Below are 115,343 nucleotides of genomic sequence, written 5' to 3'. Positions count from 1 at the left end.
AAAAGGTGAAAAATTAAGTTATAGGTACAGCTACGATTATTTAAGCGTTGTGGAAGATCAACTACAAAAAGGAGGGTTGCGTTTGGCGAAAGTGTTAAACGATTTATTTAAATAATAGTTCTGAAAGTTAAGTTTATTCTTTCATTAATAGGTTTAGCTGTTTTTGGTATTTGATGTAGCCAATGGGTTTGTGTTTCGCCTGACATTATTAATAGGCTACCGCTTTCTAATTCCATTTTGTGTTTTAATCTCTTATCAGTTCTGTGTTTTAAATGAAAAACACGTTTTTGCCCTAATGAAATAGATGCTATACTAGGGTTTTCGCCTAGTTCTTTTTCGTTATCAGAATGCCAGCCATTACTGTCTTTACCGTTTCGGTATAGGTTTAGTAAACAAGTGGTGTATGAGGTATTACTTTTTTCTTCTACCAACTTTTTTAATTCTAAAAGCTCTTTAGTAAATAAATGAGGTTGCATGGTAATGCCAGAGTAGGAGTATGGCTTATCGTTATCGGCGTATAAAGCTGTTAATCTTGGTTGTGCATATACTTTACCAAATACTTTTATATCATCTTGTTGCCAAGAAATCGTTTTTCTAAAAACCTCAAAATACTCTAAAGCAAAATCAGAAGCTAAAAAATTAGGATAATAACTAATATCGCTATCAGGTAAGTTTAAATGAACAGGTTCAGAAAATAAGCTATTCATTCGCTATTGTAAAAGAGATTTTAATTGATTTCTATATTCTGATGGATTTTGGCCTGTAAACTGTTTGAATGATTTATTAAAATGAGAAAAGTTATTAAAACCACATTCAAAACAAACCTCAGTAATACTCATTGGTTTTTCAGCTAATAATTTAGACGCATGAACCAAACGATATTCATTTACAAACTGTACAAAGGTCTTTTTTGTAATCTTTTTGAAATACCTGCAAAATGAAGGAACAGTCATACTAACCATATTAGCAATTTCAACTAAAGTAATTTCTTCTCTAAAATTTGTTTTAACAAAATTGAAAACAATATTTATTCTGTCATTATCTTTAATAGAGGTTTCCATTGAAAAACCTTCAGCATTTAATAGTTTAAACTCATTAGAATTTGCCAGTTCATTTAATATATTTAGGATTGATAGCAAACGTTGAAAATCTGTCTGGTATTCCAAAATTTCTATTTTTTCACCAATTTTCTTTTTTGTGCTACCATAAAAAGCTATGCCCCCTTTACAACTTTCAAAAATGTTTTGTATTTTTTTCATTTCAGGAATGTCAAAAAAATCATTGCCCAAAAAATCTAATTTCATTTGAACAACAGTTTCACTTTTATTTCCTGTCAACCTATCGGTTAGGCCACAGTGAGGTAAATTAGAACCTATTAATATAAGGTCGCCATCAGAATAGTAAGACACATGACTTCCAATTTGTCTTTTACCTGAACCACCATTTATATATACCAGTTCAATCTCTGGGTGATAATGCCAGTCATTATTTACTTTTTCTTTACTCTCATCAAATTTTTGATAGGTAAAAGAGTGACCAAAATCTGGTGCTATAACTTTAAAAGTAGGTTTTTGTAAAATCATACTACAAATGTTTAATAAATGATATAATAATTTAAGCCTAAAATCATAGATATGTGCAAAGTTACCTAAAACTTGTGTTATATTAACGTTAACGAAACATTGAAATTGTTAGTAGGGTAAAATAGCATAGAAATTGGAAAATTGTGACGAGATTTAAACAGATTTAACCATCTACCTTTGCCATGTAAATAAATTAGTAGTCATTTAAACCAAACAATTATGAGAAATTTTCTAAAATTTACAGCGGTGGTAGCCTTAATGTTATGTACAACAGCAGTTATGGCAGATGAGATGAAAGAGAACTTAAAAGCAACTAAAAATGCTAAGAGTTTAATTTTCGAATTGAGTGAAATTTCTAACAACACGAATATTCAGTTTATGGATAGTGACAATCATGTTATTTATTCTAGCTATGCGTCAAGCAAAAAAGGATTTCGTAAGAAGTTTGATTTAAGTAAATTAAGTGAAGGTGTTTACACTTTTAAATTAGACGGAGCAATTAAAACAGTTACATATACAGTTGCTCTTGATGCTGAAGGTGTTACAGTTATTGATAAAGTAGAATACACAAAGCCTGTTTTTACGCAAAGAGGAAATATTGTATTAGTAAACCTTTTAAATGATACAAAAGAAGGTGTGTCAATCAACGTTTACGATTCAAGCGATAGATTATTATTTACTGAAGAAGTAGCTGATTCATTAACTTTTGAGAAAGCAATTGACTTTGGAACTGCTTTTGAAGGTGAATATACAGTAACTGTTAAAGATGCACATGGTGTGTACAGTACTATAGTAACAAAATAAACAATATTGGTTTTAAGTTAAGTTGAGTTAATTTTTTAAACCAAAGGGGAGCACTTGCTCCCCTTTTTCTATTTATATATTTTTCTGTTTTATTTATTACTAGCAATCCAAGTGGTAATCTTTTTTTCAAGTAATGCTAATGGTACACAGCCTGTTTCTAGTACTTGATTATGATATTCTTTAATATCAAATTTGTCTCCCAACTCTTTTTGAGCTTTAGCTCTCAATTCCAATATCTTTAATTGCCCAATTTTATAAGATAAAGCCTGACCAGGATTTGCCATATAGCGCTCAATCTCAGAAGTAATTCCTGCTTCAGATTCTGCTTCATTTTCTAATGAATATTGAATAGCTTGTTCTCTAGTCCATCCTTTTGAATGTAAACCAGTATCAACAACAAGTCTAATTGCTCTGTGCATTTCTGCACCTAACATTCCAAAATATTGATATGGATCTGTATATAAGCCTAATTCTTTTCCTAAAGATTCGGTATATAAAGCCCAACCTTCACCATAAGCACTATACCATAACGTTTTTCTAAACTTAGGTAATTCCTCATTTTCTTGTGTTAATGATATTTGAAAGTGATGTCCTGGAATAGCTTCGTGTAAAAATAAATCTTCATCAGAATACATGTTGTATTTTGTTACATCTGGAATTGGAACATAAAAAATACCAGGTCTAGTACCGTCAATAGATCCAGAGTTGTATTCTGCACTTGCTGATGCTTCTCTAAAAGCTTCTGTTCTACGAACCTCAAAAGGCGTTTTAGGTTGTTTGCCAAAAAGTTTGTCAACCTGGGGTTTCATTTTTGCATGAATCTCATTAAAATTTGCAATTACTTGTTCTGGTGAAGTAAAAGGCATTAATTCTTTCTTATTACGTACAAAGTCAAAAAAAGCTTTTAAGTCTCCTTCAAAACCAACTTCTTTTTTTACTTTTTCCATTTCTGAAGAAATTCGAGCTACTTCGCTTAAACCCAATTCATGAATTTCAGTAGCGGTCATATCAGTTGTGGTATATAACTTTATAGAATAGTCATAATACTCTTTTCCTTTCGGGATACCTTCAATACCACTTGTGGTTCTTGCAGCATTAATATATTCCGAATTCATAAAATCATATAAATTTTGATATGCAGGAATTATTTTGTCTGTTATGATGGTAGTGTAAGCTTCTGTCAAACGGTCAGCATCTATATCAGAAAAATCATCGGGCATATTTTTAATAGGACTAAAAAAAAGATGATTTTCTAAATTTTTATTAGTCATGTCTTTAAGTTGTGGTGCAACTTTAACAACTAGTGATTTTGGTAAAACGTATCCGGTTTTAACTCCTTCTTCCATTTTAGTTTTAGCACTTGCCAACCATTCGGTATAAGAATTTAAACGCTTTAGCCAATTGTCATAATCTTCTACAGTTTTAAATGGTTGTGCTCCTTCACCACTTGCTAGTTGCCCCATCATTAACTGCATGGTCCACATTTGATCAACCGGGAAAAGGTCTTCCCTAAAACTTAATCGCTCTAAATTTCTATCGCATTCCCAAAGTAATATTTCTTTACTCATTTGCTGACTAGAGGTAAGAGAAGCTTCATCAATTGAGGCTATTTTTTCTTTATAGTTAGTGTAGAATGCATTTTCAGATGCCTTAAAAGCATCAGTCAAATTATTCGGTAATATATCATTATATCTGGCATCACCTTGAAAAGTAGCGTTTAAAGGGTAAAGTTTTAATCCTTCTTCAAAATAATTGTCTAATAAACTATCAAATTCAGTATTTTGAACAGTAATAGTTTCTTCTTTCTTCACTTCTTCTTTACAAGAATAAAAGCCTATAATACACAAGGCAGTAATTAGAATTTTTTTCATAATTTTCATTTATTTAAGCAAATTTTTCACGCGTTCTTTTTTGTAATTAGGTAAAGCATCATTTTCTAAAATAAGTCGTATGGTACGTTGGTCTTTTTCTTTAGCAAACAAAAACTCATAATATTGGTGAATAGTTAACGCGTTAGTTGATTGTGTTTTTAAAAGCATAGTGTCACCAATAGTTACAGTACCGGTTTCTAATATTTTAATATATGTGCCTGGGTAATTGTGTTGTACAAACTGTTTTATTATTTTTTGATCTTGAAACCTTACGCCTAATTTATAACAAGGTTCTCTGGGTTGTGTAATTTGAACCAAAGCAGAACCTAATTCATATACATCACCAATTCTTAGTGTTGATTCATCGAGACCTTTAATAGTAAGGTTTTCGCCAAACATACCCCAGTTCCAATCTAAATTTGGGTATAAGTTTTTCCAGTAATCATATTGCTCTGCAGCATATAAATAGCAAGCTTTATTTACACCGCCATGATACCTTCTGTCAATTACAGTATCATTATCAACATCTTCTGTATTTAAAAATAAAGGTTTGTTAGTTGGGTATTTGTATATACCAGTTTGTTCTTCTTTGCCATTCCATTTAATGGTTGTAGATGTTCCAATATTTGTTGAGATTACCTTCATCTGATAAAGGTAAAAACTTAGAGGAAATTAAAAAGAGAATTGAAATTTAATATTGTAAGTACCAATAGGCCCAATACATAAGTACAAATTGTAAAGGAACACGTAGAATTAAAATCCATTTAGGAATACCAGCACTTTCTTTTTTACCTGAAAGCATATAAAAATGAACTAATAAAAATACAGCCAACATAGCAATAATACCGTAAATAGCTAAGTTTTTTGTGCTTGAAAAACACAATCCAATACCCAAAATAATTTCTGCTAAACCACTTAATGCAACAAGTAACTTGTGCTTAGGTAAAAATCTAGGCATAATTCGTAAATACGTTTTTGGTTTTATAAAGTGCATAATACCAGCAAATACGTATATAGTTGCCATAATATATAAGTGAAAAGGGTATTGCATAACTGTTAATCTTTAAAATGCCAAAAAGGAATAGTCACTAAAGTATCATTCTTTACTCTGGTAGAATCATTTGGTGGTGCTAAAATACGTAGTATATGTTTGCCTTCTGGTAAATTTCTAATATTTAGATACGTTTCAAAACCGAGTCTTTTGTGTTTATCTGTTGTAACAGTGTACTCAGTAGAGAATTGAAGTGTGTCGATTTTAATTGAATATATTTTGCTAAATGTATCTAAGTATTCACTTTCTTTTTTGTGATTTTCTGAGTTGTCTATACCAAAATCAATTCCTCTTAAATCTATTTCAGGCTTAACAGATTTATTAGTTTTAAAAATTTGGTCTTCTATTTCTTCTTTATATAAAATGAAAACCTTTAAATATGAAGTATTTATAACTTTAGACGGGATGGAGGCAATTTGTATGAAATCTTCATTTTTTGAAAGTAGATCATCGTAGTTTCTTGGGTTCGAATAGCTTTCCCATGATACTTGATTATCATTTAAATAATTGGATTGTTTAAAGTTTATGTTATCTAACAAGGAAACTATTAAATATAGTGGGATTAAAACAAACATTAATTTTTTTCCAAATTTGTTATCTAAGAAATTGTAAACCAATGGTCTATATAAAAAAGATAAAGTTAAATAACTGAATAACCAGTAAATTGGAAAGTACATTTTAGCAATCAACTTATTCTTTTTTAAAATTCCTTGACCAATAAAGTCTATAAATACTACAAAAGATAAAAATATGTAGATGCACAGAGTTATGCTAAAAAGTACTAGAGCCCATATATTTTCTGATATATGTGAGTTATCAATTAAAAAATATGAAACGGAAAGTATTACGAAAAGAAATATAAAGAACGCTAGAACATAAAATATTAGTAAGAAAGATATAGCGAAAAGAATACTACAATACTTTTCTAACTCTCCAATATACTTGTCAAAAGAACCTATTTTCTTTTTTAAATAAAATGTGAATTTATCGGTGTAATTTAAAGTCTTGTAATCAATATCGCCTGAAACATATCTTAAGCCTACTGCACCAATCCATAAACCTCTGAAAATTACATGTAATATTAGGTTAAAAGTTAAAATACTCCATATTGAGCCAATAATTTTCCATAGCAAGTCTAAAAAATCAAGATCCATTTCTTTTGCTTTTAATGAAGCAACATTAATGGGGTCATATGCTAATATTAAAGCATAAATAGCAAACCCTGATATAATTAATTCAAGCTGCCAACTTTCTTGTTGTAATTTATCTAACCATTTTTTAAAAGCAGGACTACGGTAATCGTTATTCATTGGTAGGTTATAGGTTGTTTGCAGAAAGATACTAACTTTCTGTAAATAAAAAAGCCACACTAAATGAATAGTGTGGCTTGCTTTAAATTGATGAATTCAATTTATTTTACCATCTCGTAACTGCGTTTGATAAAGTTCGTAAGTTCTTCACCTTTTAATAGTCCTTTTGATAAACGAGCTAAATCTAAAGATTGATTTATTAATCGTTCTTTTTTCTTAGCTGTTTTAGTATTTAATATTTCAGACACTAAATCACTGTTTGTGTTTACAATTAGGTTATACATTTCTGGCATGTTATCCATTCCAAACATTCCGCCGCCACCGCCGGTTTGTTGCATCTCTTTCATACGACGCATAAACTCAGGTTCTGTAATGGTAAATGGAGAAGATTCGCTGTCCATAGCTTCTAATTGAACTGTAAAGGTTTTGTCTGTAATTGTCTCTTCCAATTCTTTTTTCAAAGTCTCTTTTTCTTCATCAGATAACTTAGAAATTTGCTCTTCATCTTTTTTGATTAGATTATCTATATGATCCGCATCTACACGAGCAAAAGAAATGTTCTCTTTTGATGTCTCTAATTTTTGCATTAAGTGCGAAATAATTGGAGAATCTAAAAGTAATACTTCATATCCTTTAGCTTTAGCAGCTTCAATATAACTGTGTTGAGCTTCTTTGTCAGAAGCATAAAGAATAACTAATTTATCATCTTTATCAGTTTGGTTTGTTTTAAGCTTTTCTTGTAATTCTTCAAAAGTGAAAAACTTACCATCTACCGTTGGGTATAAAGCAAACTTATCAGCTTTGTCAAAGAACTTATCTTCAGAAAGCATACCGTACTCAATAACTATTTTAATATCATTCCATTTTGCTTCAAAATCTTCTCTATTGTTTTTAAATAAAGAGGCAAGTTTATCAGCAACTTTTCTAGTAATGTATGATGATATTTTTTTAACAGCACCATCAGCTTGTAAGTACGAACGAGAAACGTTTAATGGAATATCTGGTGAATCAACTACACCACGTAACATCATTAAAAATTCAGGAACAATACCTTCAACATTATCAGTTACGTAAACTTGATTTTGATACAGTTGAATTCTATCTTTTTGAGAATTTAAATCATTAGTTAACCTTGGGAAATATAAGATACCTGTTAAGTTAAAAGGGTAATCTACATTCAAGTGAATATGGAATAAAGGCTCCTCAAACTGTGTTGGATATAATTCTCTGTAGAAATTTTGATAATCTTCAGTTTCTAATTCAGAGGGTTGTTTTGTCCAAGCCGGATTAGGGTTGTTAATGATATTATCAACCTCTTGTGTAGGAGCTTCATCTTCTTCTTTAGCGCCTTCAGGTTTTGGTAATGTTTCTGTTTTAGTTCCGAATTTTATAGGAACTGGCATGAACTTATTGTACTTCGTTAAAAGCTCGCTAATTCTATTATCTTCTAAAAATTCAGTAGAATCTTCAGCAACGTGTAATACAATTTCAGTACCTCTTTCAGTTTTATCAGAAGCTTCTAATTCAAAATTAGGAGAACCATCACAAGACCAATGTACGGCAGGCTCATCTTTAAAGCTCTTAGTAATTATTTCTACTTTTTCTGCAACCATAAATGCAGAATAGAAACCTAAACCAAAGTGACCGATAATACCAGAATCTTTAGCAGTGTCTTTATATTTATCTAAAAACTCTTCTGCACCAGAAAATGCTACTTCGTTTATGTATTTTTTTACTTCGTCTTCGGTCATACCTAGACCTTGATCAATAATATGGATTTTCTTCCCTTCTTTATCAACCTTTATTTCTATAACCGGATTCCCGTACTCAACAGAAGCTTCACCAATTGATGTCAAATGCTTTAATTTTAAAGTAGCATCTGTGGCATTAGAAATCAACTCTCTTAAAAATATTTCGTGATCGCTGTATAAGAATTTCTTTATTAATGGAAATATATTATCTACCGACACATTAATTTTACCTGTAGCCATATGTAATTTAAAATTTTAATTTATTAATATGGTTTGCTAGTAGTCAAAAAAAATACCATTGTATGGTAAAGTGACAAACTGACATAAAGCACTGATTGAGACCCTAATTTTTCTGTTTGAGTTAAAATTGTCTGACAATTTATACAATTTACTCTAGTTTAATATTTTTGTTTAATTTTTTTAGGAAATAGTTAAACAAAAGTGTAGTTTTATATCATAATATGGTTAGATAGAGGTTGCTATGAAAAAGAAAATCTTTCTATACTCAATATTATATAAGTTGTTGTTAAAACGTATTTCGTATAACGGAATACGTTTTTTTAACCTTAACTTTAGTGTAGCATACTACTTTTATTATGTTTTAACCTATTAAAAATAAAGATCATGGCTAAAAAATCACAAAAAGAAAAACTTACCGATGATGTTATAATTGGTATGTATATGGATTATGTTTTAGAACATGAAACTGTTCCTAAATCAATTTATAAATTCTGCAAAAGCAATGAGATTAAGGAAGAAGAATTTTATAAATTCTTCGGATCAATCGAAACAATACAAACGGCAATTTGGGAAAAGTTTTATACCAATACCCATAGTTTAATTGTCACTAGTGATGATTATGATAGTTATTCAAATAAAGATAAGATGCTTACATTTTATTTCTCAATGTTTGAGTTGCTTACTATGAATAGGAGTTATGTGCTTTTTACTCTAAAAGAGCATAAAAACTTATTAAAAAACTTAAGTCAGTTAAAAGGCTTAAGAGGTCATATAAAAACATTTGCCACAGAATTAATTAATGATGGTAACTCAGATAAGAATTTCAAACTGACAAAAAAGAATCCTAAAGTGTTTTCTGAAGGTGCTTGGTTTCAATTTTTATTTCTTTTAAAATTTTGGATGGATGATTCAAGTCCTGCATTTGAGAAAACTGATGTGGCCATTGAAAAATCTGTAAATACAGTATTTGATGTTTTTGAAAATACACCTTTAGATAGCTTAATTGATTTTGGTAAGTTTTTGTATAAAGAAAACTTCGCATAATTCTGTTTAATTAGATACCGTTACAATGAAGACATTAGATAAAATCCCTACGGGAAAGATAGAAAGAGCCGGTAAACTTGTGAAAACAGGAGTTAAAATAGGTGGTAATTACGTAAAGTATTATAGTAAAAAAATTGTAAATCCTGAGCTAAATAAAGATGAGCTTAACGAGGATAATGCTGGTGATATTTATGATGGCTTAAAAAGTTTAAAGGGTAGTGCGCTTAAAGTAGCGCAAATGCTGAGTATGGAAAAAAACTTGTTACCAGCTGCTTATGTTGAAAAATTCTCATTAGCGCAATTTTCTGTACCACCACTTTCAGCGCCATTAGTTCGTAAAACATTTAAAAAATACCAAGGGCAATACCCTGATGAGGTTTTTGATACTTTTGAAAAAGATTCTATAAATGCAGCGAGTATAGGCCAGGTGCATAAGGCAACCAAAAACGGGAAAGCACTAGCGGTGAAAATTCAATACCCTGGAGTTGCGGAAAGTATTTCAAGTGATTTAGCTATTGTAAAGCCAATCGCTATAAAAATGTTTAACCTACAAGGTAAAGATTCTGATAAGTATTTTAAAGAAGTAGAAAACAAGCTTGTTGAAGAAACCAATTACCTGCTTGAAATGAAACAAAGCCAAGAAATAACCAAAGCTTGTGCTGTAATATCAAATTTAGAGTTTCCTAATTACTATCCTGAGTATTCTAGTGAGCGAATCATTACGATGGATTGGATGAATGGTGTTCATTTAAGCGAGTTTACTAAAACAGATTTTAATGAAGCTACTGGAAGTAAATTAGGACAAGCTTTATGGGATTTTTACATGTATCAGATTCATGGTCTTCGTAAAGTTCATGCAGACCCACATCCTGGAAACTTTTTAGTGAGTGAAAAAGAAAGTTTAATAGCCATAGATTTTGGTTGTATAAAAGAAATTCCGGACGAGTTTTATATTCCATATTTTGAATTAGCAAAAAAAGAAGTTATTGAAGATGATGCTAAATTTATGGATAAACTATATGAGCTTGAAATATTAATGGAAACAGACTCACCTTCTGAATTAAAATTCTTCAAAGCACTTTTTAAAGAAATGCTGACACTCTTTACATCACCATTTAATGAAGAAAATTTTGATTTTGGTTCTGATAATTTTTGGGAGAAAATTGCAGATTTAAGTCAGCGCTACTCTCAAGATAATCAAATTAGAAAAATGAATGGTAACCGTGGATCAACTCATTTTTTATATATGAATAGAACGTTTTTTGGGTTATTTAATCTGTTGCACGATTTAAAGGCTAAAGTTGAGGTAAATAGCTTTAAGCAGTATTTACGTTAAAAATAGATGCTTCTGTGTTATTTCAATTTAGGCAAGTAGACTTTAATATCTATAATATTACTTAAATTGCGCCATTAAAAATTTATTTAATTTGTAGTTTTAGTAGAAATCATCTCAATAGAACTCAGAAAAAAAATATATGTATAATTCAAAAATAATAGGATTAGGGCATTATGTGCCAGAAAACGTAGTTACCAATGATGATTTATCAAAGGTAATGGATACCAATGATGAATGGATTCAGGAGCGAACTGGTATAAAAGAAAGACGCCATGTTGTAAAAGGTGATGGTGATACTACAACTTCAATGGGTGTAAAAGCTGCTAAAGTTGCCATTGAGCGTGCTGGGATAGATAAAGATGATATAGACTTTATAGTTTTTGCAACATTGAGTCCTGATTATTATTTTCCTGGGCCAGGAGTTTTAGTGCAAAGAGATTTAGGAATAAAAACTGTAGGTGCTCTTGATGTGAGAAACCAATGTTCAGGTTTTATTTATGGTATATCTGTAGCGGATCAATATATTAAAAGTGGTATGTATAAAAACATATTGGTTATTGGTTCTGAAGTTCACTCTCACGGGTTAGATATGACTACAAGAGGTCGTGCAGTATCCGTAATATTTGGTGATGGTGCAGGTGCGGCTATTTTAAGTAGAGAAGAAGATACTTCAAAAGGTATCTTATCTACGCATTTACATTCTGAAGGGCAACATGCTGAAGAATTATCATTGCTTGCTCCAGGGATGGGTAATAGATGGGTTAGTGATATTATTGCAGATAATGATCCAAATGATGAATCATATTTACCGCATATGAATGGGCAATTTGTATTTAAAAATGCAGTAGTTCGTTTTAGTGAGGTAATTGTTGAAGGTTTAAAAGCTAATAAATTAGAGGCTACTGATATTGATTTGTTGGTGCCACACCAAGCAAACCTTAGAATATCTCAATTCATTCAAAAGAAATTTGGTTTAAAAGACGATCAAGTGTTTAATAATATTATGAATTATGGAAACACAACTGCAGCTTCAATTCCGATAGCTTTAACAGAAGCATGGGAGCAAGGCAGGGTAAAAGAAGGTGATACTGTAGTGTTAGCTGCTTTCGGTAGTGGCTTTACATGGGGTAGCGCTATTATTAAATGGTAAATAACAGCCTGTTTATAAAAAAGTAAAACCCTGATGTTTCCATCAGGGTTTTTAATTATCGATAATGTGCACTAAACACTAACCATTAACTATAAAAATACAGCATTAACGACAAAATTATAAATATCTTTGATACGGCTAATAGACGTAAATTATTTTAAAAACTTTCAATTATTAACAAACTTTAACATCAAATTCGATATAATGCCAAAGACACTCGTTATAGGGGCTTCATTAAAACCAGAAAGGTACAGTAATATTGCTGTGAAAAGGCTCGTAGAAAATTCTATCAAGACCGAAGCTTACGGTTTAAAAGAAGGTAAAATAGGTTCAGTACAAATTAAAACCAATTTTACCGATTTACAAAATATACATACAGTTACTTTATATTTAAATCCCAAAAGGCAGGTTTATATTTATGATGATATTTTAAACTTAAAACCTAAAAGAGTGATCTTTAACCCTAGAACAGAGAATGTTGAGTTTTATAATTTATTAGAAAAGCAGGGAATAGAAGTTGAAGTTGCATGTACTTTAGTTTTGTTGGCAACTAATCAATATAATTAGATTTTTAAAAATTATCTTACAAAATACGTTAGTAATTCTTTAGTGTTTAGCTGTTGTTTCTTAATTCATAATTAATAGTTGCATAAAATATTAAGATTAAAAATTAAGAACAGTTCGTATAATATTGTAATTTCGCTACCATGGAATTTTCTTCAAAATTTTTAGAAAATGCAGTGTATGAAATCTCTCAATTGCCGGGAATAGGTAAGCGTACAGCATTGCGTTTAGCTTTACATTTATTAAAACAGCCAGAAGAACAAACAAGCAGACTCTCTGGGGCGCTTGAAAATTTACGTTCTCAAATTAAATTTTGTAAAAACTGTCATAATATATCTGATGTTGAATTGTGTGAAATTTGTTCAAACCCTAAAAGAGATACAACATTAGTTTGTGTTGTTGAAGATATTAGAGATGTAATGGCTATTGAGAATACTGGACAGTATAGAGGTTTGTATCATGTACTAGGAGGTAAAATATCACCAATGGAATGTGTAGGCCCACAAGATCTAACAATTTCATCATTGGTAGATAAAGTAAAAAACGGAATGGTTAATGAGTTGATTTTTGCCTTAAGTTCTACAATGGAAGGAGATACTACTAACTTTTATATTTTCAAACAGTTAGAAGGTTTGAGTGTGAAAACTTCAACAATAGCAAGAGGTATTGCTGTAGGTGATGAATTGGAATATGCTGATGAGGTAACTCTTGGGCGGAGTATTTTAAATAGAATTCCGTTTGAAAACTCAATGAAAGCTTCTTGAAAATAGATGAAGTTAATATAATGAAAACGCGATTTTTTTAGTATTTTCGCAATAAAGTATTATAATCAAGTACATTTGTTAAATATATGTCAAAATTTGAATTGAAATTACCGCAAATGGGAGAAAGCGTTGCAGAGGCAACGCTAACAACATGGTTAAAAGAAGTTGGTGATACAATAGAAATGGATGAAGCAGTTTTTGAAATTGCTACAGATAAAGTAGATTCTGAAGTGCCAAGTGAAGTAGAAGGTGTTTTGGTTGAAAAACTTTTTAATGTTGATGATGTTGTGTCGGTAGGGCAAACAGTAGCAATTATAGAAATTGATGGTGAAGCGTCAAATGAAATACCTGTAAAAACAGAAGAAGTAGTTACAGAAGATTCTAATGATGTGGAAGCGGAAGTGTTAGAGAAAGAAATTTCTTTCGTACGTGAATCTGTAGGGGCTCCAGTAGCTGTTCAAAGTACTACAGATCGTTTTTATTCTCCTTTAGTTAAAAACATTGCTAAAGAAGAAGGTGTTTCTGGTTCTGAGCTGGATAATATTGTGGGTACAGGAAAAGATGGTCGTGTTACAAAAACAGATATCATTGATTATGTAACGGCTAAAAAATCAGGTAAGCAACCCATTGAAAATAAGGTAGAAGTAGAGAAGCCAGTTGAGGCTCCTGTAAAAGAAGAATCTGTAGTTGTTAATTCGCAACCTAAAACTATTGTTCAAAAAGCGGCAAGTCCTGAAGTGGTAGAAGCTGCTATTTCAAACGGACATGAAGTTGTGCCTATGACAAGAATGGGGAAATTGATTTCTCAATATATGATTAAGAGTGTTTCAACTTCGGCACATGTTCAGAGTTTTATTGAGGTTGATGTTACTAATATTGTTAACTGGAGAAATAAAGTAAAAACTTCTTTTCAAAATAGAGAAGGAGAAAAATTGACCTTTACGCCTATATTTATGGAAGCTGTTGCGATGGCTTTAAAAAAGTATCCTTTGATAAATATATCGGTTGAAGGTGATACAATTATCAAAAAGAAAAATATTAATATAGGTATGGCGGCGGCTTTACCAGATGGTAATTTAATAGTTCCGGTAATAAAAAATGCAGACCAACTTAACTTGGTTGGTATGGCAAAAGCCGTGAATGATTTAGCAAGTAGAAGTAGAGCTAATAAATTAAAGCCAGATGAAATTAAAGAAGGCACATATACGGTAACAAACGTAGGTACCTTTGGTAGTGTTTTTGGTACACCTATTATTAATCAGCCACAAGTTGCAATTTTAGCTTTAGGTGCTATTCGAAAAGTACCATCAGTAATTGAAACTGCTGAAGGTGATTTTATTGGTATACGTAGTAAAATGTATTTATCGCATAGTTATGATCACCGTGTTGTTAACGGAGCGCTTGGTGGAATGTTTATAAAAGCAGTAGCCGATTACCTTGAAGCTTGGGATGTAAATAGAGAAGTTTAAGTTTTTCTAAATTTAAAAATTATATAAAATGCTCCTTAATTATGGAGCATTTTTTTGTTAATAATGCTTTTTGAAATATGGTTAAATTGTGCATTTCATTTTTTGAACATGTATATTTGTTAAAATTTTAGTAAACATGCAATTAAAGTTAACCCGTCCTATTTGTTTTTTTGATTTAGAAACAACAGGTGTAAACGTGGCGAAAGATAGAATAGTTGAAATAGCTATACTTAAAATTTTTCCTAACGGAAATAAGGAAAGTAAAACTTGGTTGGTAAACCCCGAAATGGTTATACCTGATGAGGTTATTGCTGTTCATGGTATATCAAATGAAAAAGTGGCAAATGAACCTACTTTTAAAGAGCTTTCAAAAGATATTTATAATATGATAAAGGATAGCGATTTAGGAGGCTTTAATTCTGATCGTTTTGATATTCCTTTATTAGCAGAAGAAATGTTACGTGCTGATGTTGATTTTGATATGAAAAATACCGTATCTGTTGATGTTCAAACTATTTTTCATAAAATGGAAAAAAGAACTTTAGGTGCGGCTTATAAGTTTTATTGTGATAAAGACTTGGTTGATGCGCATAGTGCGGCAGCAGATACTAATGCGACATATGAGGTGCTACTTTCTCAGTTAGATAGGTATCCTGATTTGGAAAATAATGTAAAAAAATTAGCGGCCTTTTCATCGCATAAAAGAACGGTAGATTTTGCTGGTTTTATTATTTATGATGAAGATGATGAAGAGATTTTTTCTTTTGGGAAGCACAAAGGAAAAAAAGTGCATGATGTTTTGGAAAAAGAACCTGGGTATTTTAGTTGGATTTTGAATGCAGACTTTCCTTTATACACCAAAAAAATATTAACGCAAATAAAATTAAGTAAGTTAAATAATAAGTTAGGATAATGCGTTTTTTTTTATTGTTCTTGTTTGTTGTAACTCAGTTAACTGCGCAAGAAGTATATTTTGAGGGTGTTGTTTACGATAGTAAAACAAATGAAACAGTACCGTTTGTAAACCTTAGTTTTTTAGAAACTTTAAAAGGGACATCTTCTGATGAAGAAGGTCATTTTTTTATGGATTTACCTGCAAGTTATTTAGATAAACAATTGCATTTATCGTCGTTAGGATATAACGATACGGTGGTAAGTGCACGCTCTGTCTTTAAAGCTAAAAAGTTTAAAATGGTTCCAGAATCATTTGAGCTAAATGAGGTTGTGGTTACAGAAACTTTGGGTGACATGTCAGTTTTAAATCCTATTAGTAGCAGTAGCTTAGTGAGCGGTTTTTCATCATCAACCACGCCTTGGGTATTAGCTTTGTATTTCCCAAATATAGGGCAACAGAAAAAATATGTAAATAAAGTCACTATCTTTTTTCAAAAAAATGAAGGCTTTAAAGGTGATGCATCAAAGTTCAGAATTAGATTGTATGATGTTGATCCAAAAACAAAGCATCCTACTAAAGATTTATTACATAAGAGTGTAGTTTTAGAAACAGAAACTGGTAAAGATTATGTTTCAATTGATTTGTCAGCTTTCAATATAAAAATGCCACAGCAAGGTGTTTATATAGGTTTGGAATGGTTGTTTGTGCCGTTTAATTGGTATAAAAACACCGAAAAAAATAATATAACAAATAAATTGTTTGTTGAAGATAGATTTGCCCCTACCTTTAGTGGAATGTATTCTAAAAATCAAAACTATAAAGTTATGGTTTACGGAATGGGTGAGTGGGTTGATTTTGTGGTTAAGTCAAAAGATAAAAATCAGAATTTTATACCTGCTGTAAGTTTAAAATTGGCAAAAAAATAGTTCTAAAAATTTAGCACATGAAAATAATCTGTATTGGTCGTAATTATACTGCTCATATAGCAGAGTTGCAAAATGAAAAACCAACTGATCCTGTTGTTTTTATAAAACCAGATTCTTCGGTATTACCTAAAGAGCAAGATTTTTATATTCCAGAATTTTCGAATGACATTCATTACGAAGTTGAAGTGTTGGTAAAAATCAAAAAAGTAGGAAAACATATTGAAGAAAAATTTGCGCCTAATTATTATGATGAAATAGGTTTAGGAATCGATTTTACAGCTCGTGATGTGCAACAAAAATTAAAAGAAAAAGGGTTGCCTTGGGAGAAAGCAAAAGGTTTTGACGGTGCTTCTGTAATAGGAAAATGGGTATCAAAAGAAGAATTTTTAGATGTAAATAATTTAAATTTCTCATTAGCTAAAAACGATGAAATAGTGCAGGATGGCAACACTAACCTGATGCTGTGGAAGATAGATGAGATCATATCATATGTAAGTAAGTATTTCACCCTTAAAAAGGGTGATGTGTTGTTTACAGGTACGCCAGCGGGTGTTGGTAGTGTTGAAACTAATGATTATCTTTCAGGAAAGTTAGAAAATATTGAAATGTTCAATGTAAACATTAAATAAAAAGATGATATATAGTCTCGATAAAATAAATGAATTGGCGGATGGTGATGAAGAGTTTATATTGTCTGTAGTTTCTGTTTTTTTAGAAGAAGTGCCTGAAGATTTATCACTTCTAGAAACTGCTGTAGATGCTAAAGATTTTCCTTCTATATATCAACTAGCGCATAAAATTAAACCTAATGTTGATTTATTAGGCATGGAGCAAACACGAGCAAATGCTTTGGCTATTGAAAATTTAGGTAAAGAAGGTGTTAATGGTGCTGCTGTAGATGAAATATTTCCAATTCTTAAAAAAGATATTCATCAGGTAATAGGAGAATTAAAAAACGACTTCGACGTATAATGCAAGCAGAGATTATTACAATTGGCGATGAAATACTCATTGGTCAAATTGTAGATACAAATTCAGCTTTTATAGCTGAAGAATTTAATAAAATAGGACTTTCTGTTTATCAAATAACATCAGTGCAAGATGATCGGTTGCATATTTTGCAAGCTTTAGAAAATGCTGAAAAAAATGTTGATGTTGTTATCATAACTGGCGGTTTAGGTCCTACAAAAGATGATATTACCAAACATACACTTTGTGAGTACTTTAATGATTATTTAAAGCAAGACGATGCTGTTCTTAAGCATGTAGAAGAAATTTTTGCTAAATATTCTGATAGACCTTTGTTGCAAGTAAATAAAGATCAAGCATTACTGCCCTCAAAAGCAACTACTTTGTTTAATGAACAAGGTACTGCCCCTGGTATGTGGATGAAATCTAAATCAAATACTGTTTTTGTTTCATTGCCTGGTGTCCCTTTTGAAATGAAAGCATTGATTAAGAATCAAGTAATTCCTAAAATTCAGTCAGAATTTAAATTACCATTTATTCTCCACAAAACAATTGTTACATACGGGGTAGGAGAAAGTGCTTTGGCAGCACAGATTGAAGATTGGGAGAATCAATTGCCAGCACATATAAGTTTAGCTTATTTACCAAGTTTAGGCTCAGTACGGTTACGATTAAGTGCAAAAGGTGATAGTAAAGAAGCTGTAAATAAAGATGTTAACTTAGAGGTAAAAAAACTTTATGAGCTTATAAGTGATGTTACTTATGGTGAAGAAGGTGAAGATATTCACGAGGTTGTGGTAAAGCTATTGAAAAGTAAAAATATGACCTTGGCTACCGCAGAAAGTTTTACGGGCGGAAGTATTGCTTCTAAAATTACAGCAAAACCAGGATCATCAGCTTATTATAAAGGTACAGTAGTGAGTTATGCTACAGAGGCAAAAATAAACGTATTGCAAATACCAGAAGAAATTATAAACACTTATTCTGTAGTAAGTAAACAAGTGGTTGAAGCAATGGCTTTGAATGTAAAAAAGCTATTAAATGCAGATTTTGCAATTGCAACCACAGGTAATGCCGGACCTGAAAAAGGAGACTCAAATGAGGAGGTTGGAGACGTTTTTATTGCGGTGGCAACGCCAAGTGGTGTTTATTCAGAGCAATTTAAGATGGGAACGCAAAGGGAAAGAGTTGTGCAACGTTCTGTAAATAAGGCGTTTGAGCTTTTGGAAAAAGAAATTTTAAATTTCTAAAAAAGAAGTTTGTGCAAATGATAAAAAAGTTCTAAATTTGCATCCTGTTTAAAAATAACAAATCCTAGCGATATGTCAAAAGTTTGCGAAATTACTGGAAAGAGAGCTATGTTTGGAAACAATGTTTCGTTTTCCATCAATAAAACAAGAAGAAGATTCGATGTAAATCTTTCTAAAAAGCGTTTTTATATTCCTGAAGAAGACCGTTGGGTTACTTTAAAGGTATCTGCAAGGGCTTTAAAGTCAATTAATAAAAAAGGTATTTCTGCAGTTTTGAAAGAAGCTAAAGCAAACGGGATATTAAAATAATCCTTAAAAAAATCTAGTAAAATGGCTAAGAAAGGTAATAGAATCCAAGTGATATTGGAATGTACAGAGCATAAAGAATCAGGTCAACCTGGTACTTCAAGATACATTACAACAAAAAACAAAAAGAACACTCCAGATAGAATAGAGATTAAAAAATTTAATCCTATCCTTAAGAGAATGACTGTTCATAAAGAAATTAAATAAGGTTTTCGTTTATAACGAGAATGATAAAAATATAAATCATGGCAAAGAAGACGGTAGCAAGTTTACAAACCAGTTCAAAAAGATTAACCAAAGCTATAAAAATGGTTAAATCTCCTAAGTCTGGTGCTTATACATTTACTGAGGCTGTAATGGATCCAAGTAAAGTTAACGATTGGTTAAGTAAGCAGTAAAAAAGATATTCCAATTTTAATATTGGTAAAAAGCTACTTTCGAAAGAAAGTAGCTTTTTTTTGTTTATAAAAGTTTGACTGTAGCTGTTTTATAACAAATGGTGTAAGCTGTCGAACATAAATAATCTATGCAGTTTTATAAGGCCTTATTTCATATATTTGATATATAGAATTTTAATAGGAATATGAGTTTATTTAAAAAGTTGTTTTCTTCTCAAAAAAAGGAAACATTAGATAAAGGTTTAGAGAAATCAAAAACTTCCTTTTTAGGGAAGTTAAGTAAGGCTGTTGCAGGAAAATCAAAGGTTGACGATGATGTTCTTGATGATTTAGAGGAAGTTTTAGTAGCGTCAGATGTAGGTGTTGAAACTACCTTGAAAATTATCAAAGCTATTGAAGCGCGGGTTGCTAAAGATAAATATGTAGGTACTGATGAGTTGAATGAAATTTTGCGTGAAGAAATTGCACGTTTACTTTCTGAAACCAATTCAGGTGATGCTACAGAGTTTGAAATACCAAAAGGTAAAAAACCATATGTAATTATGGTTGTGGGTGTTAATGGTGTTGGAAAAACAACGACTATTGGTAAGTTAGCGTACCAGTTTAAACAAAAAGGTTTAAAAGTTGTTTTAGGTGCTGGTGATACATTTAGGGCTGCGGCTATAGACCAATTGCAAATTTGGGCAGATAGAGTTGATATACCTATTGTAAAGCAACAAATGGGTAGTGACCCTGCTTCAGTTGCTTTTGACACCTTAAGTTCAGCTGTTACTCAAGATGCCGATGTAGTAATAATAGATACTGCTGGTCGTTTGCATAATAAGATTAATTTAATGAACGAGCTTTCAAAAGTGAGCCGTGTAATGCAAAAAGTTGTGCCAGAAACGCCACATGATGTATTATTGGTTTTAGATGGTTCTACAGGGCAAAATGCGTTTGAGCAAGCAAAACAATTTACAAAAGCTACTAATGTAACTTCATTGGCGGTAACTAAATTAGATGGTACTGCTAAAGGTGGAGTTGTAATTGGTATATCTGATCAGTTTAAAATACCTGTAAAGTATATTGGGGTTGGTGAAGGTATTGAAGATTTGCAAGTGTTCAATAAATACGAATTTGTAGATTCTTTTTTTAGTAAGAATTAGGTGTGAGTATTCTTAATGCATATATCTGTTTATTATTTGTCATAAAGACTATGAAATAAAACTTCTTTAAGAAACTTACTGAAGTAGGAATTGCAATTGAAAAGCTTATTTAAATTACTCCTTTTTGAACCCTTAAATGTAATAACTCAAATTGGATGATTAGTTTATTTAGTAAGTTTAGTAATTTCAAATAAATGGAATTTTAAACTTAAGTTTAAAATAGTAATAATTTTTTATTTGCTTATATCTATTCTCTATATTTTTTTATTGTTCCTGTAATTGCGCCAATATTTGGTCGGGAAAAAGTAAAACATTCTGAGAAAATAAGTTCAGCAAATTATATGACGGTATTGCTAAATAGGAATTATGTAAAACCTAAGTTGAATGAATTGTTAAGTACTACTGCAAATAATTTAAAAGGGACAGAGATTGAAATTCAGTACTTAGATGCAAATTTCCCTTTTATAGATAACTTTCCATTGATTCCTCGCTTAAGTCATAATTACAGAAAGAAAATCGATATAAGCTTGAGATACGAAACAGAAAGCGGAATTGTAAAAAACGTACAAAAATCTGTCAGCGGTTATGGGATTTTTGAAAACCCTAAACCAAATGAATTTGATCATATTAATAATTGTTTAAAAAAAGGTCGTTTTTAGTATGACTTCCGAAAATATTTGACTTTTGGAGCAATTAATAAAGATTATATTTTTTATGAAATAGGGGCAAGAAAGTTGATAAATAGTATTTTAAATAATAATATTTAGCAAAGCTGTTTGTTGAACCACATTTGAAAAACAGATTAAAATTAGAAGATAGTAGAATAAGATATCACGGATGCAGAGCAGTAAGACATGATGATCATATTCACGTACAATTAAAATAAAAGACGTACGTATAGCTGAACCTGCAATAATTGGATTTAGATTTTAATCGTAATTTTTTTGTGTTCTCACGGTTAAATTAAAATCATGGAAGTTTGGTGTTTTAATATGATAAATAGAAAAATCACTTGTTTGATATGAAAACAAAGGATTGTTTATATTTTTTCTAATTTGCGCTTGGTAAAAACACTTATAATTAAATAGTCATAAGCTAAACTGATGGAATTAGTTGGAAATAGCTATGTTTTTTAGGGTTAATTTATCTTATCATTTACTAAAAAGTTAAATAGATAATAAACATTCTACATAAACTAAAAATATTTAATTTTAATGTATGAATGTGCAACTAGAAAAAATAGCTAGGTCTGATTTTGAAAATTATTTTCAGTTAGTAAGTAATGCTGAAGTAATGAAAATGATAACGACAAAACCTTTAGACCTAGAGGAAGCTAAATCAGATTTTAATACTCTGATTAAAAAAAATGAACTTAATCCTAACTACGGAAAGTTTAAAATTGTAAACACTGAAACTAATAAAGTTTTAGGAATAGCAAAACTAGAAGCATCTGAATCTAATGTTACTGCCGTTGAAATAGGGTATATGCTTTTACCTGATTATTGGGGCAAAGGCATAGCAAGTACTATGGCGAAGTTGCTGGTCGAGAATGGTAAAAAACAAAATTCTATAAAAAATATTATAGCAATAATTGATCCTGAAAATATAGCTTCAAGAAAAATCTTAACTAAAAATGGTTTTGCTCTAAAAGAGCATAAAATAATTGATGGTTTGCAAAGAGAAGTACTTCAATTAAAAATTGGTAACAGTAACTAATTTAATAATCTTAAACTTTAACTCAAATACGTAAAAAAGATAGTGAGTAATGTATAATTTTAAAAACGATTATAGCGAAGGTTGTCACCCTAATATATTAAAAAAACTTGTAGAGACAAACTCAATACAACAATTAGGATACGGTGAAGATATTTATTCATTAGAAGCAAAAGAATTACTAAAACAAAAATTAGGTAATTCAGATGCTGCTATTTATTTTACATCAGGTGGTACACAAAGTAATTTATTAGTAATTTCTAGTTTATTGAAAGCTCATGAGGCTGTTATAAGTGCAAATACAGGGCATATTTTTGTTCATGAAACAGGAGCGATAGAAGCTGTCGGGCATAGAATAATAACTGTTGATACAGATAATGGGAAATTGGCTCCAGAGGGAATTCAAAAGGCATTACAAGCATACTCATTTAGGCCTCATGTTGTAAAACCTAAAATGGTTTATATTTCTAACTCTACTGAAATTGGAACTATATACAGTAAAACCGAACTCCAAGAATTATTTGAATTTTGTAAAGGAGAGAACCTGCTACTTTTTTTAGACGGAGCAAGGTTAGGACATGCGTTAACAGCTGAAAAAAATGATTTATCACTTTCTGATATTGGAAAATTTACAGATGTTTTTTATATCGGTGGTACAAAAAATGGTGCTTTGTTAGGCGAAGCAATCGTATTTAATAATGCTAATTTGGCACCCGACTTTGATTACGTATTAAAACAGAAAGGTGCTTTACTTGCAAAAGGTAGGTTGCTAGGTATTCAATTTCTTGAGTTATTTAAAGATGATTTGTATTTTAAATTGGCTAAACACGCTAATTGTATGGCTATGAAAATTTCTGATGCAGTGAGAGACAATGGCTATTCATTTTTAACACACTCAACTACGAATCAGATTTTTCCAATTTTACCTAAATTGTTAATTGAAAAATTGAGTGAGAACTATGCCTTCTATGAATGGAAAGTAATTGATGAGAATAATGCTGTAATTAGGATTATCACTTCATGGGCAACAGATGAGACTGTAGTGAATGAATTTATAACTATTTTAAATCAACTCAAAAAAGAATCATGAATTATCACTTTAGAAAAGCAACAGTTTCAGAAATACCACAGATATGGGAAATATTGAAGCAAGCAATACAAAGAAGAAAAGAAGATGGTAGTAACCAATGGCAAGATGGTTATCCTAATTTAGCAATTGTAACCAATGATGTAGAGAAAGAAGTTGGGTATGTTTTGTGTGATGATAATGGTACAATTATCGGCTATAGTGTGTTGTTAGTTAATGACGAACCTGAGTATGAGAAAATTGAAGGTGAATGGCTTACTAATGAAGATTTTGTAGTGTTTCACCGTGTTGCTATATCTGAAGATTATCTTGGACGAGGGTTTGCCAAAAAAATATTTAAATACATTGAAGATTTTGCTTTAACTCGTAAAATTTATAGTTTGAAGGTAGATACTAATTTTGATAATGCTCCGATGCTGAATATTTTTGATAAGTTGGGGTATACGTATTGCGGAGAAGTATATTTTAGAGGGAGTCCAAGGAAAGCTTATGAAAAAAAATTATCTTAAAATAAGCTTTTAATAAATTGACCTAAAGTTTTTTGTGTCATTTTTTATTAAAAACTGATTTTTTAATCAATTGATTTTACGCATTTTTAATTTTAGTAAAAGAGCTTTTTGTAACTTTATGTAGGTTCTTAAGTGTTGTTTTTTGAACTGTAACATAAATTATTTAAAGATGAAAATAGCTGTATTTAGTACTAAATCCTACGATCAGGAATATTTTGAAAAAAATAATAAACATTACAATTTTCAATTTTCTTTTTTTGAGACAGCGTTAAATATACATACTGTTAACCTTACTAAGGGTTTTGATGTAGTTTGTGTTTTTGTAAATGATACAATTGATAAAAAAACTATTCTTGCGCTTTCTGCTAATGGTATTAAATTAGTGGCCCTGCGTTGTGCAGGTTTTAATAATGTTGATCTTGAGGCTATAAAGAATAATAACTTAAAAGTAGTTCGAGTTCCTGCGTATTCACCTGAAGCGGTAGCAGAATATGCTATTGCTTTGATTTTAACTTTAAACAGAAAAACTCATAAAGCTTATAATAGAGTTAGAGAAGGAAATTTTTCATTAAAAAACTTAATTGGTTTTAATTTGCATAATAAAACGGTTGGAGTTATTGGTACTGGAAAAATTGGAGCTTCTTTTTGCAAGATTTTAAAAGGTTTTGGTTGTAGAATAATTGCTTTTGATATTTATAAAAATGAAGACTTATTAAGTTTAGGTGTAGAGTACATGCAGTTGAATCAAGTCTTTAAACAAGCGGATATTCTTTCATTGCATTGTCCATTAAATGAAGGAACAAAGCATGTTGTGAATAAAAGGTCAATAGCTTCAATGAAAGATGGTGTTATGATTATTAATACAAGCCGTGGTGCATTAGTTAATACTGTAGATGTTATTGAGGGTTTAATTAATAAAAAAATAGGCTATTTAGGTATTGATGTATATGAGCAAGAAGAAAATTTATTTTTTGAAGATTTGTCAGAACATATAATTCAAGATGAGCATATATTAAGGCTAATGAGTTTTCCTAATGTATTAATAACTTCGCATCAAGCTTTTTTTACAAAAGAAGCTATGGATGAAATTACAATGACTACTCTTGAAAATATTAACTTATTTAAAAATAACGATATGTTAAATAATGAAGTTAAGTAAAGGTAGGTGTTTGTTTAATTATATTTTACGACTATTTTTTATACAAAAGAACTTTATTATTTATGAAAAACTTTTTAATATGTATTGCGCTATTAGTAATTGTATCGTGTAAAGAAAACAAACAAGTTTCAGAAACCCAGAATATTTGGGAGCCTTATAATGATTCATTGGAAGTGATAGCAAATGCAGATCATGAAATCTCGCGAATGCAATATAAGCTAGTCCAGTCTAAAGTGTTAGATAAAAATGACGTTTTTTTACCATTATATAATAAAGTTTCTTCAATTTCTGAATCTGATTATAATACCTGGAAGCCATTAATTTTAGAGCAAAATATACCAAATATTCAATCACATATTTTGGCGGGAAATTTAACGTATGAGAAGTTGGTGTTATTCTATTTATACCGAATATATAAGTATGAATTGAATAAAGACGTTACATTAAATACTATTATTTCATTGAATAAGGATGTTATTGAACAAGCAAAATCTTGTGATGAAGCATTGGCTAAGTTCCCGGATAAAAAACGACATCAAATTTATGGAATGCCAATTCTGTTAAAAGATAATATTGATACTAAAGGTATGAAAACCACTGCAGGAGCAATAGCATTTATGAATAATGAAACTGATGATGCATTTGTTGTAACGCAATTAAAGAAAAATGGAGCTTTAATTTTAGGTAAGGTTAACCTAAGTGAATGGGCGTATTTTTTGTGTACGGGTTGTCCTGTTGGTTATAGTGCCGTTGGCGGACAAACATTAAACCCTTATGGACGTAAAGTTTTTGAAACCGGAGGTTCTAGTTCAGGTAGTGGAACTGCTGTAGCTGCAAATTATGCTGTAGTCGCTGTAGGTACAGAAACTTCAGGATCAATATTGTCACCTTCGAGTCAGAATTCTGTTGTAGGCTTAAAACCAACTATTGGTTTGCTAAGTAGAAGTGGAATAGTGCCAATATCAAGCACTTTAGATACTCCTGGTCCAATGGCTAAAAATGTAATTGATACGGCAATTTTATTATCTGCAATGACAGGTAAAGATAATGCTGATAAAAGTTCAGTAACAACAAATAAAAATTATGTTGATGCTGTAACAAATACAGCTTCTTTATCAGGAAAAAGATTTGGTGCGTTTAAAAATTTAATAGATTCAGATAGTATTTATGCAACTACAATAAATACATTGAAAAGTCTTGGTGCAACAATTGTTGAATTCACACCAAATAAAGTTGATTTACCAGGGTTTAGAAGTATATTAAGTATTGATATGAAAAATGATTTACCATCTTATATTCAGGCTAATGTTTTAAATAAAGATGAGTTGCAAGTTTCTAATATACCTGACCTTATTGAATTCAATAAACAAGATAGTTTAATTAGGATACCTTATGGGCAAGCTTTGTTTGAGGGTATTGTAGCAGATTCTGTAACTGCAGAGGGATTAAATGATATCATTGCTAATTTAGAAAATAAAAGCAGAGCTCATTTTAATGCTATTCTTGATGAAAACAATTTAGATGCAATTTTGAGTGTTAATAATTATTATGCAGGTTTTGCAGCTGTAGCAAAATATCCAGCTTTGACTGTGCCTATGGGATACAAACCAACGGGTGAACCTGAAAGTTTGACTTTTATAGGAAAACAGTTTGAGGAATATAAATTATTACAACTAGGTGTAATTTTTGAGCAAGCAACAAAAATTAGAAAAACACCTTTTGGTTATATTAATTAAATTTGGGTAATTAAAATAGTCATTGTAATTTTAATACCAATGAATGGTATGCTGATACCGTTTTTGTAATTGCAAAAATAGTGTCAAGTTGTATTTTAAATTAGAAATTTTTTATATGTGTTTTAAACTATTTCAAATAGTTGAAGTCTAATTGTAAAACCCCAAAACCCCAAAACCCCGTAATGATGAAAATCAAAAAATTAACTTACTTATCAGTACTTTTTTTGTTAGTTGTTTTTAGTTCGTGTAGTAGTGATAATAGTGACGGTGATTCTGTTTCTGAAACAGAAGAAACAACCGTAGCTGATGATGACTGTACATTGGTTTACGAGTTAGATGACTCAAGAGGCGCTTGTGATCAAACTTTAACAGAAACATCAATATATGAAGAATCAACTTCAGGTGGTTTTAGGTTAATAAGTGCTAATAGTATTCCTGGTCATAAAGTAGGTTTATTTGGCCAGGTTCAAAATGCTTTAAATCCTAATGAAATTTCAGAACAAGATGAAAGTTATAGCATAACAAATACGCCAACTTTAGCAAGTTCATTTACAGCTTTGCTTGGTGAAGATGGAATAGATTATAGATTTGGAATTCTTTTTAATGGAGTTGAGCTTGATCCGATTGCAGCAGAACCTTTTCCGCATGAAGGTATTTTAAGTGAAAATGTTAATTGGGAATGGAACTTAGAAGCCACAAATGTTGATTTAGGTTTAGATTGTAGTAATGCACATGTACAACCTAGTGGTCAATATCATTACCATGGTTCACCTGATTTGTATTTAGATGATTTAGCTGTTGAAACGAATCAAATGACTTTAATAGGTTATGCGGCCGATGGATTTCCTATTTATTATAAATACGCTTATATTGATGCTACAGACGCAACTTCTGAAATAATAGAAATGACATCTAGTTATCAATTAAAAACAGGGGATAGGCCGGGTGATGGAGTTACTGCACCCTGTGGTGAGTATGACGGAGTTTACTCTGCTGATTATGAATATGTGAGTGATTTAGGTACTTTAGATGAAGCAAATGGCAGAACAGGTGTAACGCCAGAATATCCTGAAGGAACTTATTATTATTTAATTACAGAAAGTTTCCCAATTATTCCTCGTTATTTTAGAGGAACACCTTCTGATAGTTTCAGTATATAAATGAGAGCTTTTTTATTTTTGTTGCTATGTAGTAGTGTGTTTTTTAGTACATATGCGCATGATGTAAAAGAAGCTTATTTTAAGATAGAGGAAAGTGATGCTGAAATTTTGGTAAAGGCAGAATTTCCTTGGACTATTAGAAAAGCTGTGTTTAAATTCAAACCTGAATTAAAAAATAATAAAAGTAAAGAAGCAATAGATAATGCTTTTTTTGAATATGTTCAATCAAATTTGATTCTGAAAGACTTAGATGGCAATACTATTCAGCTGTTGAATATCGAGGCTTCTAATAATAATGCAGGTCATTCTCACCAAAGTAACTTTACGTTTTATTTTAAAAAAGCAACTTTGCTAGAGGTTCAGAATACTATTATGTTTAATTTGAGCGATTCTCATACAAATTTGCATAGTTTTATCAATAGTGGTAATTCTAAAATCTATACGACATCTTTAAACGAGCCTTCGTTTAAGTGTAAAACAAAAAGCATTTATGATGATAAATTGTGGCTGTTACTTTTGTTAGTGCCAGTAGGTTTATTTGTAATATTTAATAAAAGATTGAGAACTAATCAATCACAGCATTAATTTTCTCCCATAAATCATTATCAAAATCTGATAAAGCAAAGTTTGAACTATCAGCAGCTTGTCCCATTCTAATAATTACCAAATCTTTGCTGGGTATAACATATATTTTTTGATCGTTTTTACCTAATGCGGCATACATGTCATTTGGAGCGTTTGGTATGAGTGAACCTGAAAATTCATATTGTGTTGAAGGTAAATGGTAGGTAGATTTTCCATTTAGCCACCAAAAATATCCATAAGCTTCATTGATTTCTTGTGACGTATTTGTAGCTACGGTTAAAAAACTTTCTGAAACTATTTGTGTTCCATCCCAATTACCGTTAGCAGCTATTAAAAGCCCAAAACGTGCCATACTTCTTGTATCACTCCAATAAACACTTAAATCATCTAAAGGAATCCATGTTCCTGACATTCCAATTTTTTCTTTTAAAGCTGTGTTGAAATATTCAGACCAAGTTTCATTACTTGCTGTGGCAACAACATCTTGTATTTTTACATAAACATTGTGGTATGCCCATCTTGTACCAGCATCAGCAATATATACTAAGTTTTCAGGTGAAACATCATCACCTAAACTATCATCTAAACCAGAATCCATCTGTAATAAATTTTTACATGTAATTAAGTTTTCTTCTTCTAGTGTTGCACTTGTCCAGCCAGTGCCAATATAGTCAGAAACTTTATTGTCTATAGCAATTAAACCTTCGTCTTGAGCAATACCAGTAACAGTTCCAGTTAAAGTTTTTCCTGCGCTAGCCCAATACCAACTTGTGGTAGCAGAATGATCATTCATATAACTTTCAACCACAATTTTGCCATTGTGTAGCATTATAAAACTTTTGGTATTTTTTTCTTCTAGATAGGTAAGTAGCGCATCTAGTTCGGCTTCATTCCAGCTTAATGACTCAGGAGTTTCTGTTTCCCACGTATCAGAATCTAAAGGTGGAAAATATAACGATTCATCAGTTGTCTCTTCAGTAGTTTCATCTTGCGTATCATCAGATGAGTTATCAGAAGAACAAGAAATAGAAAATAAAACTAAAAATGTAGTAAATAGGGTTTGTATGAGTTTCATTTGTTTAATTATTAGGTATTTCGCTGATTAAAAAGGGCTTAAATGTAGTGGTTTGTCGGTATACTAACGTAAAAACAATAAAAACTAATATAAGTAAGCATATGTTTTTTAGCTTGTTGTATTTTTGCACTTTATAATAAATTATGCGTACAAAAACACTTAAGAAAAATAAGATTAACGTTGTTACCCTAGGGTGCTCAAAGAATGTATACGATTCTGAAGTATTAATGGGACAGTTGAAAGCCAATAAGAAAGACGTTGTTCATGAAGGAGAAGGGAATATAGTTGTTATTAACACGTGCGGTTTTATTGATAATGCTAAAGAAGAAAGTGTAAATACTATTTTAGATTTTGTACAGAAAAAAGAAGCTGGTGTTGTTGATAAGGTTTTTGTTACGGGTTGTTTAAGTGAGCGTTACAAGCCAGATTTGCAGAAGGAAATGCCTAATGTAGATCAGTATTTTGGTACAACAGAATTACCAGGTTTATTAAAAGCTTTGGGTGCAGACTATAAGCATGAATTAATAGGTGAGCGTTTAACAACTACGCCTAAAAATTATGCTTATTTAAAAATTGCAGAAGGTTGTGATAGACCTTGCTCTTTTTGTGCAATACCATTAATGCGTGGTAAGCATAAGAGTAAACCAATTGAAGAGTTGGTGATAGAGTCTGAAAAACTAGCAGCTAAAGGTGTTCGTGAATTAATACTTATTGCTCAAGATTTAACGTATTACGGTTTAGATTTATATAAAAAGAGAAATTTAGCTGAGCTTTTAGAGGCTTTAGTAAAGATAGAAGGTATTGAATGGATTCGTTTACATTATGCATTCCCAACAGGTTTCCCGATGGATGTGCTTGATTTAATGAAGAAAGAGCCTAAAGTTTGCAATTATCTAGATATTCCATTACAACATATTTCAGATTCTATTTTAAAAAGTATGCGCCGTGGGACTACGCAAGAAAAAACCACGAAGTTATTGCATGATTTTAGAGCGAGAGTTCCTGAAATGACAATTAGAACCACATTAATAGTAGGTTACCCTGGCGAAACAGAAGAAGATTTTCAAACCTTAAAAACTTGGGTAGAAGAAATGCGTTTTGAGCGTTTAGGTTGTTTTACGTATAGCCATGAAGAAAACACGCATGCCTATAATTTAGAAGATAATGTGCCTGAAGAGGTGAAGCAACAACGAGCTTCTGAAATTATGGAAATACAATCTCAAATTTCATGGGAATTAAACCAAGAAAAGGTGGGGCAAACGTTGCGTTGTATTATTGATCGTAAAGAAGGGCAACATTTTATTGGTAGAACAGAATTTGATTCTCCTGATGTTGATAATGAAGTTTTAATAGATGCTTCAAAACATTATTTAAAAGTAGGTGAATTTGTAAATGTACATATTACCGAAGCGGCAGATTTTGACTTGTATGGAGATCCAATTGTTGCAAATTCAAACTAAATTACAGATAACTGATTATAATTATAAAAAGTTAATAAAAATAAAGAAGCCTGTTTTTAAATTTAAAAACAGGCTTCTTTATTTTATGACTTCTAATTCTTGATGGTACAATTCTCTGCCTAATGCTGCTAAAAATGGAATTCCTATACTATCATATTCGTAAGTATTGTCATTAAAAATCCCATTCTTGTTGACTAAAATGGTAGCAGTAAGTAAAAATTCAATATTGTTTTTAGTGTCTTTTATATAAGCGCAATCCGTTAAGGTTCCGTAGGCGTAACCTACTTTATTGTAGATTTTAATATGTTTAGGAATGTCTTCTTTTGAATCACCAAATAGGAAGAATTTCACATAGCTATCATAATACTCGTCGGAAGTATAGCCTGCCTTTTTAGGTAATGAGCTCATTGCATTTAAAACAAATTCTCTTTGCGTCTCATTTAAATTAAATTGTTCTTCTTTTTTAAATTTTTCAGGAAAAATTATTCTTTTTAAAACTTCATGTTGTGCATCAACAGCATAATAGTTTTTTAAATTAAAATCAAAAGCTTCATTAATCAATACATCATCTTCATCATAAAAACCCTTGCCTTTTTTAGTGTTTTCAATTTCTAAAGGGGTAATAGATTTATTAATTATTTTCTCACTTAATCTTAAGGTGCTATCATTTAAATAAATGACTAAAGGGTTTGTGGTTACATTGTCAGCATCTAAAATTGATAGTCTGTGTGCAATTCTAACGTTCTCAATTCCTTTTTTGTGCAACTTAATATTAATTTCATTTTGCCCTAAAAACTCAAATAGACGATTGTAGGCCTCATTATCACTTACGGCAAATATCTTAGTAATTTCCTTAGCTACTGTGGTTTCAATAGAATCATTTTCAATATAAAACACAGTATTCATGTCGAAATCATCAATCCTATTTAATTTTTCAAGAGCTAAAAGTGAAATGGGTAATTTTACGGTACTTGCAGGGTAAAAATAGTTTTCGGGTTTATCTTGAAAAGTATAATCTTTAAAAAAGATACTATCATTTTTACGATTAATACGGGTGAATTTAATTTGAACTTCATACTTGCTTAAGCTGTCAAATACATTTTTAACAGCAGTATTTGGAGAGGCTAATGCTTGCTGAATAGGAGCTGTAGAGCGTACTTTTTCTTCACAAGAAGTAAAGAGTAATGCCATTAGTAAAAAGAGTATAACTTTCTTCATGTTTGTTAGGCCTCGTATAGTTCACCTCTATGCGGCTTTAAAGCATCTCTTACTTTTAGCATTTCTGTTTCTTCAACCACTAAATAAGCAATACTAAACATATCATTTATATGGTTTATACCAGTAATGTTTGTGCTAAGTCTTTCAATTTCAATATATTCTTTTAAATGAATAACATGGTGTTCTGCTGTTTTTGAAGCGGCAGGACCACGAAAATCCCAAATCATTTTAATTTTTTTAGGTTGCATAAAGTAAAATTAAAGCTATAAATTTTAAATTTTATCACTGCAAATAGTGATACTTATAATAGAACGTTAAAAATAGTTGATTTTTGTTAGAATTAATGAACTTGCACAACATCAGTTATTTGTTAATTTTGTAAGATGAATTTAAGTCAATTTTTTTTCAATAAATTGTTTCGATTTTTAGTGGTTTTAGTAGGGTTTTTGTTTTTTACTTCTTGTGGAGATTTGATTAAAAAAGATCAAGAGAGAGAACCTTTGGCGCGTGTTGGTGAAGCTTATTTGTATAGAGATGATATAAATAGATTACTTGAGGATAATGAGTCTATTGAAGATAGCGCTTGGTTTGTTACAAATTATGTAAACAATTGGGCAACTAAGCAATTACTATTATCAAAATCTAAAATAAATTTACCAGCAGATAAAATTGCAGAATTTAATTTATTGATTGAAAATTATAAAACTGATTTATATACAAGGGCTTATAAAGAGGCTTTAATATTACAATCACAAGATACTGTGGTTACAAACTCAGAAATTAAAAGTTTTTACGAGGAAGAAAAAGAGAATTTTAAATTAAAAGAAAAGCTTATAAAACTTCGTTTTATTGAGCTTCCTGAACAATATTTAAATATAAATGAAGTTAAAATGCGTTTAAATCGTTTTAATGAAAATGATGTAAAATATTTAGATTCTATCGGAATACAATTCAAAAAAATAAATTTTAATGATTCTTTATGGGTAAAAGCATCAAGAATTATTAATGAAATACCGCCTTTAACCTTTGAAAATGAGGATCGATACTTAAAAAAGTCACAATTTTTTGAAATTCAGGATTCATTAGGAGTATATTTGGCAAAAGTAACTGGGGTTTTAGAAACAAATGATACCGCTCCTTTATCTTTTGTTATGCCATCTATTAAGCAAATAATACTAAATAGAAGGCGCTTAGGGTTAATCAGAAGCCTAGAAACAGAAATTATTGATGAAGCAATTAAAGACAAAGAATTTGAAGTCTATGAACAAGATTAAAAACACAACTACTATAGCATTACTATTATTAATTGGTTTAGTAAATGCGCAAGAAACAGTAACTGATAGCACAGAAACACAACCTGAAATTAGTGATGTGAGTATGGTTACAGAAACTCCAAAAATCTTTAAAAAAGTGAAGATTGATGGTGTTGCAGCAGTAGTAGGTGATTATTTAATATTAGAATCAGATATTGATAAAACTTTAATTGATTTGAAAAACCAAGGAGCAACATCAGCAGATATTAACCGCTGTAGTCTTTTGGGTAAGTTGATGGAAGATCGTTTGTATGCACACCAAGCTGTTCAAGATAGTATTTTAGTTGCTGATGATGAGGTAAATGCAACAAGTGATTCTCAAATTAAGCAATTAGTCCAAAGAGTAGGTTCTATTGAAAAAGTATTGGCTTTTTATAAAAAGCCAGATGAAGTATCTTTTAGGGAAGAGTTGTTTAAAATTAATAAGCTTAGAATGCTATCTGAGCGTATGCAACAAAAAATTGTTAGCGAGATAGAAATTACACCAGAAGAGGTTCGTCAATTCTTTAATAAAATTCCAGAAGACCAAAGACCAGTTTTTGGTACAGAATTAGAAATTGCACAAATAGTTAAAAAACCAGAAGCTCCACAAGAAGAAAAGCAAAAGGTAATTGATCGTTTAAATAAAATTAGAGAAGATGTTGTTGAAAGAGGTTCTAGTTTTGCGGTAAAAGCTATTTTATATACTGAAGATCCAGGGTCAAAAGAAAGTGGAGGTTTGTATAAGATGACAAAGCAAACAGGTTTTGTGAAAGAATTTAAAGACGTTGCATTTAGTTTAGCTGAAGGTGAGGTTTCTGAACCTTTTGAAACAGAATTTGGTTACCATATTGTTACAGTTGATAAAATATTAGGTCAAGAGCGTGAGGTAAGGCATATTTTAATGATACCTAAAGTGCCTCAAAGTGCATTAGATGATGCCAAAAAAGAATTAGATTCTATCCGTGAAAAAATTATAGCAGGTAAATTTACATTTGCTGAAGCAGCATTAAATTTCTCAGATCAAAAAGAAACAAAGTTTGATGGCGGTCAATTAAGAAACCCTAATGACTATAGTTCGAGATTTGAATTGGCAAACATGAACGATCCGCAATTATACAATCAAATACGTAATTTAAAAGATAACGAAATATCAAGGCCTATTTTAGACGAAGATGCTAGAGATGGAACAAGTTATAAAATTATGAAAATTACAAATCGTTATGATGAACACGTTGCTGATTATTCAAAAGATTATATAAAAATCCAAAGTTTAGCGTTAACGCAAAAACAAGCTGATGCTATTGGAAAATGGATGAAAGAACATATTGATGAGACGTATATTAGCGTAAATGAGTCAAATCAAGGTTGTGATTTTAAAAATAATTGGGTAAAAAGGTAATAGCATGTCCGATGTTACTGCAGTAAATAACCTAGTTGAAAAGCATGAAAGCTTAAAAAAAGAGATTGCTAAAATAATCGTTGGTCAAAACGATGTAGTGAACCAAATTTTACTTTCGGTGTATTCTGGCGGTCACTCTTTGCTAATCGGTGTTCCTGGTTTAGCAAAAACTTTGATGGTGCATACCATTGCAAAAGCATTAGGCTTAGATTTTAAAAGAATTCAGTTTACTCCAGATTTAATGCCTAGTGATATTTTAGGTAGCGAGATATTAGATCAAAGCAGAAATTTTAAATTCATAAAAGGCCCTATATTTTCAAATATAGTTTTGGCTGATGAAATTAATAGAACTCCACCAAAAACTCAGGCAGCTTTATTGGAAGCAATGCAAGAGCGAACGGTTACAATTGCAGGTGAAAACTACAAGTTACCAGCCCCTTATTTTGTTTTAGCAACACAAAACCCAATTGAGCAAGAAGGTACTTACCCTTTACCTGAAGCTCAATTAGACCGTTTTATGTTTGCTATAGAGTTAAAATACCCAAGTATAAGTGAAGAGGTTGCCATTGTAAAAGCAACTACATCTGATGTTAAACCGCAAATTAATGCTTTGTTTAATGCTGAAGAAATTGTTGCTGTACAACAATTAATTCGAAGAGTACCAGTGCCAGATAATGTTGTTAATTACGCTGTAAAATTAGTGAATAGTACGCGTCCTAATTTGCAAACTGCATCTGATTACGTAAAACAATACTTAGATTGGGGGGCAGGGCCAAGAGCATCTCAAAATTTAATTTTAGGTGCAAAAGCTCATGCGGTTATAAAAGGTAAATTTTCTCCAGATATTGAAGATGTTCAAGCAGTAGCTGTTGGGATTTTACGACATAGAATAATCAAAAACTACAAAGCAGATGCAGAAGGTATCTCTGCTGATGATATAATTCGTCAATTATTATAGAATTTAGTATTTTTTCAAACGTTTTCGTAGCTAATTTTGTTGAAAAAATATTAAAAACTTGCTATATTACTACTTAATATGTGTTTTCGTGGTGTTTTTGTTAAATTCGGCCGAATCTCTAATTAATTTTTTCAAATACCTTTTATATTTTACTAATTTTGTAGGATTGGATTAATTTAAAATTCAAGAAAATAATAGCATTTAATTACGAAATATTTAGTTTTTTGGTGTAAAATTTACATCGTTTTCGCGACTAAATAATAGACTTGTTAAAATGCTTAATGCGATGTGATAAATTTCGGCTTTTTTAAGTTTAGGGGTTTTGAAGCAAATATTAATTATTGTTTTTTAAGTTTTTGCAATTAACATTGAAAAGGTTTTTATTATTATGAATATTTACAAGGATTATCTCCAAGAGATTGAAGAACGTAAAGGTCAAGGTCTTCATCCAAAGCCAATTGATGGCAAAGAATTGTTAAGCGCTATTATTGAGCAAATAAAAGATTTAGATAATGAGTATAGGGAAGAGTCTCTTAACTTTTTTATCTATAATGTTTTACCTGGTACGACCAGTGCGGCAGGTGTAAAAGCTAAATTTTTAAAAGAAATTATTCTTGGAGAATCAATTGTAAAAGAAATCACACCTTCTTTTGCTTTTGAGCAATTATCTCACATGAAGGGTGGGCCTTCAGTAGAAGTTTTGTTAGACCTAGCATTAGGAGATGATGTAGCTATTGCAAAAGACGCTGCTGAGGTATTAAAAACTCAAGTTTTCTTATACGAAGCGGATACAGATCGTTTAGAGGAAGCTTATAAAAATGGTAGTGAGATAGCTAAAAGCATTATGGAAAGTTATGCTAAGGCAGAGTTTTTTACAAAGCTTCCCGAAATAGAAGAAGAAATAGAAGTTGTAACATATATTGCTGGTGTTGGTGATATTTCTACAGATTTATTATCACCAGGTGGTGATGCACACTCACGTTCAGATAGAGAACTACATGGTCAATGTATGTTTGAGCATAACAAAGAGATGCAGAATGAATTATTGGCTTTAAAAGAAGCGCATCCAGATAAACGTGTGATGTTAATTGCAGAAAAAGGAACAATGGGAGTTGGTTCTTCTAGAATGTCTGGTGTAAATAACGTAGCATTATGGACGGGTTTACCTTTTAGTAAATATGTACCATTTATTAATTTCGCTCCAGTAATAGCAGGTACAAATGGTATTGCTCCAATTTTCTTAACTACAGTTGGTGTAACTGGTGGTATTGGTTTAGATTTAAAAAACTGGGTAATCCAAAAAGATGAAGAAGGAAAAACAATTCGTGATGAAGATGGAGAGCCAGTATTAAAGCAAATGTATTCTGTAACAACAGGAACTGTGCTTACTATTAATACTAAAGAGAAAAAATTATATCACGGAGAAACAGAATTAAAAGATATTTCTGCTGCATTTACGCCACAAAAAATGGAGTTCATGAAAGCAGGTGGTTCTTATGCTGTTGTTTTCGGTAAAAAATTACAAACTTTTGCTTCTAAAACTTTAGGAATAGATGTAGTGCCAGTTTATGCACCTTCAAAAGAAATTTCTATTGAAGGACAAGGTTTAACTGCTGTTGAAAAAATATTCAATAAAAATGCAGTTGGAACATCAGGAGCAACTTTACATGCAGGCTCTTACGTTCGTGCAGAGGTTAATATTGTAGGTTCCCAAGATACTACTGGTTTAATGACTTCTCAAGAATTAGAGATGATGGCTGCTACAGTTATTTCTCCAATAGTTGATGGTGCATACCAGTCTGGTTGTCATACGGCATCTGTTTGGGATGATAAATCTAAAGCTAATATTCCAAGATTAATGAGCTTTATGAACGACTTTGGTTTAATTACTGGTCGTGATCCTAAAGGGAAATATTTTCCAATGACGGATGTTATTCATAAAGTATTAAATGATATTACTGTTGGTGATTGGGACATCATTATTGGTGGTGATTCTCACACACGTATGTCTAAAGGTGTTGCTTTCGGTGCAGATTCAGGAACGGTAGCTTTAGCATTAGCAACAGGTGAGGCTTCTATGCCAATTCCGGAATCGGTTAAAGTGACCTTTAAAGGACAGATGAAATCTTACATGGATTTCCGTGATGTGGTACATGCTACACAACAACAAATGTTACAACAGTTTGGAGGCGAAAACGTATTCCAAGGTCGTGTAATAGAGGTTCATATTGGTACGTTAACTTCTGATGAAGCATTTACGTTTACGGATTGGACAGCAGAAATGAAAGCGAAAGCATCTATCTGTATTTCTGAAGACGATACTTTAATAGAGTCATTAGAGATTGCAAAAGGTCGTATCCAAATCATGATCGAAAAGGGTATGGACAATGCAAAAGGTGTACTTCAAGGACTTGTTGATAAAGCAGAAACTAGAATTACGGAACTTAAAACAGGTATTAAGCCATCTTTAAGACCAGATGCAGATGCTAAGTATCATGCAGAAGTAGTTATTGATCTAGATGAAATTGCTGAACCAATGATTGCTGATCCAGATGTAAATAATGAAGATGTATCTAAACGTTATACGCATGACAATATTCGTCCATTATCTTACTATGGTGGAACCAAGAAAGTAGATTTAGGTTTTGTGGGATCATGTATGGTTCACAAAGGTGACATGAAAATATTAGCTCAAATGTTGAAAAATGTTGAAGCGCAAAACGGAAAGGTAGAATTCAAAGCTCCTTTAGTAGTTGCACCTCCAACATACAACATTGTAGATGAGTTAAAAGCAGAAGGAGACTGGGATGTATTAGTAAAGTACTCAGGATTCGAATTTGACGATAGCGCACCTAAAGGATTGGCACGTACCAAGTACGAAAACATGCTTTACCTAGAGCGCCCAGGTTGTAACCTATGTATGGGTAACCAAGAAAAGGCAGAACCAGGAGATACGGTAATGGCAACATCTACTCGTTTATTCCAAGGTCGTGTTGTAAAAGATACGGGTGAGAAAAAAGGGGAGTCATTATTATCATCTACTCCGGTTGTAGTATTATCTACGATTTTAGGAAGAACTCCTACAATGGCAGAATATGAAGCTGCTGTTGATGGTATTGTATTAACTAAGTTTAAACCATCTCAAAAACAGTTAGTAAAATAATTGCTAGAAGACGTTATTGATTATGTAAAGCCTGAGTTGTAAACTCAGGCTTTTTTTGTGTCATTTATTTATGTAATAGAGCTCCTTGAACACTGCTAATATTTTTAATATTACAACCTGATTTAGAATGTGTAAAATCCTTTTTTATAATCATTCTATATTTGTTTAATCTTATTATTTGCCCTCTATATTTTGTACCTTGTGGTATCTAAATTAGGGGAACAAAATAATTATAAATTATAAATAAATCTTATGGCATTTGATATCGATATGATTAAAGGTGTGTATTCTAATATGTCTAAGCGTGTAGATGAAGCACGTAAGATCGTAGGGAAGCCACTAACACTTTCAGAAAAAATATTATACTCTCATTTATGGGACGGAAGCCCTTCTAAAGTATTTACAAGAGGTAAAGATTATGTAGATTTTGCTCCAGACCGTATTGCTTGTCAAGATGCTACAGCACAGATGGCTCTTTTGCAATTTATGCAAGCAGGTAAGCCTAAAGTTGCAGTACCAACTACAGTGCACTGTGATCACTTGATACAAGCTAAAAATGGAGCAAAAGCAGATTTAAAATCAGCAAATACAACAAGTGCTGAGGTTTTTGATTTTTTAGAATCTGTTTCTAATAAATACGGAATAGGTTTCTGGAAACCAGGAGCAGGTATAATTCATCAAGTAGTTTTAGAAAACTATGCCTTCCCTGGAGGAATGATGATTGGAACCGATTCCCATACTGTTAATGCAGGTGGTTTAGGTATGGTTGCAATCGGTGTAGGTGGTGCTGATGCCGTTGATGTTATGGCTGGTATGGCATGGGAACTTAAATTTCCAAAATTAATTGGTGTAAAACTTACAGGAGATATATCTGGTTGGACAGCACCAAAAGATGTTATTTTAAAAGTTGCAGAAATACTTACAGTAAAAGGTGGTACAGGTGCAATTGTTGAATATTTTGGTGAAGGAGCTAAAAATCTTTCTTGTACTGGTAAAGGTACTATTTGTAACATGGGAGCTGAAATTGGTGCTACAACATCTACTTTTGGTTATGATGAGTCTATGGAGCGTTATTTACGTTCTACAGAAAGAGCTGATATTGCTGATGCAGCAAACGCTGTAAAAGAACATTTAACTGCTGATGCAGAAGTGTATGCTAACCCAGAAGAATATTTTGATCAAGTAATTGAAATAAATCTATCAGAATTAACGCCACTATTGAACGGACCTTTTACGCCAGATTTATCGACTGGAGCAGGTTCTGATATGACAAAGAAAGCAACTGAAAATGAATGGCCTCTTCAAGTTGAATGGGGACTAATAGGTTCTTGTACAAACTCTTCTTACGAAGATTTATCAAGAGCTTCATCAATTGCGCAACAAGCAATTGATAAAAAAATAAAGATGAAATCTGAATTAGGAATAAATCCTGGTTCAGAGCAAGTTCGATTTACTGCAGAAAGAGATGGTATTTTAGAAGTTTTTGAAAAACTAAATGCTAAAATATTTACAAATGCATGTGGACCTTGTATTGGTCAATGGGCAAGATATAATGATCCTAAGAATGCACCAAAAAATAGTATTGTGCATTCATTTAATAGAAACTTTGCAAAGCGTGCAGATGGTAATCCTAATACTCATGCCTTTGTTGCTTCACCAGAACTTACAGCTGCAATTGCAATTTCTGGTCGTTTAGATTTTAATCCGGTTACTGATAGTTTGATAAATGAAAATGGAGAAGAAGTCAAATTTGATGAGCCAACAGGCTGGGAGCTACCACCAAAAGGTTTTGCTGTTGAAGATGCAGGTTATTTCGCACCAGACGAAGATGGTTCAGGTGTAGAAGTTATTGTATCTCCAGAATCTGAAAGATTACAGTTATTAGAGCCTTTTACACCAATAAGTGATGAAAGCTTAATGGGGGCAAAATTATTAATTAAAGCATTTGGTAAATGTACTACCGATCACATTTCTATGGCTGGACCATGGTTGCGTTTCCGTGGTCATTTAGATAACATCTCAAACAATTGTTTAATTGGTGCTGTAAATGCATTTGGTAAGAAAACGAATCTTGTTAAAAATCAGTTAACTGGTGAATTTGCAGGCGTGCCTGATACTGCTCGCGCTTATAAAGCAGCTGGAATTAGATCAATAGTAGTAGGTGATCATAATTATGGTGAAGGTTCTTCTCGTGAACATGCAGCTATGGAGCCGAGACATTTAGGTGTTGCGGCAGTAATTGTGAAATCATTCGCGCGTATTCACGAAACAAACCTTAAAAAACAAGGTATGTTAGGTTTGACTTTTGATAATGAGAATGATTATGATTTAGTTCAAGAAGACGATACGTTTAACTTTTTAGATATTGCAGATTTTGCGCCAGATAAACAATTAACAATTGAGTTAGTTCATGCAGACGGTAGTAAAGATACAATTAAGGTGAATCATACATACAACCAACCTCAAATTGATTGGTATAGAGAAGGTTCAGCTTTAAATGTGATTAAAAAAGAAAATATTGCCTAGTATTTGTTAGGAAATATGAGATCAAATTAAAAATTGTTAATTTTTAATTAAAAAAAACTCCTGATATTCATCAGGAGTTTTTTAGTTTTGAATAAATCTAATAATTAATGAAAATTACCAAGAAGACTGTCTTAAATATTATATTATTCGCATTTATTTTATCTTTTTTTGTTACTCCATTAGGAGATTATAGTAAAGTAATATTGAATAAAATTTTTTCTTTCAGTCCTTCAGTGACAGAAGAAACAGATAGAAATAAAGTAGCAGATTATGATTGGAGATTGAAAGATGAAAATTGGGATATCTTTAATTTTGAAAAATCAAAAGGCAATGTAGTTTTTGTCAATTTTTGGGCTTCATGGGTTTTGCCATGTGAAGCGGAATTACAAAGTATTCAAAAAATGTATGATCAATATAAAGGCAAAGTAGACTTTTATATCATCACAAACGAAGAGCGGGAGCCAGTGGAGGCTTTCATGACAGAGCATAACCTTACATTTCCTGTTACCTATTTATTTATTGGAGAGAAAATGCCTTTTGGTGAGGAAGGTATTAAAGCGCCATCTTCATATTTAATTGATAAAAAAGGTAATATCGTTGTTCATAAGCAAGGTATTGCAGATTGGGATAATTCTAAAATTTATAATTTATTAGATAAGTTAATTTCTAAATAATGTTCTTAAATAAAAAGAAGTTTTTTAATCTTGTTTTTATTGCACTATTAGCTGTATTACTTTTTACACCTGTAGGTTTTAAGGTTAAAGTACTTGTAAACCGTTTACTTTCATTAAATCCGTCAGAAATTGAAAAAAATGAGCAGTTAGCTATTTCTTCATCTAATTGGTTGCTAACTTCTCAAAATGGCGCTAAAATCAATTTTAAAACATTTAAGGGTAATGTTGTAGTTATAAATTTTTGGGCTACTTGGTGTCCACCATGTATAGCAGAAATGCCAGACTTTAATAGATTGTATACCGACTATGGAGATAGGGTGACTTTTTTATTTATTGCCAATGATAAAAAAGAAAAGGTAACTTCTTATTTGACTGATGAAGGGTATGATCTACCAGTATATTATAAAACTAGTAAAGAACCTCAAGAGCTTTATTCAAAAAGTATACCTGCTACGTTTATAATAGGTAAAAATGGGGGAGTGGTAGTTTCTGAAACAGGTTCTAAAAACTGGGATGGTGAAAAAGCAAGATTGCTATTAGATAGATTATTGGAAGAGTAAAATCTATTTTTTGAAATATTTAAACGGAACAAATAACATTCCAAAACATTCCCCTTTTTCTTTTCCTATGTGTTTGTGATGCATTTTGTGTGCTCTTCTCACACCTTTAGCATACCAGTTATTCGCATTTCTAAATAATTTAAAACGTTGATGAATAAATATATCGTGAACTAAAAAATATGCAGCACCGTAAGCCATAATACCTAAACCAATAGGCCAACCATACCAAAACCATGTCGTTGCTCCGGCATAAATAAAAGACATGCTTACTACTGCATAAATGATAAAAAAAGCATCATTTCGCTCAAACCAAGAATCATGATCTTTTTTATGGTGATCTTTATGTAAAATCCATAAAAAACCGTGCATAATATATTTATGGCTAAACCAAGCCATAAACTCCATAAAACTAAATGTTCCTAAAAATATCAGAATCCAAATAATTGTACTCATCTTTTTAAACTAAATTAAGTTTATAATTTACATAAGACTTAGCTAATAAACCAAATTTTTGGTAATTAGGAACTCTTATGCGTGTATTTTGAATTTGCAAAGGTGGAGTTTTTTGTAGTTTTTGCAATAATTTATAATAATATCTATAAGCAGTATATACTCCAAATTTAGCTGATGCAGGTAAATTTTTTATACCTTGAAAGCCTAGATTAAAATCAGCATTGATTTCCTGAATTATTCTTTGCTTACTTTCTTCATCTAAAGCACTCAAATTTGTGTTAGGAAAATATGTTCTGTTAAGTCCTTCAAAATCATCTTTTAAATCACGTAAAAAGTTTACTTTTTGAAAAGCAGACCCTAACGCCATTGCTGAAGTTTTTAGTCTGTCAAAGGCTTCTTGATCTCCTTTTACAAACACTTTTAAGCACATTAAACCTACAACGTCTGCAGAGCCATAAATATATTCTTTATACTCTTCATTAGTTTGATAAATGGTTTTGTGTAAATCCATACGCATACTTTTCATAAATGAATCAACAAATTCATAAGGAATATTATAAGTATGGTATGTGTGTTGAAATGAATTTAAAATTGGATTTAAACTAATTCTATTTTCGATAGCATCTACCAAGTCAGTTTCAAATTTATTAAAGAGAGTTTCTTTGTCATAATCATGAAAACTATCAACAATTTCATCTGCAAAACGGACAAAACCATAAATATTATATATATCGCCTCTAATTGAAGAATGCAACATTTTAGTAGCAAGAGTAAACGAAGTGCTGTAAGACTTAGTTACTGTTTTGCTACAGCTGTATGAGACATGGTCAAAAATTTGTTTCATAATTTTATTGTTTGGCGTTGATTAGTTGTGATACTATTTTTCCAGATAGTAAGGCTGGTGGCACTCCCGGTCCGGGTACTGTTAGTTGACCAGTGAAATATAAATTTTCAACTTTTTTACTTTTTAAATTTGGTCTTAAAAATGCTGTTTGTGTTAGCGTATTAGCTAGGCCATAGGCATTTCCTTTATACGAATTGTATTCTTTTTTAAAATCACGCACACAAAAAGACTCCTTAAATATAATACTATCTAATATATTTTGTTTTGTTTGTTTTTGAAATCTATTCATAATTAAATTAAAATAGTGTTCTCTTATTTCATTAGAATCCACCAAGTTTGTTGCAATTGGTACAAGAAAGAAGCCAGTTTCGCATCCTTCAGGTGCCATTGATTCATCAGTTACTGAAGGGAAGTTTACATAAAACAAAGGGTCTTTTGGCCATTTTGGATTATCATATATTTCATTTGCGTGAAGCTCAAAATCAGTATCAAAAAATAAATTATGGTGTTCAATATTTTTTATTTTTTTATCGAAAGCTATATAGAATAGAAGTGATGAAGGAGCGAAAGTTTTCTTGTCCCAATAACTTTCAGAATACTGTCTGTATTCTTTTTCAAGTAAAGTCTCTGAATGATGATAATCAGCACCAGACAAAACCACATCAGCTCTAAACAATTTACCATTAGAATTTATACCTTTTACAGTATCATTTTCTACGATAATTTTTTCAACAGGACTGTCTGTTTTTATGGTTACACCTAATTCTATAGCTAATGATTTCATTGCTTTAATAATTTCATACATACCACCTTTAGGATGCCACGTACCTAAGCCGAAATCAGCAAAATTCATAAAATTGTAAAATGATGGAGTATTGCTAGGTTTTGCACCTAAAAAAAGAACAGGAAATTCTAATGTTGAAATTAACTTTGAGTTTTTAAATTTTTTACGAACCTGCGAGCTAATTGTTTTAAAAAATTGGTCCACTTTTTTAATGGTTTCGGGAGTAATTAATTCCGTAGGAGATAAACCTGGTCGTAATACTATTTTGTTAATGGCAATATCATAATTTTCTTGAGCTTCAGCGATAAACTTTTTCAAGTGTACTGCGCTTCCCTTTTCAATGCGTTCAAATTCTGCACAAATTTTATCCATGCAATCGCCAATAGTAATCGTATCGTCATCAAAAAATATTTTGTAGGCTGGGTTTAATTTATCCAACTGGTAATAATCAGAAGTTTTTTTATTGAAATCAGCAAAAAAATTATCAAAAATATCGGGCATCCAATACCAACTTGGCCCCATATCAAAAGTGAAACCATCTTTAATAAGTTGTCTAGCTCTACCGCCAATTGTACTGTTTTTTTCAAAAATAGTAACATCATTACCAGCTTTTGCTAAATAGCAAGAGGCAGATAGTGAAGAAAAACCAGAGCCTATAATAATTATTTTGGATTTCATAGCTTATGGTTTTTGTAATGAATTAATTTGTGATGTAACCATTTTTATAGAATTGAATTTTTTAAAATTTTCATCAAATAGGTTTTTGTCAATAAATTGAGATTGATAGCCTAATACCCAAAATTTATTTTTTTCACCTATTTCTAACTCTGTTTTGAAGTCTTCAATATAATTACGAATTATTGATCGGTTAGGCTCAGTTGTAAAATATGAAATAAAGTGTATGTTAGGGTAATAAATACTAACTTCTTTTAAAGATTCAAGAGGTACGGAATGACCTAAGTAGATTGTTTTGTGTCCTTTAGCCTGTAGTTCGTAGTTTAGGTATAATAAGGCTAACTCATGTATTTCGTGCTCAGGTAAAAATAAAACAAAAATAAAATCGGAATTTAACTTGTTTTTAGACTGTACTTTCTCTGTATTTAATATGATTTTTTGACGAATTAAATTCGTTATGAAGTGTTCATGTGAAGGTCTAATAACTTTAGTTTGCCAAAGTAATCCTATTTGATTAAAAAGTGGAATAAATATATCATGGAATATTTCAGTAAAATCATTTTTTTGAAGTAAGCCATTATATGTTTTATAAAATAAATTAGTGTCAAAATTTATCATAGCCATTTTAAAAGAATTAATGGCATCATTGTGTATGGCACTCTTATCAACTAGTTTTTTTACCGTTTTCGGTAAGTCATCTTCTTCTATTTGAGCAATATTTGATATTTTGTATCCATTATTATACAGAAGCGTAATATTTAAAAGCTTCTGCAAACTATCTAGACTGTAATTTCTAATATTGGTGTCTGTTCGCTGAGGTTCTAAGAGATGATATCTCTTTTCCCAAATCCTGATAGTATGAGCTTTAATTCCTGAAATATTTTCTAAATCACGAATGCTAAAAGAAGATTTTATTTTGTTCATACTTTTTTGAATAAAGTTAAACAAAATTACAATACAAACTATATTTTATTTTAAATAAAATAAAACCTGTAAACAAAATGTTTACAGGTTTGTTACGTGCCCACGACTAGATTCGAACTAGCACGTCCTTGCGAACACCACCCCCTCAAGGTGGCGTGTCTACCAATTTCACCACGTGGGCTTGTTTAAATGGCGAATTTACTTAATTTTTTTAAAGCAGCTTTAGTATTTTATAATTATTGATTTGCGTTAAAATCTACAAAATGTGTTTTTAAATTATAATTAATTAGTATATTTGAAAACAAACCAGAACAGACCAGTACGGATTATTTTATGCAGGATATAGTTGTTTTTAAAATTGAACCTAATAGCTCGGTACCAAAGTATCAGCAAATTGTTAACGCTGTAAATGAGGCTGTAGCAAAAAACCATTTGAATATTGGCGATTTATTGCCATCAGTTAATGTAGTGTGTCGTAAATTTTCGTTGTCTCGTGATACGGTTTTTAAAGCATATTCAATTTTAAAAGAAAGTAATGTTATTGAGTCTGTGCCAAATAAAGGGTACTACGTAGCTAGCAATACTAAAAAAGTACTTTTGGTTTTAGATACTTTTAAGGCATATAAAGAAGTTTTATATCATTCATTTACTAATTATTTGGGTGATGATGTAATTACAGATGTGCAGTTTCACCATTATAATATTGAAAATTTTAAAACCATAATTAATAACAGTATTGGTAAGTATTACAAGTATGTAATTATGGGTTTTGACCACAAAGACATACCAATTGTTTTAGATAAAATAGATAGTAATAATTTATTGCTGTTAGATTGGAATATTCACGTACAAGATTCAAATAATTATGTTTTTCAAGACTTTGGAAAAAATTTCTATAAATCTTTATCTGATATTGAAAGACTATTTAAAAAGTATAAAGCAATACATTTTCTGTATCCAGAATACACCAACCACCCAATAGAAACCATTACATATTTTAAAAAATTTTGTAAGGATTTTGGTATTGTTGGTGAAGCTGTAACGGATTGTAAAAATTTGCAAGTAGAAAGAGGTATTGCATATATAAGTGTAAGTGATAGGATGTTGGGTGAATTTTTAGAACAATGTAGGGCTAAAGATTTAGAGCCAGGAAAAGATTTGGGCTTTTTGTCCTATAATGATACACCAATGAAAAAATTTATTTACAAAGGCATATCTGTTGTAACTACAGACTTTAAAGAGATGGGTGAACAAGCAGCTAGGTTTGTTGCAGATGATGCACCCAAACAACTTTATGTGTCAACTAAAATTATAATTAGAGATTCATTATAACTATGTATTATATAGGATTTGATTTAGGAAGTTCGTCTATTAAAATATCTTTAGTAGAAGTTGAAACAGGAAAAAGTTTAGGTGTTGTTCAAGAACCAGAAACCGAAATGTGTATGATTGCTATAAATAACGGTTGGGCAGAACAAAACCCTAACGAATGGTGGAATTACATTTGTAATGGTGTTGAAAAAATAAAAGAAAAATACTCGGTTTCTAAATCTCAAATAAAAGGGATTGGTATTTCATATCAAATGCATGGTTTGGTTTTGGTAGATGAAAATGGAGCATCACTCCGTAACAGTATTATTTGGTGTGATAGTAGAGCCGTTGAGATTGGTAATGATGCTTTTAAAAGTATTGGAGCAGAAAAATGTTCTTCTCAATTATTAAATTCTCCAGCTAATTTTACCGCATCAAAATTAAAATGGGTAAAAGAAAATGAACCTGAAATATATGCAAAGGCATCTAAATTTATGCTACCAGGTGATTTTATAGCATATAAATTCTCAAATACTATTAACACAACTATATCAGGTCTATCAGAAGGTGTTTTTTGGGATTTTGAAAAGAATTCTGTAGCAGATTTTCTATTAGAGTATTATGGCTTTGCGCCATCATTAGTGCCAGATATAGTAGATACTTTTGGCGAGCAATCTTTTGTTGATGAAAATGGTGCGAAAGAAAGTGGTTTAGAAGTTGGTACACCTATTTTTTATAGAGCAGGTGATCAGCCAAACAATGCATTATCATTAAACGTATTTAATCCAGGAGAAGTTGCAGCAACCGGAGGGACTTCAGGAGTTGTGTATGCAATAACGGATAGCTTATCAGGAAAGGAAAGTACTAGGATTAACAATTTTGCACATGTAAATTATAAAAAAGAAACCCCAAGAATTGGTAAGTTATTAAATATAAATGGTGCAGGTATACAGTACAGATGGTTGTTAAATAACCTTTCTGTGAATTCTTATGATGAAATGAATGCTTTAGCAAAAGCAGTTCCTGTTGGTTCTGATGGGGTTTGCGTATTGCCTTTTGGGAATGGTGCAGAACGTATGTTAAACAACCAAGATATAGGAACAAGGTTGGTTAATGTGAATTTGAATAACCACCAAAAAGGACATTTATGTAGAGCAGCTTTAGAAGGAATCGCATTTTCATTTGTTTACGGCATGGAGATTTTAAAATCTGACGGAATAAAAGTGAATGTTATAAGAGCAGGTAATGATAACCTGTTTAGATCTGAAATATTTGCAAATACAGTAGCTACATTAATTGGTTATGATATTGAAATATACAATACTACGGGAGCAATAGGTGCTGCAAGAGCGGCAGGTTTGCGTAAAGGAGATTTTGAAAACTATGGTAAGTTAATCATGAATAATGATTATGTGATGGCGTATAAGCCATTAAAAGATAAATCTGTCTATGAAGAAGCATATCAAAAATGGAAAAAAGAACTTGAATTGGCTCTAAAGAATAAATAAAAAATAACAAAATAAATAAATTACTTATGGCGATTTTAGGCGATAAAGAATACTTTAAAGGTATTAATGACATTCAATTTGAAGGAAAAGAATCTGACAATCCTTTGGCATTTAAATACTATAACCCTGAACAAGTTGTAGCGGGTAAAACGATGCGTGAGCATTTTAAGTTTGCTATTGCTTATTGGCATACATTCTGTGGTCAAGGTGGTGATCCTTTTGGTCCGGGAACTCAAAGTTTTGAGTGGGATAAAGCTTCAGATCCTATTCAAGCAGCTAAAGATAAGGCAGATGCTGCTTTTGAATTTATTAGTAAAATGGGATTTGATTATTTCTGTTTTCATGATTATGATTTGGTTCAAGAAGCACCAACTTTTGCTGATTCAGAAAAGCGATTAATTTCAATTACAGAATATTTACAAGAAAAGAAAAAGGCATCAGGTATAAAATTATTATGGGGAACGGCGAATTGCTTTTCAAACCCTCGTTATATGAACGGTGCTGCTACTAATCCTGATTTTGATGTTGTAGCAAGAGCTGGCGGACAAATAAAACTTGCTATTGATGCTACAATTGCTCTAGATGGTGAAAACTATGTTTTCTGGGGAGGCAGAGAAGGCTATATGTCTTTACTTAATACAGACATGGGACGTGAACTAGACCATATGGGACAGTTTTTGATAAAAGCAAGAGATTATGCGAGAGCTCAAGGTTTTAAAGGTAATTTCTTTATAGAACCTAAACCAATGGAACCAATGAAACATCAGTATGATTTTGATTCGGCTACGGCAATTGGTTTCTTAAAAGAGTATGGTTTAGATAAAGATTTTAAAATTAATATTGAAGTTAACCATGCTACGTTAGCACAACATACCTTTCAACATGAAATTGAAGTTGCAGCAAAAGCTGGTATGTTAGGTAGTTTAGATGCTAATCGTGGTGATTACCAAAATGGTTGGGATACAGATCAGTTCCCTAATAATATTCAAGAAACTACTGAAGCAATGCTTGTTTTCTTGAAGGCAGGAGGCTTACAAGGTGGTGGCGTTAATTTTGATGCTAAAATTAGAAGAAACTCTACAGATATGGAAGATGTTTTCTTGTCACACATTGGTGGTGCTGATACTTTTGCAAGAGCTTTATTAACGGCAGATAAAATCATAAGTTCTTCAGCTTACGATAAACTGAGAACAGAGCGTTACAGTTCTTTCGATTCAGGTAAAGGAAAAGATTTTGAAGCAGGAAAATTAGGCTTAGAAGATTTATATAAAATTGCCCAAGAAAACGGAGAATTAAAATTACAAAGTGGAAAGCAAGAATTGTTTGAAAATATAATTAACCAATATATTTAAAAATTAAAAGTAATTAATTTTTTAAAAAGTCCATTATAAATAATTATAGTGGACTTTTTTAATTGTTATAAGTTATAAAACTTAGCAGCATTATTTCCCATAATGTTTTCCTGTTCAGTATTTGATAGGTTTTTAATAAAATCAGTAGCAATATTCTTTATTTCACTATAATCACCTGCAACTAAACAAACAGGCCAGTCGGAACCATACATTACTCTATTACTACCAAAACTGTCTAATACCAATTGCATATAAGGTTCTAATTGCTGAGGAGTCCATAACTTTATATCAGCTTCAGTAGCTATTCCAGATAGTTTGCAAAATACATTCTCTTGCTTTGCTATTTCTTTCATTAATAAAGCCCAACCATCAAAAAAACTATCTTTAATGTACGGTTTTGCAATATGGTCAATTACAAATTTCTGATTAGGAAATTTTTTAACAAACTCCAAAGTAGCTCCTAATTGATGCGGAAAAACAAGAATATCATAAGTAAAATCATTTTTTTCTAGGTGACTAATTCCATTTAAAAATTCAGAACGTAATAAAAAATTAGGGTCAGATTCACCCTGTACAATATGTCTAAAGCCCTTTAGTTTTTTATTTTGTTTTAAACCCTCAAGTGTAGATGCTATGTTTTGCTCTCGTAAATCAACCCAACCAACAACAGCTTTTATAAAATCATTTTCATTAGCTAATTGTAATAAAAAGTTTGTCTCTTCAAGTGTTTGATCGGCTTGTATGGCTACACAACCATCGATATTATTTTCCTGTAAGATTGGTTTTAAATCTCTAGGTAAAAAATCACGCCTAATTACGGCCATATTATCATCAATCCAACCATGTGTTTCTTGGGTGTATTTCCAAAAATGTTGATGAGAATCTATTGTCATTTTTTTTTTTTTTTGAAGTAGTTATTAACTATATGAGACTAAAATAAGATAATAGTATTGATTATTATAATTAATGTTTTCTGTCGTTTGTGAGCTGTTATTTAGAGTATTTATTTTGGTCATTTTTTCAATTTTTATAAATTATAAATTATAAAAAATAAGTGAAAATTAATATTTATTATGAAATCCATACTAAAATGTAATAATCAAATTACTTTATTTATTTTGATACTTTGCGCATCTCAATATATTAATGCACATGATATTTTTATTTCTCCGTTAGGTGACGATACTAATGATGGTACAAAAATGCATCCATTTAAAACTATTGAAAAATCACTTGAAGAATTAAAAAAATATGTTGGCACAGAAACAGTAACAGTATGGTTTAATAAAGGGGATTATTATTTAGAGAATACCATTAAGTTAGGGGGTGAATATTCGGGAACTAAAGAATATCCCGTTGTCTTTTCAGCACTACCAGGTGTGGAGGTAAATATTAAAGGTTCAAAAAAATTAGAGAATTTAGACTGGAAACCATATAAAAATGGAATATATGTAAGCCAATTACCAAGAGATTTAAATTTTGATCAATTATTTGTTAATGAAGAAAGACAGATTAGGGCTCGTTTTCCAAATTATGACTACGACAATCCTTTACGCGGTGCTGGCACAAGTTATGATGAAGTAGTTGATGGTACAGATCAAAGGTTTGATAAATGGTTTTCATATAATACAGAAACATTTACAATGAAAGATTGGAGTAATCCGGCTACAGGAATTGTACATGCATTTCAAAGCCACAACTGGGGTAACATGCAATACAAAATAAAAAATGTAGATAAGCTAGAACATAAAATTTATTTAGATGAAGGTGGTTGGCAATTACAACGCGTTTTTGGAATAGGAAGCAAAGGTTCACATGCCTCTTGGTTTTTTATTGATAATGTTTTTGAAGAACTAGATGTTCCAGGTGAGTGGTTTTTTGATAAAAACACTAATTTATTATATTACTATCCATTTTCAGACTTAGATTTAAATGATGCAATTATTGAGGTTCCATTATTGAAAAATTTAATAGAATTAAAAGGAACAATAGACAATCCGGTAAAATACATTCATTTTAAAGGTTTTAATTTTACACAATCGCAATACACTTTTATGGATGATTATGAACCTTTAGCTCGTGGTGATTGGGCAATTCATCGTGGTGGGGCTGTATATTTTGAAAGTGTAGAAAATAGTACTATTGAAAGTTGCAATTTTGAATACCTCGGTGGTAACGGGGTGTTTATGAGTGGTTATAATAGAGATAATAAGGTGTCAGGTTGCCGTTTTGTACACACAGGCGAAAGTGCTGTTTGTTTTGTTGGTTTACCATCTGCTGTTCGTTTTTTTCAAACTTGGGATGATAAAGAAATTTATGGTAAAAATTGGGAAAGCATGCGTAAAGATATGGATTTAACAGCAGGACCTAAAACTGACCATTATCCAAAAAATTGTGTTGTGGAGAATTCTATTATGCATGATTTTGGAGATGTTGGTAAACAAGTTGCTGGAGTTTTTATTTCAATGAGTCATAAAATAAAAGCATCTCACAATACCATATACAACTGCCCAAGGGCAGGAATTTGTATTAATGATGGTACCTGGGGAGGACATGTTATTGAGTTCAATGATATTTGGGAAACGGTTAGAGAAACTGGTGAGCACGGCCCTTTTAATTCATGGGGACGAGAAAGGCAATGGAAGGGCTCAAGAGGGTCTGATGATCATTTTATTAAAGAGCTTACCAAACTTGATGCGATTGATAATGTAATTATAAGAAACAACAGAATTGCAAATTATAGAAAATCAATTAGTGCGGGTAATTGGACTATTGATTTAGATGATGGTTCTAGTTACTATGAGATTTATAATAATTTAAGTTTAGGATCCACTATAAAACTACGTGATGGTATGGCTCGTAAAGTTTTTAATAATATTACAGTAAGTGCAGTTCCATTAGGTTGGCATGTTTGGCCAAAAGATTCTGAAGATGAAATTTATAAAAACATATTTGTTATATCAGGTGCTGTACCTGGAAAGAAAGAACCAACCAACAGATTTATTAGAGATGTAGGCTTACCAACAGAAACAATGTGGAGTAAACATTATGATAATAATTTTTATTGGAATATTAACGATCCTTATAATTTTGATATTATAGTGGGTTTAAATATGGAACAATGGCAACAAAAAGGTTATGATGTACATTCATTATCAGGTAACCCATTATTTGTTGATATTGAAAATGGTAATTATCAAGTAAAAGAAAATTCTCCGGCTATAAAACTAGGTTTTCAAAATTTTGAAATGGACAGTTTTGGTCATGAAATGACGAAAATAGTTCCTTTTGGTGGTGAGTTTGAACAATCTAAAGTAATAAATATCAAAGCCGATAAAAGTGCAGGAAAAAATTATAAAATTTATTACACGGTTGATGGTACCGAGCCAACTATAAATTCATTGGTATATGCCGAACCTTTTAAAATTGACACGACTACAATTATAAAAGCAAAAACATATAATCAAGAAAATATTTCTGTTGGATTTACGGCAATTGCAGCATTTAATAAAGCAGAAAAAATTGTTTATCCAAGTTGGTATAGTACTCTTTTAGCAGGAGAATATTTAGGTGAGAAATTTGCAGAAAAAAACAAAGCGATTGAATTGGAAATAGAAGGCGCATTATTAATTAATATAGCTGATGATCCTGATCTAATTGATGCAACTGGCGGTTATAATTTTGGGTGTTATATAAAGTCAATAGATAATGAGAAAGCTAAAATGTGGTTAGATGCTAAGTTACCTAGAGATTGGGTCATTCAGCAAGTAAACGGAGAAAAAATAAATAATATTAGTGATCTTCAAAAAGCAATGAAAAAATACAAAAACAAAAAGGTTGTAATTACTGCTTTTAGAGATTATAACTCTAAAAAATTCAAAGTGAAGTTTTAAATAAAAAGCCAAGTAAATAATTACTTGGCTTTTTTAGTATAAAGTATTAATGTTTTAACGGAATTACCATATTCCAGGTATTTTCAAAACTCCATGCTTTAGGGCCACTACCAACTGCTGCAAATAAATGCGTTGGTTTGCCATCTTCAACTAGAACAAAAGGTCTTTCAAAATGATTCTGATGAGTTGTAGTCCCATCATCCCACAAGATATTTCTACTATAAGCTTTTACATCTTCAAATAATTTCCAATTCACACCATCTTTAGACCAAATATGAACACCGCCACCTTCTTCACCACATATTTCACCTGATCTATCTTTAATAACTCCTTCATATCTATTACCAGCCCACCAAATGTATGGGTCTTCCACATCAATATGATTATTGTCAGGTGTTTCAAACCTGAAAACAGGTTCTTCACTAAGCCTTTTGTATTCACCTTTTGGGCTATCAGCCATAGCAACACCTAGTAATAATGGAGGTTTTGGTGTAGCAGAGGATTTATACATTAGTAGTATTTTTCCGGTTTTTGGGTCCACTGCAGGTGATGGGTTTGAAGTTATAGATGCATCCCAATGTCCTGGTCTTGGTTCAATGACCGGTTTGTCAACACGTTCCCAAGGCCCAAAAACAGAATCGCTAATTGCTAAACCTACACGCTTATTTAACCAAGCGACGTTCCAATCGTAGCCCTCAGGCTTTCTATTGTCTTTTGTTGGCATTGCAAAATCATATGTTGTACCAAAATGGTAGAGTAAGTATTTGTCTTTATATTTTACAATTCTAGGGTTGTGTGTACACATGCCATCAAAAAATTCAGAACCCCTTGGTGGTAAAACAACTTCTTGAAATTTATAAGGACCAACAGGAGAATCAGCCACAGCTCTGACAATTTCAGAATTAGTTACCCAATTTCCAAAACCAACATCTTTAGACCATCTTGAAGCAAACATATGGTATTTGCCATCTTCACCTTTAATAACAGACGAACCCCATATCCAGTAATTATCATCACGAAAACCTCCGTTTTTTGGTGCTGGTTGTATTCTATCAATAAATGATGTTTCCGTTGTTTTTTTCGAAGATACACAAGACCATAAGCTAGCTGTTGATAATACTGCCGCTCCTTTTATAGATGTATCTATAAACGTTCTCCTTTTCATGTATTTTAGTATTTAAGTTTTAAATAGATTGCCAAAAAATCATTTGGGCTTACTAACAAATATAATTTATAAACTATTTATTCTTTAAAAATATAGACGAGTAACATTAGGTTTCATACCAATAAAATTATTATTAAAAAAAAGATGTAACACTATTTAAAAAAACCTATGAATTTAAAAATTGAGCTAATTGGTGAATGTCGATTTAAAAAAATAACATTTAAAGGAGAAGGATTCAAAATTAAAATATAATAGTTGATAATTTTAAAGTATTTAAAATATTAGATTTAAAATTTTTTATTCGTTTTTTTGATATAACAGTAAATTAAACCAAACAGGGTGTTAATTTGACAATGGTGCTTTACCAGTATACGTTCGTCTAAAATTATTGTCTGTTGATATTTAATCTTCTAAATTTATGAATTAATCAAAAATGAAATAACTTCTTAAGAAAATGGAAAAATTAACCATTTTTTCGACTAATATTAAGCGTTTTTTATTTGAGAAAAACAGATAAATTGGTGTTCGCTTGAAAAGAATTTTGTAGAGTTAGTTGTTTTGTATAAGAATAATTAAAATAATTTTTTGTTAAGAAAATGAATTTAAACTTAAGAGATAAGGTTGTTGTTGTTACCGGAGGTTCAAAAGGAATAGGTTTAGGGATTGTTGAATCCTTATCTAATGAAGGTGCAATACCTGTTATTGTTACGAGAAATAAAGCTAGTGTTTTAGATGTTGAAGCGTCTTTTAAAAACCAAGGTAAAGAGTTTTTTTATACAATAGCAGAACTGACTGACCCAGACCAATGTAAGAATGCTGTTGATGAGGTTATAAAAAAATACGGACGTATTGATGCTCTTGTAAATAATGCAGGAGTAAATGATGGTGTAAGTTTAGAGCATGGTAATCATAAAGATTTTATCAAATCTTTAGAGCGCAATTTGGTTCACTATTATTTAATGGCACATCATGTGTTACCTGAACTTAAAAAAACTAAAGGTTCAATTTTAAATATAGGTTCTAAAACTGCGGATACAGGTCAAGGCGGTACTTCGGGTTATGCAGCAGCTAATGGAGGTAGAAATGCGTTAACAAGAGAGTGGGCTGTTGAATTATTACCTTATGGAATTCGTGTTAATGCACTTATTGTTGCAGAATGTTTTACTCCATTGTATGAAAAATGGATTAAAACTTTTGAAAATGGTGATAAAAAGCTTGAAGAGATAAATAATTTAATTCCTTTTGAAAATAGAATGACAACTGTTGAAGAAATTGCTGATATGGTTGTGTTTTTACTCTCTGATAAATCAAGTCACACCACTGGACAATTAATATATGTAGATGGCGGTTACACACATTTAGATAGATCTATAAAATAATATAGATTGTTTAAAAAATTAACTCAACGATAAAAAAGTAACGCTACTAATAGTCACTTTAAAAATTTAAAATCATTTAATGGAAGATAATAAAAAATCACCAGTTGTTTCAAAAGAAATATTAATACCATTTATTCTAGTAACCTCATTATTTGCTCTTTGGGGTTTTGCAAATGCAGTAACAGATCCAATGGTTAACGCATTTAAAAAAGTTTTAGAGCTATCAAACACGCAAGCATCTTGGGTACAGATGGCATTTTACGGTGGTTATTTCTGTATGGCTTTACCAGCTGCAATGTTTATGCGTAAATATTCGTATAAAGTAGGTGTGTTAATTGGTTTGGGACTTTATGCAGGAGGAGCTTTGTTATTTTACCCAGCAGCTATTACAGAACAATTTTGGTTCTTTTGTTTAGGGTTATACGTTTTAACTTTCGGATTAGCATTTTTAGAAACAGCGGCGAACCCATACATTTTAGCAATGGGTGCTAAAGAAACTGCAACACGACGTTTAAATTTAGCTCAGTCAGTTAATCCTGTTGGGTTAATAGCAGGTTTGTTGGTCGCAAAGTTTTTTGTTTATGATAAATTACAGTCCGATGATATTGCAGATTTTAGTGCACTTTCAGAAGTAAAAAGGAATATGATAAAAGTTGCAGATCTAGCTGTTATTCGCGATCCATATGTGGTATTAGGTTTAGTTATTTTAGCAGTGTTTGTTTTATTTTTAGTAAATAAAATGCCTCAATCAAAAGATGAAGGCGGTATGCCTAGTTTAGGTGAAACGTTTAAAAATTTAGGAAAGAACAAAAAATACGTTTTAGGTGTAATTGCACAAATATTATATGTAGGTGCGCAAATTATGACATGGACTTATATCTATCAATATGCAGAAGCTATTGATTTGGCTAATGCTGGAGTTTCAGGTTATGAGAAAATAGATGTTTTTACTTATCAATTTATAGCTTTTGTAATGTTTACAATTGGTCGAATGGTTGGTATTGCTATGTTGCGTGTTATGAGTCCTGGTAAATTGTTAATGTTTTTTGCTGTTTTAGCAGGAGCATTTGTTTTAGGTGCAATTTTTATCGAAAATTTAATTGGCCTTTATTGTGTTGTTGGAATATCATTCTGTATGTCATTAATGTTCCCAACTATTTATGGTATTGCTTTAGATGATTTAAGTGAGGAAGAATCAAAAGTTGGCTCTGCTGGTTTAGTAATGGCAATTGTTGGTGGTGCACTATTGCCTATGCTACAAGGTATGATAATTGATGCAGGTGGTAGTGGGGTTTCTGATACTAAAATTGCAGGTGTTGCTGAGGTAAATTTTTCTTTTATTTTGCCTCTAATCTGTTTCTTGTTTATCGCTTGGTATGGTTATACGGTATTTAAAAATTATGAAAATAAAATGGCTTAATTTTTCTGTATGAAAAGATATTGTTTTGCTCTTGATTTGAAAGACGATAAAAAACTTATTGAAGAATATGTCACATACCACAAAAATGTTTGGCCAGAAATATTAGAAAGTATTTCATCTTCTGGTATTCTTGAAGCTGAAATATATTTAGTGCATAACAGATTATTCATGCTTATTGAAACTACAGAAACTTTCACTTTAAAAAATAAAGCTAAAATGGACAACGAAAATGAGGTTGTTCAAAAATGGGAAAACTTAATGTGGAATTACCAACAACAGTTACCTGGTGTAAAGCCAGGTGAAAAATGGATGTTAATGGAACGCATTTTTAAATTATAATGCATATTAACTCAGTATTGTTGTTCCAAATTTTCTGATAATTAAAAAGTATTTCGAATAAAAAATATTTAGTTTAATAGAGAAGTGAATTCTTATTGGAGCGTTAGTTAAACCAATTATACAGTTTTAAAACGATAAAGCTAAAATGAAACAAAAAACAACAACTTTTTTGGTGATTTCTTGTATCCTATTTTTACTTGGATGTAATCAAATCAGTGAAACCAAAACTATAAAACTTGCTCATGGTTTAGATGTAAACCATTCCGTTCATAAAGCAATGGTTAAAATGGGTGAAGATTTAATGGATATTTCTGGTGGCAAGTTAAATTTAAAAATCTATCCAAGTCAACAATTAGGAACTGAACGAGAAAATTTAGAATTGCTTCAAATTGGAAGTTTAGATATGACTAAAATTTCAGTAGGTACTTTAGAGAATTTTGCGCCAAAAATGAAGGTTTTGGGGCTACCATTTCTTTTTAGAGATAAAGAACATGTATTTCAAGTTTTAGATGGTGAAATCGGCAAAAAGTTATTAGTAGAGAGTGAACAATTTAGACTTAAAGGCTTAGGATATTATGATGCTGGTAGTAGAAGTTTTTACAGCAAAAATAGACCTATTTATAAACCTAGTGATTTAAAAGGATTAAAAGTTAGGGTGATGGAGAGTATAACAGCGATGGATATGGTGAAAGCTCTTGGGGGCTCACCAACTCCAATATCATGGGGAGAATTATATACTTCTTTACAACAAGGTGTTGTAGATGGTGCAGAAAATAATCCACCTAGTTTTTATTTATCAAGACATTATGAGGTTTGTAAATTTTATTCTTTAGATGAACATACGGTATTGCCAGATGTTTTGGTAATAGCAACTCAATTTTGGGATAATTTATCAGAGCAAGAAAAAGAGTGGTTACAAGAAGCTGTTGATAATTCAGTGGTTTATCAAAGAAAACTTTGGGCAGAAGCAGAAGAAACGGCATTGATAGAAGTACAAAAAGCAGGTGTTGAAATTATAAGACCTGATAAATCTTTATTTGCTGATAAATTAGATGATATATATGAGCAATATAAATCAGATAAAGAATTTTATACCCTTATTCAAGATATAAAAGCTGTTAAATAATATGAAACTACGAGCTATAATTGATAAAATATTATCAAATGTATTAATTGTGATTATGAGTATTATGGTTGTAAACGTGCTATGGCAAGTTTTTAGTCGTTATTGTTTAGCAGAACCCAGCTCATTTACAGATGAACTTGCCCGTTATCTAATGATTTGGATTGGAGTTTTGGGTGCAGCCTATGTTTCAGGTAAAAATAATCATGTAGCAATTGATGTACTGCCATCGCGATTAAGTGAAACCAAGCAAAAGAAATTAAAAGTATTTGTAAACGTGTTAATCATTCTTTTTAGTGTTGCAGCATTGGTAATTGGGGGTTCTAGACTTGTTTATATTACCTACGATTTAAAACAATTTTCACCAGCATTACAAATGCCATTATCACTTGTATACCTTGTTATTCCTATTAGTGGCGTATTAATAATTTATTACAAAATATCTGACCTTTTAAATTCTTAAAATATTATGGATTATATTCCGGTACTCGTTTTAATAATTAGTTTTTTGTGTTTGCTAGCAATAGGTACTCCAGTCGCATGGAGTATTAGTATTTCGGCATTATTAACAATGCTAGTAAGTATTCCTGTTTTACCAGCGTTTACAACAGTCTCTCAAAGAATAGGTACAGGACTTGATAGTTTTTCTCTCTTGGCAATACCTTTTTTTGTGCTCTCAGGAGAATTAATGAATAAAGGCGGAATAGCCCATAGGTTAATAGCATTTGCAAAAACATTAGTGGGCAGTTTGCCTGGTGGCTTAGCATTAATAAATGTAATTTCAGCAATGTTGATGGGAGCAATAGCAGGATCAGCTATGGCATCAGCATCGGCAATGGGTAGTATTCTTGGTCCTGAAATGGAAAAAGAAGGCTATTCTAAAGAGTTTGGTGCAGCAGTAAATATCACGTCAGCAACTACAGGTTTAATAATTCCGCCTAGTAATGTTTTAATCGTTTATTCATTGGCAAGTGGTGGTGCTTCAATAGCCGCATTGTTTTTAGCAGGTTATATTCCAGGAATACTTACAGGTTTATTTTTAATGATAGTAGCATCATTTTGGGCGAAAAAGAAAAAATATAAAGTAGGTAAACGAAGAAGTTTTAAGGAGGTTTTTAAAACTTTTGTTGATGCTTTGCCAAGTTTGTTTCTATTAATACTTGTAATTGGTGGTATTGTGACTGGAATTTTTACGGCTACAGAAGCTTCAGCCATTGCAGTATTGTACACTCTAATTTTAGGAATGATTTATAAAGAGGTTACCGTAAAAAACTTACCAAAAGTTTTATTAGATGCAGCATCTATAACAGCAATTGTTATGCTTTTAATAGGAGCTTCAATGAGTATGTCTTGGGTTTTGTCATTTGAAAATATTCCTCAAGATATTAGTGCAGGATTATTAAGTATCAGTGATAATAAGGTGGTTATTTTAATAATTATTAACTTACTATTATTGTTCGTAGGTATTTTTATGGATATGACTCCTGCAGTATTAATTTTTACGCCTATTTTTTTACCAGTGGTTACTAAGTTAGGATTAGACCCTATACATTTTGGAATTATTATGATTCTGAACCTTTGTATTGGCTTATGTACGCCACCTGTAGGTTCTGTGTTATTTGTTGGAGTAGGAGTTGCTAATACGACAATAGAAAAGGTAATTAAGCCATTACTTCCTTTGTTTTTAGCAATGATATTTGCGCTATTTTTAGTGACTTATTTTCCGCAATTAAGTCTGTGGTTGCCAAGTTTATTTGATTTATAGTGTAAAAAGTAATTTCATTTATATATTAAATTCATTCCTTAAGAAGTATTCAAATTAAATTTAGGGTACTTTTTTAAAGCATAAAAAAAGTGCTCAAATTAAATTTGAGCACTTTAAAAACACTAAACTATTTAATATAAATAATTTTATTAATATCCAGGATTCTGTGTTAAATTAGGATTATCATCAGTAAAAGTTACAAAGAATGGAAGTAAATAATAGTTGTCATCCCATACTCTTTGATATGTAGTAAGGTCATTGGCGTCATATTTTGGACCAGTTAAATCACCTGGCAAATCAACATCATCAGGTATGCCATAAACATTACCTATAACTTGGCTTCCTAACTTATATCTCCAAATATCAAACCAACGTTGGGGGCCTTCACCAGCAAATTCATATCTTCTTTCTAATAAAATAGCATCAATCATGGTGTTTCCTGTTGTACCTCTAGTGATTGTTGGTAAACCAATATCAGCATATTTAGGCATACCCACACGTTCACGTACTTGATCTAAATATGTTAAAGCTTCTGCATCTCTACCTTGACCAGCTAAAGCTTCAGCATACATCAATAATATTTCAGAATATCTGATTATTTTTAAATCAGCATTTCCTTCTATATTGTTAAGCATATAATAATCAGTATATTTTTTAAAATTATATCCTGTAGGGTTATTGTTGTTTGCAGAAACCCAATCTCTTGTATCTTCATAAAATGGATGAGGTTGAAAAATATCATTATTTACACCATCTGTTCCTAAAAATTCATCTAATGGTAAATAAGCAGAAGCTTCTAATCTAGGATCTCTATTTTCCCACGGATTTGCAGGGTCATATTCAGGATCATCTTTAGGGAATAAACCGTTAATTGTTTGTACTTCTTCAATAAAATCAGATGTAAACCCGGCTCTTCTTTGGTTATTTCCACTTCCATTAGGCCCCTTGTACAAATCTCTTGGAGAAACCTGTAATGCAATTCTACTAACATTAATACCTAAGACATATATTGTTTCTAATATTGTTTCTGGCGATGTTAAATCACTATCAGGTGTAAATTGTTCTTTAAAACCATCAATACCGTCAACTAAACTATAGATTCCGATTTCATTAATAATTTCTGAACAAGCAGCTTCAGCGCCTGCATACATTGCATCAACATCACTATTCCAGCCAATTGCATTTAAATAAGCTCTAGATTTTAAAGCTAATGCCGCTCCTTTAGTAATACGACCAACATCATCGCCTGAGTATGATTCTGGTAAAATATCATCTATTTCGTCTAATTCACTTATTACAAATTCAAACACTTCCTCTCTAGGTGTTTTAGTTGGGTTATCCGTAGGCGAAAGAGTTGTTGTTACTAATGGTACATCACCATAAGCTAATACCATTGATTCGTAAATCCATGCTCTTAAAAAACGTGCTTCTGCTTCAAACCTATCTCTATTTGCTTCTGTTTCAAAAGTTGCTCCAGGTAATGCTTCTAGGAAAAAGTTAATATTTGCGATATCGTGATAGCGGTAAAAAGTTCTTAAAGATCTTCTACTATCAGACCAGTTAAAATCAGAACCTTGGTTATCTGCTGTATTTGCAATATTTCTGTGTATAGCATCGTCGGTCCAAAAATAAGGTACTATATATGCTTGGTTTGCATCAACACTAAATAGAGGGTCTTCAATATCTAATATTGGCAATGCAAAGTATAGGTTGTTTAACGCTAGGTTTAAATCTTCTTCTGATTGATAAACAGTAGAAATGTCAATTTCATCAAGATCTTCTACCTCAAGAAAGTCATCGCTACAAGAGCTAATAAAGACAATCAATAACAGTAAAGATGCTACTTTGAAGGTTTTTATATTTTTCATAATCAAAATTATATTTAAAAATAAAAGTTTCGTGTGTGTATTTACTTTTGTCATTATATTAAAATTTAACATTTAAACCAATGGCAGTAGTAAATGGTAAAGGATAATCTATAGTGTTTATTCCTAATTCAGGATCCCAACCATGCTCATAAACAGGACTGTTTGTCCAAACCACACCAACATTTTCCATAGATAAATAGATATTTAAACTTTTTATAAATGAAATATTTTGTAGTAGTTTTTGGCTGAAATCATAATTAAGAGTGATGTTTTGTAGTTTAACAAATTCAGCATCAACAATATAATAATCTATAGCACTATTGTAACTTTCGTTACTAGTACTTATAGGTCTTGGTACTAATGGGTTAGTATTAGTTTCTGACCAGTAATCAAGTTGGTATGACCAAGGTACACCACCTCCTAAAAATGGGTCAACAACATTTGCCGCATTCCAATATTGATTATTGTCAAATGAACCATAGAAACGAGCAGATAATGATAAGTTTTCATAAGTAACGCCTAAATTAAATCCAACGTTCCAGTTTCTATCATTATTATCATCAATTGTTACACGGTCATCACTGTCAATAACTCCATCCGCTGTATCCATTACGCCATCACCATCACTATCTATAGTTAATTGATCAATATATTTAAAACCACCTAAGTATGTTCCAACAGAATTGTCAAGAGATGTACTTACATCGCTTTGGTCAATTAAAGTTCCGTCAGCGGTTGTATATGTATCAATTTCTTCCTGTGTATCAAAAAATCCATCAACTTGATATCCAAATCGGTTATTTACACTCAACCCTTCTTGTAGTGTGTTTGTTTCAGCACCATCTTGAATATAAGTTACTTTATTATCATAATTAGAAATATTAGCACCAATAGTATAACCAATTTTTCCAATTTTATTTTTATGATTTACATTTAAATCCCAACCCCAACTTCTAACATCATATGGGTTGCCTTGTGCATCTCCAAAACCGTACTCATATGCAGTAGAAGAAATATTGTCTAAAATATCTTTACGATTATTCACAAAATATTCAGCCTCAAATGATAATTTTCTATTAAAAAAAGAAGCATCAAGTCCAATGTTTAATATAGTTGATGTTTCCCAAATTAGATCTTGGTTTACAAAATCATCAACACCTAGTCTTGCATTTGAAACACCACCTAATGGGTAACCAGATGCATCATAAGTTACTAATTGTTGTGTTACTGAGCCAAGAGTACCATCAGATCCAGCAGAACCATAAGAAGCCCTTAGTTTTAACAAATCAACAAAATCTACATTTTCAAAAAAGTTTTCTCTAGAAGCAACCCAACCTATAGCTACTGAAGGAAAAAATCCCCATTTGTTTTCATCTGTAAAATAAGAAGAACCATCTCTTCTAAATGCAGCTTCAATTAAATATTTATCTGCAAAGCTGTAATTAAGTCTTCCTATATAAGATAATGTTTTTTCATTACCATTTCTAACCTCAGTATTTCCAAGACCATCATAATCATTACTATCATTTACAATCTCTCCTTGATTTAATGAAATTATGTTATCGAAAAGAAAACCTGTTCTACTAGCAGATAAAGTTTCAGATTCGCCACTTTCTGTTTGAACTGCTAAAAATGCTTTAGCATAATGTTTTCCTTTTTCAAATTCATAAGTTAAAGATGTTAAAGAACGAAATTCATGTGATTTTAATGATGCTACTTCTAAAACTCTTTCATCCGTTGATGCAATAAAATAATCTCTATTTTCAGAGTCAGGATTAGTGTAAGAATCTGGATCAGTAGGATCAATGCTTACTGATGAAAAAGGATTAGTCCATTCTCTAGCATACTCATTTGATTTTATATAAGAAACACGTTCTTCAAATGTTAAGCCTTTTATTGGTGTCAATTTTGCATATAACTGAACATTAATTCTATCTAAATCAGATTCGCTAAAACTACCTGAAGAAGCACTTGCCACAGGGTTAGCACCATCAGCTGTACCATTACTTACCCATAAATCATCAACTGTTTTTACAGGGTAGAAAGGTAAACCTCTTGTGTTACCACCACTTACTACTGTTACAGATTTATCTGTTCTATTACTTAGTAGTGTGTTAGTACCTATATTTAACCAACTGTTAATGTCGGTATCAATTTTTAAACGTAAATTTAATCTTTCAAATTTATCTTCGCCTAGGGCTAAACCTTCTTGAGTTAAGTAGCTCCCTGTCATTAAAAAGCCTGTTTTTTCTGAGCCACCTGATAATGTAAGACTATGCGATTGTTGCACGGCACTACTTTCAAATGTTTCTTCAATCCAGTTAGTGTCAGGATAAAAACCACTATTTGCTAGTGCTAACGATTCTTCACTCCAAGTACCTGGTGCAATATCATTTTGAAACTCCATATATTCAATAGAGTTAACTGTTTGTTGTAATCTTGGAGTTGTTTGTATTGATGATACTGCGTTATAGCTAACCGTAGTTTCTTTATTTCTAGAAGCTTTTTTTGTAGTTACTAATAACACACCGTTTGCACCACGAGCTCCATAAATAGCTACTGCTGATGCATCTTTTAAAACGGATACACTCTCAATATCTTGAGGATTAATATCAGATAAAGAGCCTTCAAAGTTATCAATAATTACTAATACGTCACTGGCGTCACCAATTGTACTAGTTCCTCTAATTTGAACACTCGGAATAGCACCTGGAGAACCATTGTTATTTGTCATAACAAGACCAGGAGCAGAACCAACTAATGCTGAGTAACCATTTGTAACAGGTCTCTTTTCAAGATTTAGCTCCTCATTAGTTACTTGAACAACAGAACTTACTACTTTTGATGAGTTTTGTGTGCCAAAACCAACAACAACAACTTCATCTAAAGCGGCCACATCTTCTTCTAATACAATTGATAATTCTGTTTGACTGCTTACACTTACCTCTTTAGTTTTGTATCCAAGATAAGAAACTACTAAAACGGCATCACTATTTGAAATGGTAAGAGTAAAATTACCATCAAAATCTGTTTGCATTCCATTTGAAGTTCCTTTTTCAACGATGTTTACACCAGGTAATGGTTGTCCGTTGTTGTCTAAAACGGTACCGCTAATTTGACTTTGCAAAGCAATTTTATCTTCAGCTGTAATTAAGTCCACATTTGGGTTAAAACCAAAAGTTGAACTAAAGCAAAGAAAAATAAATGCTCTTGTTAAAAGATTAAACATCCCTTTTTTAAAAAAAAATGGAGTGTTTTTGAGTTTAATTTCCATAAAACATGAGTTGTTTAGTTTGTAAAATTGTTTAATATTGGTCGTGTTTTGTAGTTTTATTGTAATTAAAACTAGTGTTAAAGATTTACTAAAACTATTTACAATAAAAATTTTTGACATGAATTTTTCGACCAATAACTTGTCGGGTACGATAAACACAATATATTTGAAGTAATTTTTTGAAGAAAATAAAATTTAACAAGATAATACTGTGCTTATTTGCAGAAAAAACAAAAGCCCCAACAGTTTACTGTTGAGGCTTTTAGTAATTTAAGAGTATTTTTTATATAAACATCACCATCCTTCGTTTTGAGTAATGTTTGGGTTTGCATCTAAAACGGTTTGTGAAATTGGTAATAAATAATATTTATCATCCCATACTCTAGCATACTGTGTGTCACTGTTACTAGCTTTATATTTTTCACCAACTAAATCTCCAGGTTCTGTGGTGCTTGTTGGAATTCCATAAACTTGGGTAATAACTTGATTACCTAATTGATAACGCCAAATATCCCACCAACGTTGTTGTCCTTCACCTGCAAATTCATAACGACGTTCTAGTAAAATAGCATCAATCATTGTGTTTCCTGTAGTACCTCTTGTTACTGTTGGTAAACCTATATCAGCATATTTAGGCATGCCAACTCTATCACGTACCATATCTAAATAAGTTAATGCTTCACCGTCTCTTCCTTGGCCAGCTAATGCTTCTGCATACATAAGTAAAACCTCTGCATACCTTATTAGTTCAATATCTACATCACCTTGGTCAAGAGCATCTAAATCATAATCAATATATTTTCTAAAACCATAACCGGTTGGTGCAGATGTTTTATTTATATCATCAGTAGTAGTACCTATACTTGGGTGTGGTTGATATTCGTAATCTTCATCGGAATCTGTTTTAGAAGGCAATAAGTCTCCAGGTAACACAACTGAAACTGCAAGTCTAGGATCTCTATTAGTCCATGGATCTGCAGGGTCGTATTCAGAGTCATCTGCAGGAAATAAACCATTGATGGTTTGTACCTCTTCAATAAAATCAGATGAATATCCTGGTCGACTTTGGTTATTAGCAAAAGTAGCAGAGCTACCAATCCATGAACCTTTTTGTGCTAATTGTCTTGCTAGGCCATGTGTTCTATAAGTTTCAATATAAATACTTGATAAAATAGCTTCACTGTTACCATCACCTGAATTTGAAAATAAACTTTCAAATCCATCAATACCATCAACCAATGAATACTGTCCTCCAGCAATAATTTCAGCACAAGCTTCTTCTGCTGCTGCATATAAAGTTGAGGTATCTGAATACCAGTGTAAAGCTTTAAGGTATGTTCTGGCTTTTAAGGCTAAAACAGCTCCTTGTGTAATGCGACCATAATCATCAGAGGTGTATGATAGTTGTAAATCGTCTTGAATTTCTTCTAATTCTGAAATTATGAAATCAAAAACCTCTTCTCTGTCATCTCTTGAAGGGTATTCATCAGTACTAATTGTTGATGTTAATAGTACGACATCCCCATAGGCAAACAGCATTTCTTCATAAATATATGCTCTTATAAATCTAGCTTCAGCTTCATGTTGTGACCTTGTATCTTCATCAGTATAAGTTGCATCAGGAAGTTTTTCAAGAAAATAATTTATGTTTGCTATAGCTGTGTATTTATAAAAATCATCAAGTACGTTTGATGTTGTAGTCCAGTTGTAATCAGACTCTCGTATTGTTCCAGATCCATCATTTATGTTTCTATGTACAGCATCATCCGTCCAAAAATATGGAGTTATATTAGTGCTGGTAATATCGCCACCTGGTAAATATAAATATAAACCATTTAAAGCATTTTCCATATCATCTTCGTCTTGATATAATGCATCAGCAGAATACTCATCTGAATCTACAATTTCTAAAAAATCTTCACTGCATGATGAAAAGTATGCTAAGATTAAAATTGAAAAGGTTATTATGCTATATTTTTTCATTTTTTTTATTTTTTTAAAATGTAATGTTTAAACCTACTGAAGTAGTAAAAGGCAGGGGGTAGTTGTAAGTACCAATAGTTGACTCTGGATCCCATCCATATTCATATAATGGATTGTTGGTCCATATAACTCCAAGATTCTCAAATGAAAGATTTAAATTTATTGATTTTACTCCTTTGAACTTTGCTGATATAGCATTAGTTAAATTGTAACCAAAATTAAGGGTCTGCATTTTTATAAATTCATTATCTAATATGAAATCAGATACATTTGAAGTATAGCCTTGTGTTCCAAAGCCTACAGGTACAGGTAATAGAGCATCTTGATTGTCTTCACTCCAGTAATCTAACATATATGCAAATGAATTTGCTCCAATAAATGGTTCGTGTGAACTTGCTTGATTATTTAAAAATTGATTTCTGTAAAATGCGCCATAAAAACGAGCAGAAACTGATAAGTTTTTATAATCAAACCCTAGATTAAAACCAAACCTGTAGTTTGTAGCACTATTACTTTCAAGCATTACACGGTCGTCTGAATTTATAACACCATCTCCAGTATCCATTACGCCATCTCCGTCACTATCAACTGTAAGTTGATCTAAGTATTTAAAACCACCAACATAAGAACCACCAACGTCGGATTGATCTATAAGTGTACCATCAGAAGTCGTATAAGCGTCAATTTCATCTTGACTATTAAAAAACTTGTCCGTTTCGTAACCAAATCTATCATTTACACTTTGACCAACAGCAAAGTCAACACTATCATACCCATCTAAATCCGTGATTTTATTATCGTAATCAGATAAATTACCATTTATCCAGTATGAAAAGTTTTTACTGATATTATTTTTATGAGTAAAATTTAACTCCCAACCCCAGCTTCTTACAGCAAATAAGTTTGAGGCAACTTCTCCACCGCCAAAACCGAATTCTTCAGCAACTTGAGCTTCATCTAATATATCTTCTCTGTTATTTATAAAATAATCGGCATTAATTTGTAATTTACCTTGCCATAAAGAGAAATCCATACCTGCATTAAAAATTTTAGCAGTTTCCCATTTCAAATCTGGATTAGCATAATCACTTAATGTATATCCTGGATTTGCTTCATTTCCTATCGGATATCCTCCAGAAGCATCGTAATTTACTAATTGTACAGTTAAGGCTCCAACACCAGAATCATCACCAGAAAGTCCGTATGATGCCCTTAGTTTAAGTCTGTCAATCCAGCTTATGTCTTTCATGAAATTTTCAGATTTAGCATTCCATGCAACTGAAGCAGAAGGAAAGAATCCCCATTTATTATTATCTGCAAAATAAGAACTACCGTCATAACGGAATGAGCCTTCAATAATATAACGGCCTTTATAATCATAATTTAATCTACCAAAATAAGATAGGGTTGCCGTGTCTTCTGAATATGAAGTATTTCCTGATGATTGTTCACCTGTACCAAAAAGTGATAAAGTTGAATTGGCTTCTTCACCTAAAACTAAGTCAACTGGGTCATCTAATGCAAAACCTTGTCTAGAGGCAGCAAAACCTTCACCTGAATATTCTATTGCTTGAAAACCTAATAGAGTACTAAAATTATGTTCGTTATTGATGTTAAAATCGTAGTTTAATTTAGTAAGTGCTGTTATGGTGTGGCTTGTTGTAGAATAAAGAGTTAATACTCTTGAATCTGTTGAAGCTTCCGTATAAAGTCTGTTTTCAGAATCAGGATTTGTATATGAATCAGGATCTTCATAATCTAAAGTCACGTATGCATATGTATTGTCCCAATCTCTGTAGGTTGTATTATTTTTTAAGATTGAAACACTTTGCTCTAATGTAAAGCCTTTAAAAGGTTTTATTTTAGCATATAGTTGTAAGTTAAGGTTATCTCTGTCGGTTTTTGTATAACTTCCTGACGAAGCTAAAGCAACAGGATTTACTTCACCTCCATAAAGGCCTCCGCTTTTATCAACCCAATAACCATCTTCAGTTGTTACTGGCATAAAAGGTGAGCCTAATAAATTTGTTCCTGTTGTAACTGGGACAGTATTTGTAAGTCTGTTAGTAATCAATGTGTTTGTGCCCACACTAAGCCAATCAGTTACATCAACATCCATTTTTAGTCTTAAATTTAGACGTTCAAAATTATCAGTGCCAATAGCTAAACCATCTTGGTTTAAATAACCAACATTCATAAGAAAGCCTGCGTTATTAGTCCCCCCTTTTAAAGTTAAATTATGTGACTGTTGCATAGCTGTACCTCCGTACAAAGCATCAGCCCAATTAGTGTTTGGATAAAATCCGCTGTCTGCTAAGTCTACCACTGTACTGCTAAAAGTGTCAGGAGCAGCGGTATTAACAAGGCTAATATATTCTTGAGCATTTGTTACATCTGGTAACGTTCCTTTAGCTTGCATAGCGCTGCTGTAATTGTAAGAAACAGAAATTTTTTCTCCTTTTTTAGTTTTTTTAGTAGTAATTAATAATACACCATTTGCACCTCTGGCACCATAAATAGCAACAGCGGAAGCATCTTTAAGTATAGTTGCGGATTCAATTTCTTGAGGGTTTATATCATCTAATGAACCTTCAAAGTTGTCAATTATTACTAATACTTCTGCCTCTGATGAAGTTGTACTTGTTCCTCTTATAGAAAAACTAGGAGAGTTTCCAGGTTGGCCACTTGAATTGAATCCGTTTAAACCTGCCATTGAGCCAATTAATGCTGAAGCAACATTTGTAACAGGTCGTTTGTCAGTGCCAAGATCTTCTGCAGAAACTTGAGTGATGGATGCAGATACTTTTTGTTTGCTTTGTGTGCCAAAACCTACAACAACAACTTCTTCTAAAGCGGCAACATCTTCTTCTAAAACAATTGATAATTCTGTTTTGTTGTTAAGTGGAATCTCTTTTGTTTTGTATCCAAGGTATGATACGACCAAAATTGCATCAGCGGTAGAAACAGTAATTGAGAAATTACCATCAAAGTCTGTTTGTGTACCATTAGAAGTTCCTTTTTCTAGAATGTTTACTCCTGGTAATGGTAAATCAGTATCATCCTTAATAGTTCCATTGACAAGGTTTTGTATATTTAGAACTACATTTTTTTCCTCATCATTAGTTTTTGTTGCTCCAAATGATGATGTTAAGAGTAAAAAAAAGAATACTCTCATTACGAGAATAAGTGACCTACTACCATGTGAGGTAACAGGGTTAATTTGTTTAACTTTCATAAAAGTGATTTAAAAATTTTTAATTAAAAAAATATATTAAATCGGTTTTCAATAAAAGCTTTGTAATGGGTGGACTAAACTTAAAATGATTTGCTAAAAGGGAGTTAAAAATTTCGACGAATAACTAAATTTTATCGACAGATAATCAAATTTAATTGTTAATATTTTATGGCTAAAGCAACTGTTCTTTTAAGGATTTATTGATTTTGAAGGTTTTATTTGACAATTTTTATAAATATTTAAATCAAGTGTACTTATATAACAATGGTGACTTTAATGTTAATTATTTGTATAATTTAAATTGAAGAATTTAATATTTTTTGCTTTACTTCTTCAAGATATGATCGGCCAATTACGTATCTAAGGCCTTCAATTTCAACACTATTACCTTCAACAGCATCAATTTTGTTTATGGCTATCGTGTATGATCTATGAATTCGTATAAATTCTCTAGAAGGTAATTGGTTTGTAAAGTCTGATAAGGTGCTATGAATAATATATTTACCTGTGGTGGTATTTATTTTTAGATAATCTTTGAGTGATTCAATAATTAAAATTTCATCTAAATATATTTTTTTCATTTTCTTTTTATCAATTTTCACAAAAAGAAATGGACGGTCAATCACAGGCTCTTGTATTGCTTTACTACTATCAAGTCTTCTGGTGACTTTGTTCAGAGCTTTCATGAACCTTGGGAATTCAATGGGTTTAATTAGGTAATCAATAACATCTAATTCATAAGTTTCTAAAGCAAATTCGTCATAAGCAGTGGTGACTATTAATAAAGGTGGTTTTTCTAAACTTTTAATGAAATTTATACCATCTAAAACAGGCATATTTATGTCTAAAAAAATAACGTCGACGGAGTTGCTTTTCAAAAAGTTTAATCCTTCAATTGCATTGCTAAATGTATTAATTACCTCAAAATCTTCAATTTGTTCTAGGTACTTTTTTATTACATTTATAGCTAATGGCTCATCATCTATAATTAAACAATTTATTTTCATCGACATTCAATTTCAGCTTTATTAAAACCTTATTATAAAATACTACTATTTTTTAGTTTTTACTCTTTGATTTGCTCAAAACTCCCTTTTTGTACTCTAATTTTAAGTTTTACAACAAATCTATTTTTTTTGTTTACCTTGATTTTTAATTTGTAATCGTTCTTATGGTAGCCTAGCTCAAGTCTTTTCTTTACATTTTCTAGGCCTATACCACTAGCTTGTTTCATTAATGGTTGTTGCTGTGCTGTAACTAAAGGCATAGGGTTTGAGATCGAAAAGTAAAGAAAATCTTTTTTAATTGTTAAATTAATGACAATTTTAACTTTTCCAATATTTTTTTGAACCCCATGTTTAAATGCGTTTTCTATAAAGGTTAATAGTAAAATAGGAGATATTTCTTTGTCTTGAATGTCTCCAGAAATTGACATGTCTACATCTAAATCATCATTGTGCCTTATCCTCTCTAAGTCTAAATAATTTTGGATGCATAGTACTTCGTTTTCTAATGATTGCCTTTTACCTTTTGTTTCATATAATAGGTATCGCATTAGTTCAGATAACATTAATATGATCTTAGGTGTTTTATTTGATTTTTCAACCGAAAGCGAATAAATATTATTTAATGTGTTAAAAAAGAAATGTGGAGATATTTGGGTTTTTAAAAATAAGAGCTCTGTTTCCAATTGTGTTTTCTCTAAATCGGCAACTCTTTTGTGTTCCTTTAAAAAATCTAAGGTTATTTTAATTGCGGTTACAAATGTTACCACATACAACTCACCAATCATCATATCAATCGTATAATTTAATGTAAGCTCATTTGTTGGTATTGGACCTTCTGGCCATACATTACTACTCACTAAAAAATAGGTGAGATTGAATTTCATAATCACCATTGCAAAAATTGAAAGTAATATGATGATTATGTAAGAGACGTATTTTTTTTTGAAAACAAATTTTGGCATTAAAATATACACATTCAAGTAGCTAAGTATCATATGTATAGGGAAGCCGAGTAAATTTGTTTTTAATGAGTATAAGTAGTTATCGAAATAACTCCCCCATCTAAAAAAATTAAAAAGAAAATATACTAACCAGAATATTACATGGTGTAATGGAGAAACTTGATAAACTTTATTGGAATTAAACTTCATATTATTTAAGAATTCTATAAGTAATTATTTTTTTTGATGTTTAGCTACGTTAATATGTTGTCTGTCTAAATTTATTTTAAAATTTGTTAAAATTATGAATTTTTATATGGTAAATATGATAAATCATTTCATGAAAAAATATATTCTTCCTCTTTTTATTGCAATATTAGCTTCTAGCTGTAGTGAAAATAAAAAGGCTACAGTGCTTGAGAAAGAGCAACCTTTAATTGCTAAAGTAGACCCTTTTATAGGTACAGGTGGTCATGGACATACATATCCAGGTGCAACCGTTCCCTTTGGTATGTTACAGGTTAGTCCGGTTAATGGTATAAGTAAGTGGGATTGGTGCTCTGGTTATCATTATTCAGATTCTATTGCCATAGGTTTTAGTCACTTAAGTTTAAGTGGTACTGGTATTGGTGATTTAGCTGATGTGATGATTATGCCAGTTAATAAAGAGGTGTCACTTTCTACACAAATTACGAGTAGAGATTCACTTTCATATGCATCTAAATATAGTCATGAGAATGAAACTGCAACTCCGGGGTTTTATCAGGTTTTTCTTGAAGATCATAATGTAAATGTAGAATTAACTACATCATTGCGTACAGCTCATCATAAATATACTTTTAAAGAAGGTGATAAGCAATCTGTAGTTTTAAATCTTGGTTTCGGAATTAATTGGGATAAAGCAACAAGTACTGGTATTGAATTAGAAGACGAGTATACCTTATCAGGTTACCGTTATAGTACGGGCTGGGCTAAAAACCAAAAAGTATTTTTTGTAGCAAAATTTTCAAAGCCTGTAGTTGAAAAATCTTTTATAGCTGATGATGAAGCAACTGAAAAAAGTAAAGCTGAAGGTATTAAAACTGCTGCTCAGTTATTTTTTGATGAAAAAAATGATGCTACATTGTTGGTAAAAGTGGCATTGTCTTCGGTAAGTATTGAAAATGCAAAGCAAAATTTAGATGCTGATGTTAATTTTGATGCTGTAAAAACAGCTGCAGAAGATAAATGGAATGAAGCATTATCTAAAATTACTGTTGAAACAGAAAATGATTCTTTAAAGACTATTTTCTATACATCTTTATATCATACGCAATTAGCGCCTGTAACATACAGTGATAAAAATGGTCAGTTTAGAAAAGAGAATGATAGTATTGTTACTGCAACAGATTATACAGCTTACTCTACATTATCATTGTGGGATACGTTTAGAGCAGAGCAACCATTACTTACATTATTAGCTCCTGATAGAGTTTCTGATATTGTGAATACAATGTTAGAGTACTATAAAACAAAAGAAATACTTCCTGTTTGGACGCTTTATGCAAATGAAACAAATACAATGACGGGTTACCATTCAATACCTGTGATAGTTGAAGCGTATTTAAAAGGTGTAGAAGGAATTGATGGAGAGAAAGCTTATGAGGCTATGAAAAAAACAATGATGCAAGATGAAAGAGGCTTGGATCATTATAAAAAATACGGTTACATTCCTTATAACTTATTAGATGAATCTGTGACCATAACATTAGAATATGCTTATGATGATTGGTGTGTTGCTCAAATTGCGAAGGCTTTAGGTAAAGATGAAGATTATAAGTATTTCTTGAAGCGTTCAAAAGCATACCAACCTTTGTTTGATGCTGATTCTGGTTTTATGCGTGGTAAGGCTGATGATGGTTTAACTTGGCACGAGCCTTTTGATCCGAAATATTCAAACCACAGAGAACATACGGATTATACAGAAGGTAACGCTTGGCAACACAGCTGGTTTGTACCGCATAATGTCGAAGATTTTATTTCACTTCATGGTGGAAACGAAGTATTTACAAAAAGATTAGAACAATTGTTTACTGAAAGCTCAGAAATCAATGGTTCAAATGTGTCAGCTGATATTTCTGGTTTAATAGGTCAGTATGCGCATGGTAACGAACCTAGTCACCATATCGCATATTTATTTAATCATGCAGGTAAACCATGGCGTACACAATTTTGGGTTCGTCATATATTAGATACGCAATACAATACAACTCCAAATGGCTTGAGTGGTAATGAAGATTGTGGTCAAATGAGTGCATGGTATGTGTTAAGTTCAATTGGTTTATATGCAATGAACCCGTCATCGACTACTTATGAAATTGGAAGTCCAATTTTTGAAAAATCTACAATAAACATATCAGAAGGTAAAAGCTTTGTAATAGAGGCGGAAAATGTTTCTGATAAAAATATTTACATCCAATCGGCAACACTAAACGGTGTTGAATTCAGCCAGACCAACATTTCTCATGAAACAATTTTACAAGGGGGAACATTACATTTTGTAATGGGTGATGCGCCAAATAAAGAGTGGGGAATATAATTTAAAGCTAAGACATACATGCATATTGTAGATGTAATAATTATAGTACTATATATTGTACTAACACTGGGTGTTGGAATTTGGATTTCAAAACGCGCCTCAAAAGGATTAGATTCTTATTTCTTAGGAGGAAAAAGTATCAAATGGTATTACTTAGGTTTAAGTAATGGCTCGGGTATGTTTGATGTTTCTGGAACTGCTTGGATGGTAGGTGTTTTGTTTCTTTATGGAGCAAAGAGTTTTATGTTTATGTGGATTTGGCCTGTATGGAACCAAGTCTTCATAATGATTTTTTTAGCAGCTTGGATTCGAAGGTCTAATATAATGACAGGGTCAGAGTGGATTTTAACTAGGTTTGGAGATGATAGACCAGGTAGGGCTTCACATTTAATAGTTGCTATTTTTGCTGTAATAGCTTCTATAGGGTTTATTGCTTACTTTTTTGAAGGCGTAGGTAAATTTATGACCATTATTCTACCATGGGATTTCTCCTTAATTTCTGGCGATAATATTCTTCTTACTTCTGATCAAAGTTATGCTTTAATATTAATTTTTTTAACGACAATATATACTATAAAAGGTGGTATGTTTTCAGTTGTTGCTACTGAGGTTTTACAATACGCAATTATGGTAGTTGCTGGTGTTTTGGTTGCAATATATGCTTTTGTTGAAGTTACCGATGTGCAATTATATAGCATTATTTCAGAAGACTGGGGAGCTATATTTTTTGATACAAATTTAAAGGGTACTTGGACGGGTAAATATGAAGCTTTCAATACTTTGGTAGACACACAAGGGTATAAAATGTTTGGAGCTTTTATAGGTATGTCATTATTCAAAGGCTTTTTCGCAAGTATAGCAGGTCCAACACCAGGTTTTGATATGCAGCGAATACTATCTACAAAATCTGTTAAAGAAGCGGCATATATGAGTGGCTTTACAAACTTAATCTTATTTATTCCACGTTATTTACTTATTGGAGGTGTGGTTGTTTTGGCCTTAGTTTTTATTGCACCAGATATGGCAAGCTCTGCTAGTTTAAGTTTGGCAGATTTAGAAGTTATTTTGCCTAAAGTAATTAATAACCATGTTCCAATTGGTATTAAAGGTTTGTTGTTAGCAGGTTTGTTAGCAGCATTTATGTCCACTTTTTCAGCATTTGTAAATTCTAGTCCCGCATATATTGTAAATGATATTTATAAAAAATACTTTAAGCCAACAGCTTCAGATAGGCATTATATTAGAGTGAGTCATTTAGCATCAATAGTTGTAGTGACTTTAGGTGTTGTTATGGGCTTTTTTGCTGATTCTATCAACTCAATTACATTATGGATTACTAGTGCACTTTATGGTGGATATGTTGCAGCTAACTTTTTAAAATGGGTTTGGTGGCGTTTTAACGGTTGGGGTTATTTCTGGGGAATGACTTCTGGCTTAATTATTGCGACACTGCAATTTATTGTAGATAAAAACAAAGCAAATTTTGAAGTAGATACGGTAATGTATCATATAGCTCAAATACCTACGATATACATGTTCTTAGTAATATTTGCAGTTTCGTTGTTAGGTTCAATATTAGGAACGATATTAACACCTGCAACTGATATGAAAACTCTTAAAAAGTTTTATGCCAACGTTAGGCCATGGGGGTTATGGAACCCAGTGTATAAAGAATTAAATGAAGAAGATAATAGCTTTACTAAAAACTCAGATTTTTGGTCTGATATGATGAATTGTGTTATAGGTATTGTGTGGCAATCAAGTATGATTTTATTGCCAATATATTTTATGATAAGAGATTATTCAATGACATTGATTGCCTTTGTGATATTTGCTATAACAACAGCTATATTAAAATTCACTTGGTTAGATAAAGTAAGAAAATACGAAAATTAAGAAAATAATATGAGTTCTATTCCTTGGCAAGATAAGCCTGAAAATTGTACTGATGTAATGTGGCGTTATAACGCTAATCCTATTATTAATAGAGATGCGATTCCATCATCAAATAGTGTGTTCAATAGTGCAGTAGTGCCTTTTGAAGATGGTTTTGCTGGTGTTTTTCGTTGTGATAACAAAGCCGTGCAAATGAATATTTTTGCTGGTTTCAGTAAAGATGGTATTAATTGGGACATCAATCACGAGCCAATTGAAATGATGGCGGGTAATACAGAGATGATTGAATCTGATTATAAATACGATCCTCGTGTTGTGTTTATTGAAGATAGATATTGGATTACATGGTGTAACGGATATCACGGGCCAACAATTGGTATTGGATATACATACGATTTTAAAGAATTTTTCCAATGTGAAAATGCTTTTTTACCTTTTAATAGAAACGGAGTTTTATTTCCTAAAAAAATAGATGGTAAATATGCAATGTTGAGTAGACCTAGTGATAACGGTCACACACCTTTTGGTGATATTTATATAAGCTATAGTCCTGATATGAAATATTGGGGTGAACACCGTTGTGTGCTTAAAGCAACAGATTTTATTGATAGTGCTTGGCAATGTACAAAAGTAGGTGCAGGACCAATTCCTATTCTTACTGATGATGGTTGGTTAATGCTATACCATGGTGTAATAAATACGTGTAACGGATTTAGATATGCAATGGGTGCTGCATTATTAGATGAGAATCAACCTGATAAAGTAAAATATAGAACACAACCTTATTTATTAGGTCCGGCAGAATTATATGAGCAAGTTGGTGATGTGCCAAATGTTGTTTTCCCTTGTGCAGCATTGCATGATGAAAAGGAGGATAAACTAGCGGTTTATTATGGTGCAGCAGATACTGTGGTAGCATTAGCTTTTGGTAAGCTTAGTGAAGTAGTAGAATTTACAAAAAACAATAGTTTATAATTCAAAATATATGCGTTTTAAAACAACATTTTTTAGTTTTTTAATTTGTATTATGGTTACAATTAGTAGTTGTGCTCAAAATTCAGATAATGTTGAACCTAAAACGCATATAGCTTATAAAACACCTACTGCAATTACTATTGATGGTGATGAATCTGATCCATCATGGAGTAAAGTAGCCTGGTCTGATCTTTTTATTGATATTGAAGGTGTTAAGAAACCCAAATACAAAACTCAAGTTAAAATGTTGTGGGATGATAACTACTATTATATTTTAGCTAAGATGGAAGAGCCTCATGTTTGGGGCGATTTAACAAAAAGAGATACAATTATATTTCATAATAACGACTTTGAGGTTTTTATAGAACCAGATGGAGATACTCATAATTATTATGAGCTTGAAATAAATACATTAAATACTGCTTGGGATTTATTTGTAACTAAACCATATAGAGATGTTAATGTTGTAGTTAATGACTGGAATATTACGGGTTTAAAATCTGCAGTAAAAGTTAACGGAACCATTAATAACCCTAATGATACAGACAAAGGTTGGGTGTTAGAAATTGCAATTCCATGGTCTGTTTATAAAACAGGGTATTACCATAAAAATGTACCAGTAGATAATTTCTGGAGAGTTAATTTTTCTCGTGTAAATTGGGATTACCAAATTACAGATGGAAAATATGAAAGAAAAAAACAAGCTAACGGTAAAATGACTCATGAATACAATTGGGTTTGGTCTCCAATGGGCGTTGTAAATATGCATGAACCAGAAAAATGGGGTTATGTATATTTTTCATCTAAAACACCTGGTCAAAAAGCTCAGTTTACAATTCCTCAAGATGAGAAGATAAAATGGGAATTGTACAAAATGTACCGTATTCAGAATAAAAACTTTAAAACAAATAATACTTATTTCACTTCAATTGATAGTTTAAAAAAAGCTGAAATATCAATTGATGGTAAAATTATTGAACCAATTCTTGAAAGTCATAGTCAAGGTTGGAATATTATAGTTGAAAGCCCATTTACAGGCAATCAACTTATCCTTAGAGAAGATGGAAAATTTATCACTAAAAAGTAAGAATATGAAAGTAGTAAAAATGTTGTTTTTTGTTGTGTTAAATACTTTGGTTTCATGTAATACCAAAGAAACTTCAAAAGAGAATGTTACAGCAAAAGTGGAGGCAGAAACTGAAAAAGCAGAAAGCTTTAAATATTGGAGTTGGATGACTGTTGGAAACAAAAAGTCTGATTCGGCCTATACGGCACACTTCAAAAAATTAAAAAATAATGGATTTGATGCTGTTTTATTAAACACGGGTGCTGATCCTAAATTATTAAAAAGATTAACACCAATTGCAACTAAAGAAGGATTAGAAGTACATGCTTGGATGTTTACAACAAACAGACCAGGGGATTCAATTGCACAACAACATCCAGAATGGTACCAAGTAAGTAGAAGTGGAAAATCTTGTTTTGTAAAAGAAGAAAGACCTTATGTTGGTTATTACCAATGGCTTTCACCAAGTCATCCTGATGCTAGAAAGCATATTTTAAGCTTAGTTGAAGGTTTAGCAGAAGTTGAAGGTGTTGCTAGTGTACATTTAGATTATATCCGTTACCCAGACGTGTATTTACCAATTGGTTTATTGCCGAAATATAACCTGAAGCAAGAAGTTGAATTAGCTGATTACGATTTTGATTATTCTGATGCTAGTGTTGAAAAATTTATGAAGCTTCATCACAAAGATCCACGTGAAATGGAAAATCCTGCGATTGATATTGAGTGGAAAAATTTTCGTTTAAATGAAATTAGATCACTTGTAAATGAAGCATATGAAGTTGTTCATGATCACGATAAAAAATTAAGTGCAGCAGTATTTCCTTACCCTGAAATGGCAGATCATATGGTTCGTCAACGTTGGGATAAATGGAAAATTGATATGGTTTTACCTATGATATATTATAACTTTTATAATGAAGAGTTAGATTGGATAGGGTATGCAACAAAACAAGGTGTTCAAGATTTAGAAGGTAGACCAACAGAATTACACACAGGTTTATATACACCTAAATTGAGTAATCCAGATTTAAAAGAAGCAATTCAATTAGCAAAAGATAATGGCGCTAAAGGTGTAGCTTTCTTTGATGATTATTCAATGACAGATGAACAATTTGAAATAATTAAAGCATCTAAAAAAGAATAATAACTAAAACCACTAGATATGTCAAATAGAAGAAAATTTATTAAAAAGGCCGCTTTAGGTACCGTTGGTGCGAGTACAGCTTTTAGCTATGCAACAGCAAAAAGTAAATCCGTTACTACCAAAAAAGCACAAAAAAAGCCTTTAGTAATTTCTACTTGGAGACATGGTTTAGCAGCAAACGATGAAGCTTGGACGCAATTAAAAAAAGGAACACCAGCTTTAGATGCAATAGTTGCAGGTGTTGGTATTCCTGAAGGAGACCCAGAAGTACGTAGTGTTGGTTATGGAGGCTTACCTGATAGAGAAGGTAAAGTTACTTTAGATGCTTGTATTATGGATCAAAATAGTGATTGTGGATCTGTCTCATTCTTACAAGGTATTAAACACCCAATTGCAGTTGCTAAAAAGGTTTTAGAAAATACACCACATGTTATGCTTACTGGTGAAGGAGCATTACAGTTTGCTTTATCAGAAGGTTTTACCGAAGAAGATTTACTTACGGAAAAATCAGAAAAGGCATGGAAAAAGTGGATAGAAAAATCAAAATATAAACCAGTAATAAACATAGAGAATCATGATACGATAAGTATGTTGGTTTTAGATGAAGATGGCAATTTATCCGGGGGGTGTACTACAAGTGGAGCAGCGTGGAAGATGCATGGTAGAGTAGGAGACTCCCCGATTATTGGAGCTGGTCTTTTTTTAGACAATGAAGTTGGTGCTGCGGCGGCAACAGGTTTAGGGGAAGCAGTAATAAGAACAGCGGGTAGTGCAATGGTCGTAGAATTAATGCGACAAGGCAAATCACCTTTTGAGGCTTGTAAAGAAATTGTAGAACGTATTTACAATAAACACAAAAATCATAAGGATATGGAATACCTACAGGTTGGTTTTATTGCAATTAATAAAAATGGCGAACATGCTGGTTATAGTATTAGACCAGGGTTTAATTATGCTGTTTGTGATGATGAAGAAGGGAACAGAATGGAACCTGCAACATCTAAAATTCCTAAAAAAAATAAGTAAATGTATAGAAGACTTTTTTTGTTTTTATTTATTGTTTGTGAGAGTATTTCATACGTAGTTGCGCAAGATGTAGCTACGTATGTAAATCCTTTTATAGGTACATCTAATTTTGGAGCGACTTTTCCAGGGCCAATTGCACCAAGAGGTATGGCGAGTATTTCGCCATTTAATGTTGCCGGAAAACAAAATGTATTAGAGAAAGATAGTCGTTGGCTTTCAAACCCGTATGTAAATGAAAATACATTTTTAACAGGGTTTAGTCAAGTAAATTTAAGTGGTGTTGGTTGTCCTGATTTGGGTGTAATATTACTTATGCCAACTACAGGTGAAGTTAAAACCAATCATTTAGAATATGGTACAACCTATTCTAATGAAATTGCAAAAGCTGGATATTACAGTACTACTTTAGATAAGTATAACGTAAAAACAGAATTTACAGCCTCAAAAAGAGTAGGTGTCAGTAAATTCACATTTCCTAAAGGTAAATCAAACGTACTTATAAATCTTGGTTTGGGTTTAACAAATGAAGAAGGAGCCATGGTTCAAGTGGTTTCGCCTACTGAAATTGAAGGTATGCGTAGCGTTGGTTCCTTTTGCTATAATAGTCCTGAAGATGCTTATCCTGTGTATTTTGTGGCTAAATTTTCTAAACCAGCTACAAATTTCGGAGCCTGGAAAAAGCCAAGAGCTTATAAAGGAGAAGAAGCACAATGGATGACCTACAATGGTAAAACCCGTATGATGGAAAACAATACCAAAATGGTAGTTGGAGATAGCATTGGGACTTATTTCTCATACAATTTTGATAAAGAAGAAACTGTTGAAGTGAAAATTGGAGTTTCGTATGTGAGTATTGACAACGCAAGAGAAAACTTAGAGAAAGAAACTTCAAACAAATCTTTTGATGCTATTTATAAAGATACTTTTGAAGAATGGAACACGCTACTTTCAAAAATAAAAGTAAAAGGTGGTACGCATGATGATAAAGTAAATTTTTATACGGCATTATATCACACATTAATTCACCCAAATACTTTAAACGATTTTAATGGTGATTACCCTGAAATCAAAACGGGGAAAATAGGTAATACCTCTGGTACACGGTTTACAGTATTCTCGTTATGGGATACCTATAGAAATTTACACCAATTAATGTCATTAGTGTACCCTAAACAACAATCTGACATGGTTAAAAGCATGTTAGAAATGTATGATGAAAACGGTTGGTTGCCAAAATGGGAATTAAATTCTACTGAAACTTTTACAATGGTTGGTGACCCTGCAGGTATAGTTATTACAGATACCTATTTAAAAGGAATACAAGATTTTGATGTGCAAAAAGCATATACTGCAATGATAAAAAGCGCTAATCAAATTGAAAACAACCCATTACGACCAGGTTTAAAAAATTATTTAGAAAAAGGATATTTAGTTGCAGGGCAAAGAGGTCCTGTTTCTACAACACAAGAGTACAATGCTTCAGATTTTGCTATTGCAACGTTAGCGAAGAAATTAGGTAAAACAAGTGATTATAAAAAGTATAAAAAGAGATCATTATCATACCACAAATTATACGATAAAAATTACAAGCTATTAAGGCCGAGAAATCAAGATGGATCGTATTACGAACCTTTTGACCCTTTAGCAGGAGCAAATTTTACTGAAAATGTTGGTTTTATTGAGGGTAATGCATGGCAATATGCATTTATGGCACCTCATGATATTAATGGCATGATAAAATTGTACGGTGGTAGTAAAAGCTTTACCAATCAACTACAAAAACTTTTCGATACAGACCAATTTGATATGGCTAATGAGCCAGATATTGCTTATCCTTTTTTGTTTAACTATGTAAAAGGTGAGGAGTGGAGAACTCAAAAATTAGTTAGAGAACTAGCAAGTGAGTATTTTCAAAATAAACCAGCTGGTTTACCGGGTAATGATGATACTGGTACAATGTCTGCTTGGTTAGTTTATGCCATGTCGGGTATTTATCCTGTATCAATTGGTGATAATGTATATCAAATTGCAAGTCCGGTTTTTGATGAAGTAGAAATCACTTTAGACCCTAAATACTATTTAGGAAAGACGTTAAAAATCATGACGAAAAATAATTCCAAAGAAAATAAATACATACAAGCAATTAAACTTAATGGTAAAACTTTAAACGGTTATTCTATTACTCATGAAACACTTGTAAACGGAGCAATTTTAGAATTAGAAATGGGCAATACGCCTAAAAAATAAAGAAAAGATTTAAATCTATTTTTTGATGAGAACACAAATAAAACAAATTAGCATACTTGCATTTTTTGCTTTAGCATTTGTAGCATGTAAAGAAGAAAAAAAAGTTATTGAAGAAGAAGTAAAAGCAAAAAAGCCAAACATTGTTTTTATAATGAGTGATGATCATGCCTACCAAGCAATTAGTGCTTATGGTCATGGTTTAAACAATACACCCAATATCGATAGAATTGCAAAAGAAGGCGCAATTTTCAATAGAGGTTTTGTAAATAATTCAATATGCGCACCTAGTAGAGCGGCAATGCTTACAGGTAAACATAGTTTTAAAAATGGAAAAGTAGATAATGTTCATGCATTTAATTGGGACCAAGATAACTTCGCAAAAGCATTACAAAAAAATGGTTACGAAACTGCTTTAGTAGGTAAAATACATTTAGATGGTTTACCACAAGGTTTTAATTATTCTAATGTACTTCCTGGCCAAGGGCAATATTATTCACCAGATTTTATTGAGAATGGTGTTGCTAAAACTTATCCTGGTTATATCACTCACGTTACAACCGATATTGCTTTAAACTGGTTAGATACTAAGCGAGATAAAGAAAAGCCTTTTATGTTAATGTACCATCAAAAAGCACCACATAGAACATGGATGCCAGAAGAAAAATATTTGACTTTAATGGATAGTGTAACTTTTGATCCGCCTGCAAATTTCTTTGATGATTATGAAGATAGACCTGCGGCAGCGGCTCAAGAGATGAGTATTTATAAAGATATGGACTTGGTTTACGATCTTAAAATGCTTGATAAAGAAGAGGAACTGAAAACTAAATATAGAGGTATGTTCCAAAGAAAGTATGATAGAATGACGGATGAGCAAAAAGCCGCTTGGGACGCTTATTACGATCCTATTATAGCTGATTTTAAATCTAAAAATTTAAAAGGTAAAGATTTAGCAGTATGGAAATATAACAGATATATGCACGATTACCTAAGAACTATCCAATCTGTAGATGATGGTGTGGGTCAAGTTTTAGATTATTTAAAAGAAAATGGTTTAGAAGAAAATACAATAGTTGTGTATACATCAGATCAAGGGTTTTATTTAGGAGAACACGGTTGGTTTGATAAGCGTTTTATGTATGAAGAATCATTTAGAACGCCAATTTTAATGAAATATCCTAAAGAAATTAAGCCTGGTACTGTAATTGATGAACTAGTTCAAAATATTGATTTTGCACCAACATTTTTAGATTATGCAGGAGCAGAAATAGATGAATCAATTCAAGGCGAATCGTTAAGAAAATTAGTAAACGGTGAAGCTAGTGAATGGAGAGATGCAATTTATTATACGTTCTACGAATACCCAGCAGAGCACAAAGTAAAGCGTCATTACGGTGTTAGAACAGATAAGTTTAAGTTGATTCATTTTTATTATGATATTGATAAGTGGGAATTATATGATTTAGAAAAAGACCCAACCGAAATGCATAATGTATATGAAGATCCTGATTATGCTTCAATTAAGAAAGATATGCATGAGCAACTTGAAAAAATGAGAACAAAGTATGGTGATAGTGATGCTTTAAATGAAGAGAATTTAGAGAAGTATTTATCAAAAAAGGGAATTAAAAAACACTAGAAATAGTACAAAACCAAACAGTAAGATAAACAGATATGAAATTTAAATTAGCAGGTGTTTTTTTAGGTGTATTTTTAATGTCTTTTAAAATATACAGTCAAAGTATATCTGTAGATCAATATAATGTTTCTTGGAGTGAGAAAAGTAAAATTGCTTCTGATGCCATGCCCTTGGGTAATGGAACTACAGGTGCTTTAGTTTCTGTTTTGGAAAATGGTAATATTTGGATTTCTGTTCGACATATCGATGCTTGGTCTGAAGCGCACAGATTATTAAAATTAGGTGATGTAGAGGTTGAAGTTTCTCCCAATCCTTTTGACAGCACATTTAAACAAGATCTTATTTTAAGTGATGGTGTTATTTATTTAACAGGCGATAATGGTTTTAAATCTAAAATTTGGATAGATAAGAACAATAGTGTTATCCATGTTGAAAATATTTCTGATTCAAAATTTAAGTTGAATGTAAAGCTTCATGATTGGAGAGATGAAGCAGAATTAATCACAGAAACAAATTTTAAAGGTGTACCTGACGGTATTTCTGAATCGCCAGATGTTATCGTAAAAGATAACGAAAAAGCAATTACATGGTATCATAGAAATGAAACTACTAAAGCTTTCGATTGGACAATTAAAGCTTTAGAAATTCCTAAGCCTGAAAATTTAGATAACGTTTTAGAAAACCGAACTTTTGGTGCGATGATTGTTGGTGACAAAATGTCGAATACTTCAGATTCAACAATGATATCTAAAGCTAAAAAATACAATCATCTTAAAATATACACCCTTAATAAACGAATTGATTCTGCTGATAAATGGTTAGCTGACATAAAAGCTAATGCTTCTAAAAAAGAAAATTTAAAGGCTGATTGGCAAGCACATACAACTTGGTGGGATGCATTTTGGAAAAGCAGTTATATTCATTTAACTGGGTTTAAAGAAGCAAAACAAACTAGTGCTGGTTATGCATATACCATGTATTTAAATGCTATGGCAGGTGAAGGTGAATTTCCTATTATATGGAACGGATCTATGTTTGCTCCAGATTTAAATGAAGTTTTACAACGAAACCATACAGGTATAAAATATTTTAAAAATAAAGATCACCGCTCATGGGGTAATTTGATGTTGCATCAAAATGTACGTTTACCGTTTTATTCTATGAACGCTGCTGGGCAATTTAAGTATACAAATCCATTTATTAACACCTACATGAGAGGTTTTAATTTAATGAAAGAACATTCAAACACGGTTTTTGGCCATGAAGGTACTGTAATAAGAGAATCTACAACGCTATGGGGTGTTGTTGCTCCAGGTGTTTATGGTGTAGATAGAAAAGGTTTAGAGCCAGGACAACAACAATCTAAATGGCATAGAACACACTGGAATGCAGGTTTAGAAGTTGCGTGGTATTTATCGGAGCATTATGATTATTTGCAAAATGAAACTTTTGCTAAAGAAGAATTTATTCCTTTTGCTTCAGAAATTGTAAAGTTTTTCGATTTACATTGGCCTCATAAAGATGGAAAATTATATTTCCCTGATGTTCACGTGTTAGAGTCGTTTCGAGATGCAGACAATCCAATGCCGTTTATTGCAGGCTTACGTTCAGTATTGGGTAGCTTACTTAAATTACCAGAACACTTGACTACTCAACCTGATAGAACATATTGGAAAGAATTGTTAGCTCGTGTGCCTGAAGTGCCAACAAGAGATAGAAACGGAACTAAAATTTTAGCAAATGCTGAAGTTATAAAATCTAAAAAAGCAAATGTTGAAGTTGCTGAATTGTATGCTGTTTTTCCATATCACTTGTATGGTGTTGGCTTACCAGATTTAAAAATGGCACAAGACACCTATAAAAACAGAACAACTTTAGTAAACGATGTTGGAGGAGAAAACCCAAAATGGGCACCAGGTTACATTCGTGGTGGCTGGCATCCTGAAGCTATAATGGCAGCAATGGTTGGTTTAACAGATTCTGTTCAAAAAGAAGTTGTTTGGGCATTATACCGTCCAGTACCAGAGCAACGTTACCCAGGTTTTTTTATGTCTACACATGACGGTACTCCTGATGTGCAACACTCTTCAGTTGCTGCTACTGCACTACAACGTATGATTTTACAAAATGTAGATGATAAAATAATCTTATTACCAGCATTTCCTAAAACTTGGGGAGGCGAGTTTAAGTTGTATGCTAAAAAGAATACAATAATTGAAGGTAAAATTGAAAAAGGAAAAATTAAAGAATTGAAAATAATTCCTCCAGACCGTAAAAAAGATGTTTTTATAGGTCAGAAATTAGAAGCTCCTAAACCCGAGGTTTGGGAAGGGGAATAAAATATTATTTAGCAATATCAATTAAACAAACAGGAACAAATTTATAAAAATGAACAATACCAAAAATCTAATCAAAATAGTTGCATTAATACTTTTTGTAAGTGTTAGTAGCTGTAAGGAAGAAGAGAAAACAGAAGTTGTAAAAGAAGAGAGTAAAAAACCAAACATACTTTTCTTATTTACAGATGATCAAAGAGGTGGAACAATTGGTGCAATGGATAAGTACGATGTCCAAACACCGAATATGGATAAATTAGTTAATAAAGGGACTTCATTTACAAATTCATACATTTTAGGAGCAACAACTGCTGCTGTTTGTTCACCAAGTAGAGCTATGTTAATGACAGGGCGTCATTACTTTAATATAGAGCCAAATGTATATGCTCAATTTGCTTTTAATAAAGAGGATAAAGGTAAAAGTGACAAATTGACTTTTCCTGAATATTTCAAATCTAACGGTTATGAAACTTTTGCTACAGGAAAACAACACAACGGTGAAATTTGGTTAGAGCGTGGTTTTGATAAAATTAAGTCTGCTTTTTTAGGAGGTATGACGAGACATTTTGGTACAAAAGTTAAAGATTATACACCTGAGACAGGATGGTCTGCCGGATATCAAGATGACGAAAAATTTAGTAGTGAAGTATTTGCTGACGCTGCTGTAGGTTTTTTAAATTCTTATAAAGAAGATAAAGAAAAGCCTTTTTTAATGTATGTTGCTTTTACAGCACCACATGATCCTCGTACAGCACCACAGGAATTTCATGATATGTATCCTTCAGAAAATATAGCGTTACCTGAAAATTATAAGCCTCAACATCCTTTTGAAATTGCTGATGATCATATTAGAGATGAAGTTTTAGCTCCTTTTCCAAGAACAGAAGCTATTGTTCAAAAAGAAATTTCAGATTATTATGCAATGATTACTGCTACCGATACTCAAATAGGTAGAGTTTTAAAAGCATTGGAAGCTTCAGGTGAAGCAGATAACACAATTATAGTTTTAGCAGGTGATAACGGTTTAGCTTTAGGGCAACACGGTTTATTAGGTAAGCAAAATGTTTATGAACATAGTGTTAGTGTACCATTAGTATTTGTTGGGCCAAATATTCCTAAAAACAAAAAAACCGATGCATTAGCTTACTTACATGACGTTTTTCCAACATTATGTGGTTTAACAGGTTTAGATATTCCTGAGTCTATACAAACAGAAGATTTAACTCCAGTAATTGAAGGTGATGCTAAAGAAGTTAGAACTAGTATGTTTTATGCTTATAACTCTTGGCCAGGAGATACTTATAGACAAAATATCAATAATTATGGTGGGCATAGAGCTGTTCGTAAAGGAGATTTTAAATTAATAGTAAGTTCAAAAAAAGACACATACACGTATCAATTATTCAATCTTAAAAACGACCCTTGGGAGTTGGTTAATCTAATTGATGATGAGAATTACAATAATGTAAAAGAAGATTTAACATTAGAGTTAGATAAATTAATTAAAGAAGTCGGTGATCCTGCAGATTTAACTAAGAAAGAGTTCGGACTTTTCGACCATCCTGAAGATTATAATTTTAAAACAAAAAAATAATGAATATCCCTTTGAACGATATGAAATTGATTCCAAAATTTAGTTTTTTAACTCTTTGTGCCTTTTTTATGGTCACACTTAGTATTCCGCTAAACGCTCAAGATAAAGAACTGTCATGGAATGAACTAGCCGATCAATATGAATGTCCAGAATGGTTTAGAGACGCTAAGTTTGGTATTTGGTTTCATTGGGGGCCACAAGCACAGCCAGAGCAGGGTGGTGGTTGGTATGCTCGCCATATGTATATGCAAGATGTTGGCCGTCAAAAATTTGGAAAAATGGCTTACCCATATCATCTACAGACTTACGGACATCCTTCAGAATTTGGATTTAAAGATGTTATTAACGAATGGAAAGCTGAAAAATTTGATGCACAAGCATTAATTAATTTTTCAAAAGAAAATGGAGCTAAATATATTGTTGCTTTAGCAAACCATCATGATCATTTCGATTTATTTAACTCTACATATCACGAATGGAATTCTGTAAATGTAGGTCCTAAAAAAGATATTATTGGGGAATTTGAAACAGCAACACGCAATGCAGGTTTAAAATTTGGAGTTACAAGTCATGATGATCGTTTTTTAAACTGGTGGAAACCAGCTTTTGGTTCTGATAAAGAAGGAATTTATAAAGGTATACCTTATGATGCTCGTTTAACAAAAGCAGATGGTAAGGGACTTTGGTGGGAAGGTTTAGATCCTGAAAAATTATATGGTCCAGCTCCTGAAGATCGCACACCAGAAATTATAGAAGATATTAAGAAAAACTGGTTAAAACGCCACATTGAATTAGTAACTAATTACAAGCCAGACTTGTTGTATAATGATGGTTTTAATTTTACCTACGGGGATTATGGTAAGGAAGTTACACGTACTCTTTACAATAATAGCTTAAAAGAAAATGGTAAAATAGATGCTGTAATGCTTTTAAAAAGAAAAGCAGCAGGTACGGTTAATGAAGTAGAATCTGGAGGTAGTAATACGTTGAGAGAATACCCTTGGCAATCAGAAATTACGTTTACCGATTGGTTTTACAAAAAAGACCGTCATCTAACGCATAATGCACGTACCATTTTAGAAATGCTGATTGAAGCAGTTAGTAAAAACGGAAACTTGTTGTTGAGTATGGAGTTAAATCCTGATGGAACAATTCCTCATGAAATTAAAAAGAGTGTGAAAATTGTTGGTGATTGGCTTAAAATTAATGGGGAAGCAATTTATGGCACAAGACCTTGGAAGGTTTACGGTGATGGTAAAAGTGTAAGAGGAGAAGAAGTTGAGACTGTTGAGGGTGAGTTGCGCAACGCAACAGCAAACCAAAAACATGGCGAACATTTTAACCAACGTACGACTGCAACACCGGCTTTTTCACCTGATGAAGTTCGTTACACAACTAATGGAGACGATTTTTATATTATCGTTATGAATCCTAAAGGTGGAGAATTTTTAGTTCCTTCATTAGGAAAATTAAGTGAAGTAAACCCAGGTAAACTTAAAAAGTTAACTCAGTTATACGACGGAAGAAAGATTTTATTTAAACAAACTGATAAAGGCTTAAGTATTGATATGCCTGCAGTAAATGGAGATAGTTACCCTGTTGTTTTGAAAGCAAATTTTAAGTAATAGAAATAATGAAAAAAATAGTTTTTCCACTGATAATAATTTTAGTAGCATCCTTTCAGGCTTACGCTCAGAAAGATGTTGACGTTTATTATGTAGAGTTAATTGAAGGTCAAAGTATTGAGGCCAATCCTGTTAAAAAAATAGAAGGTAAATCAGATGAAAAAGGAATATCTGTGCGTATTTATCCTGATATAACTTTTCAAACTATAGAAGGTATTGGTGGTGCTTTCAATGAAATTGGAGGAGAAGCATTAATGTCATTAAGCGAAACACAGCAAAATGATATCATGAAAAACTTGTTTGATTCAAGTCTTGCAAATTTTACGGTTTGTAGAACGGCTATTGGTGCAAGTGATTTTGGAATTGATGCGTATAGTTATAGTGAAGTTCCAAATGATTATAAAATGAAAAAGTTTTCTATCGAAAGAGAAAAGACAAGTGTTATTCCTTTTATACAAATGGCATACAAATACAAACCTGAAATGGAGTTATTTGCTTCACCGTGGAGTCCGCCTGGATGGATGAAAGAATCAGGACTAATGGATAGAGGAGAAGAGTTTCCTGAAAAAAATGTATTGAAAAACGATCCTAAAATTTACAAAACTTATGCTTTATATTTTTCTAAATATGTAGAAGCGTATGCAAAAGAGGGGATTTCAGTTAATAAAATTGTAATTCAGAATGAGCAAGATGTGAGTACAAAATACCCGTCTAACCATATGCCTCCAGAAGAAATGGGTGAGTTTGTAATCAATTATTTACGCCCGCAATTCGCTAAAGCAAAAATACCAACAGAAATTTGGGCAGGTACATTCCGTACGGCTAAAAGATTAGATGGTTTAGAGTTTGTTAGTAATACGGATTATAGAGAAGCAGTTGATGGTATTGGCGTGCAATACATGAATTCTAGACAAATAGAAAATATGCAAGCTGTTTATCCTGATATTAATTTTTTACATACTGAGGGTAATTGCTACGGTGGTAAAAATAGTGTAGATCAAGCTTTTTCTAGATTTAACGAAGTGGCTTCATTTATAAACCACGGTGTTCCTAATTTCTGTTACTGGAATATGATTTTGAATGAAGATTCATCCAGTGGTTGGGGCTGGAAACAAAACAGTTTAATCAAAATAAATCGTAAAGAAAAAACTGTTACATACAATCCTGATTATGCTACAATGGCGTTGTTTGGAAGGTTTATGCGCCCAGGAATGAAAAGAATAGCATCAGCTTCATGGTATAGCGAAACTATCACATTAGCAGATGATAAAAATATATATCTGTTTGTTAAAAATAGTTCAGATAAAGCAAAAACATTTGACATTTGGTTAAAAGATGATCAAACAAAAGTGGTTGATGTTCCAGCACATACAATTTCAGTTATAGTAACCAATTATAAATAACCAATTATTATCTCGAAAATAAACCCTACAAAATGAGAATCTTTAAAATAAAAGAAACAACATTGCTAGTTTTAATATTAGTATCGCTTAAAATGGTAGCACAAGAAAAGTTACCATATTTAAATCCATCTTTATCTTTTGATGAAAGAGTTGATGATCTTGTTGGTCGGATGACTTTAGAAGAAAAAGTTGGTCAAATGATGAATGATGCTCCTGCTATCGAACGTTTAAATGTTCCTGCTCATGAGTATTGGAATGAAGCTTTGCATGGTGTTGCGCGTGCTGGTAAAGCAACCGTTTTTCCTCAAGCAATTGGTTTAGGTGCTACGTTTGATGAAGAATTAATTTTAGCATCGGCTACCGTAATTTCAGATGAAGCCAGAGCAAAACATCACGAAGCGTTACGTAACAATTCTTTTAAGAGATACGAAGGTTTAACATACTGGACACCAAACGTGAATATATTCCGTGATCCGCGTTGGGGTCGTGGTCAAGAAACTTACGGTGAAGATCCGTATTTGACTTCTCGTATGGGAATTAGTTTTGTTAAAGGATTACAAGGTGATGATGATAAATACTTAAAATTGGTAGCAACGCCTAAGCACTTTGCAGTACACAGTGGTCCAGAACCAGAACGTCATTTCTTTGATGCCATAACAACCGAACGTGATTTATACGACACTTATTTACCTGCTTTTGAAGCCACGGTTAAAGAAGGGAAAGCATATTCTATTATGGGAGCATATAACAGATATATGGGTAAACCATGTTGTGCAAGTCACCAATTATTAGATGAAATTTTACGTCAAGATTGGGGATTTGAAGGTTTTGTAGTTTCAGATTGTAATGCCATTAGAGATATTCACGATTATCACAATTATGTAGATTCTAAAGAAGAAGCTGCCGCAGTTTCACTTCTTGCAGGGACAGATTTAAATTGTGGTACACGTTATGAATATTTAGTAAACGCAGTTGAAATTGGTTTAATTAAAGAGGCTGATGTAGATGTATCATTAAAACGAATCTTTAAAGCACGTTTTAAATTAGGAATGTTTGATCCTGCTGAAATGGTGCCTTATGCAAGTATTCCTATGGATGTTGTGAGTTCTGAAAAACACAGAGCTTTAGCTTTAGAAACGGCTCAAAAATCTATTGTTTTATTAAAGAATGAAAACAAAACCTTACCAATTAAAAAAGATGTAAAATCTATTGCTGTTGTAGGGCCTAATGCAAACGAATTAGAAGTGTTATTAGGGAATTATAACGGATTTCCATCACGATATTTTACACCTTTAGATGGTATAAAAAATAAAGTTTCTAAAGATACAAAAGTGTATTTTGAAGCAGGTACAGAAATGATTACCCAAGATTCAAAAATGTCTTTAATTCCTGCTGAATATTTAAGCTTTAACAATCAAACTGGATTACAAGCTAAGTATTATAATAATCACGAGTTTTCAGGAACACCAGTTGCAACACGAATAGAAGAGGTTGTGAATTCTAACTGGAATTTAATTCCTGTTGAAGGTTTAGACGAAGTAAATTTTGGTGTAGAATACACAGGAAAAATAAAAGTAGATGTATCCGGAGATTACGATTTAGGTTTACAAAGTCATCATAGGGTGTTCACTTTAGCCATTGATGGAAAAGTAATAGCAGATAATTCAGAGCGTCCAAAACGTAAAGTTGTCAAAGGATCGATACACTTAGAAAAAGGGAAATCGTATAATGTTAAAATTCAATATATACACCATGGTTATCCTGCCAAGTTGAAATTTATGTGGGCTTCTAAAGATAAAACTTCATATGAAAGAGCCATTGAATTAGCTAAGAAATCTGAAGTTGTAGTCTTTGTTGGAGGTATTTCTGCAAGTGTAGAAGGTGAGCATATGCCAGTAAATTCAAAAGGTTTTGATGGTGGTGATAAAGTTAATATTGATTTACCTGCCGTTCAAACTAAGTTGTTGAAAGCATTGCACGAAACAGGAACACCAGTTGTTTTAGTATTACTTAATGGTAGTGCTTTAGCTGTAAATTGGGAAGATGAAAACCTGCCTGCTATTGTAGAAGCTTGGTACCCTGGTGAACTTGGTGGTACTGCAATTGCAGATGTTCTTTTTGGTGATTACAATCCTTCAGGACGTTTACCAGTAACTTTTTATAAATCACATAAAGATTTATCTCCTTTTGTAAACTACAGTATGAAGGGGAGAACATACCGCTATTTTGAGGGTGAAGCTTTATACCCATTTGGTTATGGATTAAGCTATACAAATTTTAAATATGATAAATTAAAACTGTCAAAAGACGAGATTAAAGCAAGTGAGGCAATAAAAGTATCAGTTAATGTCAAAAATGTAGGAGACTTTAAGGGTGAAGAAGTCGTACAATTGTACATCAAAGATTTAGAGAGTTCAGTAAAGAGACCTTTGAAAAGTTTAAGAGGTATAAAACGAATTTCTTTAAAACCGAGAAAATCAACAACAGTAACATTTGAAATTACACCTGAAGATTTATCATTTTTTGATTTAGAACAACACAAATATGTTGTAGAACCAGGAACTTTTGAAATAGGTATAGGGCCAGCATCAGATAATTTCAAAACTGTTAAACTAAACGTCACAAATTAAACCAAATAAAAATGAAACATGTACTTCAACTAGGTGCAATAATTTTACTAGCTTTTACAACTGTAACAAGCTGTAAAGAAAAACCAAAAGAGGAGGCAATAACCGTAACAAAACCAGAAAAGCCAAATATTTTATTCATCATGTCCGATGATCATACGGCTCAAGCATGGGGAATTTACGGTGGTATTTTAGAAGATTATGTACATAATCCTAATTTAAAAAGGTTGGCTTCTGAAGGTACTGTTTTAGAAAATTGTTTGGTTTCAAATTCTATTTGTACGCCAAGTAGAGCAACAATATTAACAGGTCAATACAGCCATATAAACGGTGTTCGTGTTTTAGATGCGGGTTTGTCACCGGAATATAATAACATCGCTAAAGAACTTCAAAAAGGAGGCTACCAAACTTCAATTGTTGGTAAATGGCACTTAAAGCAAGAACCTGCAGGTTTTGATTATTATGCGGTACTTCCTGGTCAAGGAGAATATCACAATCCAATAATTAAAACGGAAGATAATTGGCAAGATTATTATGAAGGTGGTAAACAATACGAAGGCTACAGTACAGATATTATTGCAGACAAAACTATAAATTGGATTGAGAATCGTGATAAAAGCAAACCTTTTATGGCAATGTGCCATTTTAAAGCAACTCACGAACCTTATGATTACCCTGAGCGCTATGCAGATTTGTATAAAGATGAAGAAATTCCTGCGCCAGAATCTTTTTATGATAGTAGTGCATCAACAACTGGTCGTTCATTCTTAGGACAATCTATGGATAACCTTCAGCAACGTTATTTAGATGCTACAGCGAACCCAGAGTTACGTAAAGATTTTATGAATTATCCAGGTTTACCATTTTCAGTTGATGGTTTAACTCACGATGAAGCACGATATAAAACGTATCAAAAAATGATTAAAGATTTTATGCGTTCTGGTGCTGCCGTTGATGATAATATTGGAAAGCTTTTAGATTATTTAGATAAATCTGGTTTAGCAGAAAATACGGTTGTAATTTATACTGCAGATCAAGGTTACTTTTTAGGAGAACATGGTTGGTTTGATAAGCGTTTGATTTTTGAAGAATCTATTCATATGCCATTCGTAATTCGTTACCCAAAAGAAGTTAGAGCAAGTGCAAGAAATAAAGATCTTATTGAAAATGTAGATTTTTCAGCATTATTTGCTGATTATGCAGGTATAGATTACCCTGAAGATATGCAGGGAAAAAGTTTCCGTGAAAACTTAAAAGGGAATACACCTAGTGACTGGAGAAATTATGGATATTACAGATACTGGGATCACTCAAAAGATAGACCAGGGCATTTTGGTATTCGTGGTAAACGTTACAAGCTTGCTTTTTTCTATGGTAATGGGTTTGCTGGTGTAGCAAAAAATCAATTTTGGGATTTCTATGATTTAGAAGAAGATCCAAAAGAACTACACAACGCTTACAACGATCCTAAATACAAAGAAATTATAGCAGCATTAAAGGTTGAAATTTTAAATAAAAAAGAAGCTGTTGGTGATACTGATGCGGATACACCTGAAGTTCTTGAAATTATAAAAGCACACTGGAACGATTAATTTTCAGCTAAAATATTATTCAATAAAATAATTATGCTTAAAAAATTTAATATACTTCTTGTCTCTTTTTTTGTAACTAATGTATTTACAAGCTGTGTAGCACAAAAGCAAGATAAGCCAAACATCATCATAATTATGGCTGATGATATGGGTTATGGAGATTTATCGTGTTACGGTAGTACTTTAATTAGTACGCCTAATTTAGACAAAATGGCATCTGAAGGAATTAAATTTACAGATTTTCATTCTAACGGACCAGTTTGTAGCCCAACACGTGCCGCAATATTAACTGGTAAGTATCAACAACGTGTTGGTATTGATGGTGTAGTTACCGCAAAACACCATAGAGATAAAGGTTTGGAAACTTCAGAGAAAACATTTGCAGAAGCAATTAAGGAGGCTGGTTATGTTACGGGAATGTTTGGAAAATGGCACGTAGGTTATAAAACAGAATTCAATCCAATCAATCAAGGCTTTGATGAGTATATTGGCTACGTTTCGGGTAATGTAGATTATCACTCTCATATTGATCAAGAAGGTTATGAAGATTGGTGGAATGGCGATGAAATTAAGAATGAAAAAGGCTATTCAACAGATTTGATTACGGAACATTCAGTTGATTTTATAAAGCGCCATAAAGATGAGCCATTTTTATTATACATACCTCATGAGGCTCCTCATGGTCCGTTTCAAGGCCGTTTGTCAAAAGCAGAACGAGAGATAGGTTGGAAAAATGGTGCTAAGCAAAAAGATAAAATGTCCGAAGAGGAGCTCAACAATATCTATAAAGAAATGGTTGAGGTTATGGATGAAGGTGTTGGAGTAGTTATGAAAACTTTAAAAGAATTAAAGTTAGATAAAAACACTTTGGTATTCTTTTGTTCAGATAACGGAGCTTCTCGAAAAGTTGGGAGTAACGGAGGTCTAAGAGGTTTTAAATCTACTTTGTTTGAAGGTGGTCACCGTGTTTCTGCAATGGCTTGGTATCCTGAAACTATTTTACCAAATCAGGTAAATAATGAAACTATTTTAACAATGGATTTATTTCCTACGATTATGGATTTTGTAGGTGCTGAAAAAACCAAAAATTTAGATGGTGTTAGTCTAAAGAATAATCTAGTTAAAGGTTATCATTTATCTCAAAGAGATTTGTATTGGGGCTACGCAGGTAGAACAGCTTTAAGAGAAGGTGATTGGAAATTAATTTTAAGAAATAAAGAAACTGAGCCTTTACTTTTTAATTTGAAAGATGATATCCAAGAAAAAAATAATCTAGCAAGTGAGCACCCAGATATGGTAAAAACTATGGTTGCAAAAATTGAAGCTTGGAATAAAGACGTTAAAAAAAGTGTAGCTAATTAAAAGTATAATGAAAAGGTTAATTCATATACATATTTTTATTTTTTTGCTGGTTTTGTCTGGTTGTTCTGATGATAAAAAAATTGAAGCAACAGCAAAACCAAATATCATTTTAATACTTACTGATGATCAAGGTTTTGGTGATTTGGGCTACTATGGTAACCCAATTGTAAAAACTCCTGTTATTGATAGTTTAGCTAGTAAAAGTGTCCGTTTTGATGAGTTTTTAGTGTCACCTGTTTGTGCACCAACTAGAGCTTCAATTATGACAGGGCGTTATGCTATGAGAACTGGCGTTTATGATACACAACGTGGCGGATCATTGATGGCTACTTCAGAAATTACTATTGCCGAACTTTTACAAGAAGCAAATTATAAAACTGGAATAATTGGCAAATGGCATTTAGGAGATAATTATCCTATGAGACCACAAGATCAAGGTTTTGACTATACGTTAAACCATCTTTCAGGTGGTATTGGGCAACCAGGTGATTGGCCAAATACGATAAACCCTGATAGTAGTTATTACAACCCTACCCTTTGGAAAAACGGAACACAGGTAAAAACTGAAGGGTATTGTTCAGATGTTTTTGGAACGGCAGCTATCGATTTTGTAGAAGAAAATAAAGACAATCCTTTTTTTTTATACCTATCATTTAATGCACCTCACACACCATTGCAGGTGCCGCAAGAATATTATGATTTGTATAAAGATGTTGACGTAAAAAAAGCCTTTAAGAATGATTCTAAACCATTTCCGAATATGTACCCGAAAGCTAATGAATATGCACGAAAGGTATATGGGATGGTTACAAATATTGATGATAATTTAGGTCGATTGTTTAAGAAATTACAAGAGTTAAATATTGATGAAAACACACTAGTTATTTTTATGACCGATAATGGCCCTCAAGATCCGCGTTATATCGCAGGCTTGAGAGGTAAAAAATCTTCTGTATTTCAAGGTGGTATTAAGGTGCCAAGTTTTTGGTATTTTCCTAGTAAATTTAAAACGCCTAGAGATGTAAAAACTACCGTAGCACATTTAGATATTTTACCAACACTTGCAGAGTTTTGTGGAATTGAATTACCAAAAGATAATGCTATTGATGGGGTAAGTTTAATGCCTTTGTTAACTGATGAAAATGCAACTCTTAAAAGTCGTACTATAAACAACTATTGGTCAAGAAAACATCCTGTTAAATATAAAAATATTTCTACAACAAAAGACTCATTAAAATTAGTTGCGTTAGAAAATGACTTTAAAGGAAGTGATACATATGAGTTGTTTAATATAAAAAATGATCCTTACGAATTACATGATATTTCAAATTCTGACACTTTAAAAGTGAAAGAAATGAAATCTGAAATGAAAGCTTGGATTGCAGAAATGTTACATTCAGAAAATTTCATAAAGACTCCAAGACCAATTATTGGCACAAAACACGAGAACCCTTTAGTACTGAATTTAAATGATGCATTATACCATAGAGAAGAAGGTGTAAGAAAACCTATTGCTAGCTGGGAAGTTAATTTTTCTAAAACAGGGAATTACGCTATCAATGTTCATACATACGCAGAAATAGATGAAGACAGTCAACTTCTATTAAAAGTTGGTAATACTATAAAACAAATGAATTTCAAAAAACCAAACAGTAAAATGTTAATGGTTGATTCACTTAAAGTTGATAAAGGAGATATTGATATAATGGCTGAAATTTTCACTAAAAAAGATGGTGAAGATCTATTAACAATGCCATTATACCTTGAAGTTAAGTCTTTAGATTAAAGAAAAAATATGAAGAAATTAGCAAAACATATATTTATAAGTTGTTTTTGTGCTGTTACATTTTTTAGTACACAAAATATACAAGCGCAGGAAGATTTGAAACTGTTTTATAACTCGCCTGCAGAAAAATGGGTTGAAGCTTTGCCAATTGGTAATGGTAGTCTTGGAGCAATGGTTTATGGTGGTGTTACTCAAGAACATATTCAGTTTAATCAAGAAACATTATGGGCTGGTAAACCTCATGATTATGCGCATAAAGGTGCAAGTAAATACTTAGCTGAAATAAGACAATTGCTTGCGGATGGTAAGCAATTAGAAGCACAGACTTTAGCTCAAAAAGAATTTATGAGTGAACCATTAAAGCAAGTACCGTATCAACCTTTCGGAGATTTATATATTGCTTTTAATGGCCATGAAAACTTTGCCAATTACCAAAGAGAATTAGATGTAGAAGAGGCTATTAGTAAAGTTTCTTATACGGTAAACGGAGTTGATTATAAAAGAGAAGTTTTTTCAAGTTTCCCAGATCAAGTTATAGCAGTAAACTTAACATCAAGTAAATCAAAAGCATTAAATTTTAAGTTGTGGTTAGATGCTTTACATGAGGATAAATCAGTAAAGTCAAACGGAAATACACAAACTTTAGAAGTACAAGTAAAAGACGGAGCTTTAAGAGGTGTAGCAACACTAAAAATTAAAACCAATGGTACTATTGTAGCCGTAAACGGAAAACTTCAAATAACAGATGCTTCAAAAGCAACCATCTACTTGACTGCGGCTACAAATTTTATTGATTTTAATGATGTAACTGGTAACCCAAATAAAATAGTAGATGAGATTTTAGCTAATGTAGCATCAGAAAAATATAAAAAAACAAAGAAGAAGCATATTGAAGATTACCAATCATTATACAATCGTTTTGAATTAGACTTAGGTGATAATGGTAAGTCAAAAACAGCTACAGATAAAAGATTATTAGATTTTTCAACTAATCCTGATGATCCTCAATTTGTAGCATTGTATGTACAATATGCGCGTTATTTGATGATAGCTAGTAGTCGTCCTGGTAGTAAGCCAGCAACGCTACAAGGTATTTGGAATGATAAATTAAACCCACCTTGGTTTAGTAGCTATACAACAAATATTAATTTAGAAATGAATTATTGGCCAGTTGAAATAGCTAATTTAAGTGAGTGTCACGAGCCATTATTTGATTTTATTGAAGATATTTCTAAAACAGGAAAAACTGTAGCTAAAGAACAATATGATGCTGATGGATGGATTGTTCATCATAATGTTGATATCTGGAGAGGTGCTGCTCCAGTAAATGCTTCCCATCACGGTATTTGGTTAGGTGGGGCAGGTTGGTTGAGTTCACATATATGGGAACATTACTTATTTACTCAAGATAAAGAATTTTTAAAAGAGAATTATCACTTAATGCGTGATGCAGCAAGGTTCTATTCTGAATTTTTATACGAAGATGAAAAAACAGGGTATTTAATAAGTTCACCTTCAAACTCACCCGAAATAGGAGGTTTAGTTGCTGGTCCAACAATGGATCATCAAATAATAAGAGCTTTGTTTAAAAGTATTATTGAGGCTAGTGCAATTTTAAAAATCGATGAAGATTTTTCAAAAGAACTAGCAGTTATGATTCCTAAGATAGCACCAAATAAAATTGGTAAACATGGGCAATTGCAAGAGTGGTTAGAAGACAAGGACGATCCTGAAAGTCATCACAGACATGTATCACACCTTTGGGCTGTTTACCCTGGAAATGAAATTAATTATGAGGAAACTCCAGAATTAATGAAAGCGGCCAAACAATCATTAGAATATAGAGGAGATAATGGTACAGGTTGGAGTTTAGCTTGGAAAGTTAATTTCTGGTCTCGTTTTAAAGATGGCGACCATTCATACAAATTACTAAATAAATTATTGAGCCCAGCTGAAAGGCCTAACGGAAAAGTAGGTGGTGGATCATATCCAAATTTATTTGATGCACATCCACCTTTTCAAATTGATGGGAATTTTGGAGGAGCTTCAGGAATTTTAGAGATGATTTTACAAAGTCATTTAGGTAAAATAGAAATATTACCAGCATTACCTAAAACGCTAACAAAAGGTAGTGTTTCAGGTATAGTTGCTAGAGGCGGTTTTGAATTGTCGTTTGAATGGGGGAATTCTGAATTAAAAACAGTAAAGGTTACTTCTAAAAAAGGCCAAAATTGTAAACTGGTTTATAAAGGCAAAGAAATAGAATTTGAAACAGAAGCAGGAAAAACGTATACGTTTGATCGTGCTTTAAATAAAAAATAAATAGTTAAAAGAACAGATTTTATGAAGCTGATAATAGGCATAATAATTACTATTTTAGGTTTTAATATAGGAGTATTTGCACAAGATAATCCTAATATAATTATCATTTTTACAGATGATCAAGGGTATCAAGATGTTGGGGTTTTTGGTTCGCCATTGATTAGTACGCCAAATCTAGATAATATGGCAAAAGAAGGTATAAAATTTACTGACTTTTATGCGGCATCTTCTGTATGTTCGCCGTCAAGAGCAGCTTTGTTAACAGGCGCATACCCTCCTCGTGTGGGTGTACCTAAAGTATTATGGCCAAACCTTCCTGGAGGGTTGAGTAATGAAGAGACTACAATTGCCAACATGCTAAAAACTAAAAATTATGTTACAGCATGCATAGGTAAGTGGCATTTGGGAGATCAACAGCAGTATTTACCAACATCACAAGGTTTTGATAGGTATTATGGTATTCCGTTTAGTAATGATATGTCTGTAAATCCAAATGCTAAAATATCTCAAAAAATAGTTTTTAGAGAGGACATGACTTTAGATAGCCTTAAAGAAAAAAAATGGAGAGGTGGAAAAGTACCTTTAATGAATCAGGATGAGATTGTTGAATACCCAGTAAATCAATCAAACATAACAAAACGCTATACAGAACAGGCTATTAATTTTATTACTAAAAATAAAAATGAAAACTTTTTTCTGTATTTGGCACATTCTATGCCACACGTACCTTTATATGCCTCAGAGAATTTTAAAGGTAAAAGTAAAAGAGGTTTGTATGGTGATGCTGTAGAAGAAATAGATTGGAGTGTTGGTGAAATTTTAAACACTTTAAAACAACAAGGTTTAGATGAAAATACATTGATAATTTTTACTTCAGATAACGGACCTTGGACATCAAAAGGAGAACAGGGTGGTAGTGCATTACCATTAAGAGGGCAAAAACACGAAACTTTTGAAGGAGGATTTCGAGTGCCAATGATTGCTCAATGGAAAGGAAAAATCGCACCTTCTACAGTAACAGATGAAGTAGCTTCAACTATTGATATTTTGCCAACGTTAGCATATTTGACCAGTGCAGATTTACCAAAAGAAAAGATTGATGGTAAAAACATATGGCCATTATTATCAGGAAAAAGCAATAAAAAATCACCTTATAATAAGGGAGGATTTTACTATTATCTAGATTCTAGATTAGAAGCTGTAAGAAAAGGAGATTGGAAATTGAGAATAGTAGAAGATAATGTGGCGCTTTACAATTTAAAAAACGATATATCAGAACAACATAATTTAGCATCAGAACACCCTAAAATAGTAAAAAAACTAAAAAAAATGATGACGAATTTTGATGAAGAATTAGATCAAAATAAAAGAAATCAACAACACTTAAGAACAAAATAATGTCTTTTAAAAGCATCTTACAGATAACCATAATAAGTATCTTTCTCTTTTCTTGTAAAGATAAAAATCCAATAAACAAAGAGAAGAAGAGTACTGTTGCAAAACCAAATATCATTTATATTTTGGCAGATGATTTAGGTTATGGAGATGTATCTATTTATAATAAAAATTCAAAAATACAAACTCCAAATATTGATAATTTAGCTTCTGATGGTGTTATGTATACTGATGCCCATACTAGTTCTGCTGTTTGTACACCAACACGATATAGTATTTTAACAGGTCGTTATAATTGGAGAACTAGCCTTAAACAAGGTGTGGTAAGTGGTTACTCTAAGTCCTTAATTCAGCCAGAACGTTCAACAGTTGCAGATTTATTAAAAAACAATGGCTACAATACCGCTTTTATTGGTAAATGGCATATGGGTTGGGACTGGGATATTAGACAACCAGATTCTCTTGGTTTAGATATTGATAATTTAAAATCTAGACCGGTAGTGGATTTTACAACACCAATTAAGAATGGCCCCAATACACATGGTTTTGATTATAGTTATGGTTTTTGTGGCTCTTTAGATATGCCACCTTATGTTTGGGTAGAAAACGATATACCAACAAGCGTACCAACAAAATTAACTAAAGGTAAAACCAAACAAGGCACTTGGAGAAAAGGGCTAACTGCTGATGATTTTGAACACGAACAAGCGTTACCAGAAATTACAAAACATACTGTAAGTTATATTGGTGAAAATGCTAAAAGTGACAAGCCATTTTTTGTATATATGCCACTTCCGGCACCACACACCCCAATTCTTCCAACAGCAGAGTTTCAAGGTACGAGTAATTTAGATAATCCGTATGCCGATTTTGTTATTATGGTTGACTGGGTAGTAGGTGAAGTAACAAAAGCTCTAGAAGCAAACGGCATTGCGGAAAATACATTAATTGTGTTTACAAGTGATAATGGTTGTTCACCAACGGCAAACTTTAAACAATTAAAAAGCAAAGACCATAATCCAAGTTATGTGTATCGAGGAACAAAATCTGATATATATGAAGGCGGACATCGTGTACCTTACATCATGTCTTGGAAAAATAAAATTACAGCTTCAAAATCTGATCAATTACTTTGTACAACAGATTTTTATGCTACAGTTGCCGATGTTATAGGTGTTGATTTACCCGATAATGTTGCTGAAGATAGCTTTAGTCATTTATCAACAACTAATTTAAGTAGCGATGAACCAAAACGTGAAAGCATTATTCATCATTCTGTTCGTGGAGACTTCGCTTACCGTAAAGGGGATTACAAGGTAAATTTTTGTAAAGGTTCTGGAGGATGGAGCTACCCAAATATCAATACTAAAAAAGCAATTTATGATACATTACCAGCAGTGCAACTCTATAACGTAAAATATGACGTAGCTGAAAAACATAATTTGCAAGCAGAGCACCCTGAAATAATTAAAGAGTACAAAGCAGATTTATTAAAAATCATAAACAACGGAAGAAGTACTACAGGAGAAAAGCAACAAAATGATGAAGCTAGCTCTTGGCCACAATTAGAAAATTTAAACGAGAATAAATTTTAGTAAATCAACCCATGAAAAAGAAAATGAAAATAAAACAGATTTTAACTTCTGTAGTTTTGGGTGGAATTATCGCAATTTCACTAGCCTTTACTACTAAAAAAGATCCGCCATATAAAAATCCAAAGCTCTCTGTTGAAGAACGCGTAAGCGATTTGTTAAGTAGAATGACTCTAGAAGAAAAGTTCTGGCAAATGTTTATGATTCCGGGTGATTTGAGTATTGGGAAAGATAAATTAAAACATGGTATTTTCGGTTTTCAAATTTCATCAAAAGGTAAAAATGATAATGCTGCCGAACAAATCATGGATTACGGAACTGCAGGTACTGCAGAAAGCATGGCCAATGAGATTAACGATCTTCAAAAATACTTTTTAGAAGAAACGCGTTTGGGTATACCAATTATTCCTTTTAACGAAGCATTACACGGTTTAGCTCGTGGTGGTGCAACAACTTTTCCTCAAGCAATTGCATTAGCATCAACTTGGGATACTGATTTAGTCGGTGATGTTGCAAGCGCAATTACTAAAGAGACAAAAACAAGAGGTATTCGTCAAATACTATCTCCAGTATTAAACATAGCTCGCGATGTACGTTGGGGGCGTGTAGAAGAAACGTATGGTGAAGATCCATACTTAACAACACAAATGGGAGTTGCATTTATTAGTCAGTTTGAAAATGCAGGGGTGATTACAACACCAAAACACTTTGTAGCCAATGTTGGTGCAGGTGGTCGTGATAGTTACCCAATTAGTTTTAATGAGCGTTTGTTAGAAGAAATTTATTTCCCAGCATTTAAAGCTGTTTTTAAAGAAGCAGGTGCACGTTCAGTAATGACATCTTATAACTCATTAGACGGTACACCTTGTACATCAAATGAATGGTTGTTACGTGATAAACTTAAAGATGAGTGGGGTTTTAATGGCTTTGTAATTTCCGACGCAGGTGCTACTGGTGGAGCAAATGTATTACACTTTACAGCGGCTAATTATGCTGAAGCTACAGAAGATGCTGTTGAAGCAGGTTTAGATGTTATGTTTCAAACCAATTACAATCACTTTCCTTTGTTTTGGGAAGCATATGAAAAAGGGATGGTTGACATTAAAGCCATTGATGAAGCAGTAAGTAGAGTTTTAAGAGCAAAATTTGAATTAGGTTTATTTGAAGATCCTTATGTTAATGCGAAACAAGCAAAAATTTGGAATGGTCATAAAACACACCGTGAATTGGCTAAAAAAGCGGCTTCAAAATCAATGGTGTTATTAAAAAATGAGAACCAAACATTACCAGTTAATAAATCGTCTCAAAAAGTAGCACTTATTGGTCACGATGTAAAAACGGTAAGATTAGGAGGTTATAGCGGACCAGGTAATGATTTAGTTTCTATGTACGATGGTGTTGCTAGTAAAATTGGAAAAGAAAATATTGAATATGCAGAAGGTGTTGCATTAACTGAAGTAAAATATAAACCCATTGCGTCTGTTAATTTATCTACGATGAGTGAAGGTAAAAACGTAGAGGGATTAAAAGGTGATTATTTTGATAATATTAAATTAAGTGGAAAACCAAAAGTAGAACGTATTGATAAAAAAGTAAGCTTTGGATGGACGCTTTTTTCTCCACATGAAGATTTACCATACGATTGGTTTTCTGTTCGTTGGACAGGTAAAATTAAAGCAACTAAAACAGGTGTTTTTAATATTGGTATTGAAGGTAATGATGGTTACCGTATGTATTTAGATGGTAAATTACTTATTGATAATTGGCAAAAGCAATCATACAACACTACATTAAAAGAGTTTTCTTTTGAAAAAGGAAAAGAGTATGATGTGAACATTGAATTTTATGAATCTGCAGGAAATGCAAAATTTAAATTAGTTTGGGATGCTGATATTCAAGATGAATGGAAAAAAGAAATCGAAGATGCTGTAGCTGTAGCTAAAAAAAGTGATGTAGCTGTAGTTTTTGCAGGTATTCACGAAGGTGAATTCAGAGATCGTGCCTTATTAGCATTACCAGGTCACCAAGAAGAACTGATAAAAGCAGTTGCTAAAACAGGAAAGCCTACGGTTGTAGTTTTAGTTGGTGGTAGTGCTATTACTATGGCAAACTGGATTAATGATGTTGATGGTATTATTATGGCTTGGTATGCTGGTGAAAATGGAGGAAATGGTTTTGCAGATATTCTTTTTGGGGATGAAAACCCAGCAGGGCGTTTACCTATAACTTTTCCAGTCGATGAAGCGCAATGTCCCTTATACTATAACAATAAACCGACAGGTAGAGGTGATAACTATCATAACTTAACTGGTCAACCATTATTCCCATTTGGTTACGGTTTAAGCTATACAAATTTTGAATATTCAGATTTAGAATTTAGTAAAAATAATATTGCACCAACTGAAAAAATTAAAGTGACTTGTACTGTTAAAAATAATGGTGCAGTTGCGGGTGATGAGGTAGTACAAATGTATATCCGTGATGAGTTAGCATCAGTGTCAAGACCAATAAAAGAATTAAAAGGTTTTACACGTATTTACTTAAAGGCAGGAGAGTCTCAAAAAGTGACTTTTGAATTAGGTCCGAATGAGCTTTCAATGTTAGATAAAGATTTAAAAAGATTAGTAGAAGCAGGTGATTTTAGAATAATGATAGGTGCTTCATCAAAAGATATTCGTTTAAGAGAAATTTTAACTGTAAAATAAAAAAGTATATGAAAATTTTAAAAAGTTTACTGTTAATTATAGTTGTTGTTTTTACAGCCTGTAAAGAAGAGGAAAAAGCTCTAGCTGTTTCATGGGTTAGTAGTACAGAAGATAATGTTTGGAATGATAAGAAATATATAGAAAGAGAAGGAGAAATAACTTCTGATATTGCTATTACTGTCAACACTGAAAATCAAGAGCAAGAAATTACTGGTTTTGGTGGTTGTTTTAATGAATTAGGTTGGGATGCTTTAGGAATGGTTACTCCTGAAGAAAAACAACAAATATTAAATGATTTAGTAAGTCAAGAAACAGGTTGTAAGTTCAATCTTTTTAGAATGCCAATTGGTGCTAATGACTATGCGGTAGACTGGTATAGTTTTAATGAAACGGATGGTGATTTTGCAATGGAAAACTTTTCTATTGATCGTGATAAAAAACGTTTAATTCCATATATTAAAGAAGCACAAAAAATAAACCCAGATATTGCTGTTTGGGCTTCACCCTGGTGTCCACCATCTTGGATGAAACATAGCAAGCATTATGCGTGTAAAGCAAATCCAGAATTTAATGATTTGCCTTTAGAGTTGAGCAATACGGAAGAATTGGTTTCTCGTTTTATTACAGAGCCAGAATATTTCGAATCTTATGCATTATACTTTTCAAAGTTTGTACAAGCATATGCAGCAGAGGGTATTGAAATAGGAGCGGTACATGTTCAAAACGAATATAATTCGGCACAAAACTTTCCATCATGTGTTTGGAAACCTCAAGATTTAGGAATTTTTATTGCAGATTATTTAGGCCCTAAATTTAAAACTGATGGTTTAGATACTGAAATTTGGTTAGGTACTGTTGAACGTCCACAAATTGAAAGAGTTGAAAATGTATTAGAATATAAAAACACGAAAAATTACGTTACTGGTGTTGGTTTTCAATGGGCAGGTAAAGGTGCTATTGAGGGTGTTCATGCAAAATATCCAGAAATGGAACTAATGCAGACAGAAACAGAATGTGGTGATGGCTCTAATGATTGGAAAGCTGCAGAACATACCTTTGATTTAATGAAACATTATTTTAAAAATGGTGCAAATTCATACATGTACTGGAATATGGTTTTAGATGAAACAGGTAAAAGTCAATGGGGTTGGAAACAAAATTCTATGATTTCTATCGATAGTAAAACAAAAGCAATTACTTACAATCCGGAGTTTTATTTAATGAAACATTTAAGTGCTTACGTAGCACCAGGATCAGTAAAATTAGCAGCAACTGGTGGTGATGATGATACAATTGTATTTTATAATGAAGCTGAAAATAAAGTTGTAGTGTTAACTTACAATAACGAAGATCAAAACCGTGAGTTAAACTTTAAGATTAACGATAAAGAAATAAATGCTTTGCTTGACGCTAAATCATTCAACACTTTTACAGTTAGCTTATAAAATATCATAAAGATGAATAGAAGAAATTTTGTAAAATATTTAGGAGCATCTGGTATTGTAATAAGTGCATCATCATGTGCTTCGATAAATATTTTTGGAAGCAGTTATGATGAAGAAATATCTCGTGAAGCATGGAAAAAACTTGCTAATAAAGGCGTTGCTTTTAAGTATGTAGATCCTAACAAGAAATTACCTAATGTTTTTATTTACGGAGATTCTATTTCAATTGGGTATACAACAACAGTTAGAGAAGAATTAGAAGAAAAAGCTAATGTATTTCGATTCCACAAAAACGGACAATCAAGTAATAAGTTTATTCCTTTTGTAGAGAAGATGAAAACAACTATGTTTCAACCATATTTAAAAGGTGGTTGGGATTTTGATTGGGATGTAATTCATTTTAATGTTGGTTTACATGATTTAAAGTATATGAAAAGTGGTAAGCTTGATATTGAAAATGGAAAGCAAGTAAGTAGCACTGAAAAATATAAAGAAAATCTTGATAAGATTTGTAAATATTTAAAGAAGGAATATCCTAAGGCAAAATTAATTTTTGCAACTACTACGGCTGTTCCTGCAGAAGGAGCAGATGGTAGAGTTACTGGTGATAGTGTAAAATATAATAAAGCAGCATTACAAGTTTTAGAAAACTACCCATCAATACAAGTTAATGATTTGTATGCATTTACAAAACCACACGAAAAAGAGTGGTACATAAAACCTCACAATGTACATTATAACGAATTAGGGAAAAAAGAACAAGGCAAGCATGTAGCAAAACTAATTGCTGAAAATTTATAATTATGAATAAACTATTATTTTTTATATCAATTTTATTTTTCTCAATTGTTGTAAAAGCACAAGAGAATACATTTATTCCTCAACCAGAATCTGTTGTTTTTAATACAGGTGGTTTTAATTTGAATAGTGGTACTCAGGTATATATTGCATCAAAATATAATTCAGTTTTAGAGCCTATAGTTGCTTCAGAATTAACAAAAGATACGGGCTTAAGTTTATTTATAAATAAAGGTAAAGCAAAAGTTAATTCAAATTATATACTTTTTGAGAAGGTAAAAGATCCCTCGATAGATGCTGAAGGTTATAAGTTAGAAATTACGCCAGACAAAGTTGTTATAAAAGCGAAAGATTACGCAGGTATGTTCAATGGTTTTCAAACTTTAAGACAAGCTATTCCTTTAGGTGTAAGAGGAGCGACAGCAATACCTTGTATGATAATAACTGATAATCCAAGGTTTCATTGGAGAGGAGTTTTGTTTGATGTGTCACGTCACTTTCAAACTAAAGAATTCGTAAAAAAACAGATTGAAGTACTATCCGCCTATAAAATAAATATTTTTCATTTACACTTAACTGATGATCAAGGTTGGAGAATTGAAATTAAAAAATACCCTAATCTAACTAAGAAAGGTGCTTGGAGAGCAGAAAGAGACGGAATAGCTTGGTGGAGTAGGGAAGCAGCAACAGCTGAAGAACCTAAAACGGTTGGTGGTTTTTATACACAAGAAGATATCAAAGAAATTATTGCATACGCTAAAACTAGAAATGTAGAAATTATTCCAGAGATTGATGTTCCTGGTCATAGTAAAGCTTTGGTAGTTTCATACCCAGAGTTATTCTGTTCTGACATTGATACTTCTAATGTAAATTTTGAAGTAGCTGTTGGAGGTAAAGCACCAAACAATACTATTTGTCCTGCGAGTGAATTTACTTATGAGTTTTTAGAAGGTGTAATTGAAGAAATTGCAGATTTGTTTCCCTCTAAATATATACACATTGGTGGTGATGAGTGTAACAAATCAGATTGGAAAAAGAGCGCAATGTGTGCGCAACTAATGAAAGATAATGATTTGGAAGACTATGAAGAACTTCAGAGTTATTTTATACAACGCATTCATAAAATTGTAAAAAAACAAAAGAAAACTATGATTGGTTGGGATGAAGTATTAAGCGGTAATGGTGTTCCTGGAGCTACTATTATGGCATGGCGTAGAGGCAAATACACTCCTGAGTTACAAGCACCAAAAAAAGGATACCCAACAATTATGACTTCTTATTTACATTCTTACATAAGTAGAGTGCAAGGACCAACAATTATGGAGCCAGAAGGACCAAATTCAGTATTGCCACTTTCAGTAGTTTATAACCATGAGCCTGTACCAGCAGAATTAACAGCTGAAGAGGCTAGTAGAGTTTTAGGTAATCAAGCATCTTTATGGGGTGAATTTACTCCGACTGAAGAGCATTTTGAATATATGTTATATCCAAGAACATTAGCTAGCGCTGAAGTATCATGGAGCAACCCAAAAGTAAAAAACTGGGAGCGTTTTCAGCATGCATTAGAAACATCACATTTTGAAAGGTTGAAAAATGAAAATGTAAACGTTGCACAAAGTTTATTTACGGTATATCCTGCTTTTGGTATTGATCAATTACACGATAAAGCTATTGTGTATTTAGAAACAGAAGCAGTAGGTTATGATATTTATTATACTACTGATGGTGAAGACCCAACAGTTGAAGCAAACAAATATACCGGCGATTTTAGAGTGAAACCAAAATCACTTTTAAAAGCGGGTTTGTTTAATAAAGAAGGAGAATTATTAGGAGAGATAACGGAAGTAAGATTAAAATGATGAGCATGAAAATTTCAAAAATAGTAGTATTACTAATGTTGGTTGCGAGTTCAGTAACAGCACAACAGAAACCGAATATACTTTATATCATTTGTGATGATCTAGGTTATGGAGATGTACAAGCTTTAAACCCTGAGAAAGGGAAGATATTAACTCCAAAAATTGATGCTTTTGCGAAAGAATCAATGACGTTTACTGATGCACATTCAGCTTCAGCAGTATGTACGCCATCACGTTATGCAATTTTAACGGGTCGTTATTCATGGCGTTCAAGATTACAACAGGGAGTTTTAGCAAGTGGCGATGAACTAGAACCACTAATTGATAAAGATCAAATGACAGTGCCAAAAATGCTTAAAAAAGCAGGCTATAAAACAGCTGCAATTGGTAAATGGCACTTAGGTTTTAAGTTTGTTGATGATGAAGGAAAACCTGTTCAGGTATACGACGGAAAAAAAGTAGTAGGACCTGCAATTGGTTCAACGGTACCAAACGGACCTGTTTCGCGTGGGTTTGATTCTTATATAGGTTTTCACCACTCGCGTGTAATGAAAACTGTTATAAAAGATGACAAGGTAGTTGATAAAATGGAACCAATTAAAATGCTTCAATTTTTAGGAGATCATGCTGAAGATTATATAACTAAAGCATCAAAAACTGAAGAACCATTTTTTATGTATTTAGCATTAAACTCTCCACACAGTCCAGTTGTACCTTCAAAAGCTTGGCAAGGAAAAAGTGGCATGGGAGCTTATGCTGATTTTGTAATGGAAACAGATGATGTGGTAGGTCGTGTACTTGAGGCTTTAGAGAAAAATGGAATAGCAGATAATACTTTAGTTTTCTTTACTAGTGATAACGGTTGCTCAGCACCTGTAGCAAAAGCGGGTAAGTTAGAAAAAGAATTTGGTCACTACCCAAGTGCAGATTTTAGAGGTTATAAATCTGATATTTGGGAAGGCGGACACCGCATACCTTTTATTGTAAGGTGGCCAGGAAAAATTGAAGCAGGTTCTAAAAATGACAAGCTTATTTGTCAAACAAGTTTAATGGCTACAAGTGCAGCAATTACAGGTTTAGATTTAGGAGATTCAGAAGGTGTAGATTCGTATAGTATTCTGCCTATGTTAGAAAATAAGAAAGCAAAAACAGACTATAATTTAGTAGTTCATCACTCTATAAATGGTAAGTTTTCTATCCGTAATAAAAAATGGAAATTAGAATTAACACCTGGTTCTGGAGGCTGGAGTCAACCAACGGATAATAAAGCTATAAAAGAAAATTACCCTGATATACAGTTGTACAACATGAAAAAAGATGTTGAAGAAACTACAAATGTGTATAACAAACACCCTAAGCTAGTCAAAAAAATGACAGAACAATTAAAGCAGATTGTTGAAAATGGGAGAACAACTTCAGGTGAATTACAAGAAAATGATGTTACTGTAGATATGTTTAAAAAAGGACTTACTAAAAAAGCAGGAGCACATTAAGATTATTTAAGATTACAGCGTAAAATATGAGAATTGAAAAAATAAAATTACCAGTTTATTATTGCTTACTACTAAGTGTATTAGTTGCTGTTTCGTGTTCATCTTCAAAGAAAAATACTGAAGATGTTGCAGAGACAGTAGTTGCTGTAAAAGAGGGAAAACAACCTGTAGATTATATTGACCCTATTATTGGTGCAATTACCTATGGTAAAAAATCAAAAGATGCCCACGGTTTCGGAAAAACATTTCCAGGGTCAGCAACACCTTTTGGTTTGGTACAATTAAGTCCTGATACTTTTACAGGTGGTGATAATGGACCTGGTTATTCTTATGCACACCCAACTTTAGAAGGGTTCAGTTTTACGCATATGAGTGGTATTGGTTGGTTTGGTGATTTGGGTAACTTTTTAGTTACACCAACCGTTGGTAAGCTACAAACCAATAGAGGCGTTCCTGAGGATCCAGAAAGTGGTTACCGTTCTCGTTTTT

90 protein-coding genes and 1 tRNA gene (2 of these 91 cut by a window edge) are annotated in these 115,343 nt (G+C 32.1%); 68 read left to right on the top strand and 23 right to left on the bottom strand.

Annotation, left to right across the window (positions count from 1 at the left end):
- On the top strand, positions 1–115 hold the 3' end of the coding sequence (locus KO500_RS16625) for a S1/P1 nuclease (protein WP_215957686.1). 662 nt of this gene lie to the left of the window's left edge; only the last 115 of its 777 coding nucleotides appear in the window; its start codon lies beyond the left edge, outside the window; it ends in the stop codon at positions 113–115.
- On the opposite strand, the gene KO500_RS16620 is transcribed toward KO500_RS16625, so the two are convergent.
- A complete protein-coding gene (locus tag KO500_RS16620; RefSeq protein ID WP_215957685.1) occupies positions 108–707 on the bottom strand; it encodes an alpha-ketoglutarate-dependent dioxygenase AlkB family protein in 600 nt (199 codons plus the stop codon). The genes KO500_RS16625 and KO500_RS16620 overlap by 8 nt on opposite strands.
- A gap of 3 nt (positions 708–710) precedes the next feature.
- Positions 711–1,583: an AraC family transcriptional regulator gene (locus tag KO500_RS16615; protein ID WP_215957684.1), complete on the bottom strand. Its 873-nt coding sequence runs from the start codon at positions 1,581–1,583 to the stop codon at positions 711–713.
- Positions 1,584–1,802: 219 nt separating this feature from the next.
- Between KO500_RS16615 and KO500_RS16610 the strand changes: the two genes are divergently transcribed.
- A complete protein-coding gene (locus KO500_RS16610) occupies positions 1,803–2,387 on the top strand; it encodes a hypothetical protein (RefSeq protein ID WP_215957683.1) in 585 nt (194 codons plus the stop codon).
- Positions 2,388–2,476: 89 nt separating this feature from the next.
- Here the strand turns inward: KO500_RS16610 and KO500_RS16605 are convergent, their stop codons facing one another.
- The 5 genes from KO500_RS16605 to htpG form a co-directional block, all read right to left on the bottom strand.
- Complete coding sequence (locus KO500_RS16605; protein WP_215957682.1) at positions 2,477–4,258, bottom strand: DUF885 domain-containing protein; 1,782 nt, start codon at positions 4,256–4,258, stop codon at positions 2,477–2,479.
- Positions 4,259–4,267: 9 nt separating this feature from the next.
- Positions 4,268–4,903: an MOSC domain-containing protein gene (locus KO500_RS16600; protein WP_215957681.1), complete on the bottom strand. Its 636-nt coding sequence runs from the start codon at positions 4,901–4,903 to the stop codon at positions 4,268–4,270.
- A 46-nt stretch (positions 4,904–4,949) separates the two neighbouring features.
- A complete protein-coding gene (locus KO500_RS16595) occupies positions 4,950–5,309 on the bottom strand; it encodes a DoxX family protein (RefSeq protein ID WP_215957680.1) in 360 nt (119 codons plus the stop codon).
- 5 nt (positions 5,310–5,314) lie between these two features.
- Complete coding sequence (locus tag KO500_RS16590) at positions 5,315–6,619, bottom strand: hypothetical protein (RefSeq protein ID WP_215957679.1); 1,305 nt, start codon at positions 6,617–6,619, stop codon at positions 5,315–5,317.
- Positions 6,620–6,720: 101 nt separating this feature from the next.
- A complete protein-coding gene (gene htpG / locus KO500_RS16585) occupies positions 6,721–8,610 on the bottom strand; it encodes a molecular chaperone HtpG (protein ID WP_215957678.1) in 1,890 nt (629 codons plus the stop codon).
- Between the two features lie 384 nt (positions 8,611–8,994).
- On the opposite strand from htpG, the gene KO500_RS16580 reads away from it, so the two are divergent.
- The 23 genes from KO500_RS16580 (at position 8,995) to KO500_RS16470 (ending at position 28,775) form a co-directional block, all read left to right on the top strand.
- The gene (locus tag KO500_RS16580; protein ID WP_215957677.1) at positions 8,995–9,654 is read left to right on the top strand and encodes a TetR family transcriptional regulator C-terminal domain-containing protein; all 660 of its coding nucleotides are present in this window, start codon (positions 8,995–8,997) and stop codon (positions 9,652–9,654) included.
- 25 nt (positions 9,655–9,679) lie between these two features.
- Entirely contained in the window at positions 9,680–10,990 is a 1,311-nt protein-coding gene (locus tag KO500_RS16575) for an ABC1 kinase family protein (protein WP_215957676.1), read from the top strand.
- Positions 10,991–11,129: 139 nt separating this feature from the next.
- A complete protein-coding gene (locus KO500_RS16570; protein ID WP_215957675.1) occupies positions 11,130–12,140 on the top strand; it encodes a 3-oxoacyl-ACP synthase III family protein in 1,011 nt (336 codons plus the stop codon).
- A gap of 204 nt (positions 12,141–12,344) precedes the next feature.
- Entirely contained in the window at positions 12,345–12,707 is a 363-nt protein-coding gene (locus KO500_RS16565) for a CoA-binding protein (RefSeq protein ID WP_215957674.1), read from the top strand.
- Between the two features lie 140 nt (positions 12,708–12,847).
- On the top strand, positions 12,848–13,468 hold the full coding sequence (gene recR, locus KO500_RS16560) for a recombination mediator RecR (RefSeq protein ID WP_215957673.1): 621 nt from the start codon (positions 12,848–12,850) through the stop codon (positions 13,466–13,468).
- Between the two features lie 86 nt (positions 13,469–13,554).
- Positions 13,555–14,937, top strand: coding sequence for a dihydrolipoamide acetyltransferase family protein (locus KO500_RS16555; RefSeq protein WP_215957672.1), 1,383 nt, complete (start codon positions 13,555–13,557; stop codon positions 14,935–14,937).
- Positions 14,938–15,073: 136 nt separating this feature from the next.
- Positions 15,074–15,850, top strand: a complete 777-nt coding sequence (locus KO500_RS16550; RefSeq protein WP_215957671.1) for a 3'-5' exonuclease — start codon at positions 15,074–15,076, stop codon at positions 15,848–15,850.
- Entirely contained in the window at positions 15,850–16,758 is a 909-nt protein-coding gene (locus KO500_RS16545) for a carboxypeptidase-like regulatory domain-containing protein (protein WP_215957670.1), read from the top strand. Before KO500_RS16550 ends, KO500_RS16545 begins: the two co-directional genes overlap by 1 nt.
- A gap of 17 nt (positions 16,759–16,775) precedes the next feature.
- Positions 16,776–17,387, top strand: coding sequence for a fumarylacetoacetate hydrolase family protein (locus KO500_RS16540; protein WP_215957669.1), 612 nt, complete (start codon positions 16,776–16,778; stop codon positions 17,385–17,387).
- Positions 17,388–17,391: 4 nt separating this feature from the next.
- Positions 17,392–17,730, top strand: coding sequence for an Hpt domain-containing protein (locus KO500_RS16535; RefSeq protein ID WP_215957668.1), 339 nt, complete (start codon positions 17,392–17,394; stop codon positions 17,728–17,730).
- Positions 17,730–18,977 (top strand): competence/damage-inducible protein A, encoded by a 1,248-nt coding sequence (locus tag KO500_RS16530; protein WP_215957667.1) that lies wholly within the window; start codon positions 17,730–17,732, stop codon positions 18,975–18,977. The genes KO500_RS16535 and KO500_RS16530 overlap by 1 nt, the downstream gene beginning before the upstream one ends.
- A 72-nt stretch (positions 18,978–19,049) precedes the next feature.
- The gene (gene rpmB / locus KO500_RS16525) at positions 19,050–19,286 is read left to right on the top strand and encodes a 50S ribosomal protein L28 (protein WP_215957666.1); all 237 of its coding nucleotides are present in this window, start codon (positions 19,050–19,052) and stop codon (positions 19,284–19,286) included.
- A 21-nt stretch (positions 19,287–19,307) separates the two neighbouring features.
- A complete protein-coding gene (rpmG, locus tag KO500_RS16520) occupies positions 19,308–19,490 on the top strand; it encodes a 50S ribosomal protein L33 (RefSeq protein ID WP_084062296.1) in 183 nt (60 codons plus the stop codon).
- Positions 19,491–19,528: 38 nt separating this feature from the next.
- Positions 19,529–19,681, top strand: a complete 153-nt coding sequence (locus tag KO500_RS16515; RefSeq protein ID WP_215957665.1) for a DUF4295 domain-containing protein — start codon at positions 19,529–19,531, stop codon at positions 19,679–19,681.
- 185 nt (positions 19,682–19,866) lie between these two features.
- On the top strand, positions 19,867–20,826 hold the full coding sequence (gene ftsY, locus KO500_RS16510; protein WP_215957664.1) for a signal recognition particle-docking protein FtsY: 960 nt from the start codon (positions 19,867–19,869) through the stop codon (positions 20,824–20,826).
- Positions 20,827–21,167: 341 nt separating this feature from the next.
- Complete coding sequence (locus KO500_RS17445; protein WP_252732599.1) at positions 21,168–21,485, top strand: hypothetical protein; 318 nt, start codon at positions 21,168–21,170, stop codon at positions 21,483–21,485.
- Positions 21,486–22,044: 559 nt separating this feature from the next.
- The gene (locus KO500_RS16500; RefSeq protein WP_215957663.1) at positions 22,045–22,542 is read left to right on the top strand and encodes a GNAT family N-acetyltransferase; all 498 of its coding nucleotides are present in this window, start codon (positions 22,045–22,047) and stop codon (positions 22,540–22,542) included.
- Between the two features lie 49 nt (positions 22,543–22,591).
- The gene (locus KO500_RS16495) at positions 22,592–23,629 is read left to right on the top strand and encodes a threonine aldolase family protein (RefSeq protein ID WP_215957662.1); all 1,038 of its coding nucleotides are present in this window, start codon (positions 22,592–22,594) and stop codon (positions 23,627–23,629) included.
- Positions 23,626–24,135 carry a GNAT family N-acetyltransferase gene (locus tag KO500_RS16490; RefSeq protein ID WP_215957661.1) on the top strand — a complete coding sequence of 170 codons (510 nt, stop codon included), beginning with the start codon at positions 23,626–23,628 and terminating at the stop codon, positions 24,133–24,135. The genes KO500_RS16495 and KO500_RS16490 overlap by 4 nt, the downstream gene beginning before the upstream one ends.
- A gap of 169 nt (positions 24,136–24,304) precedes the next feature.
- Positions 24,305–25,294 (top strand): 2-hydroxyacid dehydrogenase, encoded by a 990-nt coding sequence (locus tag KO500_RS16485; RefSeq protein WP_215957660.1) that lies wholly within the window; start codon positions 24,305–24,307, stop codon positions 25,292–25,294.
- 62 nt (positions 25,295–25,356) lie between these two features.
- A complete protein-coding gene (locus tag KO500_RS16480; RefSeq protein WP_215957659.1) occupies positions 25,357–27,030 on the top strand; it encodes an amidase family protein in 1,674 nt (557 codons plus the stop codon).
- 182 nt (positions 27,031–27,212) lie between these two features.
- Positions 27,213–28,190, top strand: a complete 978-nt coding sequence (locus tag KO500_RS16475; RefSeq protein ID WP_215957658.1) for a YHYH protein — start codon at positions 27,213–27,215, stop codon at positions 28,188–28,190.
- Positions 28,191–28,775, top strand: coding sequence for a hypothetical protein (locus tag KO500_RS16470; protein ID WP_215957657.1), 585 nt, complete (start codon positions 28,191–28,193; stop codon positions 28,773–28,775). It begins immediately after the preceding gene.
- Here the strand turns inward: KO500_RS16470 and KO500_RS16465 are convergent.
- Positions 28,756–29,850: a serine hydrolase domain-containing protein gene (locus KO500_RS16465; RefSeq protein ID WP_215957656.1), complete on the bottom strand. Its 1,095-nt coding sequence runs from the start codon at positions 29,848–29,850 to the stop codon at positions 28,756–28,758. The two genes, KO500_RS16470 and KO500_RS16465, sit on opposite strands and share 20 nt — an antisense overlap.
- A gap of 143 nt (positions 29,851–29,993) precedes the next feature.
- Between KO500_RS16465 and rimO the strand changes: the two genes are divergently transcribed.
- Complete coding sequence (rimO, locus tag KO500_RS16460) at positions 29,994–31,310, top strand: 30S ribosomal protein S12 methylthiotransferase RimO (RefSeq protein ID WP_215957655.1); 1,317 nt, start codon at positions 29,994–29,996, stop codon at positions 31,308–31,310.
- A 78-nt stretch (positions 31,311–31,388) separates the two neighbouring features.
- On the opposite strand, the gene KO500_RS16455 is transcribed toward rimO, so the two are convergent.
- Complete coding sequence (locus KO500_RS16455; protein ID WP_215957654.1) at positions 31,389–32,528, bottom strand: serine hydrolase; 1,140 nt, start codon at positions 32,526–32,528, stop codon at positions 31,389–31,391.
- 5 nt (positions 32,529–32,533) lie between these two features.
- Complete coding sequence (locus tag KO500_RS16450) at positions 32,534–32,755, bottom strand: hypothetical protein (protein ID WP_252732597.1); 222 nt, start codon at positions 32,753–32,755, stop codon at positions 32,534–32,536.
- Between the two features lie 156 nt (positions 32,756–32,911).
- Between KO500_RS16450 and KO500_RS16445 the strand changes: the two genes are divergently transcribed.
- From KO500_RS16445 to KO500_RS16415, 7 genes are all read left to right on the top strand, one after another.
- Positions 32,912–33,802 (top strand): peptidyl-prolyl cis-trans isomerase, encoded by an 891-nt coding sequence (locus tag KO500_RS16445; RefSeq protein ID WP_215957652.1) that lies wholly within the window; start codon positions 32,912–32,914, stop codon positions 33,800–33,802.
- A complete protein-coding gene (locus KO500_RS16440) occupies positions 33,789–35,222 on the top strand; it encodes a peptidylprolyl isomerase (RefSeq protein ID WP_215957651.1) in 1,434 nt (477 codons plus the stop codon). Before KO500_RS16445 ends, KO500_RS16440 begins: the two co-directional genes overlap by 14 nt.
- Before the next feature lie 4 nt (positions 35,223–35,226).
- A complete protein-coding gene (locus tag KO500_RS16435; protein ID WP_215957650.1) occupies positions 35,227–36,180 on the top strand; it encodes an AAA family ATPase in 954 nt (317 codons plus the stop codon).
- A gap of 388 nt (positions 36,181–36,568) precedes the next feature.
- The gene (locus tag KO500_RS16430; RefSeq protein ID WP_215957649.1) at positions 36,569–39,343 is read left to right on the top strand and encodes a bifunctional aconitate hydratase 2/2-methylisocitrate dehydratase; all 2,775 of its coding nucleotides are present in this window, start codon (positions 36,569–36,571) and stop codon (positions 39,341–39,343) included.
- A 252-nt stretch (positions 39,344–39,595) separates the two neighbouring features.
- Positions 39,596–41,869 carry an aconitate hydratase gene (locus KO500_RS16425; protein ID WP_215957648.1) on the top strand — a complete coding sequence of 758 codons (2,274 nt, stop codon included), beginning with the start codon at positions 39,596–39,598 and terminating at the stop codon, positions 41,867–41,869.
- Positions 41,870–41,976: 107 nt separating this feature from the next.
- Positions 41,977–42,543, top strand: a complete 567-nt coding sequence (locus KO500_RS16420) for a TlpA family protein disulfide reductase (protein ID WP_215957647.1) — start codon at positions 41,977–41,979, stop codon at positions 42,541–42,543.
- Positions 42,543–43,103, top strand: coding sequence for a TlpA family protein disulfide reductase (locus KO500_RS16415; protein WP_215957646.1), 561 nt, complete (start codon positions 42,543–42,545; stop codon positions 43,101–43,103). Before KO500_RS16420 ends, KO500_RS16415 begins: the two co-directional genes overlap by 1 nt.
- Positions 43,104–43,106: 3 nt before the next feature.
- Here KO500_RS16415 and KO500_RS16410 read toward each other — a convergent pair whose 3' ends face one another.
- The 5 genes from KO500_RS16410 to KO500_RS16390 form a co-directional block, all read right to left on the bottom strand.
- Positions 43,107–43,556, bottom strand: a complete 450-nt coding sequence (locus tag KO500_RS16410; protein ID WP_215957645.1) for a sterol desaturase family protein — start codon at positions 43,554–43,556, stop codon at positions 43,107–43,109.
- 4 nt (positions 43,557–43,560) lie between these two features.
- Entirely contained in the window at positions 43,561–44,400 is an 840-nt protein-coding gene (locus KO500_RS16405; protein ID WP_215957644.1) for a phytoene/squalene synthase family protein, read from the bottom strand.
- A gap of 4 nt (positions 44,401–44,404) precedes the next feature.
- The gene (locus KO500_RS16400) at positions 44,405–45,862 is read right to left on the bottom strand and encodes a phytoene desaturase family protein (protein ID WP_215957643.1); all 1,458 of its coding nucleotides are present in this window, start codon (positions 45,860–45,862) and stop codon (positions 44,405–44,407) included.
- Between the two features lie 3 nt (positions 45,863–45,865).
- Entirely contained in the window at positions 45,866–46,783 is a 918-nt protein-coding gene (locus KO500_RS16395; RefSeq protein ID WP_215957642.1) for a MerR family transcriptional regulator, read from the bottom strand.
- Positions 46,784–46,880: 97 nt separating this feature from the next.
- Positions 46,881–46,964: transfer RNA gene (locus KO500_RS16390), tRNA-Leu, on the bottom strand.
- 152 nt (positions 46,965–47,116) lie between these two features.
- Here KO500_RS16390 and KO500_RS16385 point away from each other — a divergent pair.
- The 3 genes from KO500_RS16385 to xylA are packed head-to-tail and all read left to right on the top strand — an operon-like array spanning position 47,117 to position 50,954.
- Positions 47,117–48,115 (top strand): GntR family transcriptional regulator, encoded by a 999-nt coding sequence (locus KO500_RS16385; protein WP_215957641.1) that lies wholly within the window; start codon positions 47,117–47,119, stop codon positions 48,113–48,115.
- A gap of 2 nt (positions 48,116–48,117) precedes the next feature.
- A complete protein-coding gene (locus KO500_RS16380) occupies positions 48,118–49,602 on the top strand; it encodes a xylulokinase (RefSeq protein ID WP_215957640.1) in 1,485 nt (494 codons plus the stop codon).
- A gap of 26 nt (positions 49,603–49,628) precedes the next feature.
- Positions 49,629–50,954 (top strand): xylose isomerase, encoded by a 1,326-nt coding sequence (xylA, locus tag KO500_RS16375; RefSeq protein WP_215957639.1) that lies wholly within the window; start codon positions 49,629–49,631, stop codon positions 50,952–50,954.
- Between the two features lie 65 nt (positions 50,955–51,019).
- On the opposite strand, the gene KO500_RS16370 is transcribed toward xylA, so the two are convergent.
- Complete coding sequence (locus KO500_RS16370) at positions 51,020–51,847, bottom strand: amidohydrolase family protein (RefSeq protein WP_215957638.1); 828 nt, start codon at positions 51,845–51,847, stop codon at positions 51,020–51,022.
- 180 nt (positions 51,848–52,027) lie between these two features.
- On the opposite strand from KO500_RS16370, the gene KO500_RS16365 reads away from it, so the two are divergent.
- The gene (locus tag KO500_RS16365; RefSeq protein ID WP_215957637.1) at positions 52,028–54,847 is read left to right on the top strand and encodes a chitobiase/beta-hexosaminidase C-terminal domain-containing protein; all 2,820 of its coding nucleotides are present in this window, start codon (positions 52,028–52,030) and stop codon (positions 54,845–54,847) included.
- Positions 54,848–54,893: 46 nt separating this feature from the next.
- Here the strand turns inward: KO500_RS16365 and KO500_RS16360 are convergent, their stop codons facing one another.
- Positions 54,894–56,012, bottom strand: a complete 1,119-nt coding sequence (locus tag KO500_RS16360; protein ID WP_215957636.1) for a glycoside hydrolase family protein — start codon at positions 56,010–56,012, stop codon at positions 54,894–54,896.
- A 596-nt stretch (positions 56,013–56,608) separates the two neighbouring features.
- On the opposite strand from KO500_RS16360, the gene KO500_RS16355 reads away from it, so the two are divergent.
- The 6 genes from KO500_RS16355 (at position 56,609) to KO500_RS16330 (ending at position 62,038) form a co-directional block, all read left to right on the top strand.
- On the top strand, positions 56,609–57,391 hold the full coding sequence (locus tag KO500_RS16355; RefSeq protein WP_215957635.1) for an SDR family oxidoreductase: 783 nt from the start codon (positions 56,609–56,611) through the stop codon (positions 57,389–57,391).
- Between the two features lie 79 nt (positions 57,392–57,470).
- Positions 57,471–58,811 carry an L-fucose:H+ symporter permease gene (gene fucP / locus KO500_RS16350; protein WP_215957634.1) on the top strand — a complete coding sequence of 447 codons (1,341 nt, stop codon included), beginning with the start codon at positions 57,471–57,473 and terminating at the stop codon, positions 58,809–58,811.
- 9 nt (positions 58,812–58,820) lie between these two features.
- Positions 58,821–59,150, top strand: coding sequence for an L-rhamnose mutarotase (locus KO500_RS16345; RefSeq protein ID WP_215957633.1), 330 nt, complete (start codon positions 58,821–58,823; stop codon positions 59,148–59,150).
- Between the two features lie 145 nt (positions 59,151–59,295).
- Entirely contained in the window at positions 59,296–60,276 is a 981-nt protein-coding gene (locus tag KO500_RS16340) for a TRAP transporter substrate-binding protein (protein WP_215957632.1), read from the top strand.
- A gap of 1 nt (position 60,277) precedes the next feature.
- The gene (locus KO500_RS16335) at positions 60,278–60,736 is read left to right on the top strand and encodes a TRAP transporter small permease (RefSeq protein WP_215957631.1); all 459 of its coding nucleotides are present in this window, start codon (positions 60,278–60,280) and stop codon (positions 60,734–60,736) included.
- 6 nt (positions 60,737–60,742) lie between these two features.
- Positions 60,743–62,038, top strand: coding sequence for a TRAP transporter large permease (locus KO500_RS16330; RefSeq protein WP_215957630.1), 1,296 nt, complete (start codon positions 60,743–60,745; stop codon positions 62,036–62,038).
- Positions 62,039–62,187: 149 nt separating this feature from the next.
- On the opposite strand, the gene KO500_RS16325 is transcribed toward KO500_RS16330, so the two are convergent.
- The 6 genes from KO500_RS16325 to KO500_RS16300 form a co-directional block, all read right to left on the bottom strand.
- The gene (locus KO500_RS16325; RefSeq protein WP_215957629.1) at positions 62,188–63,906 is read right to left on the bottom strand and encodes a RagB/SusD family nutrient uptake outer membrane protein; all 1,719 of its coding nucleotides are present in this window, start codon (positions 63,904–63,906) and stop codon (positions 62,188–62,190) included.
- 58 nt (positions 63,907–63,964) lie between these two features.
- Positions 63,965–67,180: a SusC/RagA family TonB-linked outer membrane protein gene (locus tag KO500_RS16320; protein WP_215957628.1), complete on the bottom strand. Its 3,216-nt coding sequence runs from the start codon at positions 67,178–67,180 to the stop codon at positions 63,965–63,967.
- Positions 67,181–67,474: 294 nt separating this feature from the next.
- Positions 67,475–69,163, bottom strand: coding sequence for a RagB/SusD family nutrient uptake outer membrane protein (locus KO500_RS16315; protein WP_215957627.1), 1,689 nt, complete (start codon positions 69,161–69,163; stop codon positions 67,475–67,477).
- 13 nt (positions 69,164–69,176) lie between these two features.
- A complete protein-coding gene (locus tag KO500_RS16310) occupies positions 69,177–72,398 on the bottom strand; it encodes a SusC/RagA family TonB-linked outer membrane protein (RefSeq protein WP_215957626.1) in 3,222 nt (1,073 codons plus the stop codon).
- A gap of 296 nt (positions 72,399–72,694) precedes the next feature.
- On the bottom strand, positions 72,695–73,405 hold the full coding sequence (locus KO500_RS16305) for a LytR/AlgR family response regulator transcription factor (protein ID WP_215957625.1): 711 nt from the start codon (positions 73,403–73,405) through the stop codon (positions 72,695–72,697).
- 59 nt (positions 73,406–73,464) lie between these two features.
- Positions 73,465–74,289, bottom strand: a complete 825-nt coding sequence (locus KO500_RS16300; protein WP_354668448.1) for a sensor histidine kinase — start codon at positions 74,287–74,289, stop codon at positions 73,465–73,467.
- Positions 74,290–74,686: 397 nt separating this feature from the next.
- Between KO500_RS16300 and KO500_RS16295 the strand changes: the two genes are divergently transcribed.
- The 25 genes in view from KO500_RS16295 to KO500_RS16175 are tightly spaced (at most 52 nt apart) and all read left to right on the top strand, a layout consistent with a single transcriptional unit that may run on beyond the window.
- Positions 74,687–76,924: a GH92 family glycosyl hydrolase gene (locus tag KO500_RS16295; RefSeq protein WP_215957623.1), complete on the top strand. Its 2,238-nt coding sequence runs from the start codon at positions 74,687–74,689 to the stop codon at positions 76,922–76,924.
- Between the two features lie 18 nt (positions 76,925–76,942).
- Entirely contained in the window at positions 76,943–78,820 is a 1,878-nt protein-coding gene (locus KO500_RS16290; protein ID WP_215957622.1) for a sodium:solute symporter family protein, read from the top strand.
- 9 nt (positions 78,821–78,829) lie between these two features.
- Positions 78,830–79,795: a glycoside hydrolase family 130 protein gene (locus KO500_RS16285; RefSeq protein ID WP_215957621.1), complete on the top strand. Its 966-nt coding sequence runs from the start codon at positions 78,830–78,832 to the stop codon at positions 79,793–79,795.
- 52 nt (positions 79,796–79,847) lie between these two features.
- Entirely contained in the window at positions 79,848–80,882 is a 1,035-nt protein-coding gene (locus KO500_RS16280; protein WP_252732595.1) for a carbohydrate-binding family 9-like protein, read from the top strand.
- Positions 80,883–80,886: 4 nt separating this feature from the next.
- Entirely contained in the window at positions 80,887–82,008 is a 1,122-nt protein-coding gene (locus KO500_RS16275; protein WP_215957619.1) for a family 10 glycosylhydrolase, read from the top strand.
- A gap of 18 nt (positions 82,009–82,026) precedes the next feature.
- A complete protein-coding gene (locus tag KO500_RS16270; RefSeq protein WP_215957618.1) occupies positions 82,027–83,034 on the top strand; it encodes an isoaspartyl peptidase/L-asparaginase family protein in 1,008 nt (335 codons plus the stop codon).
- Entirely contained in the window at positions 83,035–85,281 is a 2,247-nt protein-coding gene (locus tag KO500_RS16265; protein ID WP_215957617.1) for a GH92 family glycosyl hydrolase, read from the top strand.
- A 25-nt stretch (positions 85,282–85,306) separates the two neighbouring features.
- A complete protein-coding gene (locus KO500_RS16260; protein ID WP_215957616.1) occupies positions 85,307–86,920 on the top strand; it encodes a sulfatase family protein in 1,614 nt (537 codons plus the stop codon).
- 35 nt (positions 86,921–86,955) lie between these two features.
- Entirely contained in the window at positions 86,956–89,259 is a 2,304-nt protein-coding gene (locus tag KO500_RS16255) for a DUF5703 domain-containing protein (protein WP_215957615.1), read from the top strand.
- Between the two features lie 49 nt (positions 89,260–89,308).
- The gene (locus KO500_RS16250) at positions 89,309–90,850 is read left to right on the top strand and encodes a sulfatase-like hydrolase/transferase (protein ID WP_215957614.1); all 1,542 of its coding nucleotides are present in this window, start codon (positions 89,309–89,311) and stop codon (positions 90,848–90,850) included.
- The gene (locus KO500_RS16245; protein WP_215957613.1) at positions 90,850–92,475 is read left to right on the top strand and encodes an alpha-L-fucosidase; all 1,626 of its coding nucleotides are present in this window, start codon (positions 90,850–90,852) and stop codon (positions 92,473–92,475) included. The genes KO500_RS16250 and KO500_RS16245 overlap by 1 nt, the downstream gene beginning before the upstream one ends.
- An 8-nt stretch (positions 92,476–92,483) precedes the next feature.
- Positions 92,484–93,878 (top strand): glycoside hydrolase family 30 protein, encoded by a 1,395-nt coding sequence (locus KO500_RS16240; RefSeq protein ID WP_215957612.1) that lies wholly within the window; start codon positions 92,484–92,486, stop codon positions 93,876–93,878.
- 32 nt (positions 93,879–93,910) lie between these two features.
- The gene (locus tag KO500_RS16235) at positions 93,911–96,508 is read left to right on the top strand and encodes a glycoside hydrolase family 3 C-terminal domain-containing protein (protein WP_215957611.1); all 2,598 of its coding nucleotides are present in this window, start codon (positions 93,911–93,913) and stop codon (positions 96,506–96,508) included.
- Between the two features lie 11 nt (positions 96,509–96,519).
- Complete coding sequence (locus KO500_RS16230; protein ID WP_215957610.1) at positions 96,520–98,097, top strand: sulfatase family protein; 1,578 nt, start codon at positions 96,520–96,522, stop codon at positions 98,095–98,097.
- A gap of 33 nt (positions 98,098–98,130) precedes the next feature.
- Positions 98,131–99,459: a sulfatase-like hydrolase/transferase gene (locus KO500_RS16225; RefSeq protein ID WP_215957609.1), complete on the top strand. Its 1,329-nt coding sequence runs from the start codon at positions 98,131–98,133 to the stop codon at positions 99,457–99,459.
- Between the two features lie 7 nt (positions 99,460–99,466).
- The gene (locus tag KO500_RS16220; RefSeq protein WP_215957608.1) at positions 99,467–101,245 is read left to right on the top strand and encodes an arylsulfatase; all 1,779 of its coding nucleotides are present in this window, start codon (positions 99,467–99,469) and stop codon (positions 101,243–101,245) included.
- 9 nt (positions 101,246–101,254) lie between these two features.
- Positions 101,255–103,567, top strand: coding sequence for a glycoside hydrolase family 95 protein (locus KO500_RS16215; protein WP_215957607.1), 2,313 nt, complete (start codon positions 101,255–101,257; stop codon positions 103,565–103,567).
- Between the two features lie 21 nt (positions 103,568–103,588).
- Positions 103,589–104,965: a sulfatase family protein gene (locus KO500_RS16210; protein ID WP_215957606.1), complete on the top strand. Its 1,377-nt coding sequence runs from the start codon at positions 103,589–103,591 to the stop codon at positions 104,963–104,965.
- Positions 104,965–106,557 carry a sulfatase family protein gene (locus KO500_RS16205; RefSeq protein ID WP_215957605.1) on the top strand — a complete coding sequence of 531 codons (1,593 nt, stop codon included), beginning with the start codon at positions 104,965–104,967 and terminating at the stop codon, positions 106,555–106,557. Before KO500_RS16210 ends, KO500_RS16205 begins: the two co-directional genes overlap by 1 nt.
- Positions 106,558–106,568: 11 nt before the next feature.
- The gene (locus KO500_RS16200; protein WP_252732593.1) at positions 106,569–109,259 is read left to right on the top strand and encodes a glycoside hydrolase family 3 N-terminal domain-containing protein; all 2,691 of its coding nucleotides are present in this window, start codon (positions 106,569–106,571) and stop codon (positions 109,257–109,259) included.
- Between the two features lie 8 nt (positions 109,260–109,267).
- A complete protein-coding gene (locus KO500_RS16195) occupies positions 109,268–110,704 on the top strand; it encodes a glycoside hydrolase family 30 protein (protein ID WP_215957604.1) in 1,437 nt (478 codons plus the stop codon).
- Positions 110,705–110,716: 12 nt separating this feature from the next.
- Positions 110,717–111,505 carry an SGNH/GDSL hydrolase family protein gene (locus KO500_RS16190; RefSeq protein WP_215957603.1) on the top strand — a complete coding sequence of 263 codons (789 nt, stop codon included), beginning with the start codon at positions 110,717–110,719 and terminating at the stop codon, positions 111,503–111,505.
- A 2-nt stretch (positions 111,506–111,507) separates the two neighbouring features.
- Positions 111,508–113,361, top strand: coding sequence for a beta-N-acetylhexosaminidase (locus tag KO500_RS16185; RefSeq protein WP_215957602.1), 1,854 nt, complete (start codon positions 111,508–111,510; stop codon positions 113,359–113,361).
- A 5-nt stretch (positions 113,362–113,366) separates the two neighbouring features.
- Complete coding sequence (locus KO500_RS16180) at positions 113,367–114,854, top strand: sulfatase family protein (RefSeq protein ID WP_215957601.1); 1,488 nt, start codon at positions 113,367–113,369, stop codon at positions 114,852–114,854.
- 26 nt (positions 114,855–114,880) lie between these two features.
- A protein-coding gene (locus KO500_RS16175; RefSeq protein ID WP_215957600.1) for a GH92 family glycosyl hydrolase crosses the window boundary here: on the top strand, positions 114,881–115,343 show its 5' portion. The gene runs 1,889 nt beyond the window's last position; 463 of the gene's 2,352 nt are visible here — the first part of the coding sequence; it begins with the start codon at positions 114,881–114,883; its stop codon lies beyond the right edge, outside the window.

Source organism: Cellulophaga baltica, assembly GCF_018861125.1.
Taxonomy (GTDB): Bacteria; Bacteroidota; Bacteroidia; order Flavobacteriales; family Flavobacteriaceae; genus Cellulophaga; species Cellulophaga baltica_A.
Note: the sequence above shows the minus strand (reverse complement) of the source record. Positions and strands in the feature narration are given on the sequence as shown.

Excerpts from the sequence above, each read along its gene's own strand:
- KO500_RS16620 (WP_215957685.1), bottom strand. The coding sequence starts at position 707 with ATGAATAGCTTATTTTCTGAACCTGTTCATTTAAACTTACCTGATAGC.
- KO500_RS16615 (WP_215957684.1), bottom strand. The coding sequence starts at position 1,583 with ATGATTTTACAAAAACCTACTTTTAAAGTTATAGCACCAGATTTTGGT.
- KO500_RS16610 (WP_215957683.1), top strand. The coding sequence starts at position 1,803 with ATGAGAAATTTTCTAAAATTTACAGCGGTGGTAGCCTTAATGTTATGT.
- KO500_RS16605 (WP_215957682.1), bottom strand. The coding sequence starts at position 4,258 with ATGAAAAAAATTCTAATTACTGCCTTGTGTATTATAGGCTTTTATTCT.
- KO500_RS16600 (WP_215957681.1), bottom strand. The coding sequence starts at position 4,903 with ATGAAGGTAATCTCAACAAATATTGGAACATCTACAACCATTAAATGG.
- KO500_RS16595 (WP_215957680.1), bottom strand. The coding sequence starts at position 5,309 with ATGCAATACCCTTTTCACTTATATATTATGGCAACTATATACGTATTT.
- KO500_RS16590 (WP_215957679.1), bottom strand. The coding sequence starts at position 6,619 with ATGAATAACGATTACCGTAGTCCTGCTTTTAAAAAATGGTTAGATAAA.
- htpG (WP_215957678.1), bottom strand. The coding sequence starts at position 8,610 with ATGGCTACAGGTAAAATTAATGTGTCGGTAGATAATATATTTCCATTA.
- KO500_RS16580 (WP_215957677.1), top strand. The coding sequence starts at position 8,995 with ATGGCTAAAAAATCACAAAAAGAAAAACTTACCGATGATGTTATAATT.
- KO500_RS16575 (WP_215957676.1), top strand. The coding sequence starts at position 9,680 with ATGAAGACATTAGATAAAATCCCTACGGGAAAGATAGAAAGAGCCGGT.
- KO500_RS16570 (WP_215957675.1), top strand. The coding sequence starts at position 11,130 with ATGTATAATTCAAAAATAATAGGATTAGGGCATTATGTGCCAGAAAAC.
- KO500_RS16565 (WP_215957674.1), top strand. The coding sequence starts at position 12,345 with ATGCCAAAGACACTCGTTATAGGGGCTTCATTAAAACCAGAAAGGTAC.
- recR (WP_215957673.1), top strand. The coding sequence starts at position 12,848 with ATGGAATTTTCTTCAAAATTTTTAGAAAATGCAGTGTATGAAATCTCT.
- KO500_RS16555 (WP_215957672.1), top strand. The coding sequence starts at position 13,555 with ATGTCAAAATTTGAATTGAAATTACCGCAAATGGGAGAAAGCGTTGCA.
- KO500_RS16550 (WP_215957671.1), top strand. The coding sequence starts at position 15,074 with ATGCAATTAAAGTTAACCCGTCCTATTTGTTTTTTTGATTTAGAAACA.
- KO500_RS16545 (WP_215957670.1), top strand. The coding sequence starts at position 15,850 with ATGCGTTTTTTTTTATTGTTCTTGTTTGTTGTAACTCAGTTAACTGCG.
- KO500_RS16540 (WP_215957669.1), top strand. The coding sequence starts at position 16,776 with ATGAAAATAATCTGTATTGGTCGTAATTATACTGCTCATATAGCAGAG.
- KO500_RS16535 (WP_215957668.1), top strand. The coding sequence starts at position 17,392 with ATGATATATAGTCTCGATAAAATAAATGAATTGGCGGATGGTGATGAA.
- KO500_RS16530 (WP_215957667.1), top strand. The coding sequence starts at position 17,730 with ATGCAAGCAGAGATTATTACAATTGGCGATGAAATACTCATTGGTCAA.
- rpmB (WP_215957666.1), top strand. The coding sequence starts at position 19,050 with ATGTCAAAAGTTTGCGAAATTACTGGAAAGAGAGCTATGTTTGGAAAC.
- rpmG (WP_084062296.1), top strand. The coding sequence starts at position 19,308 with ATGGCTAAGAAAGGTAATAGAATCCAAGTGATATTGGAATGTACAGAG.
- KO500_RS16515 (WP_215957665.1), top strand. The coding sequence starts at position 19,529 with ATGGCAAAGAAGACGGTAGCAAGTTTACAAACCAGTTCAAAAAGATTA.
- ftsY (WP_215957664.1), top strand. The coding sequence starts at position 19,867 with ATGAGTTTATTTAAAAAGTTGTTTTCTTCTCAAAAAAAGGAAACATTA.
- KO500_RS17445 (WP_252732599.1), top strand. The coding sequence starts at position 21,168 with ATGACGGTATTGCTAAATAGGAATTATGTAAAACCTAAGTTGAATGAA.
- KO500_RS16500 (WP_215957663.1), top strand. The coding sequence starts at position 22,045 with ATGAATGTGCAACTAGAAAAAATAGCTAGGTCTGATTTTGAAAATTAT.
- KO500_RS16495 (WP_215957662.1), top strand. The coding sequence starts at position 22,592 with ATGTATAATTTTAAAAACGATTATAGCGAAGGTTGTCACCCTAATATA.
- KO500_RS16490 (WP_215957661.1), top strand. The coding sequence starts at position 23,626 with ATGAATTATCACTTTAGAAAAGCAACAGTTTCAGAAATACCACAGATA.
- KO500_RS16485 (WP_215957660.1), top strand. The coding sequence starts at position 24,305 with ATGAAAATAGCTGTATTTAGTACTAAATCCTACGATCAGGAATATTTT.
- KO500_RS16480 (WP_215957659.1), top strand. The coding sequence starts at position 25,357 with ATGAAAAACTTTTTAATATGTATTGCGCTATTAGTAATTGTATCGTGT.
- KO500_RS16475 (WP_215957658.1), top strand. The coding sequence starts at position 27,213 with ATGATGAAAATCAAAAAATTAACTTACTTATCAGTACTTTTTTTGTTA.
- KO500_RS16470 (WP_215957657.1), top strand. The coding sequence starts at position 28,191 with ATGAGAGCTTTTTTATTTTTGTTGCTATGTAGTAGTGTGTTTTTTAGT.
- KO500_RS16465 (WP_215957656.1), bottom strand. The coding sequence starts at position 29,850 with ATGAAACTCATACAAACCCTATTTACTACATTTTTAGTTTTATTTTCT.
- rimO (WP_215957655.1), top strand. The coding sequence starts at position 29,994 with ATGCGTACAAAAACACTTAAGAAAAATAAGATTAACGTTGTTACCCTA.
- KO500_RS16455 (WP_215957654.1), bottom strand. The coding sequence starts at position 32,528 with ATGAAGAAAGTTATACTCTTTTTACTAATGGCATTACTCTTTACTTCT.
- KO500_RS16450 (WP_252732597.1), bottom strand. The coding sequence starts at position 32,755 with ATGATTTGGGATTTTCGTGGTCCTGCCGCTTCAAAAACAGCAGAACAC.
- KO500_RS16445 (WP_215957652.1), top strand. The coding sequence starts at position 32,912 with ATGAATTTAAGTCAATTTTTTTTCAATAAATTGTTTCGATTTTTAGTG.
- KO500_RS16440 (WP_215957651.1), top strand. The coding sequence starts at position 33,789 with ATGAACAAGATTAAAAACACAACTACTATAGCATTACTATTATTAATT.
- KO500_RS16435 (WP_215957650.1), top strand. The coding sequence starts at position 35,227 with ATGTCCGATGTTACTGCAGTAAATAACCTAGTTGAAAAGCATGAAAGC.
- KO500_RS16430 (WP_215957649.1), top strand. The coding sequence starts at position 36,569 with ATGAATATTTACAAGGATTATCTCCAAGAGATTGAAGAACGTAAAGGT.
- KO500_RS16425 (WP_215957648.1), top strand. The coding sequence starts at position 39,596 with ATGGCATTTGATATCGATATGATTAAAGGTGTGTATTCTAATATGTCT.
- KO500_RS16420 (WP_215957647.1), top strand. The coding sequence starts at position 41,977 with ATGAAAATTACCAAGAAGACTGTCTTAAATATTATATTATTCGCATTT.
- KO500_RS16415 (WP_215957646.1), top strand. The coding sequence starts at position 42,543 with ATGTTCTTAAATAAAAAGAAGTTTTTTAATCTTGTTTTTATTGCACTA.
- KO500_RS16410 (WP_215957645.1), bottom strand. The coding sequence starts at position 43,556 with ATGAGTACAATTATTTGGATTCTGATATTTTTAGGAACATTTAGTTTT.
- KO500_RS16405 (WP_215957644.1), bottom strand. The coding sequence starts at position 44,400 with ATGAAACAAATTTTTGACCATGTCTCATACAGCTGTAGCAAAACAGTA.
- KO500_RS16400 (WP_215957643.1), bottom strand. The coding sequence starts at position 45,862 with ATGAAATCCAAAATAATTATTATAGGCTCTGGTTTTTCTTCACTATCT.
- KO500_RS16395 (WP_215957642.1), bottom strand. The coding sequence starts at position 46,783 with ATGAACAAAATAAAATCTTCTTTTAGCATTCGTGATTTAGAAAATATT.
- KO500_RS16385 (WP_215957641.1), top strand. The coding sequence starts at position 47,117 with ATGCAGGATATAGTTGTTTTTAAAATTGAACCTAATAGCTCGGTACCA.
- KO500_RS16380 (WP_215957640.1), top strand. The coding sequence starts at position 48,118 with ATGTATTATATAGGATTTGATTTAGGAAGTTCGTCTATTAAAATATCT.
- xylA (WP_215957639.1), top strand. The coding sequence starts at position 49,629 with ATGGCGATTTTAGGCGATAAAGAATACTTTAAAGGTATTAATGACATT.
- KO500_RS16370 (WP_215957638.1), bottom strand. The coding sequence starts at position 51,847 with ATGACAATAGATTCTCATCAACATTTTTGGAAATACACCCAAGAAACA.
- KO500_RS16365 (WP_215957637.1), top strand. The coding sequence starts at position 52,028 with ATGAAATCCATACTAAAATGTAATAATCAAATTACTTTATTTATTTTG.
- KO500_RS16360 (WP_215957636.1), bottom strand. The coding sequence starts at position 56,012 with ATGAAAAGGAGAACGTTTATAGATACATCTATAAAAGGAGCGGCAGTA.
- KO500_RS16355 (WP_215957635.1), top strand. The coding sequence starts at position 56,609 with ATGAATTTAAACTTAAGAGATAAGGTTGTTGTTGTTACCGGAGGTTCA.
- fucP (WP_215957634.1), top strand. The coding sequence starts at position 57,471 with ATGGAAGATAATAAAAAATCACCAGTTGTTTCAAAAGAAATATTAATA.
- KO500_RS16345 (WP_215957633.1), top strand. The coding sequence starts at position 58,821 with ATGAAAAGATATTGTTTTGCTCTTGATTTGAAAGACGATAAAAAACTT.
- KO500_RS16340 (WP_215957632.1), top strand. The coding sequence starts at position 59,296 with ATGAAACAAAAAACAACAACTTTTTTGGTGATTTCTTGTATCCTATTT.
- KO500_RS16335 (WP_215957631.1), top strand. The coding sequence starts at position 60,278 with ATGAAACTACGAGCTATAATTGATAAAATATTATCAAATGTATTAATT.
- KO500_RS16330 (WP_215957630.1), top strand. The coding sequence starts at position 60,743 with ATGGATTATATTCCGGTACTCGTTTTAATAATTAGTTTTTTGTGTTTG.
- KO500_RS16325 (WP_215957629.1), bottom strand. The coding sequence starts at position 63,906 with ATGAAAAATATAAAAACCTTCAAAGTAGCATCTTTACTGTTATTGATT.
- KO500_RS16320 (WP_215957628.1), bottom strand. The coding sequence starts at position 67,180 with ATGGAAATTAAACTCAAAAACACTCCATTTTTTTTTAAAAAAGGGATG.
- KO500_RS16315 (WP_215957627.1), bottom strand. The coding sequence starts at position 69,163 with ATGAAAAAATATAGCATAATAACCTTTTCAATTTTAATCTTAGCATAC.
- KO500_RS16310 (WP_215957626.1), bottom strand. The coding sequence starts at position 72,398 with ATGAAAGTTAAACAAATTAACCCTGTTACCTCACATGGTAGTAGGTCA.
- KO500_RS16305 (WP_215957625.1), bottom strand. The coding sequence starts at position 73,405 with ATGAAAATAAATTGTTTAATTATAGATGATGAGCCATTAGCTATAAAT.
- KO500_RS16300 (WP_354668448.1), bottom strand. The coding sequence starts at position 74,289 with ATGAAATTCAATCTCACCTATTTTTTAGTGAGTAGTAATGTATGGCCA.
- KO500_RS16295 (WP_215957623.1), top strand. The coding sequence starts at position 74,687 with ATGAAAAAATATATTCTTCCTCTTTTTATTGCAATATTAGCTTCTAGC.
- KO500_RS16290 (WP_215957622.1), top strand. The coding sequence starts at position 76,943 with ATGCATATTGTAGATGTAATAATTATAGTACTATATATTGTACTAACA.
- KO500_RS16285 (WP_215957621.1), top strand. The coding sequence starts at position 78,830 with ATGAGTTCTATTCCTTGGCAAGATAAGCCTGAAAATTGTACTGATGTA.
- KO500_RS16280 (WP_252732595.1), top strand. The coding sequence starts at position 79,848 with ATGGTTACAATTAGTAGTTGTGCTCAAAATTCAGATAATGTTGAACCT.
- KO500_RS16275 (WP_215957619.1), top strand. The coding sequence starts at position 80,887 with ATGAAAGTAGTAAAAATGTTGTTTTTTGTTGTGTTAAATACTTTGGTT.
- KO500_RS16270 (WP_215957618.1), top strand. The coding sequence starts at position 82,027 with ATGTCAAATAGAAGAAAATTTATTAAAAAGGCCGCTTTAGGTACCGTT.
- KO500_RS16265 (WP_215957617.1), top strand. The coding sequence starts at position 83,035 with ATGTATAGAAGACTTTTTTTGTTTTTATTTATTGTTTGTGAGAGTATT.
- KO500_RS16260 (WP_215957616.1), top strand. The coding sequence starts at position 85,307 with ATGAGAACACAAATAAAACAAATTAGCATACTTGCATTTTTTGCTTTA.
- KO500_RS16255 (WP_215957615.1), top strand. The coding sequence starts at position 86,956 with ATGAAATTTAAATTAGCAGGTGTTTTTTTAGGTGTATTTTTAATGTCT.
- KO500_RS16250 (WP_215957614.1), top strand. The coding sequence starts at position 89,309 with ATGAACAATACCAAAAATCTAATCAAAATAGTTGCATTAATACTTTTT.
- KO500_RS16245 (WP_215957613.1), top strand. The coding sequence starts at position 90,850 with ATGAATATCCCTTTGAACGATATGAAATTGATTCCAAAATTTAGTTTT.
- KO500_RS16240 (WP_215957612.1), top strand. The coding sequence starts at position 92,484 with ATGAAAAAAATAGTTTTTCCACTGATAATAATTTTAGTAGCATCCTTT.
- KO500_RS16235 (WP_215957611.1), top strand. The coding sequence starts at position 93,911 with ATGAGAATCTTTAAAATAAAAGAAACAACATTGCTAGTTTTAATATTA.
- KO500_RS16230 (WP_215957610.1), top strand. The coding sequence starts at position 96,520 with ATGAAACATGTACTTCAACTAGGTGCAATAATTTTACTAGCTTTTACA.
- KO500_RS16225 (WP_215957609.1), top strand. The coding sequence starts at position 98,131 with ATGCTTAAAAAATTTAATATACTTCTTGTCTCTTTTTTTGTAACTAAT.
- KO500_RS16220 (WP_215957608.1), top strand. The coding sequence starts at position 99,467 with ATGAAAAGGTTAATTCATATACATATTTTTATTTTTTTGCTGGTTTTG.
- KO500_RS16215 (WP_215957607.1), top strand. The coding sequence starts at position 101,255 with ATGAAGAAATTAGCAAAACATATATTTATAAGTTGTTTTTGTGCTGTT.
- KO500_RS16210 (WP_215957606.1), top strand. The coding sequence starts at position 103,589 with ATGAAGCTGATAATAGGCATAATAATTACTATTTTAGGTTTTAATATA.
- KO500_RS16205 (WP_215957605.1), top strand. The coding sequence starts at position 104,965 with ATGTCTTTTAAAAGCATCTTACAGATAACCATAATAAGTATCTTTCTC.
- KO500_RS16200 (WP_252732593.1), top strand. The coding sequence starts at position 106,569 with ATGAAAAAGAAAATGAAAATAAAACAGATTTTAACTTCTGTAGTTTTG.
- KO500_RS16195 (WP_215957604.1), top strand. The coding sequence starts at position 109,268 with ATGAAAATTTTAAAAAGTTTACTGTTAATTATAGTTGTTGTTTTTACA.
- KO500_RS16190 (WP_215957603.1), top strand. The coding sequence starts at position 110,717 with ATGAATAGAAGAAATTTTGTAAAATATTTAGGAGCATCTGGTATTGTA.
- KO500_RS16185 (WP_215957602.1), top strand. The coding sequence starts at position 111,508 with ATGAATAAACTATTATTTTTTATATCAATTTTATTTTTCTCAATTGTT.
- KO500_RS16180 (WP_215957601.1), top strand. The coding sequence starts at position 113,367 with ATGAAAATTTCAAAAATAGTAGTATTACTAATGTTGGTTGCGAGTTCA.